The 115343-nt window shown below is 72.8% G+C and carries 48 protein-coding genes and 2 pseudogenes (2 of these 50 running past the window's edge); 37 read left to right on the forward strand and 13 right to left on the reverse strand.

Annotated features, from left to right (window positions below):
• Nucleotides 1-1885, reverse strand: partial view of a GAF domain-containing protein gene (locus ACFZAM_RS15835; protein WP_391046375.1) — the 5' portion only. The gene continues 68 nt to the left of window position 1, outside the view; the window shows 1885 of its 1953 coding nt (coding positions 1-1885); its start codon is at nt 1883-1885; the stop codon falls past the left edge of the window.
• Nucleotides 1886-2095: 210 nt separating this feature from the next.
• Between ACFZAM_RS15835 and ACFZAM_RS15840 the strand changes: the two genes are divergently transcribed.
• Together ACFZAM_RS15840 and ACFZAM_RS15845 are read left to right on the forward strand one after the other, a co-directional pair.
• Nucleotides 2096-3364, forward strand: a complete 1269-nt coding sequence (locus ACFZAM_RS15840; RefSeq protein WP_391046378.1) for a hydroxymethylglutaryl-CoA reductase, degradative — start codon at nt 2096-2098, stop codon at nt 3362-3364.
• Nucleotides 3361-4377 (forward strand): hydroxymethylglutaryl-CoA lyase, encoded by a 1017-nt coding sequence (locus tag ACFZAM_RS15845; protein ID WP_391046381.1) that lies wholly within the window; start codon nt 3361-3363, stop codon nt 4375-4377. Before ACFZAM_RS15840 ends, ACFZAM_RS15845 begins: the two co-directional genes overlap by 4 nt.
• A gap of 62 nt (nt 4378-4439) precedes the next feature.
• Here the strand turns inward: ACFZAM_RS15845 and ACFZAM_RS15850 are convergent, their stop codons facing one another.
• Both ACFZAM_RS15850 and ACFZAM_RS15855 read right to left on the reverse strand, forming a co-directional pair.
• Nucleotides 4440-5297 carry a 3-hydroxybutyryl-CoA dehydrogenase gene (locus tag ACFZAM_RS15850; protein WP_355332800.1) on the reverse strand — a complete coding sequence of 286 codons (858 nt, stop codon included), beginning with the start codon at nt 5295-5297 and terminating at the stop codon, nt 4440-4442.
• A gap of 117 nt (nt 5298-5414) precedes the next feature.
• Nucleotides 5415-8150, reverse strand: a complete 2736-nt coding sequence (locus ACFZAM_RS15855) for a cellulose binding domain-containing protein (RefSeq protein ID WP_391046385.1) — start codon at nt 8148-8150, stop codon at nt 5415-5417.
• A 259-nt stretch (nt 8151-8409) separates the two neighbouring features.
• On the opposite strand from ACFZAM_RS15855, the gene ACFZAM_RS15860 reads away from it, so the two are divergent.
• Nucleotides 8410-9678, forward strand: a complete 1269-nt coding sequence (locus ACFZAM_RS15860) for a family 10 glycosylhydrolase (RefSeq protein WP_391046706.1) — start codon at nt 8410-8412, stop codon at nt 9676-9678.
• A gap of 150 nt (nt 9679-9828) precedes the next feature.
• Here the strand turns inward: ACFZAM_RS15860 and ACFZAM_RS15865 are convergent, their stop codons facing one another.
• Nucleotides 9829-11676 (reverse strand): helix-turn-helix domain-containing protein, encoded by a 1848-nt coding sequence (locus ACFZAM_RS15865; protein WP_391046387.1) that lies wholly within the window; start codon nt 11674-11676, stop codon nt 9829-9831.
• A gap of 238 nt (nt 11677-11914) precedes the next feature.
• On the opposite strand from ACFZAM_RS15865, the gene dnaK reads away from it, so the two are divergent.
• From dnaK to ACFZAM_RS15905, 8 genes are all read left to right on the forward strand, one after another.
• Nucleotides 11915-13816, forward strand: a complete 1902-nt coding sequence (gene dnaK / locus ACFZAM_RS15870; RefSeq protein WP_391046389.1) for a molecular chaperone DnaK — start codon at nt 11915-11917, stop codon at nt 13814-13816.
• A 9-nt stretch (nt 13817-13825) separates the two neighbouring features.
• Nucleotides 13826-14425, forward strand: coding sequence for a nucleotide exchange factor GrpE (locus ACFZAM_RS15875; protein WP_391046391.1), 600 nt, complete (start codon nt 13826-13828; stop codon nt 14423-14425).
• Between the two features lie 7 nt (nt 14426-14432).
• Nucleotides 14433-15407: a DnaJ C-terminal domain-containing protein gene (locus ACFZAM_RS15880; RefSeq protein WP_391046394.1), complete on the forward strand. Its 975-nt coding sequence runs from the start codon at nt 14433-14435 to the stop codon at nt 15405-15407.
• Entirely contained in the window at nt 15404-15796 is a 393-nt protein-coding gene (locus tag ACFZAM_RS15885; RefSeq protein ID WP_391046396.1) for a chaperone modulator CbpM, read from the forward strand. The genes ACFZAM_RS15880 and ACFZAM_RS15885 overlap by 4 nt, the downstream gene beginning before the upstream one ends.
• Nucleotides 15787-18411 carry an ATP-dependent chaperone ClpB gene (gene clpB, locus ACFZAM_RS15890; RefSeq protein ID WP_391046398.1) on the forward strand — a complete coding sequence of 875 codons (2625 nt, stop codon included), beginning with the start codon at nt 15787-15789 and terminating at the stop codon, nt 18409-18411. Before ACFZAM_RS15885 ends, clpB begins: the two co-directional genes overlap by 10 nt.
• A complete protein-coding gene (gene trxA / locus ACFZAM_RS15895) occupies nt 18411-18938 on the forward strand; it encodes a thioredoxin (RefSeq protein WP_391046401.1) in 528 nt (175 codons plus the stop codon). The genes clpB and trxA overlap by 1 nt, the downstream gene beginning before the upstream one ends.
• Nucleotides 18938-19201, forward strand: coding sequence for a UBP-type zinc finger domain-containing protein (locus ACFZAM_RS15900; protein WP_355332779.1), 264 nt, complete (start codon nt 18938-18940; stop codon nt 19199-19201). Before trxA ends, ACFZAM_RS15900 begins: the two co-directional genes overlap by 1 nt.
• Before the next feature lie 105 nt (nt 19202-19306).
• The gene (locus tag ACFZAM_RS15905; protein WP_391046405.1) at nt 19307-20983 is read left to right on the forward strand and encodes an FAD-dependent oxidoreductase; all 1677 of its coding nucleotides are present in this window, start codon (nt 19307-19309) and stop codon (nt 20981-20983) included.
• Between the two features lie 143 nt (nt 20984-21126).
• On the opposite strand, the gene ACFZAM_RS15910 is transcribed toward ACFZAM_RS15905, so the two are convergent.
• Nucleotides 21127-23148: a beta-galactosidase gene (locus ACFZAM_RS15910; protein ID WP_391046408.1), complete on the reverse strand. Its 2022-nt coding sequence runs from the start codon at nt 23146-23148 to the stop codon at nt 21127-21129.
• A gap of 696 nt (nt 23149-23844) precedes the next feature.
• Between ACFZAM_RS15910 and ACFZAM_RS15915 the strand changes: the two genes are divergently transcribed.
• From ACFZAM_RS15915 to ACFZAM_RS15960, 10 genes are all read left to right on the forward strand, one after another.
• Entirely contained in the window at nt 23845-25506 is a 1662-nt protein-coding gene (locus ACFZAM_RS15915) for an ABC transporter substrate-binding protein (protein WP_391046411.1), read from the forward strand.
• A 5-nt stretch (nt 25507-25511) separates the two neighbouring features.
• A complete protein-coding gene (locus ACFZAM_RS15920) occupies nt 25512-26555 on the forward strand; it encodes an ABC transporter permease subunit (protein ID WP_391046709.1) in 1044 nt (347 codons plus the stop codon).
• A 6-nt stretch (nt 26556-26561) separates the two neighbouring features.
• Nucleotides 26562-27461 carry an ABC transporter permease gene (locus ACFZAM_RS15925; RefSeq protein ID WP_355332771.1) on the forward strand — a complete coding sequence of 300 codons (900 nt, stop codon included), beginning with the start codon at nt 26562-26564 and terminating at the stop codon, nt 27459-27461.
• Entirely contained in the window at nt 27461-28519 is a 1059-nt protein-coding gene (locus ACFZAM_RS15930; RefSeq protein WP_391046414.1) for an oligopeptide/dipeptide ABC transporter ATP-binding protein, read from the forward strand. The genes ACFZAM_RS15925 and ACFZAM_RS15930 overlap by 1 nt, the downstream gene beginning before the upstream one ends.
• A complete protein-coding gene (locus ACFZAM_RS15935) occupies nt 28516-29649 on the forward strand; it encodes an oligopeptide/dipeptide ABC transporter ATP-binding protein (protein ID WP_391046417.1) in 1134 nt (377 codons plus the stop codon). Before ACFZAM_RS15930 ends, ACFZAM_RS15935 begins: the two co-directional genes overlap by 4 nt.
• Nucleotides 29649-30689: a substrate-binding domain-containing protein gene (locus tag ACFZAM_RS15940; protein ID WP_391046419.1), complete on the forward strand. Its 1041-nt coding sequence runs from the start codon at nt 29649-29651 to the stop codon at nt 30687-30689. Before ACFZAM_RS15935 ends, ACFZAM_RS15940 begins: the two co-directional genes overlap by 1 nt.
• A gap of 143 nt (nt 30690-30832) precedes the next feature.
• Nucleotides 30833-32434 (forward strand): FAD-dependent oxidoreductase, encoded by a 1602-nt coding sequence (locus tag ACFZAM_RS15945; RefSeq protein ID WP_391046421.1) that lies wholly within the window; start codon nt 30833-30835, stop codon nt 32432-32434.
• Nucleotides 32431-34635 carry a glycoside hydrolase family 3 N-terminal domain-containing protein gene (locus tag ACFZAM_RS15950; protein ID WP_391046424.1) on the forward strand — a complete coding sequence of 735 codons (2205 nt, stop codon included), beginning with the start codon at nt 32431-32433 and terminating at the stop codon, nt 34633-34635. Before ACFZAM_RS15945 ends, ACFZAM_RS15950 begins: the two co-directional genes overlap by 4 nt.
• 317 nt (nt 34636-34952) lie before the next feature.
• Complete coding sequence (locus ACFZAM_RS15955; protein WP_391046427.1) at nt 34953-36644, forward strand: right-handed parallel beta-helix repeat-containing protein; 1692 nt, start codon at nt 34953-34955, stop codon at nt 36642-36644.
• Nucleotides 36645-36782: 138 nt separating this feature from the next.
• A complete protein-coding gene (locus ACFZAM_RS15960) occupies nt 36783-39065 on the forward strand; it encodes an FAD-dependent oxidoreductase (RefSeq protein ID WP_391046429.1) in 2283 nt (760 codons plus the stop codon).
• A gap of 23 nt (nt 39066-39088) precedes the next feature.
• Here the strand turns inward: ACFZAM_RS15960 and ACFZAM_RS15965 are convergent, their stop codons facing one another.
• Entirely contained in the window at nt 39089-39310 is a 222-nt protein-coding gene (locus ACFZAM_RS15965; protein ID WP_355332750.1) for a hypothetical protein, read from the reverse strand.
• A gap of 167 nt (nt 39311-39477) precedes the next feature.
• The gene (locus ACFZAM_RS15970) at nt 39478-41109 is read right to left on the reverse strand and encodes an FAD-dependent monooxygenase (RefSeq protein ID WP_355332747.1); all 1632 of its coding nucleotides are present in this window, start codon (nt 41107-41109) and stop codon (nt 39478-39480) included.
• Nucleotides 41110-41412: 303 nt separating this feature from the next.
• Between ACFZAM_RS15970 and ACFZAM_RS15975 the strand changes: the two genes are divergently transcribed.
• From ACFZAM_RS15975 to ccrA, 3 genes are all read left to right on the forward strand, one after another.
• Nucleotides 41413-42174: an alpha/beta fold hydrolase gene (locus ACFZAM_RS15975; RefSeq protein ID WP_391046433.1), complete on the forward strand. Its 762-nt coding sequence runs from the start codon at nt 41413-41415 to the stop codon at nt 42172-42174.
• A 252-nt stretch (nt 42175-42426) separates the two neighbouring features.
• Nucleotides 42427-45240 carry an AAA family ATPase gene (locus ACFZAM_RS15980; RefSeq protein ID WP_391046436.1) on the forward strand — a complete coding sequence of 938 codons (2814 nt, stop codon included), beginning with the start codon at nt 42427-42429 and terminating at the stop codon, nt 45238-45240.
• A 28-nt stretch (nt 45241-45268) separates the two neighbouring features.
• The gene (gene ccrA, locus ACFZAM_RS15985) at nt 45269-46609 is read left to right on the forward strand and encodes a crotonyl-CoA carboxylase/reductase (RefSeq protein WP_355332739.1); all 1341 of its coding nucleotides are present in this window, start codon (nt 45269-45271) and stop codon (nt 46607-46609) included.
• 77 nt (nt 46610-46686) lie between these two features.
• Here the strand turns inward: ccrA and ACFZAM_RS15990 are convergent, their stop codons facing one another.
• Nucleotides 46687-47139, reverse strand: coding sequence for a nuclear transport factor 2 family protein (locus ACFZAM_RS15990; RefSeq protein ID WP_391046441.1), 453 nt, complete (start codon nt 47137-47139; stop codon nt 46687-46689).
• A 122-nt stretch (nt 47140-47261) separates the two neighbouring features.
• Nucleotides 47262-48452 (reverse strand): cytochrome P450, encoded by a 1191-nt coding sequence (locus ACFZAM_RS15995; RefSeq protein ID WP_355332734.1) that lies wholly within the window; start codon nt 48450-48452, stop codon nt 47262-47264.
• Between the two features lie 423 nt (nt 48453-48875).
• On the opposite strand from ACFZAM_RS15995, the gene ACFZAM_RS16000 reads away from it, so the two are divergent.
• The 12 genes and pseudogenes from ACFZAM_RS16000 to ACFZAM_RS16055 all read left to right on the forward strand — a co-directional run bounded on the left by ACFZAM_RS16000 (nt 48876) and on the right by ACFZAM_RS16055 (nt 111803).
• Entirely contained in the window at nt 48876-64346 is a 15471-nt protein-coding gene (locus tag ACFZAM_RS16000; RefSeq protein WP_391046444.1) for an SDR family NAD(P)-dependent oxidoreductase, read from the forward strand.
• Between the two features lie 88 nt (nt 64347-64434).
• A pseudogene (locus tag ACFZAM_RS16005) lies at nt 64435-81495 on the forward strand (SDR family NAD(P)-dependent oxidoreductase); the annotation flags it as partial.
• Nucleotides 81496-81555: 60 nt separating this feature from the next.
• Nucleotides 81556-85008: an acyltransferase domain-containing protein gene (locus ACFZAM_RS16010; RefSeq protein WP_391046447.1), complete on the forward strand. Its 3453-nt coding sequence runs from the start codon at nt 81556-81558 to the stop codon at nt 85006-85008.
• Nucleotides 85009-85113: 105 nt separating this feature from the next.
• Nucleotides 85114-90132: a type I polyketide synthase gene (locus ACFZAM_RS16015; protein WP_391046711.1), complete on the forward strand. Its 5019-nt coding sequence runs from the start codon at nt 85114-85116 to the stop codon at nt 90130-90132.
• A gap of 61 nt (nt 90133-90193) precedes the next feature.
• The gene (locus tag ACFZAM_RS16020; protein ID WP_391046450.1) at nt 90194-95821 is read left to right on the forward strand and encodes an SDR family NAD(P)-dependent oxidoreductase; all 5628 of its coding nucleotides are present in this window, start codon (nt 90194-90196) and stop codon (nt 95819-95821) included.
• Nucleotides 95822-95932: 111 nt separating this feature from the next.
• Nucleotides 95933-102520 (forward strand): annotated as a pseudogene (locus ACFZAM_RS16025) (SDR family NAD(P)-dependent oxidoreductase); the annotation flags it as partial.
• A 294-nt stretch (nt 102521-102814) separates the two neighbouring features.
• Entirely contained in the window at nt 102815-106948 is a 4134-nt protein-coding gene (locus tag ACFZAM_RS16030; RefSeq protein WP_391046454.1) for a beta-ketoacyl synthase N-terminal-like domain-containing protein, read from the forward strand.
• Nucleotides 106949-106989: 41 nt separating this feature from the next.
• On the forward strand, nt 106990-107154 hold the full coding sequence (locus ACFZAM_RS16035) for a hypothetical protein (protein ID WP_391046456.1): 165 nt from the start codon (nt 106990-106992) through the stop codon (nt 107152-107154).
• Between the two features lie 10 nt (nt 107155-107164).
• Entirely contained in the window at nt 107165-107938 is a 774-nt protein-coding gene (locus tag ACFZAM_RS16040) for an alpha/beta fold hydrolase (protein WP_391046457.1), read from the forward strand.
• Nucleotides 107939-108125: 187 nt separating this feature from the next.
• Nucleotides 108126-109589, forward strand: a complete 1464-nt coding sequence (locus tag ACFZAM_RS16045; protein WP_391046459.1) for an FAD-dependent oxidoreductase — start codon at nt 108126-108128, stop codon at nt 109587-109589.
• Between the two features lie 59 nt (nt 109590-109648).
• Complete coding sequence (locus ACFZAM_RS16050; protein ID WP_355332707.1) at nt 109649-110200, forward strand: transcriptional regulator; 552 nt, start codon at nt 109649-109651, stop codon at nt 110198-110200.
• A gap of 10 nt (nt 110201-110210) precedes the next feature.
• Complete coding sequence (locus ACFZAM_RS16055; protein ID WP_391046462.1) at nt 110211-111803, forward strand: DHA2 family efflux MFS transporter permease subunit; 1593 nt, start codon at nt 110211-110213, stop codon at nt 111801-111803.
• An 84-nt stretch (nt 111804-111887) separates the two neighbouring features.
• On the opposite strand, the gene ACFZAM_RS16060 is transcribed toward ACFZAM_RS16055, so the two are convergent.
• A complete protein-coding gene (locus ACFZAM_RS16060; RefSeq protein WP_391046464.1) occupies nt 111888-112694 on the reverse strand; it encodes a M15 family metallopeptidase in 807 nt (268 codons plus the stop codon).
• Nucleotides 112695-112816: 122 nt separating this feature from the next.
• Between ACFZAM_RS16060 and ACFZAM_RS16065 the strand changes: the two genes are divergently transcribed.
• Nucleotides 112817-113386: a dihydrofolate reductase family protein gene (locus ACFZAM_RS16065; RefSeq protein ID WP_391046467.1), complete on the forward strand. Its 570-nt coding sequence runs from the start codon at nt 112817-112819 to the stop codon at nt 113384-113386.
• A 22-nt stretch (nt 113387-113408) separates the two neighbouring features.
• Here the strand turns inward: ACFZAM_RS16065 and ACFZAM_RS16070 are convergent, their stop codons facing one another.
• The 3 genes in view from ACFZAM_RS16070 to ACFZAM_RS16080 are tightly spaced (each overlapping or abutting the next) and all read right to left on the reverse strand, a layout consistent with a single transcriptional unit that may run on beyond the window.
• Entirely contained in the window at nt 113409-113990 is a 582-nt protein-coding gene (locus ACFZAM_RS16070; protein ID WP_391046469.1) for a hypothetical protein, read from the reverse strand.
• The gene (locus ACFZAM_RS16075; RefSeq protein WP_355332693.1) at nt 113987-114853 is read right to left on the reverse strand and encodes a hypothetical protein; all 867 of its coding nucleotides are present in this window, start codon (nt 114851-114853) and stop codon (nt 113987-113989) included. Before ACFZAM_RS16075 ends, ACFZAM_RS16070 begins: the two co-directional genes overlap by 4 nt.
• On the reverse strand, nt 114850-115343 hold the final stretch of the coding sequence (locus tag ACFZAM_RS16080; protein WP_391046471.1) for an AMP-binding protein. Its footprint extends 1114 nt past the window's final position; the window shows 494 of its 1608 coding nt (coding positions 1115-1608); its start codon lies beyond the right edge, outside the window; it ends in the stop codon at nt 114850-114852. The genes ACFZAM_RS16075 and ACFZAM_RS16080 overlap by 4 nt, the downstream gene beginning before the upstream one ends.

Raw genomic sequence — 115343 nt, forward strand, 5'->3', positions numbered from 1 at the left:
CGTCGTCGCGCCAGCCCTCGCCCAGGAGCCGGGTCAGCCGTTCGATCCGCTGGAGGATCGTGTTGGTGTGGAAGCCCAGCTCCCGGCCGGTCCTGGTCGGGCTCGACTGATTGCGCACGAAGGCGCGCAGGGTGGCGAGCAGATCCGTACCGTGCTCGGCGTCGTAGCGCCGTACCGGCCCCACCATCGTATCGAGATACGCGGTCAGGGCGGCGGGGTCGGGCTCGAAGACGGCCGCGTAGGGGTGGTAGTCCTCGGCCCGCGCCGCGAGGTCGCCCGCCCCCAGCGCCTGGAGCAGCCGGACGGTGCGCTGCGCCGTCACCACCGCCGCGGGCAGGTCGCCGGACGCGGCGGCGCTCACCGACAGGACCGGCACCGACAGCGCCGCGCGCAGCTGGTCGTGGAGCCGCTGGACCGTGACGCCGGGCTGCCGGGACGACAGGGCGACGGCGACATGGCCGCCGTACTCGCCCACCAGCGCCCGGCTGTGCAGCGGACCGAGCAGCGTACGGGTCGCCTGCGGCCGGTGCTCGCCCGGCACGGCGAAGAGCACGAGGGTGTCGAGGTCCTGGACGGGGACGCGCAACCGCTTGGCCCGGCGCACCGCGTCGCGACGGCGGTCGGGCGAGCCGTCCAGCAGATCGGCCAGCAACTCGCCCTGCCTGCGGTGCTCCGCGTCGGACACGGCCTGCCGCTGCATGGCCAGGAGCGTGCCGACCTGCGCCCCCCGCTCGATGGTCCGCAGGTCGACGGAGCTGAGCGGGAAACCGCCCGTACCGAGCAGCACGGCGCCGAAGTAGTACGAGCCGGTCGTCAGGGCGGCGACCGCCCCGATGTCCCCGCCGTCCTCGACCAGGACGCAGCGGCCCGAGTCATGGCTGGCCCGGACGGCCTCGGCGACGGGTGCGCGGCGCAGTTCGTCGGCGGACAGGGCGCGCCCGGCCGTCACGATCACCTCGCCGTACTCGTCCACGACGGCCACCGCGCGGTCCAGGGCCTCGGCGAGCTTCTCGGCGATCGGCGAGAAGTCGCTGTCCTCCAGCACGGACCGGATGAGCTGCTGATGCACCGCGTTGGCGCGGTCCCGCTCGACCAGGTGCTCCCTCAACCGCTCCAGGGCGTCGCGCGCCTCCTCCTGCGAGCGCTGGAGGCGCTGGAGCCGCTGCGCGGTCTGGAGCACCACCGAGGCGTGGTTGGCGAGCGCCGAGAGCAGCGCGACCTGCTCGGGGGTGAAGGCGTGCTCGTCGCGGGTCCCGACGAACAGCACCCCCAGGACGTCCTCGTCGGAGAGCAGCGGCACGCCGAGGAGCGAGACCAGGCCCTCGGCGGCGACCGCCTCGGACAGCGAGTCCTCGTGCCACCCGGCGGAGTCGTCCTCGTAGCGCGTCACCCACTGCGCGGCGCGGGTCTCGACCACGAGGCTGGCCAGTCCGCGGCCGGGCGGCACCACCAGGCGCTGGAAGCGCGGGCTGACCGAGCCCGCCGTCTTGCGGACGCGCAGCGTCAGGCTGGCGGCGTCGAACTCCGACAGATACGTGACGTCGGAGTCCATCATGTCGTGCGCGCGCTCCACCAGCCGGGCCAGCAGCGCGTCGGCGTCCCGCTCCTCGGCCAGCTCCCGGGCGCTGGAGAACAGGGCGGTCAGCTCGTGCTCACGGCGGCGCAGCCGCAGTTGGTCGCGCCGCAGCCGGTACAGCCGCTCCGCCGTGCCCGCCGCGGCGCCGCCGGTCACGCCGAGGTCCGCGAGCGCGCCGTCCAGCCGGTAGGGGTCCACCGCCTGTTCGCCGACGGCCGCGTCCAGGACCACCGCCAGCGCCCGCGCGCGGCCGTCCGCCGTACCGCCGTCCGCCGTACTCCGGTCCGCCCGCTCGGCTCCGCTCTCCACCGCGACCGCTCCCTCCGCGCGCCGCGCCGGCCTCTGCCGTCGGCCGCTGTGCGCTGCGCACACTCAGCGTGCCGTACGGCGTGCTGATGGTCCATAGCGGGGGTTCCGCGCCGTCATTAGCGTGACCAGCACCCGAGGGACGCGCCCCCGCGCGTCCCTCGGCACCACCGCTCCCGCCCGTGACCGCTTCCGGAGGAAGGCCATGGCATCGTGACCAGCCGTCTGTCGGGTTTCAGGAATCTCTCCGTCGACCAGCGCCGTGCCCGCGCCGCCGAGGCCATGGAGGTGCCCCTCGCCCTGTTCGACGCGCTCTCGCCGGACCGGGGCCTCTCGCTCGACCAGGCCGACCACATGGTCGAGAACGTCGTCGGCGTCCTCGGCCTCCCGGTCGGCATCGCGACCAACTTCGTGGTGAACGGTCGCGACGTCCTCGTCCCCATGGCGACCGAGGAGCCCTCGGTCGTCGCGGCGGCCTCGAACCTCGCCCGGATGACCCGCGACCACGGGGGCTTCCGAACCTCGTCCAGCGTCCCGCTCATGCAGGCGCAGGTGCAGATCCTCGACGTCGCCGACCCGGCGGGCGCGCGGGTGCGGCTGCTGTCCGCGGCCGGGGAACTGATCGCGCTCGCCAACGAACAGGACCCCGCGCTGGTCCGGTTCGGCGGCGGGGCGCGCGAGATCTCCGTGCGGCTGGTGCCCAGCAGGCGGCAGACCTACGTCGTGCTGCACCTCGTGGTCGACGTGCGCGACGCCATGGGCGCGAACGCGGTCAACACCATGGCCGAGGCCATCGCCCCCCGCGCGGCCGAGATCGCCCGCGGGCGGACCCTCCTGCGCATCCTCACCAACAAGGCCGACCTGCGCCTCACCCGCGTCTCGGCGACCTTCGACGCGGACCTGCTCGGCGGCCCCGCCGTCGTGGAGAACATGCTGGACGCGGCCGAATTCGCCGTCGCCGACCCCTACCGCGCCGCCACCCACAACAAGGGCATCATGAACGGCGTCACCGCCGTCGTCCTGGCGACCGGCAACGACACCCGCGCGGTCGAGGCGGGCGCGCACTCCCACGCGGTCGGTCCTGACGGCCGCTACACCGCGATGTCGCGCTTCGAGAAGAACGCCGACGGCGACCTGGTCGGCACGCTGGAGCTGCCCATGCCGGTCGGACTGGTCGGCGGCGCCACCAAGGTGCACCCCGTGGCGCGGGCCAACGTCACACTGCTCGGGGTGGAGACGGCGAGCGAGCTGGCCGAGATCATCGTGGCCGTCGGCCTGGCCCAGAACGCCGCGGCGGTGCGGGCGCTGGCCACCGAGGGCATCCAGCGCGGCCACATGTCGCTGCACGCGCGCAATGTGGCCGTCACCGCGGGGGCCACCGCCGCCGAGATCGACACGGTCGTCGCGCGGATGGTCGCGGACAGGTCCGTACGCGCGGACGCCGCCGAGCGAATCCTTGCCGAACTGCGGGACCGGCCGTGACCCGGTCACCGGCCGCGCTCGGACTGCCCGTCGCCCACCGGTCGCCAGGACTGCCGGACCGGGTGACGGTCTACGAGGTCGGGGCCCGCGACGGGCTCCAGGCCGAGCAGGCGCGGGTGCCCACCGCGGCCAAGGTCCGGCTGATCCGCGACCTGACCGCCGCCGGGCTGCCCGTGGTCGAGGCGACCAGCTTCGTCTCCCCGCGCTGGATCCCGCAGTTGGCGGACGCCGCCGACGTGCTCACCGCGCTGCGGGAGGCGGGCGCGGACCTGAGCAGACACCCCGTCCTGGTGCCCAACGACCGCGGTCTTGACCGCGCCCTGGACGCCGGGGCGTCGGCCGTCGCGGTCTTCGTCAGCGCGACCGAGACCTTCGCGCGCCGCAATCTGGCGATGGGCCGCTCGGAGGCGGTCGAGGTCGCGGGAAAGGTGACCGAGCGGGCACTGGCCGCGGGCGTCCGGGTCCGCGGGTACGTCTCGATGGTCTTCGGCGATCCCTGGGAGGGGCCGGTCCGCCCGGAGCGGGTCGCGGAGGTCACCCGGGACCTGGCCGACGCCGGGTGCCACGAGGTGAGCCTCGGCGACACCATCGGCGTCGGCACACCCGGCCATGTGGGCGCGGTCCTGGCAGCCGTCGCCGAAGCGGGTGTGGCCCGCGACCGGATCGCCCTGCACTTCCATGACACCTACGGCCAGGCCCTGGCCAACGTGCACGCGGGACTGCTCGCCGGGGTCACGACCTTCGACGCCTCGGTCGGCGGCATCGGCGGCTGCCCGTACGCGGGCTCCGCCACCGGCAACCTCGCGACGGAGGACCTGCTCTGGATGCTCACCGGTCTCGGCATCGAGACCGGGGCCGACCTGGACGCGGCGATGCGCGCGGGGCTCCGCGTCACCGCGCTCCTCGGCCGGCCGTCCCCGTCACGGGTCGTCCAGGCCCTGGACCGCGACTGGCCGGACGGGGACGGGGACCGGCCGGACGGGGACCGGCCGGACGGGGACCGGGACGGCTGAGGCGCGGGCGGTCAGTACGGGCAGGCGGTCAGTGCTGGCGGACGGTCAGCACGGGCGGGCGGTCAGTACTGGTAGAAACCCGCGCCCGTCTTGCGGCCGAGGCGGCCCGCGTCGACCATCCGCTGAAGGATCGGCGGCGCCGCGTACAGCGGCTCCTTGTACTCCGAGTACATCGAGTCGGCGATGGCGGCGACGGTGTCGAGGCCGATCAGGTCCGACAGCTTGAGCGGGCCCATCGGGTGCGCGCAGCCCAGCTCCATGCCGTTGTCGATGTCCTCGCGGGTCGCGATGCCCGACTCGAACATCCGGATCGCGGAGAGCAGATACGGCACCAGGAGCGCGTTGACGACGAAGCCGGAGCGGTCCTGGGCGCGGATGGCGTGCTTGCCGAGCACGTCGGTGACCAGCGCCTCGGTCCGCTTGAGGGTGTCACTGCCGGTGGTGAGCGCCGGGATCAGCTCGACCAGGCGCTGCACCGGGGCGGGGTTGAAGAAGTGGATGCCGATAACCTGGTCGGGCCGCGAGGTCGCCACGGCCAGCTTGACCAGCGGGATCGAGGAGGTGTTGGAGGCCAGGATCGCGTCCTGCCTGCTCACCACCTGGTCGAGCACCCGGAAGATGTCGATCTTGACCTGCTCGTTCTCCACCACGGCCTCGATGACCAGGTCGCGGTCGGCGAACTCGCCCAGGTCGGTGGTGAAGGTCAGCCGGCCCAGCGTCTCGTCGCGCTCAGCCTCGGTGATCTTGCCGCGCTCCGCGGCCTTGCCGAGCGAGTTCGTCAGCCGGGTGCGGCCCAGCTCCAGGGCCTCACCGGTGGTCTCCGCGACCCGGACGTCGAGCCCGGCCTTCGCGCACACCTCCGCGATGCCCGCCCCCATCTGGCCCGCGCCGACCACTCCGACGCGCTGGATGTCACTCACTCGTCAGCCCCTGCCGCTTCCGTGCACCGCTTCCGTGTACCGGACAGACGTTACCTGTGTCCGGTACGCGCGGGACCGGCCGGGTGCCGGTCCCGCGCGTAGCCGAAGGAGCCGGGGTCAGCCCACGGAGCAGGCGGAACCGTTGAGCGAGAAGGCGGCGGGGGAGGTGTTCGTCCCCGGCGCGCTACCGGTGAAGCCGAAGGTCGCGGAGCCGCCCGCGGGCAGCACCGCCGCGTAGCTCGGCGCCGTGACCGTCACGGCCGCGCCGCTTTGCGTGTAGTTCGCGCTCCACAGCGAGGTGATGGTCTGGCCGCCGGCGAAGGACCAGGTCAGCTTCCAGTTGGAGATCGCCGCCGAGCCGTTGTTCTTGACCGTGACCGACGTCTGGAAGCCGCCGGGCCAGGAATTGGTGACGTCGTACGCCACCGAGCAGGCGCCGGAGCCGGGCGGTGTGGTCGGCGGGGTGGTGGGAGGCGTGGTGGGCGGGGTCGTCGGAGGTGTGGTCGGGGTCGTCGGGGGAGTGGTCGGCGCAGTCGTACCGCCGGAGCCGTCCGAGGTGTCGCCGTAGACGATGCCGCGGCCGTTGGTCGCGATGTAGACGCGGCCGTAGACCCGGGGGTCGCCGGTGATCGCGGTGTTGGTCACGCCGTACTGGTGGGCGTTGTCGTTGATCCGCACCCAGTTCGCGCCCGCGTCGGTGGAGCGGAAGATGCCGCGGACGCCGCCGATCTTCGCGCTGGTGTAGAGCGCCTGGTAGGCCGCGCCGGGGGCGGCCTTGCCGAAGCCGATGGTGTCGGCCTCCTGCACGTTGGCCAGCTTGGTGAAGCTCGCGCCGGAGTTGGTGGAGTGCCACAGGCCGTACGCGCCGCCCGTGCTGCCGCCCGCCACCCACACGTCGCCCTCGGCGCCGGGCAGCGCCTTGAGCTTGCCCGCCTCCGCGGGCAGCCCGGTGGCCGCCGTCGCGGCGAAGGTCGCTCCGCCGTCGGTGCTCACGTAGAACTTGCCGCCGTAGACGCCGTAGAACTTCTTCGGGTTGACCCGGTCGGAGCCGATGGCCGCGCCGGTCGGGATGCCGGTGGAGTCGGACCAGGAACCGCCGAAGCCGACCGAGTACTTGACGCCGGTACCGGACGGGGCCCACAGGAAGCGGCTGCCGTCGGCCGCCGCGGCGACCGTACCGCCGCCGCTGACCCCGGACGGGTCGGTGCCCGCGAACCAGTTGGCGCCGTTGTCGGTGGAGAAGGCGACATGCGCGCCGCTGTCCGCGTTGCCGACCCTGACCATGGTGTTGGCGTTGGTGGCCGCGAAGTCCAGGCTCGTGGTGGTGGTGAAGTTGGGCTGGGTGAACATCATCGGGGGCACGGCGGTGAGGTCGGTGTGCCGGAAGCCGCCGATGTCACCGAGCGCGCTGATCAGCGGCGCGCCGGTCGGCGGGCTGATCAGGTCCTGGACCGACGTCTCCTCCAGGCCCTTGGCGTTGGGCTTGACGGTGAACTTCGCCCCGGTGTCCCAGTTGGTGAGGTTGTCGGTGCCGTAGACGGTGGCCCCGGTGCCGTACCACATGCGGTTGGAGTTGAACGGGTCGATCTCCAGCGACTCGGTCATCCAGCCGAGCTTGGGGGTCTCCTCCGGCGGCGACGGGTTGGCGCCCCAGCTCAGCCACGGCGACGAGGAGACGTCCATGGTGTAGCGGTCGGCGCGGTTGGGGTAACTGGTGAAGTCCCAGGCCCGCGTCCAGGTCGCGCCGCTGTCGGTGCTGCGGAAGATCTGGGTGTCGGCCCACCACGAGCTGTAGCCGGTGACCATGATCGTGCCGGGGTGCTGCCGGTCGACGGTCATACCGCTGTAGCCGAAGTACGTGTCCGCGTCCGACATCGGGCTGATGTTGGTCCACGCGCCGGTCGCGGTCGCGTACCGCCACACCTGGCCCTTGGCGCCGTCGTACGGGCCGCCGGTGTCGCTGGTGGCGAGGTAGAGGTAGCCGTTCACCGCGTCCAGCACGCCCTTGTGCGCGATGTACCCGGTGGGCTGGCCCGCCAGCCGGGACCAGGTGGCGCCGCCGTCGGTCGAGCGGTAGACGGTGTTGGCCTTGTCGGCCACACCCACGTAGACGGTCTGCGTGGCGGAGCCCTTGGTGCCGGTGCGCGGGTCGAAGGTCACCCACACATCGCCCTGGTTGTCGCTCTGGTAGCCGCTGCTGTCGGACGGATCGGCCACGTAGTTCCCGACGTTGGGGAAGGCGGTGACCTTCGCCCAGGTGACACCGGAGTCGGTACTGCGCCACAGCCCGTTGCCGCTGGGCGCGGCGAAGTACAGGACGCTGTCCTTGTTGGGGTCGATGGCCAGCCGCTCGCCCATGCCGCGGCCGGGCATGTTGCCGCCGAGCTTGAACGGCAGCGCGGTCGCCGCCCAGGTCGCGCCGCGGTCGGAAGAGCGCAGGATGGCGCCGTTGTCGGGGTCCCAGGAGTTGGTGTACATGCCGACGGCCGCGTAGACCTTGTCGGGCGCGAGCGCGTCGGTGGCGAGGCTGACCACGCCGTTCCTGTTCCAGTCGGTCCAGCCCACCGAATCCAGCAGCGGCGTCCAGGACTTGGTGGCCTCGTTCCAGCGGTAGGCGCCGCCGATGTCGGTCCGCGCGTAGGCGAGGTTCTTCTCCGACTGGTTGAAGACGATGCCGGGCACGAAGCCGCCGCCGTCGATCCTGACGTTCTTCCAGGAGTACGTGTCCGCGACGGCGGCCGGTGCGGCGGTGGCGGGGGCCGCGGTGGCCGTGGCGGTGACCGCGGCGACCGCGGAGGCGCCGCCTATCAGGGACAGGGCCGCGACGAGCGCGGCGAGTGGTCTGCGGAGCATGGAAAGGCGTCCTCTCCGTACGGACGCGGGCCGCGCCGGGCCCGCGCGTGCGGGTAGTGGGGGGATGGACGGTGGCGCTATACATAGGAGGTGTGGGAGCGCTCCCATGATGTTAGCGCCCGCGCCGACGCCCGAGAAGGGGTCGTCAACGCTCCGTCCCGGCGGGGGCCGCGCGAGGGAGTGGACCGAACGGCGGGTTGCCCCGGCGCCGGAAGTCACCCATCATCGGCGGATCATGACGGATGATCAGGAGGCACGGATGGACCGGCTCACCCGCAGGACCTTCACTGTCGCGGCGGCGGGCGCGCTGGCCGCCGTCATCCCCGGCTCGGCGGCGCGAGCGGCCGAACCCTCCCGCGCCCCCCAGGGCGCACCGGGTCCCGCGGGTCACGGCGGACCCGGTGGTCACGGCCGCGACCTGCGCGGCATGTGGATCGCCTCGGTCGCCAACACCGACTGGCCCTCGGCCCCCGGACTCCCCGCCGACCAGCAACGTCAGGAACTGCTCGACCTGTTGGACACCGCGGTCGAACGGGGGCTCAACGCGGTGGTGTTCCAGGTCCGGCCGACCGCCGACGCCTTCTGGCCGTCGGCGTACGAACCCTGGTCGCGGTACCTGACGGGCACTCAGGGGCAGGACCCCGGCTGGGACCCGCTGGGCACCGCGGTGCGCGAGGCGCACCGCCGCGGCCTGGAACTGCACGCCTGGTTCAACCCGTACCGCGTCTCGATGGACACCGACGTCACCAAGCTCGCCCCCACCCACCCGGCCCGCCTCCACCCCGAGTGGATCGTGCCCTTCGGCGGCAAGCTCTACTACAACCCCGGACTGCCCGAGGTCCGACGTTTCGTGCAGGACGCGATGCTGGACGCCGTCCGCCGCTACCCCATCGACGCCGTCCACTGGGACGACTACTTCTACCCGTACCCGGTCGCCGGCCAGGTCTTCGACGACGACGCCGCCTACGCGCGGTACGGCGCCGGATTCCCCGACCGCGACGCCTGGCGGCGGGACAACACCGACCGCCTGGTGCGCGAGACCGCCGCCAGGATCAAGCGGATCCGGCCGAGCACCCAGTTCGGCATCAGCCCCTTCGGCGTCTGGCGCAACGCCGCCACCGACCCGCTCGGCTCGGCCACCACCGCGGGCGTCCAGACCTACGACGACCTGCACGCGGACACCCGCAAGTGGGTCAGGGAGCAGTGGATCGACTACATCGTTCCCCAGGTCTACTGGAACATCGGCTTCGCGGCGGCCGACTACGCCGCCCTCGTCCCCTGGTGGTCCGACGTCGTCCGTGGCACCAACGTGCGCCTCTACATCGGCGAGGCCCTATACAAGGTCGGGGTCGCGGGCCAGCCCGACGCCTGGCAGGACCCGGCCGAATTGACCCGCCACCTCGACTTCTGCGCCCGCTACCCGCAGGTCCGCGGCAACATCTACTTCTCCGCCTCGCAGGTCGTCGCCGACCCCTTGGGCGCGATGAGCATGGTCGCCGCCCGCTACCACCACCGCGGACGCCGCTGACGGCGGGCGGTCGGTCCTTCCTGCCCGGCCACGTCCGTGCCGCCTGGTGTCAGCCGCCCCACGGCAGAAGGCCGGCTCAGGCGATGCGGGGCCGCGCCGCAGCGCCGGTCCGGCTCACCAGGGCCGGACCACGGCGCCGGTTTCCGCGTCTCACGGCGAGGGTGCGAGCACATTGCGTATGCGGGTGGCGATGTGCAGGTTGAGGCGCGTCTCGACGTCACCGAGGTCGTGGCCGGTGATCTCGCAGATGCGCTGGAGGCGGTAGCGGACGGTGCTGCGGTGGATGTGGAGTGCCTCGGAGGTCGCGTGGTAGCTGCCGCCGCTCTCCAGATAGCGCGAGAGTGTCGTCACCAGCCCGGTGCGGTGGCGGGAGTCGTAGTCCAGCAGGCGTCCCAGCCATTCGCGGACGAATCGGTCGGCTTCCCGTTCGCCTTCGCCGGTGCCCAGCATGCGGCACAGACCCAGCTCCTCGAAGCCGGTGCTGCCGTACGGGTCCTGGGAACCGCGGCGGACGGCGAGGGCGCGGACGGCCTCGTCGTAGGAGCGCGGCAGATCGGCGACGACCTCGCAGCGGCCGCCGATGCCGACGGCTCCGGCCCCGGTGCCGAGCTCCTCCGAGACGGCCCTGTACAGCGCGCCTTCCGGGGCACCCCGGTCTCCCCGGGGCTCCAGGACGACCGTGGCCGAGCCACGGGAGCCGACGAGTACGTCCAGGCGCAGCCGCCGGGCCGCCCGCGCCGCCGCGTCGCCGAGCGCGGCCCTGCCGACCGTCCCGGCCCACTCCAGTACGGCGACCCTGTACGGCCGGTGCAGGTCGTGGCCGAGGACCGCCGCCCGGGCGAAGTCGTCGTCGGTCGTCTCGCCCGAAATCAGCCGGTCGACCAGGCCGTGGCGCAGCAGGGGCTCCAGCTCGGCCAGTCTGCGCTCGTGCGAGAGCGCGGGGGCCAGCACCAAGGCGGCCTGTTCGAGCGCTGAGCAGTCCGTTTCCGTCGCCCGCCGGTCAGGATCGACCAGCGCGGCCACGCCGAGCACTTCCCCGGCCATTTCGATGGGGACGAGCAGCCGGTCCCCGTCGCGGACGGCGCCGGGACGGTGGCGCGCGTCACGGATCAGGGCCTCCCGGTCCCGGTGTCCCGGGGCCGGGCGCGGCCCACTCCCGGGCCGCCCGCAGGGTTCGCTCCCGCCGTGACCCGCGCAGGCCCGCGGGTTGCCGAAGCGGTCCTCGGTGAGGACCGCGAATCCCGTATGGTCGCGCAGGGCCTCCAGGACTCCCGACTCACCGCTGCCCGAGGCAGCGGCCCGGGAGAGCGCGTGGTCAGCGGCGAGCCGTGCGGCCAGGGCGGAGACGCTCGCGCCGGGGCCGGCAGCCGGCGAGAGGCTCTCTGCCGTCGGCGGCCCTGCGATCCCCGGCCAATGGTGTGAGCGGGCGCCGACCGGCTCTCCCCGGCGCCCGCTGAGGCGTGCCAGGGCGATCCCGGTCTGCTGCGCGAGCAGATCCGTCAGCGCGGTTTCGTCGGTCGAGGGTGCGGTCGCGCCCCCGACGACGAGATAGCCGAGGCAGTCGTCCCCGTATCGCAGCGCGACGGCCCGCGCCCACCGTCCGTCCGCCCGGTACAGATTCCGGCTGCGGCCGTCGAGAGCGTCGATCCGCCGGTCGAGCCGATCGGCGGCCACCATCTCCGCGGCTGCCTCGGCCGGGGCCCGGCCGTTCGGCTCCGCACCGGGCTCCCGCGCCACGGTGCTCCCCGGTCGGGCGTCGGCGGAGGCAGCCTCCGGGCGTGGAGGGCAGCGCCGCGCCGCACCATGGTGCACGGCGTACGCCGCTTCGGCGACGAAGGGACCGGCGGCGGCGATCGCCGCCATGGCACCCCACAGCACCTCTCGCTCGTCGTCGCCGTCGAGCATGACCGTCACCAGCCGTAGCAGCGCGTGACGCGCGGCCCCCGGCTGCGGCACGGGGTGAGGCGGGTCGGCGGTCGGAAACGGAAGAGCGTCCATCGCAGGTCCATTCGCGGCTCGAATCAGCCCCCTCTCAACGTACGCCGCTCGGCACGGGCCCTCACCTGCGAGCCGTCGCCGCCCCCCGTCCTCGGGGACCGGAAAGGCGGCGCGGATTGGTCACCCCGGGGCGAGGAAGTCCACCGCGTACTGCGGAAGGCTCGCAGACTGTGCGGGTCCGGCGCCGTGCGCCCGGCGGCCCGCCGGCCGGTTCCGCCTCGCGACGGAGGAGATTCTTATGGCGAAGGCAGTAGGCATCGACCTCGGTACCACCAACTCGGTCATCGCCGTCTGGGAGGGCGGTGAGCCCACCGTCGTCCCGAACGCGGAGGGGGCCAGGACGACCCCGTCGGTGGTCGCCTTCTCCGATGACGGCCAGCGGCTGGTCGGACAGCTCGCGCGGCGGCAGTCGATCCTGAACCCCAAAGGCACCATCACCTCCGCGAAGCGGTTCATCGGACGTCGCTACGACGAGATCTCCGACGAGGCCAAAGCGGTCTCCTTCGACGTGGTCGAGGGGCCCGGCGGGGTGGCCCGCTTCGAGGTGAGCGGCAAGCAGTACGCGCCGGAGGAGATCAGCGCGCAGGTGCTGCGCAAGCTCGCCGACGACGCCGGGAAGTCGCTCGGCGAGAAGGTGACGGAGGCGGTCATCACCGTACCGGCGTACTTCAACGACGCCCAGCGCCAGGCCACCAAGGACGCCGGGAAGATCGCCGGCCTCGAAGTCCTGCGGATCATCAACGAACCGACAGCCGCGGCGCTGGCCTACGGGCTGGACAAGCAGGGCCACGAGACGGTCATGGTCTTCGACCTCGGCGGCGGCACGTTCGACGTGAGCCTGCTGGACGTCGGCGACGGCGTCGTGGAGGTCCGCGCCACCGCGGGCGACTCCCATCTGGGCGGCGACGACTTCGACCGCCGACTGGTGGACCACTTGGCGGACGGCTTCCAGGCGTCCGAAGGCATCGACCTGCGTAAGGACCCGCAGGCATTGCAGCGCCTGTTCGAGGCGGCCGAGAAGGCGAAGACGGAGCTGAGTTCGGTCACCCAGACCCAGGTGAGCCTGCCCTTCATCACGGCGGACGCCTCCGGGCCGAAGCACCTCACCGAGACCGTCCGCCGCTCCACCTTCGAGCAGATCACCTCGGACCTGGTGGAGCGCTGCCTGGAACCGGTCAGGACGGCGATGAGCGACGCCAAGGTCACCGACAACGACATCGACGAGGTCATCCTCGTCGGCGGCTCGACCCGCATACCGGCCGTGCAGAACCTGGTCCGCCGGCTGACCGGCGGCAGGGACCCGAACATGAGCGTCAACCCCGACGAGGTGGTGGCGCTGGGCGCCGCCGTCCAGGCAGGCGTGCTCAAGGGCGAGGTCAAGGACGTCCTGCTCCTGGACGTCACCCCCCTGTCGCTGGGCGTCGAGACGGCCGGCGGTGTGATGACCAAGATCATCGACCGGAACACCACCATCCCCGCCCGCCGGTCCGAGACCTTCTCCACCGCCGAGGACAACCAGCCGGCCGTGGACATCGTCGTGCTTCAGGGCGAACGCGAACTGGCAGCCGACAACCGCGTGCTGGGCCGCTTCCGGCTGGAGAACCTGCGGCCGGCCCGGCGTGGGGAGACCCAGATCGAGGTCACCTTCGACATCGACGCCAACGGCATCCTCAAGGTCAGCGCCAAGGACCGGGACACCGGCGCCGAGCAGTCGATCACCATCAGCGAGGGCTCCAACCTCGACCCGTCCGAGGTCGAGCGGATGATCAACGAGGCCGAGAACAACCGCACCAGCGACCAGGCCCTGCGCGAGGCCATCGACGCCCGCAACGAGCTCGACGCCGCCGCCTACCAGGTGGAGCGCCGGCTGGACGACCTCGGCGACGCCGCACCGGAGCACGAGCGCGCCCGCGCCCAACTGCTCACCGACGAGGCGCGTACCGCCGTCAAGGAGGAGGCTCCGGCGGAACGGTCCCGGAGCCTGACCTCCGAACTCCAGCAGATCCACGCGGCGCTGGCCGCCCACGCCGCTGAACCGGGCGGAGCCGGGGGCGGCGGAGCCGAGCCCGGCCAGGGGCCCGGGGGCGACTCCCCGAGGGGCGACGACGACGTCATCGACGCCGAATTCGACAAGAGCTGAGGCGGCGCCATGTCGGACCAGGAACAGACGCGTCCCGCCGAGGACCGCTCCCCGCCCGAGTCCGAGCCGACGCCGCCGGAGTCCGAGCGGACGTCGCCCGAGCGGAGTGCCGCACCGCGGACGCCCCCGCGGGCCCCGGAAGCCAGGGAGCGGGAGGCGGAATCCACACGCCGCGGCCCCGGTGCGGAGGAGCTGGAGGACCGGTGGCGGCGAGCCCTCGCCGACCTCGACAATCTCCGCAAGCGCTACGCCCGTGAGCTTCCCCGGGAACGGGAGGCCGAGCGGGCCAAGGTGGCCGCGGCGTTCCTCCCGGTCGTCGACAACCTGGAACTGGCCCTCGCCCACGCGGGCGCCGACGACCGCGGCGCGATCGTCAGCGGAGTCCGGGCGGTACGCGACCAGGCCGTCGAGGTGCTGCGAAGCCTCGGCTACCCCCGCTACGAGGAGACCGGCGTCCCCTTCCACCCCGAGCAGCACGAGGTGGTGTCCGTGGTGGATGAACCCGACACACCTGCGGGCACCGTCGTCCAGGTGCTGCGGCCCGGTTACGGCGACCCCGGTCACCAGCTGCGGCCGGCCGCGGTAGCGGTCAGCCGCAAGCAGGAGTGAGGCCGCCATGGCAGAGGACTACTACGAGGTGCTCGGCGTCCCGCGCGGCGCCGACGCGGCCGAGATCCAGCAGGCGTTCCGTACCCTGGCTCGCCGCTACCACCCGGACGTCAACCGCGATCCGGCCGCCGAGGAGCGCTTCAAGCAGATCAACGAGGCGTACAGCGTGCTCTCCGACCCCGGCACCCGGTCGCGCTACGACCGTTTCGGCCCGGACTTCCGGCAGATCCCGGAGGACTACGACGAGCGCGTCGCGGCCGGCCAGGGCTTCGGCGGCGGAGCCGCGTACCGCGGCAGTCCCTTCGCCGGCACCCGAGGCGACGGCCGGGCAGGCGCCCGGACCTGGACCGAGTCCGACTTCGACGCCTCTGGCGTGGACTTCGAGGATCTCTTCGGAGGCGTGTTCGGCGGCCGGGCGCGCGGCGCCGGGCGGGGCAGCCCGATTCCCGGCGCGGACCAGGAGGCCGAACTCACCCTCAGCGTGGAGGAGGCGTACCGCGGCGGCCGACGGAAGATCACCCTCGGCGGGCCCGGCGGGGAGCGCAGTTACGACGTCACCATCCCGGCGGGCGTCGTCGACGGGCAGCGCATCCGGCTCGCGGGGGAGGGCGGCCGGGGCCGCGGCCCGGGTTCCGCCGGGGACCTCTATCTGGTGGTCCGTATCGCCCGCCATCCCCGCTACCGGCTCGTCGGGCACGACGTCCACGTCGATCTGCCGGTCACCGCCTGGGAGGCCGCGCTGGGGGCGACGGTGCCGGTCTCCGGTCCGGGCGGGACGGTCAAGGCGCATGTGCCGCCCGGTACCTCCACCGGCCGCCGGTTGCGGCTGCGCGGCGAGGGGATGCCACGCCCCAAAGGTTCCCCGGGCCACCTCTACGCCGAAATCCAGGTGATGGTGCCGCCCTCGCCCAGCCCGCGTGAACGTGAGTTGTTCGAGGAACTGGCCGCGGTCTCCTCCTTCGACCCGAGGAAGCAGACATGAGAGCCGAACACCGTTCTCCCGCCGAAGGCGCCGCCGGACAGCCCGGCTCCAGGGCTGCCTATCCGCTGGTGCGCGTCCACCGGACCAGTACCAGCCCCTATCAGCTCTCCATGGCCGCGGTGGCCGGCCGCAGTGGACTGCCGCCCGAACTCGTCAGGCGTTTCGTGGCTCTCGGTCTTGTCGACGCCGAGCGTGACGCCCGGGGCCGGCTGTGGTTCCTGGCGAGCGCGCCGTCGGCCCTCGCCCGAGTGCAGCGGCTGCGGGACGGACTGTGTCTCAACTACGCGGCCATCGGCGTCGTCCTGGACATGCTCGACCGCATCGAACGCCTGGAAACCGCACTGCGGCGCAGCGAACGAGCCGCCAAGGAGCCCACACCATGGACATGAATCGCCTCACCCAGAAATCCCAGGAAGCGCTCCAGGAAGCACAGAGCGCCGCGGTCCGTATGGGCCACACCGAGGTCGACGGGGAGCACCTGCTGCTGGCCCTGCTCGATCAGCGCGACGGCCTGACCACCCGTCTGCTGGCCGACGCCGGTGCCGACCCGGCCGCCCTGCGGGCCGCGGTCGAGGCCGATCTCGTCAAACGCCCCCGCACGACGGGTCCGGGCGCCGCCCCCGGCCAGGTGATGGTGACCCAGCGGCTGGCCCGGCTGCTCGACAGCGCCGAGCAGGAGGCCAAGCGGCTCAAGGACGAGTACGTCTCCACCGAGCACATGGTGCTGGCGCTGGTGGACGAGGGGGCGACCACCGCGGCCGGCCGCCGGCTCGGCGAACAGGGCGTCACCAAGAACTCCTTCCTCACCGCCCTCACCACGGTGCGCGGGAACCAACGGGTCACCTCCGCCACTCCTGAGGACGCCTACGAGGCCCTGGAGAAGTACGGGCGGGACCTCGTCGTGGAGGCCCGCACCGGCCGCCTCGACCCGGTGATCGGCCGGGACGCCGAGATCCGCCGGGTGATCCAGATCCTCAGCCGCAAGAGCAAGAACAACCCCGTCCTGATCGGCGAACCGGGTGTCGGCAAGACCGCCATCGTCGAGGGTCTGGCCCAGCGGATCGTGCGCGGCGACGTGCCGGAAGGGCTGCGGGACAAGACGGTGTTCTCGCTCGACATGGGGTCGCTGGTGGCCGGGGCGAAGTACCGCGGCGAGTTCGAGGAGCGCCTCAAGGCCGTTCTGTCGGAGGTCAAAGGCGCCGAGGGCCGGATCCTGCTGTTCGTGGACGAGCTGCACACCGTCGTCGGGGCCGGCGCCGCCGAGGGCGCGATGGACGCGGGCAACATGCTCAAGCCGATGCTGGCCCGCGGCGAGCTGCACATGATCGGGGCGACCACGCTGGACGAGTACCGCAAGCACATCGAGTCCGACGCCGCCCTGGAGCGCCGCTTCCAGACCGTCCAGGTGGACGAGCCGACCGTCGAGGACGCCATCTCCATCCTGCGCGGCATCCGCGAGCGCCTGGAGATCTTCCACGGCGTCAAGATCCAGGACAACGCCCTGGTCGCCGCGGCCACCCTCAGCCACCGCTACATCAGCGACCGCTTCCTCCCGGACAAGGCCATCGACCTGGTCGACGAGGCATGCGCCCGGCTGCGGACCGAGATCGACTCCATGCCCGCTGAACTCGACGAACTCACCCGGCGGGCGACCCGACTGGAGATCGAGGAGGCCGCGCTGGACCAGGAGACCGACCCGGCCAGCCGCGCCCGCCTGGAGGACCTGCGGCGCGAACTGGCCGACCTGCGCGGTGAGGTGGACGCCAAGCACGCCCAGTGGGAGGCCGAGCGCCAGGCCATCCGCAAGGTCCAGGAACTGCGCCAGGAATTGGAACGCGCCCGGCAGGAGGCCGAGCAGGCCGAACGCGCCTACGACCTCAACCGGGCCGCCCAGCTGCGCTACGGAACCGTCAGCGAACTGGAGCGCCGGCTGACCGCCGAGGAGGAACAGCTCGCCAACAAGCAGGGCGAGAGCCGACTGCTGCGCGAGGTGGTGACCGCCGAGGAGATCGCCGAGATCGTCTCGGCGTGGACCGGTATCCCCGTCACCCGCCTTCAGGAGGGTGAACGGCAGAAGCTGCTCAAGCTGGACGAGATCCTGCGCGAGCGGGTCGTGGGCCAGGACGAGGCCGTCCAGCTCGTCGCCGACGCGGTGATACGGGCCCGCTCCGGGGTACGCGACCCGCGGCGGCCGATCGGCTCGTTCATCTTCCTCGGCCCGACCGGTGTCGGGAAGACCGAGCTGGCCAAGACGCTGGCCGCGGCGCTGTTCGACAGCGAGAGCAACATGATCCGCCTCGACATGAGCGAGTACCAGGAACGCCACACCGTCAGCCGCCTGGTCGGCGCGCCCCCCGGATACGTGGGCTACGAGGAGGGCGGCCAGCTCACCGAGGCGGTCCGCCGCAAGCCGTACTCCGTCGTCCTGTTCGACGAGATCGAGAAGGCGCACGCCGACGTCTTCAACACCTTGCTCCAGGTGCTGGACGACGGCCGGATCACCGACGCGCAGGGACGTACCGTCGACTTCCGCAACACCGTGATCATCATGACCTCCAACCTCGGGTCGCAGTACCTGCTCCAGGACGCCACCCAGGCCGGCGAGATCAAGCCCGAGGCGCGGGCGCTGGTGATGACCGAACTCAACGGTCATTTCCGCCCCGAGTTCCTCAACCGCGTCGACGACATCGTCCTCTTCCACCCGCTCGGCATCGCGCAGATCGAGCGCATCGTCGACCTGCTCCTCGACGAACTGCGCGACCGCCTCTCCGAACAGCGCGTCACGCTCGTCCTCACCGAGCCGGCCCGCCACCTGATCGCGGCCGAGGGCTACGACCCGGTCTACGGAGCCAGGCCGCTGCGCCGCTTCATCTCGCACGAGGTCGAGACCAGGATCGGCCGCGCGTTGCTCAGCGGCGAGGCACGCGAAGGCGTGACCATCGTGGTCGACGCCGCGGGCGGCGAACTGACCGTCTCCCTCCAGGACCAGCCGCAGGAGCCGTGATGAGCACCTCTCAGGAAGGCCGCGACGACCGCCCGGCCCGTGACGGCACCACTGGCGCGCAGGCCCGGGTACGGACCGTCGTCTGCGCCAACTGCGGCCGGACCAACCGCGTACCCGCCGCGGCGGGCGGCCGTCCGCGCTGCGGAAACTGCCGGGCGCCGCTGCCGTGGATCGCCGAAGCGGGCGACGCCGACTTCGGTGAGGTCGCCGAGCAGGCGAGCCTGCCCGTGCTGGTCGACCTGTGGGCCACCTGGTGCGGCCCCTGCCGGATGGTGAGCCCAGCCCTGGAACAGGTCGCCGAGGACCTCGCCGGCCGGATCAAGCTCGTGAAGGTCGACATCGACACGTCACCGGCCCTGGCCAGACGGTTCGAGGTCCAGGCCGTCCCCACCCTGCTGATCCTCGACCACGGCAGGCCCGTCGCCCGCCAGACCGGCGCCGCGCCCGCGAACGCGCTCCGCCAGTGGGTGAACGAGTCGCTGTCGACGTCCCCCGGACCGGCCGATCCCGCGACCAGGAGGCCGTGATGACCACTCTTCCCGACCCGCACCTGTCCATGGTCCGGCCCGTGACGCCCAGGACACCGCAGGGCTGCGAGGACTGCCTGCGCATGGGGACTGCGTGGGTGCACCTGCGCCTGTGCCTGACCTGCGGCCACGTCGGATGCTGCGACTCCTCGCCGATGCGGCACGCCCGTGCCCACGCGGCAGCCGACGGGCACCCGATCGTGCGGTCGTTCCAGCCCGGCGAGGACTGGCGGTGGTGTTTCGTCCACGAGTCGATGGTCTGAGCCGGGCGGGCTCCCACGGCGCCTCCGACACCGCGTCCGCCGCTGTTCCCCTCCTCTGCCGTACGCGTCCACCGCCATTCCTGACGAAGGAAGCGAACCGTCGTGATGCCGCCCCTGACCCCGACCGCCGACGTTCACGACGCCTACCCGCGGCTGACGGACGACCAGATCGCGCTCCTGGACCCCGCCGGACAGGTGCGGCAGGTCAGGGAGGGGGAACACCTCTTCCGGGCGGGCGAACGCACTGAACAGTTCTTCGTCGTCCTCAGCGGCACGGTGGCCGTGGTCGAAGGCCAAGGCGACCAGGAGCAGGTCGTCCAGGTGCACGGTCCGCACAGCTTCCTCGGTGAACTCGGCGTGCTGGAGGGCCAGACCGCCTTCGTCAGCGCGGTGGTGAGAACACCGGGCGAGGTCCTGGCGGTGGGCTCGGCGGCCCTGCGCGATCTGCTCAGCCGCGAACCCGCGCTCGGCGACGTGATCCTCCGCGCCTACCTGTTGCGCCGTACGATGCTGGCCGGCGCGGGCACGGGCTTCCGCATCATCGGCTCCGCCTTCTCCTCCGACACCCGGCGGCTGCTGGAGTTCGCCGCCCGCAACCGCCTCCCGCACCGCTGGTTCGATCTGGAGAAGGACACCGAGGCCGAGGCGCTGCTCACGCGCCTGGGGATCGCTCCGCAGGAGACCCCGATCGTCGTCTGGAACGACCACCGGGTGCTGCGCAATCCCTCCAACGCCGCGCTCGCCCGGGTCATCGGGCTGCGCGCCGGGACCGCCGCGAAGGCCGTCTGCGACCTGGTGGTGGTCGGCGCGGGACCCGGTGGCCTGGCCGCCGCGGTGTACGGCGCCTCCGAGGGACTCTCCACCGTCGTGCTGGACGCCGTGGCGACCGGCGGCCAGGCCGGCACCTCCTCCCGGATCGAGAACTACCTCGGTTTCCCCGCCGGGATCTCCGGCATGGAGCTCGCCGAACGCGCCGTCGTACAGGCCAACCGGTTCGGCGCCCGGATCGACGTCCCCGCCGAGGCCACCGGCCTCGAACAGCGCGACGGGAACAGCGTGGTGCGGCTCGCCGACGGCGGCACGGTCACCGCCGCCAACATCGTGGTGGCCACCGGCGCGCGCTACCGGCGGCTGACCGCCCCCGGTGTCGAGCGGTTCAGAGGACTCGGGGTGCACTACGCCGCCACCGTCTGGGAGGCACGGACCTGTCGTCTCGATCCGGTGGCCGTCGTCGGCGGCGGCAACTCCGCCGGTCAGGCGGCCTTGTTCATGGCACGCGAGTCGCCCGCCGTCCACCTTCTGGTCCGCGGCGACGACCTGGAACACAGCATGTCCCGCTACCTGATCGACCGGATCGAGCGGCACTCGCGGATCCATGTCCGGCCGCATACCGAAGTCCGGGAGGTGACCGGCGAGGACCGGGTCGAATCCCTCGTCGTCGAGGACAACCGCACCCGCGAGCAGCAGACGCTGGCGGTCCGCGCCCTGTTCGTGTTCATCGGCGCGCGCCCCGCCACGTCCTGGCTCGCCGACGCCGTCACCCTGGACCGGCGCGGCTTCATTCCCACCGGGCAGGACGTGGTCCACCTGACAGCGGACCTCTGGAATCCCCTCGCCCGCGCCCCGCTCGCCCTGGAGACGGGTCTGCCGGGCGTCTTCGCCGTCGGTGACGTCCGCAGCGGCTCGGTCAAACGGGTCGCCTCCGCCGTCGGTGAGGGCGCCATGGCCGTCCGCCTGGCGCACGAGCATCTCGGTGAGGTGGGGCCACCCGCCGTCCGCTGACCTCAGCCCTGTCCGCTGACCTCAGCCCATGCCCGCCGCGAGAGGGTGACACGGCAGGCCCGGGCCTCGACCGCCGCAGACCGCTCGGACCTGACTCGCGGTGACTCGCCGCACCTCGCGGCACCTCGTGGCAAGGGGACACGTCAGCGAGGACCCGTACCGCCTTCCTCCACCACCGCCACCTCGCCCGCCGGAACGGCGACGACTCCCGGCACGCGGGCGCCGGACAGGAGGTCGGTCCCCGTGGCGGCCACATGCGCGGTCGCCTCGGTGTGGTTGACGACGAAGAGCCAGGACCGCTCCCCGGAAGGCCCGCTTCTGCGGATGACCTCCACGCCGTCGCCGGACCCCCGGGGCGCGGGCGCGCAACCGGCCTGCGCGGCCCACCGGGGAAGCAGGCGCAGGAGGGACGGGACGTCGGGGCGGGTGGCGAGATAGCGGACGTTTCCGCGGCGCAGGACCGCCGGGCCACCGGCCGCGGGTCCGTCGGCGAAGCGGCACTCCACCTCGGTCCCGGCGTCCGGGACGACCCGCTCGGCCCATACGTTCCCGGTCGAGCCGTCGTCCAGGGCGACGGTGGCTCCGGCCGTGAGCGGCAGGTACTCGTCCACGGTCAGGCCGAGCAGATCGCGGAGCGCTCCGGGGTACGGCCCGGGATGGACACGGTCGTCGGGGTCCACCACGCCGCTGAAGGGACCGACGACCAGGTGGCCGCCGCCTTCGACGTACGCCTCCAGGGCGCGCGCCGTAGAAGCGGACAGCGCGTACAGCGAGGGCACGAGCAGAAGCCGGTGCGCACCGGGGGCGGGGACGATGTCGCAGCCCAGACCGGCAGTCCACAGCGCGCGGTGCCAGGTGCGGAGCGCGTCTCCGCAGGTCAGGTCCGAGCTCGGCCGGTCGGGCAGCTCCAGGGCCCACATCGCCTCGTAGTCCAGGAGCAGCGCGACCGGGGCCTGCGGGCAGGTGCTCTCGGCGACATCGGCCAGACGCGACACGGCGTTGCCGAGGGCGCTGGCCTCCCGCCGGACCCGCGTGTCCTCGCCGCCGTGCGGGAGCATCGCCGAGTGCCACTTCTCCGGGCCGTACGCGGACTGCCGCCACTGGAAGAACAGCGTTCCGTCGGCGCCGCGGGCGAGGTGCGTCAGGGTGTTGCGGGCCATCTCGCCCGGGACTTTGGCGATGTTGCGGGGCTGCCACTGCACCCCGGAGGTGGAGTGCTCCATGAGCAGCCAGGGCCGCCCGCCGGCCAGACCGCGGGTGAGGTCGGCGGCGAACGCGAGCTCGGCGGCGCGGTGCGGATCCTCGGACCCGAGGTAGTGGTCGTTGGAGACGATGTCGACCTCCCGCGCCCAGCGCCAGTAGTCGCTCCAACGCAGCGCGCTCGCCATGAAGTTGGTGGTGACCGGACGGCCGGGGGAGTGGGCGCGCACGATGTCGCGCTCGGCCCGGAAGCAGGCCAGGTGTTCGGCGTCGCTGAACCGGTAGAAGTCCAGCCACAGGGCGGGCGGGAGGCGGCTGGTGCTGGTACGCGGCGGGGTCACCTGGCCCCAGTCGCTGTAGGTCATGCCCCAGACGCCGGTGCCCCAGCGGTCGTTGAGGGCGTCCAGGTCGTCGCCGTACGTGGTGCGCAGCCAGGTGCGGAACGCCGTCGCGGAGGTCTCGCACCAGCAGTGCGCGTTGCCGTTGGCGTACTCGTTGTTGACGTGCCACATCACCACCGCGGGATGGTCGCCGTAGCGCTCGGCGAGGCGGCGGGTGACGATCGCGGCGCGCTCCCGGTAGAGCGGTGACGACGGGCAGTACGCCTGCCGCGAGCCGGGCGCCAGCCGCCGTCCGTCGGCGGTCACGGGCAGCGACTCCGGGTGAGCGTGCGAGAACCACAGGGGCGGAGCGGCCGTCGGCGTGGCCAGGTCGACGGCGATGCCCGACGCGTGCAGCAGCTCGACGGCCTCGTCGAGGCCGGAGAAGTCGAAGGCGTCCCGCCGGGGCTCGATCCAGGACCAGGCGAAGACGCCGAGCGAGACCAGATTGACCCCCGCCTCGCGCATCAGGCGGACGTCGTCCTTCCACGTCGCCGCGTCCCACTGCTCGGGGTTGTAGTCGGCGCCGTATGCGGGGCGCGGAACACGGCCCCAGACGGAATGCTGCCGGTCGGGTCGCGACATGCGCGGGCTCCTGAATCCTGGAATACGAAAAGGGGTGGGGAATGCGAGGACGAGTGAGGACGAGAGAAACGACGAGAACGGGGACGAGAGCGAGGACGCGTGACGGCGCGCGCGGGCTCGGTGGGCGAACGGGGCCGGTGGAGGCACCGGTCCGGCCCCGCTCGGGTCAGGGGCGTACCGGGTGCCCCGTCCCTCACCATTGAGCGGCGAATGCATTCGGCGGCGAGCGGACGAGGCACCTGGAAGGGAATGCGAAAGGCGCCGGGGAAAGCGTCGTGAAAACGCGCGGCGCACGTCGTGCCCGGGCGCCGAACGCGAGTGAAAGCGCGGCCGGCGCTGCCTGGCCATGACGTCAGGCACCGGTGAAGTGCGTCGGCCGGTGCGCCAACTTAGAGCGATCACCCAGGGGTGTCAACGCCCGTCGGCGGTCATCCCCGGCGCGCCCGCCGGCCGTACGGGACGGTGGCCGGGAGAGCCCCGGGTGACGTCCCGGGGAGCCGTTCCGCCGTGTCCCAGGCGCCGTTGAGGTGGCTGGAAAATCTTCCCGTCACCGTCTTGACCCCTCCCGGCAACGTGCGTACGTTTCCGGATCATACGTAGAAGCAGAGGCCATGACAGCTCAGCCACTCGTGCTCATACGTATGTGCACCCCCTTTTGTGCGCTGTATCGCCACTCACGAGGAGCAGGAGTCAGCCATGCCCACCAGAAGAGCCTTTATCGCTCGCGCCGCCGGGGCGGCCCTCGCCATACCGCTGGGGGCGAGCGCTTGCAAGAGCGGTACGGCCGCCACGGGCGGTGCGGGCAAGGGCTCGGGCGCGCTGGTCTTCGGGAAGACCGACGGCGGGACGACCTTCATCCGCAACTACAACGTCTTCGGCCCCGCCATCCAGAAGTCGCCCAACGCCGAGATGATCTATGAGCCGTTGGCGCGGGTCGACTACAGCGACGGCGCGAAGGTCAAGCCCTGGCTGGCCAAGAGCCTGGAGTTCGACCCGACGGGCACCACGCTCACCGTGAAGCTGCGCGAGGACGTGACCTTCTCCGACGGCAAGCCCATGACCGCCGACGACGTGCTCTTCTCGCTGAACCTCCCGCTGAAGGACCCCAGTTTCAACCTCGGCGGCACCACGTACGACCGCGTCGCCAAGGTGGACTCCTCGACCGTCACGGTGCACTGGCCGCACGCCGCCTTCAGCGAGCTGAGCCAACTCGCCTCCATCCAGGTCCCGGTGGTGCCCGCGCACATCTGGCAGGGCAAGAACATCAAGAGCTGGTCCAACCCGGACCCGGTCGGCACCGGCCCCTTCACCCTGGACCGGTTCGCGCCCCAGCAGATCACCCTGCGCGCGCGGACCGACTACTGGGGCGGCCGGTTCGCCGTGAAGCAGATCAAGATCATTCCGACCAACGGAGACGCCCTGCGCGCGCAGTTGGTGCGCGGCGACGTGGACTGGGCGCTGGCGGCCTGGGGCAACGGCGAGCAGGAATACACCGCCAAGGATCCCCGGCACAACCTCTACCAGAAGTACGCGACCGGCGGCGCCTACTCCCTCTTCTACAACACCGCGAAGGCGCCCTTCGACAACGTCCACGTACGGCGGGCGCTGGCGATGACGATTCCCCGCAAGGACATCGTCACCACCCTTGAGCGCCCCGGCACCGAGGCGGGCCCGACGGGGCTGGTGGACCAGATCTACGGGGACGTCATCCTGCCCGAGTACCGGGGCAAGGTGCAGCAGGTCGACGCCGAGGCGGCCAAGAGGGAACTCGCCCTCAGCGGTTACGAGGTCAAGGGCGGCAAGCTCGTCAAGGACGGCAAGTCCTACGCTCCGAAGCTCTCGTTCAACCAGGACTTCGGGTGGGACCCCTACGCGAACATGATGGTCCGCGGTTGGCAGGAGCACCTGGGGATCAAGGTCAAGTCGGTCGGCGCGCCCGGAGCCAACCTCTACGAGCAGCAGCAGACCGGCGAGTTCGACCTCACCATCAGCACCTCGGGCGGAGCGGGCGTCGCCGGTGTCTACAGCGCCCTGAGCAGCCGGGCGTCGCGGCCGCTCGGGCAGACGGCCGCCACCAACTTCGGCCGGTGGAAGGACGCGCCGACCGACGCCGCGATCACCGACCTGCTGTCGTCGGCCGACCCGGCCGTCACCAAGAGCGCGGGCGAGAAGCTGCAACGGATCGTCGCCGAGCAGGTGCCGTACAGCCCGATCTACAACAGCTACTGGTTCGTCCTGATCAACGCCAAGCGCTGGAGCGGCTGGCCCACCCCCGAGCACTTCTCCTACGTGCCCTTCCCCGGCAACGGTCCCGACGCCACCCTCACCCTGCTCAACTTGAAGCAGGCCACCGCGTGACCGCGATCGCCGCCTCCGCCGTACCGGCGGCCGGCCGGTTCCGGATTCCGCGCCGCTGGGGATTCCTGCTGCGCCGACTGGGCTTCTACCTGGCAGCCACCTGGTCGGCGATCACCCTGAACTTCTACCTGCCCCGGATGATGCCCGGCGATCCGTCGGCCGCGATCGTCGAGAAGCTCCAGACCGTCAGCGGTCAGCAGATGTCGCCGAGCGCCATGGAGTCCATCCAGAAGGTGTTCGGCAATCCGAACGCCGGTATCGGCCGCCAATACCTGGACTACCTCAGCCAGTTGGCGCACCTCGATCTGGGCGTCTCGATCAGCAACTACCCCACCCCGGCCACCAGCCTGCTCCGGCAGGGCCTGCCCTGGACGATGCTGCTGGTCGGCGTCACCACCGTGATCGCGTTCGTCCTGGGCACCGGCATCGGCGCGATGGCGGGCTGGAAGGCGGGCAGCCGGTTCGACACGATCGTCAGCCCGCTGACCACCTTCGTCTCGGCGGTCCCCTACTTCTGGATGGCGCTGATCGGCCTGTGGCTCTTCGCCTTCCAACTGGACTGGTTCCCGCTGGCCGGCGGATACGACGCCGACCTGACGATCGGCTTCTCGCCGTCGTTCGTCCTGAGCGTGCTGCACTACGGAGTGCTCCCGGCGGCGACCATCGTCTTCTCGGCCTTCGGCGGCTGGCTGCTGGGCATGCGCAACATGACCGTCACCACGGTCCGTGAGGACTACGTCCTGCTCGCCCAGGCCAAGGGCCTGTCCGGCCGCCGGGTCATGCTCCGCTACGCCGCCCGCAACGCGGTCCTGCCGAACTTCACCGGCTTCACCCTCGCACTCGGCCACGTCGTCGGCGGCGCCCTGCTCACCGAGGTCGTCTTCAACTACCCGGGCATCGGCTATCTGCTCTACACCTCTCTCCAACAGCGCGACTACCCGGTGATGCAGGGCGTGTTCTTCCTCATCACCCTCACCGTGCTGCTGGCCAACCTCCTGGCGGACTCCGTGTACGTGCTGCTCGACCCGCGCATCAGAGAAGGGGGGTGACCGGCCGTGCGTACCCTCTTCCTCCGCGGCTGGAAAGTCCGCATCGGCCTGGGCATCCTCGTCCTCTTCCTCCTGCTCGCCGTGTTCGGCCCCTGGCTGACGCACAGCCTGCTCGGCCTGGACCCGCGCGCCAACGACACCACCGCCATCTCCCGGTCGCCCGGCGGCGGACATCCGCTGGGCACCAACCAGTACGGGCAGGACATGCTCGCCCAGGTCGTGGCCGGTGCCCGCGGCTCGATGTACGTCGGCGTGCTCGGCGCGGTGGTCGGCACGGCGATCGCGATCCTGGTCGGCGTACCGGCCGGGTTCTACGGCGGCAAGATCGACGGCGCCCTGAACTTCCTGACGAATCTCTTCCTCGTCATGCCGACGCTGCCGCTCATCATGATCGTGGCCGGTTACCTCCAGGGCACAGGGCTCACCACGATCGCCCTGATCATCGGCTTCTTCGGCTGGTCGGGCGGCGCGCGCACGCTGCGCGCCCAGGCCATGAGCATCGCCAACCGCGACTTCGTACGCGCCATGCGGATGCTCGGCGAGCGCGGTCGCCGACTGGTCTTCGCCGAAGTGCTGCCGCACCTGACCGGCCTCATCGCGTCGATGTTCCTGCACGCGATGATCGGCGCCGTCATGGCCGAGGCGGGACTGGCCTTCCTCGGCATCTCCGACTCCTCGTCGATCAGTTGGGGGACGATGATCCAGGGAGCGCAGCAGCAGAGCGCGGTCCTGCGCGGCCTGTGGTGGTGGTTCGTGCCGCCCGGCCTGTGCATCGCCCTGATCGGCACCGCGGCGGCGCTGGTCAACTTCGGCATCGACGAACTGGCCAACCCCAAACTGCGCGTCGCCCGACCGGTGTCCGCCCGGCGCACCAGGCAACTGGCGCGGACGGGAGGCGCGGCCTGATGACCGTCCACACAGAGCCGAAGCACCGGCCGCTGATCCCCGCGGGACAGACCGTCCTCGAAGTCCGCGGCCTGACCGTCGAATACGCCACCGGAGCCGATCCGGTGCGCGCCTGCTCCGACATCTCCTTCACCCTGCGCCGAGGGGAGATCCTCGGCGTCGCCGGAGAGTCCGGCTCGGGGAAATCCACGCTGATCACCGCCCTGACCCGGCTCCAGCGCCCGCCGGCCGTCACCACCGCGGGCGAGATCCTCTTCCACGGCAGGGACGGCGCGCCGCCGGTCGACCTCGCCGCGCTCGACGGCAAGCGGATGCGCCGCTACCGGTGGACGGCCCTGTCCATCGTGCTCCAGTCCGCGATGGACGCGCTGAACCCGGTGATGCGCATCGGCGCCCAGTTCGCCGACGTCCTGCGCGCCCACGACCGCGCGCTGAACAAGCGGGCCGCCTGGGCGCGGGCGGCCGAACTGCTCGGCCTGGTCGGCATCTCCGGGGACCGGATCCGCGATTACCCGCACCAGTTGTCCGGCGGAATGCGTCAGCGGGCCGCCATCGCCCTGGCCCTGGCCTGCGGGCCGGAGTTGGTGGTGATGGACGAGCCCACGACCGCCGTCGACGTGGTCATGCAGCGGCAGATCCTCGCCCAAGTGCTGCGCCTGCGCGCGGAATTGGGCTTCGCCGTCGTCTTCGTCACCCACGACCTGTCGCTGCTGCTGGAGCTGGCCGACCGTATCGCCGTGATGTACGCGGGCCGCATCGTCGAGGTGGGCGAGGCCGCGGCCATCTACGGGGCGCCCAAGCACCCCTACACCCAGGGGCTGCGCGACTCCTTCCCGCCGCTGCACGCCCCGCTGCGCGATCTGCACGGCATCCCCGGCACACCCTCCGACCTGCGCCGACTGCCGTCGGGCTGCCCGTTCCACCCGCGCTGCGCGCGGCGGACGGACGGGTGCGACGAGCGGCTGCCGCTGCTGCTGCCGGTGGGCCCCGGGCCGGGACACGAAGCGGCGTGCCTGCTCAACGAGACCGACGGCGACAACGGAGGCGAGACCCGATGAGCAAGCACATGACCGAGGCCGTGTCCGCTCCGGACGAAGAGGCCCGCACGCCCGACGCGGCGCACGAAGCGCCGTCGTATGTACTGGAGGCCCTCGACGTCTCCAAGCACTTCACCGCCCGCGGCGCGCTCGGCCGTACCTCCGTCGTCCGCGCGGTCGAGGACGCCACGGTCCGGCTGAAGCCCGGTCAGATCCTGGCGCTGGTGGGGGAGAGCGGCAGCGGGAAGACCACGCTCGCACGGATGCTGGCCCGCTTCCACGAACCGACGCGGGGCGAGATCCTGCTGCGCGGCGAGCCGGTGAGCCGCAGCAGGCGGGGGCGGCGCGCCTACCACTCCGAGGTCCAGATGATCTTCCAGGACCCCTTCGGCTCCCTGAACCCGATGCACCGGGTCCGCTACAACCTCGACCGGGCGCTGCGGCTGCACCACCCGCACCTGTCCGCGGCCGAACGCGAGCAGCGGATGACGCTGCTGCTGGAGAAGGTCAGCCTCACCCCGGCCGCCGAATTCGCCGCGAAGTTCCCGCACGAGCTGTCCGGGGGCCAGCGCCAGCGCGTCGTCATCGCCCGCGCGCTCGCCGTGGAACCCAAAGTGCTGCTCGGGGACGAGCCGATCTCCATGCTCGACGTGTCCATCCGGCTGGAGATGCTCAATCTGCTCCAGCGGCTGCGCGCCGAGGACGGCCTGGCGCTGCTGTACATCACGCACGACATCGCCAGCGCCCGCTACCTGTGCGACGAGATCGCCGTGATGTACGCAGGGCAGATGGTGGAGTCGGGGCCGAAGGAGGACGTCATCGCGTCCCCCCAGCACCCGTACACCAAGCTGCTCATCGAGTCCTCGCCCGACCCCGAGCGCGGTGTCGGCGACCGCGAGGCGTTCTTCGCGGGCGCCGACGAACTGGGTGAGCCGCCCAGCCTGATCGACCCGCCCGCGGGCTGCCGCTTCCATCCCCGCTGCCCGTTCGCGATGAAGGAGTGCGCCGAGCAGGCCCCACCGGTCACCGACCTGGGCGACGGCCACTGGGCGAAGTGCTGGCTGCACGCCAAGGGCCGGGCCGGGGTGATGGCCGACACGACACACGCCGCGGCGACCACCGCCCGGCGGGAAGCACTCCAGGGGGCGTGATGACAGGACAACGACGCGGCAGGGCGCCCAACCAGGCGGACGTGGCACGGCTCGCCGGAGTGTCCCAGTCGGCGGTGTCCCGGGTGATCAGCGGTGACGCGGCGACCGCGCGGATCTCGGAGGAGACCCGGCGGCGGGTCTTCGACGCCGTGAAGGAGTTGGGCTACGTCGCCAACCCCGCCGCCCGGGCGATGCGCAATCAGCGCAACAACCTGCTGGGCGTGCACACCTTCGAGCGGGTCTTCCCGCACGCGCGCGAGGACTTCTACTTCGAGTTCCTGCTCGGCATCGAGGAACGCGCGGAGGAGACCGGCTTCGACCTGGTGCTGTTCACCTCCACCGGGGCCGGCGGCGACGGCGAGCGCAAGATCTACCGGGGCGGCACGAACCGGCTGAATCTGGCCGACGGCAGCATCCTGCTCGGTGTGGCGACCGACCGCGGCGAGCTGGCCCGGCTCTGGTACGAGGGGTACACCTTCGTGCACATCGGCCGCCGCGAGGTGCCCGGCGCGGAGATCCCGCAGATCATCCCCGACTACCGGTCGGCCAGCGGACAGATCGTCGAGCGCCTCGCGGACCACGGCCACCGGCGGTTCGGCTACGTGCGCGACTGGCTGGAGCTGGAACCGTACGCCGACCGCCGCACCGGCTACGCCGAGGCCATCGCGCGGCTCGGGCTGACGGACACCTCCCCTGGCCACCTCGGCGCGGCCGACCTCGACCAGGCGTGGCTGGACGAGGTGGCGGACGGCGGCGCGACCGCCGTCGTGGTGGAGAGCGTACGGCTCGCGGAATCGCTGCGTGACGGCCTCGCGAGCCGGGGCCGCAAGATCCCCGAGGACGTCTCGGTCGCCGTACTGGAAGGGGCTTCCGCGGACCTCGCCGGTCAGTGGGCCTCGCTGGAGATCCCCCGCAAGGAGATCGGCCGGATCGCCGTGGACCAGCTGCACGCGATGCTCGACGACCCCGGCAAGCGGGCCGAGAGCGTCCTCGTGCCGTGCCCGCTGGTCCCCGGCGCCACCATCGCGGCGGTGAGCTGACAGGAGCGGCCGCACAGCACGCATCTCACGACAGCGGGCGGCGTCCGTCGATCACGGCTGCCCTGAAGACACCCGGCACGACCACCGAGCCGGAACCGACCGTTCCGACCGGCAGAGACCGGTGACAAGGAGTTCTTGGGCACATGGCAGAGATACGAACAGAGATCCTCGTGGTCGGCGGTGGGCTGGGCGGCGTCGCGGCCGCGCTCACGGCGGCGCGGCTCGGCCGTACGGTGGTGCTCACCGAGCCCACCGACTGGCTCGGCGGGCAGCTCACCGCCCAGGCCGTGCCACCCGACGAGCACCCCTGGATCGAAGGCCCCGCCTGCCCACCCGGCTACGCCGACCTGCGCAGACGCGTGCGCGACTACTACCGCCGCAACTACCCGCTCACGCCCGGGGCGGCGCGGGACCCCCGACTCGATCCGGGTCTCGGCATCGTCAGCCGCATGTGTCACGAACCGCGGGTGGCCGCGGCCGTCATCGAGGAGATGCTGGCCCCCTGGCGGGCCTCCGGCGCGATCACCGTGCTGACCGGGTACGAGCCCGTCGCCGCGCACACCGAGGGCGACCGCGTCGAGGCGGTCACACTGGCCGGACGGTACGACGACCGCCGGATCACCGTCCACGCCTCCTACGTCGCGGACGCCACCGAACTCGGCGACCTGCTGGAACTGGCCGGTGTGGAACACGTCATCGGCGCCGAGGGCCGCGACGAGACCGGTGAGCCCCACGCGCCCGACACCGCCGACCCCCTCGACCAGCAGGCCGTGTCCTGGTGCTTCGCCCTGGAACACCGGCCGGGCGAGGACCACGTCATCGACCGGCCCGACACCTACGACCACTGGCTCACCACCACCGCGCCCTTCTGGCCGGGACCGCAGCTCTCCCTCACCGACGTCGTTCCGATCACCCTCGAAGAGCGCACCTGGACGCTGATGGGCGCCGACCAGAGCGCGGGGGAGCACTTCGACCTGTGGCAGTTCCGGCGCGTCCTGGCCCGCGAGCAGTTCGCGCCCGGAGCCTTCGCCTCGGACCTCACCGTCGTCAACTGGCCCCAGATCGACTACTGGGAGGCGCCGCTGCTCGGTGTGAGCGCCGAGGCCCGGCAGGCGGCCCTCGCCGCCAGCCGCGACCTGTCGCTGTCCTTCCTGCACTGGCTCCAGACCGAGGCCCCGCGCCCCGACGGCGGCACCGGCTACCCCGGCCTGCGCCCGCGCCCCGATGTCACCGGCACCGCGGACGGCCTGGCCAAGACGCCGTACATCCGCGAATCCCGCCGTATCAAGGCGGAGTTCACCGTCCTCGAACAGCACGTCGGAGTCCAGGCGCGGCCCGAGGGCGCGGGCAGCGAGGTCTTCCACGACAGCGTCGGCCTCGGCAGCTACCGCATCGACCTGCACCCCTCCACCACCGGCCGGACCTACATCGACATCGACTCCTACCCGTTCCAGATCCCGCTGGGCGCGCTGATCCCGGTCCGGGTCGACAATCTGCTGCCCGCCAACAAGAACATCGGCACCACCCACATCACCAACGGCTGCTACCGCCTGCACCCCGTGGAGTGGGCCATCGGCGAGGCCGTCGGCGCTCTGGCCGGATTCTGCCTGGACCGGGCGCTGCCGCCGCGCAAGGTCCGGTCCGACCAGGCGCAACTGGCCGACTACCAAAGGCTGCTGAGCCGTACCCTCGGCATTTCGCTGGCCTGGCCCGAGGCGGTCAGGACCCGGACGGAGGACCGATGAACCAGGGAGAGCCCACGATGCCGAACCCGGCGCGCGCCGACGACCACGAGACCCGTATCGCCGACCTGCTCGGCCGGATGACCGTCGAGGAGAAGTTCGGACAGTTGCAGCAGCTCGCCTGGGCCTGGAACACCGGTCCCGGCGGGGGCAGTACCGGCGCGGTCGAGGCCGCGGCGCGCAAGGGCCTGCTCGGCTCGGTGCTCAACGTGGTCGGCGCCGCGAACAGCAACGCCGTTCAGCGCATCGCGGTGGAGGAGTCCCGGCTCGGCATTCCGCTGGTCTTCGGCCTGGACGTGATCCACGGATTCCACACCACGTTCCCCATTCCGCTGGCCCAGGCGGCGGCCTTCGACCCGGCCGTGACGCGGACCGACGGCGAGGTCTCGGCGGCCGAGGCCCGGTCCAACGGCGTCCACTGGACGTTCTCGCCGATGGTGGACGTCACCCACGAGCCCCGGTGGGGCAGGATCGCCGAGAGCCCCGGCGAGGACCCGTATCTGGCCGCGCGCTACGCGGTGGCCAAGGTGCACGGGTACCAGGGGGACGACCTGTCCGCGCCGGACCGGGTGGCCGCCTGCGCCAAGCACTTCGTGGCGTACGGCGGCGCCGAGGGCGGGCGCGACTACAACACCGTGGACGTCTCCGAGCAGCGGCTGCGCAACCTCTACCTGCCGCCGTTCGAGGCCGCCGTCGCCGCGGGAGCGGCCACCGTCATGGCCGCCTTCAACACCGTCAGCGGCGTTCCCGCGCACGCCAACCCCCGTACGCTGACCGGCGTTCTGAAGGACGGCTGGGGGTTCGACGGGGTCGTGGTCAGCGACTGGACGGGGGTCCAGGAGCTGATCGCGCACGGCAGCGCGGCCGACGAGGCCGACGCCGGGCGGCTGGCGCTGTCGGCGGGTGTGGACCTGGAGATGGTGTCCACCACCTTCGTCGACCACGGCCCGGCCCTGCTGGAGCGCGGCGAGTTGAGCCAGGAGCGGCTGGACGACGCCGTGGCCCGCGTCCTGCGGCTGAAGCTGCGGCTCGGTCTGTTCGAGCGGCCGTACGTCGAGGAGTCCGCCGAGATCACCGCCCCGAGCGCCGCCGCACGGGCCGCCGCCCGCGAGGTGGCGGGCCGCTGCGTGGTGCTGCTGAAGAACGACGGCGGAGCGCTGCCGCTGGACGGGACCGCCATCGGGACGCTCGCCGTCCTCGGCCCGTTCGCGGACAGCGGCGATCTGCTGGGGACGTGGGCGCTGCCCGGAGCGCCCGAGGCCGTCCCGGTCCTGCGGAGCCTGCGCGAAGCCCTGCCGGACGCGGTTGTCACCCACGCCCCGGACGTTCCCGCGGACGGCTCCGACGTCTCCGGCCTTCCGGAGGCCGTCGCGACGGCCGCGGCCGCCGACGCCGTCGTCCTGGTGGTGGGTGAGCCCTCCGAGATCAGCGGAGAGGCGGCGGTCCGCAGCGACCTGGGACTTCCCGGCCGCCAGGAGGAGTTGATCAGGGCGGTCGCCGCGACGGGCACGCCGTGCGTGGTGGTGCTCGTGGGCGGGCGGCCATTGACGATCGGGGACTGGGCGGACCAGGTGCAGGCGGTCGTCATGGCCTGGCACCCCGGCATCGAGGCGGGCCCGGCCATCGCCGACGTGCTCACCGGAGCCGTCGTCCCGGGCGGCAAGCTCCCCGTGACCTTTCCGCGGACGGTGGGCCAGGTCCCGCTGTACTACAACCACGAGCGCACCGGCCGCCCGTACGACCCGGCCGTGCCGGAGGAGAAGTACGTCTCGAAGTACCTCGACGTCCAGGACGGCCCGCGATTCCCCTTCGGCCACGGCCTGAGCTACACCGACTTCGCCCTCGACGAGCCGACGCTCAGCCACGAGCGGATCACGGTGCGCGAACTCCTGGCGGGCGAGACGGTCGAGGTCACCGTCCGCGTCCGCAACACCGGCGAGCGCGAAGGGGAGGAGGTCGTCCAGCTCTACGTCCAGGACCCCGTGGCCGCCATCGCCCAGCCGGTCCGCCGCCTGCGGGGCTTCGACCGGGTCCGGCTGGCCGCAGGGGAGGAGCGGACGGTCCGCTTCACCCTCGGCGCCGACGACGTCGGCTTCTGGACGAACGACCCGGCCGGGGTCTTCACCGTGGAGCCGGGCGAGATCCACGTCCACACCGGCAACAGCTCGCGCACCCAAGCGCGCCGGACCTTCCGGATCACCTGACCAAAGCGATACCCGACCATCCCGATACCTGGCCTTCCGGCCCGCCTGACCATCGGGATACCTGACCAGAGCCTCCGCGCAGAGGCGTACCGCCCGCGCGGGCACATCATCTCGACCCACGGAAAGGAGCGCGCACGAGGTCCCGTGGAGCCGGATCCGGGGTCCGCGACGCCGTGAACGTCGCGGCCCGGAAGCGCACACGGACTGCCCGGCACCGCGCCGGTACACGCCGGACGCGGTTGGCCGAGGCATGCCCCCACCACGATTCATCGGCTGCGTGCCTGTGCGTCGACATACGCACGCAGTGAGGGAGAACCATGAGAGCAAAGGCGCTCACACTCGCGATCGTACCTGTCGTCCTCGGCTGCCTGCCCGCCACAACGGTCGCGGCACACGCCGCGACGGCGACGTACTACGTCTCGCCGAGCGGCAGCGACAGCAACACCGGACTGTCACCCGCCCAGGCGTGGAAGACCGTCGCGAAGGTCAACGGCTCCACCTTCCCCCAGGGAAGCTCCGTCTCCTTCGAAGGCGGGCAGACCTTCACCGGCTGCCTGGTCTTCAACTCCGTCAACGTGCCCTCGTCGTCCGCGTCCACGCCGTTCGTGGTGAACTCCTACGGCACCGGGCAGGCCACCCTCTCCTCGAACTGCACCGGCGACTACTCGGCGGCCGTGACGGCCGACAACGTCAGCGGCTTCCAGTTGACCGGACTGAAAGTGGTCAACGGCTCCACGACCGCGGCCGGCGTCCTGCTGGAGAACCAGAACGGCACGGCCGCCACCCAGGGGCTGGCGGTGTCCGGCTCCGACATCTCCGGATTCTCCACACCCGCCGGAAGCAGCAGCTCGTTCGGCGGGGAGATCATGATCCTCGGCTACGCGGTCAACGGGCACAGCGGGCCCCTGAACAACGTCCAGATCCGTCACAACAAGCTGCACGGCGCGAGCGTGACCTCACCGGACGGGCCCGGCATCTACGGCTGGGGCTCCGGGGAGAACATCACCGACGTCACGGTCGAGGGCAACACGGTCTACAACCTGGGCATGCCCGCGAAGGATACGGGTGCGGGCATCACCGGCAACGGCTGGGACGGCGCGGTGATCCAGCACAACGTGATCCACGACGTGGGCGCGAACGTGACCTCCTGCGGCGGCGCGAGCGGCATCGAGACGTACACCTCGAACAACGTCACCATCAGGTACAACGAGGTCTACAACGTGCAGCCGTACCCGGCGTTCACGGCCGGGTGCGACTGGGACGGCATCGACCTCGACGGCGGCACGACGAACTCGGTGGTCGAGTACAACTACACCCACCACAACGCCGGCAGCGGCCTGCTCGCCTACACCTCGACCGTCGACTCCAAGGTGTGGGGTCCCAACACCTACCGCTACAACATCTCCGAGAACGACGACTGGGCCAAGATCCAGGGCGGCCTGATGACCGTCGTGCCCAACGCGCCGAAGAACGCGCTGTCGGTCTACGGGAACACCTTCTTCACCAACGTCGCCCAGAGCACCAAGTCCACGGCCAGCGCCTGCTTCAACTTCGGCTACAGCGCGGGCACCTGGGCCGGCGGCTCACTGATCGCGGACAACATCTGCGACATGGGCAACAGGGACCAGTACGGTCACCCCGGCCAGTTCTACTACAACGCCTACGGCCAGACCGGCATGACCCTGTCGCACAACCTGTACTACGCGGCCAGCTCCCCGGCCTGGCGCTGGGGCGGCACCACCTACAGCACCTTCGCCGCGTGGCAGGCCGCGGGAGTGGAGACCGGACCGGTCTTCGGCGACCCGCTGTTCACCTCGCCCGGCACCGGCGGCACCTGCGCCTGGACGCCGTCCTCCGGCGCGGGACCGCAGCCGTGCCCGCAGGCGTACACGCTCGCCTCCGGTTCCCCGGCCGCGGGTTCGGGAGTCGCCGTCTCCGGCAACGGGGGCGTGGACTACTACCAGAACGCCATCCCCGGCACCCCCAACATCGGCGCCGACGCCGGTTAGCGCTCTGCCCCCGCACCTGCCGGGGCGGCCCGTCGCACGCGATGAGCGGCGGGCCGCCCCGGCGCGGCGAAGTGACCATCGCACGGCCCGAACTGACGCCACCTCAACCAGCAGATTCCTAAGGAGCGCTGAAACGGCATGACCGCACCGCGCACTCTCCTCACCACCGAACCCGCCCGCGACAGCCGGGACTTCCGCACCGAGCGGCTCAGCGCCGACCTGGTGATCGTCGGCGGCGGAATGGCCGGTACGTGTGCGGCCGTGACCGCCGCGCGGGCCGGGGCGCGGGTCGTCCTGGTCCAGGACCGGCCCGTGCTGGGCGGCAACGCCTCCAGCGAGATACGGCTCTGGGTGCTGGGCGCCACCGCGCACATGTTCAACAACAACCGCTGGTCGCGCGAGGGCGGCGTGCTCGACGAGATCCTCGTGGAGAACATGTTCCGCAACCCCGAGGGCAACGCCGTGCTGTTCGACACCGTGCTCCTGGAGAAGGCGGTCGCCGAGCCGGGCATCACCCTCCTGCTGAACACGGCGGCGACGGCGGTGTCCAAGGACGGCGACCGGATCGCCTCGGTGAGCGCCTTCTGCGCCCAGAACTCCACGCGCTACGAGCTGACGGCCCCGGTGTTCTGCGACGCGTCGGGTGACGGCGTCCTCGGTTACCTGGCCGGCGCCGCCTACCGGATGGGCGCGGAGTCCACCGAGGAGTTCGGCGAACTCTTCGCGCCCGAGGAGTCGTACGGCGGCCTGCTCGGCCAGTCGATCTACTTCTACAGCAAGGACGTCGGACGGCCGGTGACCTTCGTGCCGCCCGGCTACGCGCTCGACGACATCACCGAGATCCCCCGCTGGCGCAGCTTCGACACCACGGTCCAGGGCTGCCGGCTGTGGTGGATCGAGTACGGCGGCCGTCTCGACACCGTGCACGACACGGAAGAGATCAAGTGGGAGCTCTGGAAGGTGGTCTACGGCGTCTGGAACCACCTGAAGAACTCCGGTGACTTCCCCGAGGCGAAGACCCTGACGCTGGAGTGGGCCGGGCTGATTCCCGGCAAGCGGGAGAGCCGCCGGTTCGAGGGCCTGTACATGCTCCGCCAGCAGGACATCGTCGACCAGCGCCCCCACGCCGACGCCGTCGCCTCCGGCGGATGGTCCCTCGACCTGCACCCGGCCGACGGCGTGTTCAGCGAGCACGCCGGGAGCAACCACCTGCACGCGCGCGGGGTCTACCAGGTGCCCTACCGCTGCCTGGTCAGCCGTGACGTGAGCAATCTGCTGCTGGCGGGCCGGATCATCAGCGTCTCGCACGTCGCGTTCGCCTCGACCAGAGTGATGGCCACCTGCGCCCAGATCGGACAGGCCGCCGGGATGGCCGCCGCCGTGTGCGCGCGTGACGGCGTACTCCCGGCGGAGCTGACGAAACCCGACCGGATGGCCGCCCTTCAGCGTGAACTCCTGCGTGCCGGGCAGCACATCCCCGACCTGCGGCTCGACGATCCGGACGACCTCGCCGGGCAGGCCGCGCTCACCGCGTCGAGCGAGCTGACCGTGGGGTCGCTCCCCGGCGACGGTCCCGCGGTGCCGCTCGACCACTCACGCGCCCAACTGCTGCCGCTGGACGCGGGAAAGCTGCCGAGGATGACGCTGACCGTCGACGTGGCCGCGCCCACCACCTTGCGGGTGGAGCTCCGTACCGGCAGCCGGCCGGAGGACTACACCCCCGATGTGGTGCTGGCCGCGCGGGAGTTCAGTCTCGACGCCGGCGCCGGGCAGCGGCTCGAGGTCGACGTCGAGGCGGCGGTCGACCGGCCGCGGTACGTCTTCCTGACGCTGATCCGCAACGACGACGTGTCGGTGCGGACCACCACCCGGCGCGTCACCGGCCTGATCTCGGTCCGGCACACGGGCACCCAGGAGGCGGACGACGCCGTCGGCAAGCCGCGCGTGGAGTTCTGGACCCCCGAACGGCGCCCCGGCGGACACAACTTCGCCCTGACGATCGACCCTCCGCTCAGGGCGTGGAGCGTGGAGGGCGTCCGCAACGGCCACGACCGGCCCACGGCGCGGCCCAACGCGTGGGCCGCCGCGTACGAGGACCGCCGTCCCACCGTCCGCCTGCGCTGGCCGGAACCCCGACGCATCGGCCGGATCCACCTGACCTTCGACACCGACGCCGACCACGCCATGGAGTCCGTCCTGTGGGACCACCAGGAGCGCGCGGTGCCGTTCTGCGTACGCGATTACGTCGTCCGCGCCGGGGACCGCGTGGTCGCAGAACGCGCCGACAACCACCAGACCCACAACGTCCTCACCTTCGACACCCCCCTCGAAACGGACGAGCTGTCCGTCGAGGTGGTGTCCACGCACGGCGCCGCCCCCGCCGCGCTCTTCGCCGTCCGCTGCTACGCGGCACCGTCGTGACGCCACCGCGGGGAGGAGACGTCCTACCGCGCGCGGTGCCGCAGGACGCGGAGCTGGGACATCAGCAGGCGGATCAGCGGCGTGCGGTTGCGGTGGCTGTTCTCGTAGCGCAGCACCGTTTCCAGTTCTTCGCGCTGGAGTGAGGGGACGATCCCCTCGATCGTGAGCTTGGGCAGATGTTTGTAGTCCGCGATCGGCAGTGCGCCGGTGGGCGGCGAGCCGGTCTCGTCATCGAATATGTCCAACGAAGTCACCTCTTGGGTCACGTATGCGCGTGCCCGGAGGAGGACCGGGGAAACGGGTGTTCGAGTGGGGATCGTCACAAGGGCGTCTCCTCGGCGTGCGCGGGACCTCGCCCGCCCGCCGTCCGGGGCCGCGCGGCCCCGGACGGCGGATGCGCCGTCGCTCCCGGTCAGCGCGCGAGCGCGGCCAGCCGGTCCCGTACTCCGGACATGTCCCAGCCCTGGGAGCGGTGGGAGATGAAGCGGTCGGGCCGGAGCAGGCACAGGCCGGGGCCGGTGGCCGCGAACGCCTGGTGGCAGGCGCCGTGCCGGTCGCCGAGCAGCGACCGGTCGGGGTCGCCCTTCCCGCGGGTCCGGCTCACCGCGACGACGGTGCCGAAGTCCCCGAGCGCCTCGCGGCCCGCCCGCGTCACCTCCGCGATCCGCCGCTCGTCGTCCTCGTACCCGAGGAACACCAGCAGGGCGTGTTCGCTGCCGCGCAGCCGGTGCCGCAGCGTGGTGAAGCCCGTGCCGTCGTGGACGAACGCGTCGGGGGAGAGGTCGCCGGGGCCGGGGCCGCCCGCGCCGGACCTGCGGGCGCGGTCGACCTGCGGGCTGTGCTCGTAGTCGACGAAGAGCTCGGTGACGCCGAGGGCCAGCCGATGCCGTACGGGAGGGGTCCTGCTGATCAGCCGCAGTGCCTGCGCTCGCAGCGTACGGGCGACCGGGGCGTGCGTCGTGGCCACCTTCGTGGCGCGGGTCGTGGCGTGCAGCACCCGGTCCGCCACCGGACGGCGCTCCTGCTCATAGGAGTCCAGCAGCCCCGCGCCCGCCCGCCCCTGCACGACCAGCGCGAGCTTCCAGGCCAGATTGTGCGCGTCCTGGAGGCCGACGTTCATGCCCTGTCCGCCGACCGGGCTGTGGGTGTGCGCCGCGTCCCCCGCCAGCAGGATGCGCCCCTGCCGGTAGTGCTCGGCCAGCGACTCGCGCACCTCGAAACCGCTCAGCCAGTCCACACGGGAGATCGCGCTGCCCCCGTCGGCGCCGCAGAGCGGGGTGCGCTCGGCGAGCAGCCGGTTGAGCATGTCCTCGTCCGGTTCCGGCGCGTCGGAGCCGGACGGGACATCGGCGATGACACGCCAGTGGCCGGGCTTGGGGAGCGGAAGCAGGACGAGGATGCCGTGGCCGCCCAGCCAGGGATGCAGCCGGTCCTGGGGAAGATCCCAGTCGGCCGCGACATCGGCGAGCAGGAAGGCGCGGTGCAGATCCCGGTGGTCGCCGGCGATCCCGGCCGTCCGCCGTACGGTGCTGTGCGCCCCGTCGCAGGCGATCAGCCAGTCGGCGCGAACCGTGCGCTCCGCGCCGTCGGGCATCCGCAGGGTCGCGGTGACGCCGTCCGCGTCCTGACGGCACGTGGTCAGTTCGGTGCCGCGCTCGGCGACCGCGCCCTGCCGCCGCGCGGCCGTCTCCAGTAAATCCGCCACCTCCGGCTGCGGGAGGGAGAGCGCGAAGGGGAACGGCGAGCGGATGCCGTCCAGTTCGAGCGGGATGACGTCGTCCGGGCCGGGATGGACGTCGATACGGCGCAGGATCCGGCCGCGGTCGACCGCCTCCTCGGCGATCCCGAGGTCGTCGAGCACCTCCAGGGTGCGGGCTCCCACCACCAACGCCCTGCTCTGCGTGTTCTCCTCGGTGGACCGCTCGATCAGCCGGACCCGCACACCGCGCCGGACCAGCTCCTCGGCGACCAACAGCCCGGTGGGCCCCGCACCGACCACCAGAACCTGGCAACTCGCGCCGCCGTCAACGGTGTTCGCTTCCATCGATCCTCCGCGAGACCTCATGCGTGTCCTGCCGACACGGCCTGGCCCTCGCCTACCCCGTCCCGCCCTCCGCCCCCGCGGCAAATTCGGCCGGGGCCCGGCGCGCCACCGCCGCCGGTCGGGCAGCCGGTCGAGCGGTCCTCGCGGATTGCCGGTTTCGGCCACCCCTGCCTCGCCATTTTCCGTTCATAGGGGTGGCGCTCGCCGGATTAGGGGTTACTGGCGAGTGCGGAGCCGAACTAGTTTCGAAACCGCATGCATGGCACTCCTTGGGCACGTTGGGCGGATTTGTACGAATTGGAGATGTGTGTGAACCGCGAGGCATGGTTCAGCCGCTATCACCCAGCTCCGCCCGGAAGTGAACCCCGCAGACTCGTCTGTTTTCCGCACGCCGGAGGCTCGGCAAGTTTTTACCTCCCCGTTTCCAGCGCGCTGCAACCGGATGTCGAAGTCATCGGGGTGCAGTATCCGGGACGGCAGGAACGCAGGACCGAGCAACCGGTCCAGGACCTGCACGACCTGGCCGACCTGGCCGCCGAGGCGCTGGCCCCCATGGTCGACCGGAGGACCGCGTTCTTCGGCCACAGTATGGGCGCGGTCGTCGCCTACGAAGTGGCCCTGCGGCTGAAACGGAACCATGGGGTGGAGCCGACCCGGCTCTTCGTCTCCGGGCGCCGCGCGCCCTCCGCCCACCGTCCGCTGCCCGATCCGGTCCACCGGCGGGACGACGCCGGCATCGTCGCCGAACTGCGCCGACTCGCCGGTACCCACGCCGATCTGCTCGCCGACGACGAGATCGTGCGCATGATCATGCCCGCGGTCCGCGGTGACTACCGGGCCATCGAGACCTACGCGCCGCGCCCGGCGCCGCCGCTGGAATGCCCGGTCACCGCGTTCGTCGGCGACCGCGACCCGCAGGTGGAGATCGCGGAAGCGGAGGCGTGGGCGGGGCACACCGCGGGCCCGTTCGACATCGAGGTCTTCCCCGGCGGCCACTTCTACCTGGTGGCCGAGGGGCCGGCGGTGATCGCCGGGTTACGCGACCGGCTCGGCGTGCCGGTGTGACCGATCCGGCGGTGACCGGGTTGGCGGTGACCGGGCCGGCCGTGGCCGACCCGGATGCGGCCGAGTCGGAGATGGCCGACTTCTTCCGCTTCCTTAACGCGCCGGGGTTGCCCGATCTTCGGAAAGCCGCGATAGAGTCGAATCGGCTTTCGGATACGGTGGGAGTTGGCTGTTTGGGATAGATGAGGATCATCTGTGCCACGGGGTTCACACCCGCAGGCGCTTTGTTGCGTTCCCGGTGTCTTTTGGGTAATGCGAATTGAACGGTTTGAACGGGGGCTGTTCACTGTCGTGGAATTTATTCAGCGTGAAGCGCAGTTAGAGTTTTTGAGCAATTCCTTGCGGGATGTCATGTCCGGCAGCGGGAGAACGGTTCTGGTCGAGGGCGCGATCGCCTGCGGCAAGAGCCAGACCCTGGAATGGGTCATCGACGAGGCGACCAGGTCCGGGGTCACCCTGCTGTGCGCGGCGGGGTCGCCCGCCGAGGCCGGCACACCCCTGGGCGCCGTCTCCCAACTGATGGACGGCGTGCCGCCGTCGACCGCGCCACCGGTACCGCCCGACGGGGCCACCGAGCAGGGAACCGGCCGGTTCGCCCGCCAACTCGCCGCGGCCGTGAAGGACATGGCCGAGCAGGCACCGGTGGTCATCGCCGTCGACGACCTCCAGCACGTCGACGCCGAGTCGCTGCGGTGTCTGCTCCAGCTCGCCCGGCTGACCCGGCGCGGACGTGTCCTGATGGTGCTCACCCAGCCGCTGCACGGCGGACCGCGGGACCCGCAGTTCGCCGTCGAGCTGCTGCGTCAGCCCGAGGTGCACCGGCTGCGACTGCTGCCCCTGGACCAGGACGGCGTGGCCCAGATCCTGGCCGCGTATACCGACCTGCCCGCCGGAGCGGTCAACGCCGCGGAGCTGTACCGGCTGACCGGCGGCAATCCGCTGCTGCTGCGCGCGTGTCTCGAGGACTGCCACCGCGCGGTGGCCCACTGGCCGCCGGGCATCGCCCCGCCGCTCGCCGGGGAGCTGTTCGGACAGGCGCTGCTGACCTGCCTGCGCCGCGGAGGCGAGGACACCTGGGAGGTGGCCGCCGCCGTCGCGGTGCTGGGCGAGGCGGCCGACACCGAGTCCGTCGGGCGCGTCTCCGAGGCCACCTCCTGGAGCGTCGACGAGGCGTTGCAGGCACTGGAGTCCGCGGGCATCGTGGACGGCCCGCGCTTCCGCGACCCGGTGGCGCGGTCCGTGGTCCGCGACAGCCTGGACGCGGCCGAGAGCGGCCGGTTGCACCGCGAGGTCGCCGGTCTGCTCAGGGACCAGGGCGCCCGCCCCTCGGCGGTGGCCGCGCACCTGCTCGCGGGGGGCGAGGTGCCCGGCTCCTGGGGAGCGGCCGTACTGCGGGAGGCCGCGGAGGCCGCGCTGCACGAGGACGACGCCCCGCTCGCCATCGACTACCTGGAGCTGGCCTGCGCCGGGTGCGACGACGAGCGGGTGCGTACGGACATCAGGCTGCGGCTGGCCGCCGTGCTGTGGCGGATCAACCCCGCCGCGGCCGAGGCCAGGCACCTGCCGGAACTGGTCGCCTCCGCGGCCACCACCCGGCTGCCCGCCCACACCGCCGCCGGTCTCGCCGACCTGCTGATCAGCCACGGCCGCTTCGAGGAGGCCCGCGCCATCCTCGGCGGCCTCAAGGCGAGGGCGTCGTCCGGCCAGTGGGGCGCGGCGCAGGCGGCGCTCGGTCAACTGACGCCCCTGGCCGGGCAGTGGTGCGGCGAGGGCGGCGACCCCGGGTTGCAGGACCACCCGATATCCGCGGACGCGGTGGCGCATCCGTCCCCCGACGGGTCGCTGCGCTGCCCGGTCCTGTCGCCCGACACCGGCGTGGAGACCTCGGCCGAACGCTTCCTGCGGGTGTCTCCGCTGATGGACGTGACGCTGACGCCGATCGTCAACGCCGTGGTGTCGCTGTACTTCGGCGACCGGCTGGAAGCCGCCGACGACGCCTGCCGCAGATTCCAGGAGGAGGCCGACCGGCGGCGGGCGCCGGGCTGGCGGGCGGTGTTCGCCGGCCTGCGGGCCGACATCGCGCTGCGCGGTGGGCGGCTGGAGGCCGCCGCGCAGTACGCGCAGGAGTCGCTGAACAGCGTCTCCGCCCACAACGGGAGCTTCTTCGTCGGCGGTCCGCTGGCCGTGCTGATCCTCACGCACACGGCCGCGGGCGACTACACGGCCGCGGCCCGACGGCTCAACCAGCCGATTCCCGACGCGTTGCTCAAGAGCGTCTACGGTCTCGGATACCTGCGGGCACGCGGCCACTTCTACCTGGCCACCGGCCAACCCGAGGCTGCGCTCACCGACTTCAAGACCGCGGGCCGCTTCGCCGTCCGCTGGGGTGTCGACCGACCGGTGCTGCTGCCCTGGCGCACCGACGCGGCGCAGGCGCTGTGCCGTCTCGAACAGCCCGACCGCGCCGAGCGGTTGATCGTGGACCAGCTGCGGATGCCGGACGCGGTGCACCCGCGGGTGCGCGGCGTCACGCTGCGGCTGCGCGCGCAGAGCGTCGACCTCAAGCTCCGGCCGTCGCTGCTGGCCCGGGCGGTCGAGGACCTGCACCGGTCGGGCGACCGGCTCGAACTGGCCCGCACCGTGGGCGTGCTGGGCGAGACGTACCGCGAACTGGGAGAGACCACACGGTCGATCGCCGTCACCCGCCGGGCCCTGCACCTGGCCCGCGAGTGCGGCGCGGAACCGCTGTGCGCGGAGTCCGGGCAGCGGCTGCGTGAGGGCGAGCGGGAGCGGGCCCAGGATCTCGCCCCGGCCGCCGCCGCGCTCGCCGAACCGGTCGCCGCCGACGCGCTGGGCGCGGAGGCCGAGGCGAAGCTCAGCGATTCCGAGAAGCGGGTCGCGGCCCTGGCGGCCTGCGGATACACCAACCGGGAGATCTCGGCGAAGCTGTTCGTGACGATCAGCACCGTCGAGCAGCACCTGACCCGGGTCTACCGCAAGCTCAACATCACCAGGCGCCACCAACTCCCGCTGGAAGTGCACATGCCGACCAACGAGATCGCCTGACCGCCGGGTCACAACGGGAGGACCGCTCATGCAGCAGATCATCGACGCCGTGCGCGCGGGTGCCGGAGCCGAGGACTTCCTCGCGCTCCCGGTGCCGGAGAGCTACCGCGGCGCGGCCGTGCTCCGCGAGGAGACCGACATGTTCGAGGGGCTGGAAACCCGCGAGAAGGACCCCGCCAAGTCCCTGCACACCATCGACGTCGCCACCCCGGAACCCGGCCCCGGTGAGGTACTGATCGCCGTGATGGCCAGCGCGATCAACTACAACACGGTCTGGAGCGCGATCTTCGAACCGCTGCCCACGTTCACCTTCCTCGACCGGTACGCGCGCAGCAGCCCCGAGGCGGCGCGCCACGCGCAGCCGTACCACGTCCTCGGCTCCGACGTCGCCGGGGTGGTCCTGCGCACGGGGCCCGGCGTGCGCAACTGGAAGCCGGGTGACCGGGTGGTCGCGCACTGCCTGAGCGTGGAGCTGGAGTCCGCCGACGGGCACGACGACACGATGCTCGACCCCGAGCAGCGGATCTGGGGCTTCGAGACGAACTTCGGCGGCCTCGCGGAGCTGACGCTCGTCAAGTCCAACCAGTTGATGCCCAAACCCGCGCACCTGACGTGGGAGGAGGCCGCGTCGTCCGGGCTGGTCAACTCCACGGCCTACCGCCAGCTCGTCTCGCGCAACGGCGCCTCGCTCAAGCAGGGCGACGTGGTCCTGATCTGGGGCGCGGGCGGCGGCCTCGGCTCGTACGCCACCCAACTGGCCCTGAACGGCGGGGCGGTGCCGGTGTGCGTGGTCTCCGACCCGCGCAAGGCCGAGCTGGTGCGGGCCATGGGCGCGGAGCTGGTCATCGACCGGGCCGCGGAGGGCTACCGGTTCTGGAAGGACCCGCAGACGCCCGACCCGCGCGAGTGGAAGCGGTTCGGCGGCCGGATACGGGAGTTGACCGGCGGCGAGGACCCGGACATCGTGCTGGAGCACCCCGGCCGGGAGACCTTCGGCGCCAGTGTCTTCGTCACCCGCCGCGGCGGCACCGTCGTCACGTGCGCGTCCACCTCCGGATTCCGGCACGAGTACGACAACCGGTACCTGTGGATGTCGCTGAAGCGGATCGTCGGCTCGCACTTCGCCAACTACCGCGAGGCGTGGGAGGCCAACCGCCTCATCACCAAGGCGATGGTGCACCCGACGCTGTCCACGGTCTACCCGCTGGAGGCCACCGGGGAGGCGACCCGCGCCGTCCACCGCAACGAGCACAGCGGGAAGGTGGGCGTGCTGTGCCTGGCGCCCCAGGAGGGGCTCGGCGTGACCGACCCCGAGACGCGTGAGCGGCACCTGCCGGAGATCAACCGGTTCCGTACCCCGGTGGGCTGACAACGGCGGCGGCGCGCACCCGTCGCGGGCGCGCGCCACCGTGTCGCTCCGCCCGGCCGGGGGCGGTCAGCGGTCCGTCACTTCCGGTCGATGAGGGTGACGTCGGAGCTGCCGTACAGCGCCATCATCCGGTCGACCAGGCCGACTTCGTTGACGTGGATCGTCATCACGATGTTCACCCGGATCATCTTCTCCTCCGGGTCCTTGGGCGGGATCGGCGGCAGCAGGCCCGACTCGGTCATCGCGGGACCCGCCAGCGGCAGGTAGTTGAAGGTCGAGACCATCGGCACCGACGCCCACTGGCCGTCCTTGGACGCCACCGGCATGGCCGCGTCCTCGAAGGCGCCGGAGAAGACGGCGGCGGCGGCGCGCTGGCTGAGCGCGTGCAGGCCGTGCTGCTCGCCGTTGCCCACCGGGTCCTCGAAGGTGCAGTCCTCGGCGTAGAGCTGGAGCAGGCCCTCCACATTGCCGTCGTTGATCATCCGACAGTGTTCGAGAATGAGCCACTTGGCCCGTTTCTCGTCGGTCATCGTGGCTGCTCCGATGGTCGGGAGGGCGGTGGGACGGGAAGTCGGGAGAGCGGTCGGGAAGGCGTTCGGTCGGCCGGGCGCAGGGCGAGGGCCGTCGGGACCTGAAGGGGAGGCCACGGCGGTCACGTGTGGACGACCGACACCGGCAGCGACTTCACACCGAAGAAGTTCCGGTCGTAGAACTCCAGCGGCTCGCTGCGGTCGAGCCGCACGTCCTGGTAATGGTCAAGGAGGAGATTGAGGGCCACGCGCCCCTCCAGCCGGGCCAGCGGCGCACCGATGCAGAAGTGGATGCCCTTGCCGAACGCGACGTGCGCGTTGGGCGTACGGGTGATGTCGAACCGGTCCGGGTCCTCGAACTGCCGCTCGTCGCGGTTGGCCGACGCCAGCCACGGGATGACGATCGACCGCTCGGGGATGACCACACCGCCGATCGGCACGTCCCGGGTGGTGTACCGGCCGGTGATGGTGAACGGCGGCCGGTAGCGCATCACTTCCTCCAGCGCGGCCGGGATCAGCGAGCGGTCGGCGCGCAGCGCGGCGGCTGCCTCCGGGTGCTCCTCGAAGCACAGGATCGCGCTGCTCAGCATCATCGTCGTGGTGATGTGCCCGGCGATCAGCAGCAACCGGGCGAAGTTGACGGCCTCCTCCGACGACAGCGGCTCGCCGTCCACCTCGCTGGTGGCCATCTTGCTGAGCAGGTCGTCACCGGGACGGGACCGCCGCTCCTCCAGCATGCCGTCGAGGTAGTAGTCCATCTCCTCGATCGCGGTCCGCAGGCGCTCGTAGTTCTCCGGCAGGTCGATGCCGACGATCTTGGCGGCGATGATGCGGTCCGCCCAGTGCCGGAAGATCGGCCGGTCCTCGGCCGGTACGCCCAGCAGCTCAGCGATCACGATCACCGGCAGCGGATGGGTCAGATGCCGCACCAGGTCGAAACGGTCCATGCCGTCGGTGGCGCCGAGCAGTTCCCGGCCGATCTCGGCGATCCGCGGCTCCAGTTCGGCCACGGTGCGGGGCGTGAACACCCGGCTGATCCCGCGCCGCAGATGGTGGTGCTCGGGCGGGTCGATCTGGGCCAGGTCACCGCGGGCGATCTCCGCCGCTTTCGGTGACACCGGGGTCGGGTCGGAAGAGAAGTCCTTCTGGTCCGACAGCACCCGCTGCACGTCCGCGTACCGCAGGACGTGCCAACTGCCGTTCTCGTCGCGGAACACCGGATGGTCGTCGCGCATGCGGCGCAGCCACGCGAACAGTTCAGCGCCGCCGTCGGCGGCAGACGGCGGGCTCAGCGACACAGCGGAATCGGTCACGCGAGACTCCCAGCGTATGACGCGCGGCGTGCGGATGCGGCCGTGGCCGGACACTTGTTTCACGCCGCGAATGAGGAATTATTCCGAATTTCATCGCCCGTGGACGGTAACAGCGTGCGGCAGTGGCTCAAACCCCGGAATAGGTATAGGGGGTGGGGGCCGTGTTTTAGGGGGTACCCCCGCGGGGGCAGGGGTCGTGCGGTCAATGACCCCGGTTGACTGGCCAGTTGAACGCTGATGGGATCGATTACCGGTCCACGTCCGTCCTGTCCGCAACCACGGATGACGGCGCGGAGGGCGACAATTCCGAGGCGATCGGGACGCGCACTCCGCATTCCACCGAGGCGGTGGAAAGTCTGGCGTTTTCGTGCGACCTGTATCACCCCCCGGGTCGTGGGATTCCGAAGGAGCTCTGACGTACTGGTGGCGGACACAAATGCCGACCGGAATTCGCTGAACGGACACGGCGGCGACCCCGCCGGGCCGGGCGAACCCATCGCCGTCATCGGGGTCTCCTGCCGACTGCCGGGAGCGGACGACCCGACGGCGTTCTGGGACCTGCTGCGCGGCGGCGCGGACGCCGTGACCGAACTCGCCGCCCCCCGTTGGCCCGTGGAGGGCGAAGTGGACGCCGAGCCGGACGTCGAATCGGACGTCGATTCGGACATCGGGAAGGGCGGTCCGGGCGGTCCGGGCGGTCCGGGAGATCCGGGAGATCCGGGCGGTCCGGGCGCGGCCGGTCCGCAGCGCGGCGGCTTCCTGGACGCCGAGCGGATCGAGGGCTTCGACGCGGAGTTCTTCGGCGTCACGCCCCGTGAGGCCGCCCAGATGGACCCCCAGCAGCGGCTCGCGCTCGAACTGGGCTGGGAGGCGCTGGAGGACGCGGGCCTCGCCGCCCTGCACCCCGCCTCCAGGACCGGGCCCCCCGAGGCCGCCTCGGCGGAACACCGGCGGAAGGCCGCTCGACGGCCCGTCGCCTACGGGGTGTTCCTCGGCGTCATCGCCGACGACTACGCGACCCTCAGCGCCCGGTCAGGACCGGCCACCGCCCACACCCTCACCGGCCTGCACCGCAGCCTCGTCGCCAACCGCATCTCCTACGCGCTGGGCCTCAACGGCCCGAGCCTGACCGTCGACGCCGGGCAGTCCTCCTCGCTGGTCTCGGTCCACCTCGCCTGCGAGAGCCTGCGCTCCGGCGAGTCGGCGGTCGCCCTGGCCGGCGGCGTGAACCTCAACCTCGTCCCGGAGACCACCGAGCAGATCACCGCCTTCGGCGCTCTTTCTCCCGACGGCCGCTGCTACACCTTCGACGAGCGCGCCAACGGCTACGTCCGCGGCGAGGGCGGCGCGGTCCTGGTCCTCAAGCGGCTGAGCGACGCCGTCGCCGACGGCGACCCGATCCGCTGCGTGCTGCTCGGCAGCGCCGTCAACAACGACGGCGGCGGCCCCGGCCTCACCAGCCCGCACCAGGCGGCGCAGGAAGACCTGCTGCGCAGCGCCTACCGGCAGGCCGGGGTCGCGCCGGACGAGGTGCAGTACGTCGAACTGCACGGCACCGGCACCCGCGTCGGCGACCCGGTCGAGGCCCGCGCGCTCGGTACGGTGCTCGGCGCCGGCCGCGACCCGCGAGCGCCGCTGGCCGTCGGCTCGGTCAAGACGAACGTCGGCCACCTGGAAGGCGCGGCGGGCGTGACCGGCCTGCTCAAGCTGATCCTCAGCGTCCAGCACCGGGCACTGCCGCCGAGCCTCAACTACCGCCGCCCGAACCCGGAGATCGCGCTGGCGGACCTCCGCCTGCGGGTGCAGACCGGGGACGGGGCGACCGCCTGGCCCGACGCCGACCGGCCGCTGCTGGGCGGTGTCTCCTCCTTCGGCATGGGAGGCACCAACTGCCATGTGGTGGTGGGCGAATGGGCCGCGGCCCCGGCCTCCGTCGTCCCCGACGCGGCTGCCCCGGTCGCCGCCCCCGCGCCCCGGTCACCGCTCGGTGAACTCGACCTCGTGCCCTGGCCGGTGTCCGCGCGGTCCGCCGCCGCGCTGCGAGGCCAGGCCGAACGCCTGCTCGCCGTCGCCGAATCCGCCGTCGGCGAATCCGCCGATGCCGATGCCGATGCTCATGCCGACTCCGGCTCCGGCTCCGGCTCCGACTCCGCCGACGGCGGCGGCCCGTCGAGTCTGCGCCCGGTAGGCCGGGCCCTCGCCCTCTCCCGGGCGGCGTTCGAGCACCGCGCTGTCGTCCTCGCAGCCGGACCCGCGGACGCCCGTAACGCCGTCGGCATGCTCGCCACCGGCATGCCCGCGGCCGGTCTCGTGAGCGGCGCGGTGCGCGCCGGAGGCAGCCGGGTGGCCCTGGTGTTCCCGGGCCAGGGCTCGCAGTGGGCGGGCATGGCGATGCAACTGCTCGCCACCTCACCGGTGTTCGCGGCCCGGATGGGGGAGTGCGACACGGCGCTGGCCCCGTATCTCGGCAGCTCGGTGGTCGAGGCGATCCGGGAGGGCGCCCTGGACGACGTGGTCGTCGTCCAGTCGGCGCTGTGGGCGGTGATGGTGTCGCTGGCCGAGGTGTGGCGCGCCGCCGGTGTCGAGCCCGGCGCCGTCATCGGGCACAGCCAGGGCGAGATCGCCGCCGCCTGCGTCGCGGGCGCGCTGTCCGTCGAGGACGGGGCGAAAACGGTCGCGCTGCGGGCGAAGGTGATCGGCGCGTCGCTGTCGGGCCGCGGCGGGATGCTCTCGGTCGGGCTGCCCGTCGGCGCGGTGCTCGAACGCCTCGCCCGCTGGGGCGACCGGCTGTGCGTCGGATCGGTCAACGGGCCTTCTTCCACCGTGGTGTCGGGCGAGCTGGACGCGCTCGCCGAACTGCGCGCCGCCTGCGACGCCGAGGGCATCCGCGCCCGGCGCGTCGACATCGACTACGCGTCGCACTCGGTCCAGGTCGACGCGATCCGGGAGGAGGTGCTGGACGCCCTGGCCGGCATCACCCCGGTGGCGTCCGACGTGCTCTTCTACTCCACGGTCACCGGCGGCCGGCTCGACACCCGGGAGCTGGACGCCGCGTACTGGCTCGCCAACCTCCGCGGGCAGGTGCGGTTCGACGAGACCGTACGCGCGCTGCTGGCGGACGGGTTCGGCTACTTCGTCGAGGCCAGCGCGCACCCCGTGCTGGCGGTGGGCCTGGCCGAGACGTTCGAGGACGCCGGGTTCGACGCGGTGGCGCTCGGCACGCTGCGCAGGAACCAGGGCGGCCAGGAACGCTTCCTGACCTCGCTGGCCGAGGGCTGGGTACGCGGCCTGCCGGTCGACTGGCAGGCCGTGTTCGCGGACACGCCCCCGGCCCAAGTGGCCCTGCCCACCTACGCGTTCCAGCGCCGCCGCCACTGGCTGGACACCGCGACCGGCCGCCGTCGCCGACGCGCGGGAACCGCCGCCGTACCGGCCCGGCGCACCGTCCGGGACGCCGAGCACGACGGGGACCGGGACTCCGGCGCCGAACCGGCCGCCGCCGCCTCGTCGTTCGCCGCCCGACTGGCCGCGCTGCGCCCGGCCGAGCGGGATTCGACGCTGCTGCGCTTCGTTCTGGCGCACGCGGCGGCGGTCGCGGGACAGCCGTCGCCGGACGCGCTCGACCCCGAACAGACCTTCAAGAACCTCGGGTTCGACTCGCACCTGTCGGTCCAGCTCCGCAACCGCATCGCCGAGCAGGCCGAGGTGGCGATGCCCGCCACCGTTCTCTTCGACCAGCCCACGCCGTCCGCGCTCGCCCGCCACCTGCGCGCCGCCCTGCTCGACGCGGGACCCGCGGCGAACGACACCGCGGCGCCCCCCGCTGACCACCCGGACGCCGACGACTCCCCGATCGCCATCGTCGCCATGGCCTGCCGACTGCCCGGCGGCGTCGACTCGCCCGAGGCGCTGTGGGACGTCGTCGCGGACGGCCGGGACGTCATCGGCGACTTCCCCGACAACCGCGGCTGGGACATCGAGCGCCTCTACGACCCGCAGGCGCGGCGCGCGGCCACCAGCTATGTCCGGCACGGCGGATTCCTCGACGGCGCACCGGACTTCGACGCCGGGCTGTTCGGGATCTCACCGCGCGAGGCCCTGGCCATGGACCCGCAGCAGCGCCTGCTGCTGGAGACCTCGTGGGAGGCGGTGGAGCGCGCCGGGATGGACCCGCTGTCCTTGCGCGGCACCCGCACCGGCGTCTTCTTCGGCGCGATGTTCCAGGAGTACGGGCCGCAGCTCCAGTACGGCGCGGACGGCGTCGAGGGCCACCGGCTCACCGGCACCCTCACCAGCGTCGCCTCGGGACGGCTGGCCTACACGCTGGGCCTCGAGGGCCCGGCCGTCACCCTGGACACGGCCTGCTCGTCGTCCCTGGTCGCACTGCACTGGGCGGTACGGTCGCTGCGGTCGGGCGAGTGCACGATGGCGATCGCGGGCGGCGTCACAATCATGTCCACGCCCGGCATGTTCGTGGAGCTGAGCCGACAGGGGGCGCTGTCCCCCGACGGCCGCTGCAAGGCGTTCTCCGCCGCCGCCGACGGCACCGGCTGGTCCGAGGGCGTCGGCGTCCTCGTGGTCGAGCGGCTCTCCGACGCGCGCCGCAACGGCCACCAGGTGCTGGCCCTGATCCGCGGCTCCGCCACCAACCAGGACGGCGCGAGCAACGGCCTGACCGCGCCGCACGGCCCCTCGCAGGAGCGGGTGATCCGTGACGCGCTCGCCGACGCGCGGGTCGCCGCCGCCGACGTGGACGTGGTCGAGGCGCACGGCACCGGCACGACGCTCGGCGACCCGATCGAGGCGCAGGCGCTGCTGGCCACCTACGGGCGGAGCCGCCCCGAGGACCGGCCGCTCCGGCTCGGCTCGGTCAAGTCCAACATCGGGCACACCCAGGCCGCGGCGGGCATCGCGGGCGTGATCAAGATCGTGCAGGCCCTGCACCACGAGGAGCTGCCCCGCACTCTGCACGCGGACGTTCCCTCGCCGCACGTCGACTGGTCCGGCGCCGTCACGCTCCTCACCGAACCGGTGGCGTGGAAGCGCGGGGACCGGCCGCGGCGCGCGGGCGTCTCGTCGTTCGGCATCAGCGGCACGAACGCGCACGTGATCCTGGAGGAGGCGAAGGCTCCCGTAAGCGCTCCGGCCGCGCCCGGCGCGTCCGAGGCCGAGTCCGTATCCGTATCCGCTTCGGCATCCGTATCCGCTTCCGCTTCCGAGGGCGGGGCCGGGGACCCGCGGGCGCTCCCGATCCTCACCGGCGCCCCCGCACCGTGGCCGGTGTCAGGACAGTCGGCCGCCGCGCTGCGTGCCCAGGCCGCCCGTCTCCGCGACTGGACGGGCGAGGCCGGGGGAGACGGCCCCGCGAGCACGGGCGACGGCCGGGCCGCCACCGGCCATGCCCTGGCCACCGCCCGCGCCGTACTCGAACACCGGTCCGTCGTGCTCGCCGCCGACCCCGACGGGACCCGTGACGCGCTGACCGCCGTCGCCGTCGGCGCGCCCACCCCCCACGCCGTCGTCGGCGCGGCCGACCTGCGCGGCCGGACCGTGTTCGTCTTCCCCGGCCAGGGCTCCCAGTGGCGCGGCATGGCTGCCGAACTCCTCGACACCTCACCGGTGTTCGCCCGCCGCTTCGCCGAGTGCGAGCGGGAGGCGGCCGCCTACGTCGACTGGTCCGCCACCGCTGTGCTGCGCGCCGCCCCGGACGCGCCGCCGCTCGACCGGATCGACGTACTCCAACCGGTGCTGTTCGCCGTCAATGTGTCCCTGGCCGCGATGTGGCGCGCCGCGGGCGTCGAGCCGGCCGCCGTCGTCGGCAGCAGCCAGGGCGAGATCGCCGCGGCCTGCGTCGCGGGCGCCCTCACCCTCGCCGACGCCGTCCGTATCGTCGTCCTGCGCAGCGCGCTCTTCGGCGAGGAACTCGTCGGCAACGGCGCCGTCGCCTCGGTCGCGCTGAGCGCGCGGGCGCTGGAAGAGCGGCTGGCCGCGTGGGACGGCCGCCTCACCGCGGCCGGACGCAACGGACCCACCGCGCAGACCGTCGCCGGGGACGAGACCTCGCTCGCCGAATTCGTCGCCGCCTGCAAGGACGAGGGGATCAGGGCCCGCGTCATCGGCTCCACCGTCGCCTCGCACTGCGCCCAGGTCGACCCGCTGCGCGACCGCATCACGCAGATGTTCGCCGACGTCACGCCCGCCGCGGGCGACGTCCCGTTCTACTCGACCGTCACCGGCGGCGCGCTCGACGGAGACGGGCTCGACGCCGACTACTGGTTCGAGAACGCCCGCAGGCCGGTCGACTTCGAGACCGCCGTCCACACACTCCTCGACGACGGCTTCCGGTACTTCGTCGAGATCAGCGCCCACCCCGTACTCACCCCCGCCATGCAGGAGACGTTCGAGTACGCCGGGACCGACGCCCTCGCCCTCGGCACGCTCCGCCGCGACGAAGGCGGCGCCGACCGCTTCCTCACCTCCGTCGCCGAAGGCTGGGTCCGCGGCCTGCCCGGCGTCGACTGGACCCGCCTGCTGCCCGCGACCGACGGGCGCCGCGTCCACCTGCCCACCTACGCCTTCCAACGGGCGCGGTACTGGCTGGAGTCGGCGGCGGGCGCGGGCGCGGGAACGGACGGCCTCGGCCTGTCCGCCACCGGGCACCCGATGCTGGGCGCGGCCGTACAACTCGCCGACACCGACGCCCTGTTGCTCACGGGCCGGATCTCGCTGCGCACCCATCCGTGGCTGGCGGACCACGCCGCTCTCGACACGGTGCTGCTGCCCGGCGCGGCCTTCGCCGAACTGGCCCTGCACGCGGCTGAGTTGACCGGATGCGCCCAGGTCGAGGAACTCACCCTGGAAGCACCGCTGGTCCTCACGGGCCAGGACGGCGTGCACCTCCAGCTCACCGTCGGCGCACCGGACACGACCGGCCGCCGCGAACTGCGAATCCACTCACGACCCGACCGCGCCGACGCGCACGACGACTCCGGAAGCGTCGACACCGGCCCCTGGGTCCGGCACGCCGCGGGCGTCCTCGCCTCCGAGGCGCCCACCGCTCCCGAACCCCTGACCGCCTGGCCCCCGGCCGACGCCCGGCCGGTGCCCGTCGAGGAGTTCTACGCGGACCTGGACGCGACCGGTTACGGCTACGGTCCGGCCTTCCGCCGCGTCCGCGCCGCCTGGCGGTCGGGTCAGCACCTCTACGCCGACGTCGCCCTCGCCGACGAGCAGGCCACCGAAGCCGGATCGTACGGCGTCCATCCCGCCCTGCTGGACGCCGCGTTGCACATCTGCCTGGCCCATGTCGAGGGCCTGCGGCTGCCGTTCGCCTGGCGCGGGCTCGCCCTGCACGCCGTCCACGCCTCGGCGGTCCGCGTCCGCGTCACTCCCGACGGCCCGGACACCGTCGCCCTGACCCTCGCGGACGCCACCGGCGCGCCCGTCGCGTCCATCGAGGCGCTCACCCTGCTGCCCGTCGGCGAGGCGCTGTTGAGCCCGGCGGGAGGCCCCGCGAACACCCCTGCGGACCAGGCGCTCTTCCGGCTCGACTGGCAGCCCGCCGCGACCGCGGAGCCCGCCGCCGAATGGCTGGCCGTCGGTCCCGGCACGGGCGACGACGGCGTGCCCGACATCGCGGAACTGCTCGCCCGCATCGACGCGGGCGCCATCGAGGCGCCGCCGACGGCACTGGTACGGCTCGGCGGGTGGGGGCACGAGGAGCCGGGCGGCGCGAAGGGTGCGCCGGGCGACGGCGACGGCTACGGGAGCGGGGCGTCGGGTTACGACGGCGGCCAGCCTGTCGGCGCGAACGGTGTCCTCGGCGACGGGAGTGGGACGGCGGCCCACGAGGGCGGGACGCCGGCTCGTACGCCGGTCGACGCGGCACTGCCCGCCCGCGCCCACGCAGCGACCGCCGAGGCGCTGGCCCTGCTCAAGACCTGGCTCGGCGACGAGCGGCTGAGCACGTCGCGCCTGGTCGTGCTGACGCGCGGGGCGGTGGCGGCGGGACCCGACGAGGCCGTCGCCGATCTGGCGACGGCACCCGTCTGGGGCCTGATCCGCAGCGCCCAGTCCGAGCACCCCGGCCGCCTCGTCCTGGTCGACACGGACGACACACCGGCGTCCCGGGACGCACTGGCCACGGCCGTCGCCACCGCCGTCGCGCGGGACGAGGCGCAGATCGCCTTGCGCGCGGGCGAGACACGGCTGCCCCGGCTGGTCCGCGCCACCCCCGGCGCCGCGTCCGAGACGCCCGGCACCCAGAGCGACCCGCACACCGCCGAGGCCGACCCGCACGGCACGGTCCTGATCACCGGCGGGACCGGCGCCCTCGGCTCGCTGCTGGCCGGTCACCTGGTCACCGAACACGGCGTCCGGCACCTCGTCCTGACCAGCCGCCGCGGACCCGACACGGACGGCGCCGCCGACCTCAGGGCCCGGCTCCGCGCCGACGGCGCGGAGACCGTCGACATCGTCGCCTGCGACGCGGCCGACCGAACGGCGCTGGCCGCCCTGCTGGACTCCGTTCCCTCCGACCGGCCGCTGACCGGCGTGGTGCACGCGGCCGGTGTGCTCGACGACGGACTCGTGCTGTCCCTCACCGACGATCAACTGTCCCGCGTGCTCACACCGAAGGTGGACGCGGCCGTCCATCTGCACGAACTGACCCGGCACTTGGACCTGTCGCTGTTCGTGCTGTTCTCCTCCATCGCCGCGACCTTCGGCAACCCCGGCCAGGCCGACTACGCCGCCGCCAACGCCTTCCTCGACGCCCTCGCCGCGCGCCGCCGCGCCGAGGGCCTGCCCGCGCACTCCCTCGCCTGGGGCCTGTGGGAAGAAGTCGGCAGCATGCGCGCCCACTTGGACGACGGCGACCTCGCCTGGCTGCGCGCCTCCGGCGTCCGGCCGCTGGCCGCCGACCTCGGTCTGGCCCTGTTCGACGCGGCCACCGCCACCGACACGTCCTGCCTCGTCCCCGTCTCGCTCGACCTGACCGCCCTGCGCACCGAGGCCGCCCGCGGCTCCCTGCGGCCCGCCTTCCGCAGCCTGGTCCGCGCACGGCGCACCGCCGCCGCTGCCGCACCGGCCGACAGCGCCAGCGACCTGCGGCACCGCCTCACCGGCCTCGATCCGCAGGAACAGGACCGGCTCCTGCTCGATCTGATCCGTGAACAGGCCGCAGCCGTCCTCGCGTTGCCGACACCGGACACGATCTCCGCGCGCCGCAGCTTCAAGGAGTTCGGCTTCGACTCGCTGACCGCCCTGCAACTCCGCAACGCCCTCGCCACGTCCACCGGCCTCCGGCTCCCCGCCACCCTCGTCTTCGACTACCCGACGCCCCAGGTGCTCACCGGCTTCCTCCGCACCCTCGTGCTGGGCACCGACCGGCCGGACCAGCCGGCGGCAACGGCCCCGGCCGACGCGGCAGTCCGGGCGTCCGCTCCGGACAGTGACACCGATCCGGTGGTGATTGTGGGGATGGCGTGTCGGTATCCGGGTGGGGTGGGTTCGCCTGAGGAGTTGTGGTCGCTGGTTGCTTCGGGTGGGGATGCGGTGTCGGGGTTCCCGGTGGACCGGGGGTGGGATGTGGAGGGGCTGTTTGATCCGAATCCTGGTGTGGCGGGGCGGAGTTATGCGCGTGAGGGCGGTTTCCTCTATGGGGCGGGTGAGTTTGACGCGGGGTTCTTCGGGGTGTCTCCGCGTGAGGCGTTGTCGATGGATCCGCAGCAGCGGTTGCTGCTGGAGGCGTCGTGGGAGGTGCTGGAGCGGGCGGGTATTGATCCCGGTTCGCTGAAGGGCAGTTCGACGGGTGTCTTCACCGGAGTCATGCACCACGACTACGGCTCCACCGGCGACCGCCCCGAAGAACTGGAGGGCTACGCCGTCACCAGCACGCAGGGCAGCGTCGCCTCCGGCCGGGTCTCGTACACCTTCGGGTTCGAGGGTCCGGCGATGACGGTGGACACGGCGTGCTCGTCGTCGCTGGTCGCGATGCATCTGGCGGCGCAGGCCCTGCGGTCGGGGGAGTGCTCGCTCGCCCTGGCCGGAGGCGTCACCGTCATGGCGACCCCGTGGGTCTTCGTGGAGTTCAGCCGTCAGCGGGGCATGGCGCCCGACGGCCGGAGCAAGGCGTTCTCGGCGGCGGCGGACGGTGCCGGGTGGGGCGAGGGCGTCGGTGTCCTGCTGCTGGAGCGGCTGTCGGACGCGCGGCGCAACGGTCACCGGGTGCTGGCGGTGATGCGGGGCTCCGCGGTGAACCAGGATGGTGCGTCGAACGGGCTGACCGCCCCGAACGGGCCTTCGCAGGAGCGGGTGATCCGGGCCGCGTTGGACAGTGCCGGTCTGACGGCCGCCGATATCGACGCCGTCGAGGCGCACGGGACCGGCACGGCACTGGGCGACCCCATCGAGGCGCAGGCGCTGCTCGCGACGTACGGGCAGGAGCGAGCCGGTGAACTGCCCCTGTGGCTGGGCTCGGTGAAGTCGAACATCGGCCACACGCAAGCCGCCGCCGGGGTCGCGGGCGTCATCAAGATGGTCCAGGCGATGCGGCACGGTGTGCTGCCGCGCACGCTCCACGTGGATGAGCCGACGCCGCACGTCGACTGGTCGAGCGGCGCCGTCGAGTTGCTGACCGACTCCCAGGACTGGTCCCCGGGCGACCGCCCGCGCCGGGCCGCCGTCTCGTCGTTCGGCATCAGCGGGACGAACGCGCACGTGATCCTGGAAGAGGCCGAGCCGTCGCGGACCCCCGAGCCCGAAGTCGATTCGGAGACAGGCCCGTTGGGGTCGCTGACGGTGGTGCCGTGGGTGGTGTCCGCGCGGTCGGCGGACGCGCTGCGCGGCCAGGCCGGACGCCTGGCGTCCTTTGTCGAGGCGGGCGGCGCGGAGAACTCCCCGGCGGACGTCGGCCTCTCCCTCGCGACGTCCCGCACCGCGCTGGAGCATCGGAGCGTGGTGCTGGCCCCGGACATCGCCGAGGCCGTCTCGGGGCTCGGCGCCCTGGCCGATGACACCCCGGCCGCCCGCGTGGTGTCGGGCGCGACGGTGCGGGACCCCGGCCGGGTGGCGTTCGTGTTCCCTGGTCAGGGGTCGCAGTGGGCGGGGATGGCGTTGGGGTTGTTGGACTCCTCGCCGGTGTTCGGGGCGCGGTTGGCGGAGTGTGACGCGGCGCTGTTGCCTCATGTGGGTTCGTCGGTGGTGGAGGCGATCCGCGAGGGCGTTCTGGATGACGTGGTGGTGGTTCAGGGGGCGTTGTGGGCGGTGATGGTGTCGCTGGCCGAGGTGTGGCGTGCTGCGGGTGTCGAGCCGGGTGCGGTGATCGGTCACAGCCAGGGCGAGATCGCGGCGGCGTGCGTGGCGGGCGCGTTGTCGGTGGAGGATGCGGCGCGCGTGGTGGCGCTGCGGGCGAAGGCGATTCGCGGGTCGTTGTCGGGGCGTGGCGGGATGGTGTCGGTCGCGCTGCCCGCGCAGGACGTACGTGAGCGGATCGCGCGCTGGGACGGTCGTATCTCCGTCGCGTCGGTGAACGGGCCCTCGTCCACGGTCGTTTCGGGTGAACCTCAAGCCTTGGTTGAGCTGCTGACGGTGTGTGAGGCCGAGGGCGTACGGGCCCGTCGTATCGATGTGGACTACGCGTCGCACTCGGTGCAGGTGGACGCGATCCGGGACGAGGTTGTTGAGGCTCTGTCGGGCATCGAGCCGCAGTCGTCGCAGGTGCCGTTCTACTCGACGGTGACCGGCGGCCGTATCGACACGAGCACGCTGGACGCCGACTACTGGGTGACCAACCTCCGCCAGGAAGTCCGTTTCGACGAGACCGTCCGGGCCCTACTGGCGGACGGGTTCGGCTACTTCGTGGAGTCCAGCCCGCACCCGGTCCTGGCTGTCGGCTTGGCGGAGACGTTCGAGGACGCCGGGTCCGACGCCGTGGCCCTGGGCACCCTCCGCCGCGACGAGGGCGGTCAGGAGCGGTTCCTGACGTCTCTCGCCGAAGGCTGGGTACGCGGCCTGCCCGTCGACTGGCGGTCCGTCTTCGCGGGAACCCCCGCCCACCTCGTGGATCTGCCCACGTACGCCTTCCAGCACGAGCGCTACTGGCTGACCGGTGAGGGCAGCCGCAACGGCGATCCCAGCGAGCTCGGGCAGGAGGCCGTCGATCACCCGCTGTTGGGCGCGGTGGTGCGGCTGGCGGATTCGGATCAGGTCGTGTTCACGGGCCGGTTGTCGCTGGCGTCGCACGCGTGGCTGGGCGATCACCGGGTGGAGGGGACCGTGCTGGTGCCGGGCGCGGCCCTGGCCGAATGGGCGTTGCGCGCGGCGGACGAGGTCGGGGCCGGGCGGGTCGAGGAGTTGACGCTCCAGGTGCCGTTGGTGGTCCCGGAGGGCAGCGGCGTACAGGTGCAGGTCTCCGTCGGCGCGCCCGACGCGGACGGGCGGCGCGAACTCGGCATCCACTCCCGCGCGGAGAGCGCCGCGCCGGGCGACCGGCCCTGGACGCGCAACGCCGCCGGCACGCTGCTCGACGGCAGCCCTGACACCCCGGACACGCTCACGGCGTGGCCGCCGCCGGGCACCGAGCCGGTGCCGGTCGACGGCTTCTACGAGCGGGCAGCGGCGGCCGGTTACGGCTACGGCCCTGCCTTCCAGGGCCTGCGGGCCGCATGGCGCGACGGCGACGAGCTGTACGCGGAAGTGGCGTTGCCGGAGGCCGCGGCCGAGGACGCGGCCCGGTTCGGCATCCATCCCGCCCTGCTCGACGCCGCGATCCAGGCCGTACTGCTGGAGCACCCTCACGGCTCGCCGGTCCGGCTGCCGTTCGTCTGGTCCGATGTCGTGCTGGGCGCGGTCGGCGCGACCTCCGTACGCGTACGGCTGCGGGCCTCGGGACCTGACACGGTGTCAGTGACGGTGACCGACACCGCAGGCGCCCTGGTCCTGTCGGTGACGTCCCTCGTGCTGCGCGCGGTGTCGGGCGACCAGCTCCGTGGTTCCGGCGCGGACCCGGTCGACGGCCTGTTCCGGGTGGACTGGGTCCGCGCGACGCCTACGGAGGCCGACGCGGCGACGGCCGACTGCGTCCTCGTGCCGGGGGCAGCGGGCCTCGCGGCCCTGGCCGCCGCCTCAGAGTCGGTTCCGCCGCTGGTCGGCGTGGTCCTGCCCCCGGCGTCAGTCTCCGGCGATGTGCCGGGTGCGGTGGCGGAGGCGGTGGCCAGTGCGCTGGGTCTGGTCCAGGAGTGGCTGGTGGAGGAGCGGTTCGCTGATTCGCGGTTGGTCCTTCTCACCCGTGGCGCGGTGTCCACTCACAGCGGTGAGCCTGTCGCTGATCTGGTCCACGCCCCGGTGTGGGGCCTGGTGCGCAGCGCGCTCGCCGAGAACCCCGGGCGCCTGCTGCTGGTCGACACCGACCACGACGTGGAGACGGCCGCGGATCTCGGTGCGGTGCTCGGTGTCGCGGTGGCGGCGGGTGAGCCGCAGGTGGCGGTGCGTGGTGGTGAGGTGCTGGTGCCGAGGCTGGTGCGGGCGTCTGTTGGTGGCGGGGGTTTGGTGCCGCCCGCCGAGGGCGCGTGGCGACTGGTCGCCTCCGAAGGGACGCTCGACGGGCTCGCCCTGGCCCCCCACCCCGCTGCCGACGCGCCGCTCGCCCCCGGCCAGATCCGGGTCGGTATCCGCGCGGCCAGTGTCAACTTCCGTGACGTCGTGGTCAGTCTGGGCATGGTCGGCACTGAGGAGTCGCTCGGCTGCGAGGGTGCGGGTGTCGTGGTCGAGGTCGGGCCCGGTGTCGCGGGTGTTGTGGTGGGTGACCGGGTGATGGGTCTGCTGCCGGAGTCGTTCGGGCCGTTGGCGGTGGTGGACGAGCGGCTGGTCGTCCGGGTGCCGGAGGGCTGGAGCTTCGAGCAGGCCGCCGCCGTCCCCGCGGTGTTCCTCACGGCGTGGATCGGTCTCGCCGACCTCGGCGAACTGCGTTCCGGGCAGCGGGTGTTGATTCACGCGGCGACCGGCGGTGTGGGGATGGCGGCCACGCAGTTGGCCCGGCACTGGGGTGCCGAGGTCTTCGGGACCGCCAGTGAGGGCAAGTGGAACACCCTCCGGCACATGGGCTTTGACGCCGAGCACATCGCGTCCTCCCGGACCCTGGCCTTCGAGGACGCCTTCATGACCGCCACCGGGGGCGACGGAGTCGACGTCGTACTGGACTGCCTGGCACGGGAGTTCGTGGACGCGTCGTTGCGGTTGCTGCCGCGCGGCGGCCGGTTCCTGGAGATGGGCAAGACCGACATCCGCGACCCGGAGGCCGTCGCCGCCGAGCACCCCGGTGTGACCTACCGGGCCTACGACCTGGCGAAGGCGGACCCGCAGCGAGTCGGCGAGATCCTGCGGGAGTTGGCGGGGTTGTTCGCGGAGGGTGTGCTGGAGCCGTTGCCGGTGCGGGTGTGGGACGTACGGCGGGCGGACGAGGCGTTGCGGTTCATGTCGCAGGCGCGGCATGTCGGCAAGGTCGTGCTGCGTCTTCCCCGCCGGGTGGATGCCGCGAGTGCGGTGGTGATCACGGGTGGTACGGGTCTGCTGGGCGGGCTGGTGGCCCGGCATCTGGTGGCCTCGTACGGGGTGCGCGATGTCGTACTGGCGGGTCGGCGTGGTGCGAACGCGCCCGGAGCGGCCGAGTTGGTGGCGGAGTTGGGGGCGGCCGGTGCGCGGGTCGAGGTCGTGGCGTGTGATGTCGCGGTCCGGGACGAGGTGGCCGGGCTGCTCGCGCGCTTCGGCGGGGAACGGCCGTTGGGCGGTGTGGTGCACTGCGCGGGCGCGCTGGACGACGGTCTGGTGCCGGACCTGGACGCGGAACGTATCCGGAGTGTGCTGGGCGCGAAGGTGGATGCGGCGTGGCATCTGCATGAGCTGACCCGGGACCTGGACCTGTCGTTGTTCGTGCTGTTCTCGTCGCTCGCGGGCGTGGTGGGCACGGCGGGGCAGGGCAATTACGCGGCGGCGAACACGTTCCTGGACGCTCTGGCGGGTGTGCGCCGTACGAGCGGCGCTGCGGCTGTGTCGATGGCATGGGGACACTGGGCCACTGACTCCGAGCTGACCGGTTCGCTCGATGAGGTCGACCGGGCACGCCTGACCCGTTCCGGCGTGGTGCCGATGAGCGTCGAGCAGGGAATTGGCCTGTTCGACGCGGCCGTGAACTGGGACACGCCGCTCGCCGTCACCGCCCGCCTCGCGCCCGAGACGGCGGACGAGCAGACCGCGGGAGAAGCCTTCCGCGCGCTCGCGCGCGGCCTGACGAGCCGTGCCCCGCAGCGCCGTACCGCCAAAGCCGCTGTCCCTGCAGAGCGTTCGGGCGGCGCGGACCTGGCCGCGCGCCTCGCCGCGCTCGGAGCCGCCGAGCGCAGCGCCGTACTCGTCGACATGGTGCGCACCAACGTCGCGGCGGTGCTCGGCCACGGATCGTCGGCCGCCGTCGACCCGGCGCGCGCGTTCAAGGAACTGGGCTTCGACTCGCTCACCGGAGTCGAACTGCGCAACCGCCTCGGCACCGCCACCGGACAGCGGCTCGCGGCCACCGTGGTCTTCGACCACCCCACCCCCGACGCCCTCGCCGCGCACCTGCTCGGCACGCTGCTGCCCGACGAACGACCGCCAGGTGCCGATGAACTCCTGGCCGAACTGGCGGCGTTGGAGACCCAGCTCGCCACCGTCGCGGCCGAGGAGGTGGACGCTGACCAGCGCGCCGCGGTCGGCCGCCGACTGGAGACACTGCTCGCTTTCTGGCGCGACTCCGGCACCGAGACCGGCTCAGGCACACGCGAGACCGGTGCCGCCGACCGGCTGAAGTCGGCATCCGCCGACGAGGTGCTGGATTTCATCAACAACGAGCTCGGGATCTCCTGAGCGGCCTCGCCCGGCGCGGCGGCACGAGCGCCGGGCGGGCCACACGACGCAGGACATCCCATAACCGCTCGGAGGAGGAACGCCTCGGATGACGAACGACGACAAGCTGGTCGACTACCTGAAGCGCGTCGCGGCCGACCTGCACCAGACCCGGCAGGAATTGCAGGAGGTCAAGGACCGGGAGAGCGAGCCGATCGCGATCGTCGGCATGGCCTGCCGGTTCCCCGGTCACGTCGGCACACCCGAGGACTTCTGGCGGCTGCTCGACACCGGCGGCGACGCCATCGCCGACTTCCCGTCCGACCGAGGCTGGGACACCGAGGCCCTTTACGACGCGGACCCCGACGCGCCCGGCAAGACGTACCTCCTCAAGGGCGGATTCCTCGACGGGGCAGGGGACTTCGACGCCGAGCTGTTCGGCGTCTCGCCGCGTGAGGCCCTGGGCATGGACCCGCAGCAGCGGCTCGTCCTGGAGTCGTCGTGGGAGGTGCTGGAGCGCGCCGGTATCGACCCCAGCTCGCTCAAGGGCACCAAGACCGGCGTGTTCGTCGGCGCCGCGGGGACCGGCTACCTCACCAACATGCAGCAGGTGCCCGAAGGCGTCGAGGGCTACACCGGCACCGGCTCCTTCATCAGCGTCATCTCCGGCCGCGTCTCGTACTCCCTGGGCCTCGAAGGCCCCGCGCTGACCGTCGACACCGCGTGCTCGTCGTCGCTCGTCGCCCTGCACCTGGCCGTGCAGTCCCTGCGCAACGGCGAGTCCACGCTCGCGCTCGTCGGCGGTGTGGCCGTGATGCCGACACCGTGGGTCTTCGTCGACTTCAGCCGACAGCGCGGCCTCGCGCCCGACGGCCGCTGCAAGGCGTTCGCCGCCGGGGCCGACGGCACCGCCTGGTCCGAGGGCGTCGGCATGCTCCTTGTCGAACGGCTCTCCGACGCACGCCGCAACGGCCACAACGTCCTTGCGGTGGTGCGCGGTTCAGCCCTCAACCAGGACGGCGCGAGCAACGGCCTCACCGCGCCGAACGGCCCCTCCCAGCAGCGCGTCATCCGCGCGGCCCTCGCCAACGCCGGTCTGACCGGCGACGAGGTCGACGCGGTCGAGGCGCACGGTACGGGCACGACGCTCGGCGACCCGATCGAGGCGCAGGCACTGCTCGCCACGTACGGCAAGGGCCGCACGGGAGGCCGCCCGCTGTGGCTCGGGTCGGTCAAGTCGAACCTGGGCCACACCGCGCACACGGCAGGCATGGCCGGTGTCATCAAGATGGTGCTGGCCCTCCAGGAGGAGAAGCTGCCGCGCACCCTGCACATCGACGCGCCCACCTCGAACGTCGACTGGTCCGCGGGCGGGGTCCGTCTGCTGGAACAGCCGGTCGACTGGAAGCGCGGGGACCGCCCGCGCCGGGCCGCCGTGTCCTCGTTCGGCATCAGCGGGACGAACACTCACGTGATCCTGGAAGACGCACCCCAGGCCGACGAACCCGTGTCCGTGGACGAAACACCCTCGGCTCAGGGCCCGTTGGGCGAGCTGGCAGCGGTGCCGTGGGTGGTGTCCGGGCGGTCCGCCGCCGCGCTGCGCGGCCAAGCCGCGAGGCTCGCCGCCTTTGCGGCCGACTCGAACGAGCTGCCCGCCCCGGCGCACATCGGGCGCGCACTTGCCGTCTCCCGCGCGGCACTTGAGCACCGCGCGGTGACCCTCGCCGACGACGTCAAGGCAATGGTGCCGGGGCTGGCGGCCCTGTCGGAGGGCGTTGCGGCCTCGGGTGTGGTGTCCGGTGTGGTGCGTCCGGGCGCGGGTCGGGTGGCGTTCGTCTTTCCTGGTCAGGGGTCGCAGTGGTCGGGGATGGCGTTGGGGTTGTTGGACTCCTCGCCGGTGTTCGGGGCGCGGTTGGCGGAGTGTGATGCGGCGCTGTTGCCTTATGTGGGGTCGTCTGTGGTGGAGGCGATTCGCGAGGGCGCTCTGGATGACGTGGTGGTGGTTCAGGGGGCGTTGTGGGCGGTGATGGTGTCGCTGGCTGCGGTGTGGCGTGCTGCGGGTGTCGAGCCGGGTGCGGTGATCGGTCACAGTCAGGGTGAGATCGCGGCGGCGTGTGTCGCTGGCGCTCTTTCCGTGGAGGATGCGGCGCGGGTCGTGGCGTTGCGGGCGAAGGCCATTCGGGGGACCTTGTCCGGCAACGGTGGGATGGTGTCCGTCGCGCTGCCCGCGCAGGACGTACGGGAGCGGATCGCGCGCTGGGACGGTCGTATTTCCGTCGCGTCGGTGAACGGGCCTTCGTCCACGGTGGTTTCAGGTGAACCCCTGGCGCTCGCTGAGCTGCTGACGGTGTGTGAGGCCGAGGGCGTGCGGGCGCGTCGTATCGATGTGGACTACGCGTCGCACTCGGCACAGGTCGACGCGATCCGGGACGAGGTCATTGAGGCCCTGTCCGGCATCGAGCCGCAGTCCTCGCAGGTGCCGTTCTACTCGACGGTGACCGGCGGCCGTATCGACACGAGCACGCTGGACGCTGCGTACTGGGTGACCAACCTCCGTCAGGAAGTCCGCTTCGACGAGACCGTCCGGGCCCTCCTCGCCGACGGCTTCGGGTACTTCGTGGAGTCCAGCCCCCACCCGGTTCTCGCAGTCGGTCTCGCCGAGACCTTCGAGGACGCGGGCTCCGACGCCGTCGCCCTCGGCACCCTCCGCCGTGACGAAGGCGGCCAGGAGCGCTTCCTGACCTCTCTCGCGGAGGGCTGGGTACGCGGCCTCCCCGTCGACTGGCGGTCCGTCTTCGCCGGAACCCCCGCCCACCCCGTGGACCTGCCCACCTACGCCTTCCAGCACCAGCGCTACTGGCTGGAGTCGGGCTCGCTCGGCAGCGCGGACGCCACGTCGCTGGGGCTCGGGGCAGCCGACCATCCGCTGCTGGGCGCGGCCGTACAACTCGCCGACGAGAACGCCCTGTTGCTGACCGGCCGGATCTCCCTGCGTACGCACGCGTGGCTGGCCGACCACGCCGTGAACGACACCGTACTGCTGCCCGGCGCGGCCTTCGTGGAACTCGCCTTGCGTGCCGGTGAGGAGATCCGCGCCGAGCAGATCGACGAGTTGATCCTTGAGGCGCCGCTGGCGATCCCCGAGGGCGGTGCCGTCCAGCTCCAGGTGGCGGTCGGCGGCCCGGACGCCGACGGACGCCGCGAGATCACGATTCACTCGCGCGGCGAGGACGGCATCGCGGACGACGAACCGTGGACACGGCACGCCGTCGGCGTCCTCAGTACGGAACGGTCCGCTGAAAGCGCCGGGTTGACCGACTGGCCGCCCGCCGGTTCCCGGCCGGTCCCGGTCGAGGACTTCTACGCCCGGGTGGCGACGGCGGGTTACGGCTACGGTCCGGCGTTCCGGGGCCTGCGCGCCGCGTGGCGGCAGGGCGACGACGTGTACGCCGAGGTCATGCTGCCCGACGCGGCGGCCAAGGACGCCGAACGCTTCGCCCTCCACCCCGCCCTGCTCGACGCGGTCCTGCACGCCGTGTCCCTGCTCGACGGCGGTACGCCGGAGTCGGCGCCGCTGCGGCTGCCCTACGCGTGGGAAGGCGTGGCGCTGTCCGCCGTCGGCGCGAGTCGGCTGCGGCTGCGGGTCCGCCCGCTGGACGGCGGTGCCGTCGCGCTGACGCTCGCCGACGCGGCAGGGGCCCCGGTCGCGGAGGTGCAGTCCGTCGTCCTGCGTGAGACCACCCCCGAGCAGCTCCGGCAGGCCGACGGCACCGCCGGCCGGGACGGCCTCTTCGCCCTGGACTGGACACCGCTGCCCGTTTCCGCCGGGGCCGCCGTCCCCGCGCCGGGACCGGTCCTCGCTCTGGGCAGCGGCCAGGACGTCACGGATGTCGCCGCGCTGCTGGCGGGCCTGGACGCGGGCACCTTGGAACCCCCCGCCCATGTGATCACCCGGCTGGGTCCCGGGGACACCCGGTCGGAGGTCGACAGCGAGCTGCCGTCGCGGGTGCGCACCGCCGTCACCGACGCGCTCGCCCTCGTCCAGGCATGGCTCGCCGACGAGCGGCTGAACGCCTCGCGGCTGGTCGTCGTCACCACCCGGGCGGTCTCCACCGGGCCGGACGACGAGGTGGCGGATCTCGTGCACGCACCCGTGTGGGGGCTGCTGCGGACCGCCCAGTCCGAGGCGCCGGACCGCTTCCTCCTGGTCGACACCGACGGCACCACCGGCACTGACGGCACCACTGGCACTGACGGCACCGTTGGCGCTGACGGCACCGCTGGCACGGACGGCACCCGTGGCACCAATGCCGCTTCCGGCACCCTGGCCGCCGCTGTCGCCTCCGCCGTCGACCTCGGCGAACCGCAGATCGCGATACGCGACGGCGTGCTCCTCGCGCCCCGTTTCGCCCGCGTCGCCCCGGCCGGGCCCGCGCCGGTGCCGCTGCGCGACGACGGGACCGTGCTCATCACCGGCGGAACCGGCACCCTCGGACGGCTCCTCGCCGAGCATCTGGTCTCGGCACACGGGGTGCGGCATCTGCTGCTGGCCGGCCGCCGGGGCCGGGCGGCCACGGGCGCACCGGAGTTGGAGCGGCGCCTGCTGGACGCGGGCGCGTCGAGCGTCGAGATCGCGGCTTGTGACGTGGCCGACCGGGCGTCGTTGGCCGCGCTGTTGGAGGCGATTCCCTCCGACCGGCCGCTGACGGGTGTGGTGCACGCGGCCGGTGTGCTCGACGACGGAGTGGTGTCGGCACTGACGCCCAATCAGGTGGCCCGAGTCCTCGCGCCGAAGGTGGACGCGGCGGTGCATCTGCACGAGCTGACACGGCACTTGGACCTGTCGCTGTTCGCGCTGTTCTCCTCGATCGCCGGTGTGCTCGGCAACCCGGGCCAGGCCGGTTACGCGGCGGCCAACGTCTTCCTGGACGCCCTCGCCACGCGCCGCCGCGCCGAGGGACTGCCGGTCACCGACCTGATCTGGGGCTACTGGTCAGAGGCCAGCGAGCTGACGGCCCACCTCGGCGACGCCGACGTGGCCCGCTACCTGCGAATGGGCGTCACGCGGATGTCGCCCGAGCAGGGCCTGGCACTCTTCGACGCCGCCGCGTCCGCCGACGGCGGCTCCGGGGTCCACGTCGTCAGCCGCCTCGACCTGCGCGCCCTGCGCGGCGCGGCCCGCGCGGGCGAACCCGTCCTCCCGCTCTACCGGGGCCTGGTCCGCGGCCGACCGCGCCGCGCCACCGACGTCGGCGGCGACTCCGGCAGCCTCCTGCGCGCCCTCACCGGCCTGACCGAGGAGGACCAACTCCGCTATCTGCTCGACCTGGTCCGAGGCCGCGCCGCGACAGTCCTCGGATACGCCGACCCGTCCGCCGTCGAACCCGCCCGCAGCTTCAAGGAGTTCGGCTTCGACTCGCTGACCGGCCTGCAACTGCGCAACGCGCTCGCGGGAGCGACGGGCCTGCGGCTTCCGGCGACGCTTGTCTTCGACTATCCGACGCCACGGGCGTTGGCCGGTTTCCTCCGCACGCTGGTGCTCGGTGACGAGCGCACCGGTCAGGTCGCCGCCCGTAGGGGTATGGCGGGTCCCCTGTCGGCGCGTGAGGCGGCCGATCCGGTGGTGATTGTGGGGATGGCGTGCCGGTATCCGGGTGGGGTGGGTTCGCCTGAGGAGTTGTGGTCGCTGGTTGCTTCGGGTGGGGATGCGGTGTCGGGGTTCCCGGTGGACCGGGGGTGGGACATCGGGGAGTTGTTTGATCCGAATCCTGGTGTGGCGGGGCGGAGTTATGCGCGTGAGGGCGGGTTCCTCTATGGGGCGGGTGAGTTTGACGCGGGGTTCTTCGGGGTGTCTCCGCGTGAGGCGTTGTCGATGGATCCGCAGCAGCGGCTGTTGCTGGAGGCGTCGTGGGAGGTGTTGGAGCGGGCGGGTATTGATCCCGGTTCGCTGAAGGGCAGTTCGACGGGTGTCTTCACCGGAGTCATGCACCACGACTACGCCGTGGGCGCCGATGCCACGGCCAACGACACCGAGGGCTACGCCCTGATGGGCTCGTCCCCGGCCGCCGTGTCCGGCCGCGTGTCGTACACCTTCGGTTTCGAGGGTCCGGCGATGACGGTGGACACGGCGTGCTCGTCGTCGCTGGTCGCGATGCACCTGGCGGCGCAGGCCCTGCGGTCGGGGGAGTGCACCCTCGCCCTGGCCGGTGGCGTCACGGTGATGTCCACGCCCACCCTTTTTGTGGAGTTCAGCCGTCAGCGGGGCATGGCGCCCGACGGCCGGAGCAAGGCGTTCTCGGCAGCGGCGGACGGTGCCGGGTGGGGCGAAGGTGTCGGCGTCTTGCTGCTGGAGCGGCTGTCGGACGCGCGGCGCAACGGTCACCGGGTGCTGGCGGTGATGCGGGGCTCCGCGGTGAACCAGGACGGTGCGTCGAACGGGCTGACCGCGCCCAACGGGCCTTCCCAGGAGCGGGTGATCCGGGCAGCCCTGGACAGCGCGGGGCTGACGGCCGCAGATGTCGACGTGGTCGAGGCGCACGGTACGGGGACCACGCTCGGGGACCCGATCGAGGCGCAGGCGCTGCTGGCCACCTACGGCCAAGAGCGTGGCGGCGAGGACCCGTTGTGGCTGGGCTCGGTGAAGTCGAACATCGGCCACACGCAGGCCGCCGCCGGGGTCGCGGGCGTCATCAAGATGGTCGAGGCGATGCGCCACGAGGTGCTGCCCAAGAGCCTTTACGCGGACGAGCCGACGCCGCACGTCGACTGGACGAGCGGCGCGGTCGAATTGCTCGCCGAGGCGATGCCGTGGACCGCCGACACCCACCCGCGCCGCGCGGGGATCTCGGCCTTCGGGGCGAGCGGGACGAACGCGCACGTGATCCTGGAGGAGTCAGGGGGCGACGCTGGGGCCGACACCTCCGCGGAGCCAGAGCGCGAGCCCGAAGTCGGCCCGGACGCACGCCCGTTGGGGGCGCTGACGGTGGTGCCGTGGGTGGTGTCCGCGCGGTCGGCGGACGCGCTGCGCGGCCAGGCCGGACGCCTGGCGTCCTTCGCAGGGACGGACGACGCACCTGCCCTCACCTCGGTCGGCCGCGAACTGGCCCTCTCCCGAGCGGCGTTGCCGCACCGGAGCGTAGTCCTGGCCGCCGACGCCGAACACGCCCAGGACATCCTCGGCGCGCTCGCCGAAGGAGCCCCGGCCGCCCGACTCGTCACCGGCGCGACGCGCTCGGGCGACGGCCGGGTGGCGTTCGTGTTCCCTGGTCAGGGGTCGCAGTGGGCGGGGATGGCGATGGAGTTGCTTGCTTCGTCTCCGGTGTTCGCGGCGCGGTTGGCGGAGTGTGACGCGGCCCTGTTGCCTTACGTCGGCTCGTCGGTGGTGGAGGCGATCCGCGACGCCGCTCTGGATGACGTGGTGGTTGTTCAGGGGGCGTTGTGGGCGGTGATGGTGTCCCTGGCCGAGGTGTGGCGGTCGGTGGGCGTGCGGCCCGGTGCGGTGATCGGTCACAGTCAGGGTGAGATCGCGGCGGCGTGTGTCGCTGGCGCGCTTTCCGTGGAGGATGCGGCGCGGGTCGTGGCGTTGCGAGCGAAGGCCATTCGCGGGACCTTGTCCGGCAACGGTGGGATGGTGTCCGTCGCGCTGCCCGCGCAGGACGTACGGGAGCGGATCGCGCGCTGGGACGGCCGTATCTCCGTCGCGTCCGTGAACGGGCCTTCCTCCACGGTCGTTTCGGGTGAACCTCAAGCGCTCGCTGCACTGCTGACGGTGTGTGAGGCCGAGGGCGTACGGGCGCGCCGTATCGATGTGGACTACGCCTCGCACTCGGCACAGGTGGACGCGATCCGGGACGAGGTCGTCCAGGCCCTGTCCGGGATCACACCGACCTCGTCCGAGGTGCCGTTCTACTCGACGGTGACCGGCGCCCGTATCGACACAAGCACGCTGGACGCCGACTACTGGGTGACCAACCTCCGCCAGGAAGTCCGTTTCGACGAGACCGTCCGGGCCCTACTGGCGGACGGGTTCGGCTACTTCGTGGAGTCCAGCCCGCACCCGGTCCTGGCTGTCGGTCTGGCCGAGACGTTCGAGGACGCGGGCTCCGACGCCGTCGCCCTGGGCACCCTCCGCCGCGAAGAGGGCGGCCAGGAACGCTTCCTGACCTCTCTCGCGGAGGGCTGGGTACGGGGCCTCCCCGTCGACTGGCGGTCCGTCTTCGCCGGTACGCCGGATTCGACGGGTGCCGGGCAACTCGCCCTGCCGACGTACGCTTTCCAGCACGAGCACTACTGGCTGACTGCCGACGCCGCGCGCGCCGGGGACCCGAGCGGGCTCGGGCAGGCCGCTGCGGACCACCCCCTGCTCGGCGCGGTGGTGCGGCTGGCCGGTTCGGATCAGGTGGTGCTCACGGGCCGGTTGTCGCTGGCGTCGAACGCGTGGCTGGCCGATCACCGGGTGGAGGGGACCGTCCTGGTCCCCGGTGCCGCGCTGGCGGAGTGGGCGCTGCGGGCCGCTGACGAGGTCGCGTCCGGGTGCGTAGAGGAGTTGACGCTTCAGGCACCGCTTGTCGTTCCGGAGGGCGGCGGCGTGCAGGTGCAGGTCTCCGTCGGCGCGCCCGACGCGGACGGACGGCGCGAACTCGGCATCCACTCACGGCCCGAAGGGGCGGGGGAGTCGGCGCCCTGGGCACTGCACGCGGTCGGCACTCTCGCGGTCGCGTCCGACACCGCAGAGGCGACCGAGGACTTGACCGCGTGGCCGCCGCCCGGCGCCGTGCCGGTACCGGTCGAGGGCTTCTACGCCGAGGTCGGCGCGTCCGGTTACGGCTACGGTCCGGCGTTCCAGGGGCTGCGCGCCGCGTGGCGGCGCGGCGACGACGTCTACGCCGAGGCCGCGCTGCCGGACGAACTCCACCAGGACGCGGCCAAGTTCGGCATCCACCCGGCCCTGCTCGACGCGGCCCTGCACGGGATCGTCCTGCTGCGCGGCGGCTCGCCCGCCGAACTCACCGCCCTGCGGCTGCCGTTCGCCTGGACCGACATGGTGCTGGGCGCGGTCGGCGCGACCTCCGTACGCGTACGGCTGCGGCCTGCGGGCGAGGACGCCGCCTCGGTGCTCCTGGCCGATGCCGAGGGGGCTCCCGTGGTATCGGTGGCATCGCTCGCGCTGCGCACGGCGACCGCCGACCAGATCCGCGTCGCCGCCGCGAGTGCGGCAGGCACGGCCGACGGCCTGTACCGCGTGGACTGGGTGCCGGCCGCGCTGTCCGCCGATGGCGGCGCGCCCGACGGATGCGTGTTCCTGGAACGGCTTTCCGACATCGACGCGGCGCAGCCGGTTCCGCCGCTGGTCGGCCTGGTGCTGCCCCCGGCGTCAGTCTCCGGCGATGTGCCGGGTGCGGTGGCGGACGCGGTGACCGGCGTGCTGGGTCTGGTCCAGGAGTGGCTGGCCGAGGAGCGGTTCGCTGATGCGCGGTTGGTTCTCGTCACCCGTGGGGCCGTGGCCACTCACAGCGGTGAGCCTGTCGCCGATCTCGTCCACGCCCCGGTGTGGGGCCTGGTGCGCAGCGCGCTCGCCGAGAACCCCGGGCGCTTCCTGCTGATCGACTCAGACGCCGACGTCGATGTCGATGTCCACCTCGCGTCGGGGGGACAGGCCGCGGTGCGTGACGCGCTCGCCTACGCGGTCGGTGTCGCGGTGGCGGCGGGTGAGCCGCAGGTGGCGGTGCGCGGTGGTGAGGTGCTGGTGCCGAGGCTGGTGCGGGCGCCTGCCGGTGGCGGGGGGTTGGTGCCGCCCGCCGAGGGCGCGTGGCGGCTGGTCGCCTCCGGCGACGGCACGCTCGACGGACTGTCCGTCGAGCCGGACCCGGCCGCCGAGGCGCCGCTCGTCGCCGGTCAGGTGAGAGTCGACGTCCGTGCCGCGGGAGTCAACTTCCGCGATGTGCTGATCAATCTGGGGATGTACCCCGACCCGGACGCGTACCTCGGAACCGAGGGTGCGGGTGTCGTGGTCGAGGTCGGTCCTGGCGTCGCGGGTGTCGTGGTGGGCGACCGGGTGATGGGTCTGCTGCCGGAGTCGTTCGGGCCGTTGGCGGTGGTGGACGAGCGGCTGGTCGTCCGGGTGCCGGAGGGCTGGAGCTTCGAGCAGGCCGCCGCCGTCCCCGTCGTCTTCATGACCGCATGGTTCGGCCTGGCCGATCTCGGTGAACTCCAGTCCGGACAGAGGGTGTTGATTCACGCCGCTGCCGGTGGTGTGGGGATGGCGGCCACGCAGTTGGCCCGGCACTGGGGTGCCGAGGTCTTCGGGACGGCCAGCGAGGGCAAGTGGGACACGCTCCGGCTGGCGGGTCTCGCCGAGGACCACATCGCCTCGTCCCGCACCCTCGACTTCGAGGACGCGTTCCGGCAGGCCACCGATGGCCACGGCATGGACGTCGTTCTCAACTCGCTGGCGCGGGAGTTCGTGGACGCGTCGCTGCGGTTGCTGCCGCGTGGCGGCCGGTTCCTGGAGATGGGCAAGACCGACATCCGCGACCCGCAGGCCGTCGCCGCCGAGCACCCCGGCGTCACGTACCACCCGTACGCCCTCACCGACATCTCTCCGGACCGACTCGGCGCAATCCTGCGGGAGTTGGCGGGGTTGTTCGCGGAGGGTGTGCTGGAGCCGTTGCCGGTGCGGGTGTGGGACGTACGGCGGGCGGGTGAGGCGTTGCGGTTCATGTCGCAGGCGCGGCATGTCGGCAAGGTCGTGCTGAGCCTTCCCCGCCGGGTGGATGCCGCGAGTGCGGTGGTGATCACGGGTGGGACGGGTCTGCTGGGCGGGCTGGTGGCCCGGCATCTGGTGGCCTCGTACGGGGTGCGCGATGTCGTGCTGGCGGGTCGGCGTGGTGCGAACGCGCCTGGTGCGGATGCGCTGGTGGCGGAGTTGGAGGCGGCCGGTGCGCGGGTCGAGGTCGTGGCGTGTGATGTCGCGGTCCGGGACGAGGTGGCCGGGCTGCTCGCGCGCTTCGGCGGGGACCGGCCGTTGGGCGGCGTGGTGCACTGCGCGGGCGCGCTGGACGACGGTCTGGTGCCGGACCTGGACGCGGAACGTATCCGGAGTGTGCTGGGCGCGAAGGTGGATGCCGCGTGGCATCTGCATGAGCTGAGCCGGGACCTGGACCTGTCGTTGTTCGTGCTGTTCTCGTCGCTGGCGGGCGTGGTGGGCACGGCGGGGCAGGCGAACTACGCGGCGGCGAACACGTTCCTGGACGCTCTGGCGGCCGTGCGCCGTACAAGTGGCGCTGCGGCTGTGTCGATGGCATGGGGACACTGGGCCACCGACTCCGAGCTGACGGGCTCCCTCGGCGAAGTGGACCGGGCGCGCCTGGCCCGTAGCGGCGTGGTGCCGATGAGCGTCGAGCAGGGGATCGGCCTGTTCGACGCGGCCGTCGGCTGGGACACACCGCTCGCCGTCACCGCGCGTCTGACGCCCGGCGACGCCCAGAGCACCGGGGAAGCCTTCCACGCCCTCACCCGGGAACTGACCACCGCGTCCGTCCGCAAGTCCCGTGCTGTGGCGACCAGTTCGGCCCGTGCCGACTCCTCGGCCCTGGTCCGGCGGCTCTCCGCGCTGTCGGCCGCCGAACGGACCGAGGCCCTGCGCGATGTCGTACGCACGCACGTCGCGGCGGTGCTCGGCCACGGGTCGCCGGCCGCCGTCGACCCCGAGCGCGCGTTCAAGGAGCTGGGCTTCGACTCGCTGACCGGTGTCGAGCTGCGCAACCGCCTCGGTGCCGCGATCGGGCAGCGGCTCGCGGCCACGGTGGTCTTCGACCACCCGACCCCCGACGCCCTCGCCGCGCATCTGGCGGACGAACTGGGCCTCGGCGCCGCGACCGCCGACGACCGTGCCCCGGCCGGAGCCCTTCCGACGGCGGCCGGGCTCGACGACGATCCCGTCGCCGTCGTCGCCATGACCTGCCGCTTCCCGGGCGGCGCCGATTCGCCCGAGCAGTTGTGGGACCTGGTGGCGTCGGGCACCGACGCGATCTCCGGGTTCCCCACCGACCGGGGTTGGGACCTCGCGGACCTGTACGACGCGGATCCGGCCAGGTCGGGCAAGAGCTACGCCCAGCAGGGCGGTTTCGTGCGCGGCGCGACGGACTTCGACGCCGAGCTGTTCGGCATCTCGCCGCGCGAGGCGCTGGCCATGGACCCGCAGCAGCGGCTCGTACTCGAGGCGGCCTGGGAGGCCGTGGAACGCGCCGGGATCGACGTGGCCACGCTGCGCGGCAGCCGTACCGGTGTGTTCATCGGCGCGGTCGGCACCGGCTACGGCCAGGACCCCGACCTTCAGCAGCGCGTCGAGGGGTACTCGGTCACCGGGAACGTGCTGAGCGTCATCTCCGGCCGCGTCTCGTACGTCCTCGGCCTCGAAGGACCGGCGATGACGGTGGACACGGCCTGCTCGTCGTCGCTGGTCGCCCTGCACCTGGCGGCTCAGGCGCTACGGGCGGGGGAGTGCTCGCTGGCCCTGGTCGGCGGGGTGACGGTGATGCCGAGCCCGTTCGGCTTCGTGGAGTTCAGCCGCCAGCGCGTGCTGTCGCCCGATGGCCGGTGCAGGGCGTTCGCCGCGGACGCCGACGGCACCGGCTTCTCGGAGGGCGTCGGCATGCTGGTGGTCGAGCGGCTGTCGGAGGCCCGCCGCAACGGCCACCGCGTCCTCGCCGTCATGCGCGGCTCCGCCGTCAACCAGGACGGCGCGAGCAACGGCCTCACCGCGCCGAACGGCCCCTCCCAGCAGCGCGTCATCCGCGCGGCCCTCGCCAACGCCGGTCTGACCGGCGACGAGGTCGACGCGGTCGAGGCGCACGGCACCGGCACCAACCTCGGGGACCCGATCGAGGCCCAGGCGCTGCTCGCCACCTACGGCAGGGACCACGCGCGGGACCAGCCGCTGTGGCTGGGCTCCATCAAGTCCAACATCGGCCACACGCAGGCCGCGGCCGGTGTCGCGGGTCTGATCAAGATGGTCATGGCGATGGGCCACGGCACGCTGCCCAGCACTCTGCACGCCGAGGAACCCTCGCCCGAGGTGGACTGGTCCTCCGGCAGGCTCCGGCTGCTCAACGCGGCGACGCCGTGGCCCGACCGGGGCCGCCCGCGCCGCGCCGCGGTCTCCTCGTTCGGCATCAGCGGAACGAACGCGCACGTGATCCTGGAAGAGCCGCCCGCGGCGCCGGTCGAGGCGGTCGAACTGGCCCATCCTGGCTCCGAGTTCGGCGAGAGGGCCGAACCCGGAACGTCCGACGCGCCCGCCGAACCCGCCGCCCCGGCCCCGGCCGCCGTCGTGGGCGACCCGCCCGGCACCGTCGTCCCCTGGGTGCTCTCCGCCAAGTCCGCGGCGGCGCTGCGCGCGCAGGCCGGACGCCTCGCGGCCTTCGTGGCCGACCGGCCCGACACCACGGACGCCGAGATCGGACACGCGCTGGCGACCACCAGGACCGTCCTGGAACAGCGGGCCGTCGTCCTGGCGGGTGACCGCGCGCAGGCCGCCGCCGCGCTCGGCGGGCTCGCCGACGGTACGCCGACCGCAGGGGCGGTCACCGGCGCCGCCGACGTACGCGGCAGGGTGGCCTTCGTCTTCCCCGGACAGGGCTCGCAGTGGAAGGGCATGGGGGCCGAACTCCTGGACACCTCAGCGGTGTTCGCCGAGCGGTTCGCCCAGTGCGACGCGGCGCTCCGCGTGCACCTGGACTGGTCGGTCACCGACGTCGTGCGCGGGGTGGACGGCGCGCCCTCGCCGGACCTGATCGAGGTTCTGCAACCCGTGCTGTTCGCCGTCAACGTCTCCCTGGTCGAACTGTGGCGGTCGGTCGGTGTCGAACCCGCCGCCGTCGTCGGCAGCAGCCAAGGCGAGATAGCCGCCGCGCTGGTGGCGGGCGCGCTCACGATGGAGGACGCCGCCGAGATCATCGCGCTGCGCAGCGCCCTGTTCGCCGCCGAACTCGTCGGCAACGGCGCGGTCGCCTCGGTGGCGCTGCCCGTCGCCGAGGTCGAGGCGCGAACAGCCGCGTGGGGCGGACGACTTGACATCGCAGGACGCAACGGCCCGACCGCCGTCACCGTGGCCGGTGACACCGAGGCGCTGACGGAATTCGTCGCGGCCTGCGAGGCCGACAACGTCCGAGCCCGCGTCGTCGGGTCGACCGTGGCCTCCCACTGCGCCCAGGTCGAGCCGCTGCGCGAGCGGATCATGGAACTGTTCGCGCACATCACACCGCGCCCCGCCACCGTCCCGTTCTACTCGACCGTCACCGGCGGCCTCGTCGACACGACGACCCTCGACAACGCGTACTGGTACCTCAACGCCCGCCGCCCGGTGGACTTCCAGGCCGCGGTGCTGGCCATGGAGAGCGACGGCTTCCGGTTCTTCGTCGAGGCCAGCGCGCACCCGGTGCTCACCACCGCCATGGCCGCGACCTTCGAGGACGCCGAACGCGACGGCGTCGCGGTCGGCACGCTGCGCCGTGACGAAGGCGGCATGGCGCGCTTCACCACCTCCGTGGCCGAGGGCTTCGTCCGCGGCCTGCCCGGCGTCGACTGGCGGCCCCTGGCCCCCGGTTCGGGCGGTACGCCGCTGGCCCTGCCGACGTACGCCTTCCAGCGCCGCCGCTTCTGGCTGGACGACCTGCGGGACCGAACCGCGCCCACCACCAGCGGCACGGGCGACCTCGCCGACGCCGGATTCTGGGCCGCCGTCGAACGCGGCGACCTGGAGCACCTGGCCGGGGAACTCGAACTCGACTCCGGAGAGGACGAGTTGGCGACGGTCCTGCCAGCGCTGTCGTCCTGGCGCCGCCGCAGCCTGGACCGTACAGCCCTGGACCGCTGGCGTTACGGCATCGCCTGGCGCGCCCTGGACACCGCGAACGCCCGTGCGCCGCGCGGGCGGTGGACGATCCTCAGCTTCCCGGACGAGCCGTGGGCCGCCGCGGCGGGCGACGCGCTCGCCGCCGCGGGCACCACGGTCACCCACATCGAGATCCCCGCCGACCGGACCGACCGGGCGGCCCTCGCCGAACTCCTCCGGGCGGTCGAGGCCGACGGCGTGCTGTCCCTGCTCGCCCTCGGGGACTCCGAGACCGGCGGTCAGGGGGCGGACGGGTCCGAGACGGGTGTGCCGAAGGCGGGCGGTTCCGAGACGGTTGGCGCCGCCAATGGCGGTGTCGAGGAGGCTGCCGCGCACGAGGTGCCCGGAGCGTCCGCAGTCGACGGCACCGGCCCTGCGGTATCCGACACCAGCGCGCCCGGCCGCGCCCCCGCCGGCTCCGGCACGCCCGGCCGCGCCCCCGCCGGGCGCGAGGCCCCGGCACCGGCTGCCGCCGGTCTCTCCCCGGCCGCCCGCGTCACCCTCGCCCTCGCCCAGGCCGCCGCCGACGCCGAACTGACCGGGCCGCTGTGGGCGGCCACCGCGGAGGGCGTCAGGACGGCACCGGGCGACGCGGGGCCCCGCTCCGGCCAGGCCGAGGTCTGGGGCCTGGGCCGGGCCATCGCGCTGGAGCAGCCCCGCCAGTGGGGCGGCCTGGTCGACCTGCCGCCCGTGCCCGACGCGTCCGCCGCCGTCCGGCTCGCCGCCGTCCTCGGCGGACTGCCCGGCCCTGACGGGACCGCCGACCCGGCAGCCGCCGACGCCCTAACCGTGGACCCAGCGTCCGGCGGCTCCGCGTCCGCCGTCGAGGACCAGGTCGCGGTACGGGCCTCCGGAGTCCACGGGCGGCGGCTCATCCGTACGCCTCTCGGGGCCGCGCACTCCGCACGAGCCGCCGCGTGGCGGCCCGACGGCACCGTTCTGATCACCGGGGGAACGGGCGGGATCGGCGCGCGCGTCGCCCGCAGACTCGCCGCCGAAGGCGCCCCGCACCTGCTGCTCGCGGGCCGCCGCGGCCCCGACGCGCCCGGCGCGGCGGAACTGCGCGCGGAGTTGGAGGCGGCGGGCGCCGCCGTCACGTTCGCCGCGTGCGACGTCGCCGACCGGTCCGAGGTGGCCGCGCTCCTCGCGGGCGTCCCCGCCGACCGGCCGCTGAGCGCGGTCTTCCACGCGGCCGGCGCCCCGCAGACCTACCTGGCCGCCACCGACACCACCGACGAGGACATCACCCGCATCGCCTCGGCCAAGATCGCCGGAGCCCGCCACCTGGACGACCTCCTCGGCGGCACACCGCTCGACGCCTTCGTGCTCTTCTCCTCCAACGCCGGGGTCTGGGGCAGCGGAGGGCAGGCCGTCTACGCCGCCGCCAACGCGCACCTCGACGCGCTCGCCGAGCGGCGCCGCGCGCTCGGCCGTACCGCGACCTCACTGGCCTGGGGCGCCTGGGACGGCGGCGGCATGATGGAGGCCGAGGGCGCCGCCGCCTACATGGAGAGCCGCGGCGTACTGGCCATGGATCCCGAACGAGCCGCCACCGCACTGCTCCAGGCCGTCGCGCACGACGAGACGTTCGTCGCCGTCGCCGATGTCGACTGGGAGAGGTTCGTCCTCGGCTTCACCGCGCTGCGCCCCAGCCCGCTGCTCGCCGAACTCCCCGAGGTACAAGCGGCGTTGCGCACCGAGACCGATCAGGCCGACTCCGCCGCCCCGACCACCGCGGGCGCCGAATTCGCCGCCCGGTTGGCGACGCTCTCCGAGCCCGACCAGCTCAAGAACGTCCTCGACCTGGTACGTGACCAAGCTGCCAGCGTTCTTCAGCACGCCGACAACTCCTCGGTACGGGCGGGCCGCACGTTCAAGGATCTCGGCTTCGACTCGCTGACCGCCGTCGAACTGCGCAACCGCCTGTCCACCGCCACCGGCCTGAAGCTGCCCGCGAGCCTGGTGTTCGACCACCCCACGCCCACCGCGCTCGCCCAGCACCTGCGGACCCGCTTCACCACCGGCGCCGCGTCCGCGGCGACCGGTCCCGTGAGCACCGGCGGGACCGGCACCGGATCCGTCCTGGACGAGCTGGACGCCCTCGCGGGCGCGGTCGCCGCCCTGCCCGCGGACGGTGAGGAGACCGCCGAAGTCGTCGGCCGCCTGGAGGAACTGCTGTGGCAGGTACGGCAACGACGCGACGGCCGGGGCGAGATCGAGTCGGCCACCGCGGAGGAGATGTTCGACCTGCTGGACCGCGAACTCGGCAACCCCTGATCCGCCGCACGCGGACGGGACATTCCTGAACCGGAGAGCCTGGAGTCGAAAAGGATGGCAATGGCGGAGAACGAGGCGAAACTGCTCGCGTACCTGAAGCGGGTGACCGGCGACCTGCGCGAGACCCAGCAGCGGCTCCGCGACGCCACCGCCGCCAGGAACGAGCCGATCGCGGTCGTCGGCATGGCCTGCCGCTACCCCGGCGGCGTCGAAACCCCCGACGACCTCTGGCAGTTGGTCGCCGAGGGCGGCGACGCCATCACCCCGTTCCCCAAGGACCGGGGCTGGGACATCGACGACCGCTACGACGAGGACGCCGCGCGGCCCGGCAGCAACTACGTGCGGGGCGGCGGATTCCTCACCGGAGCAACCGAATTCGACGCGTCGTTCTTCGGCATCTCCCCCCGCGAAGCCCTCGGCATGGACCCGCAGCAACGGCTCCTCCTGCCCTGCACATGGGAACTCTTCGAACGGGCAGGCATCGACCCACTGTCCGTCAAGGGCAGCCCCACCGGCACGTTCATCGGCTTCAGCTCCGCCGACTACGGCTGGGAACTCCCCGCCATCCCCGAGGAGGTCGAGGGCTACTACGCGACGGGCAACTTCGCCAGCGTGATGTCCGGCCGCGTCGCCTACACCTTCGGGCTCGAAGGCCCGGCGATCAGCGTCGACACGGCCTGCTCGTCGTCGCTGGTCGCCATGCACCTGGCCGCCGGGGCACTGCGCAGCCGCGAATGCTCCCTGGCCGTCGCCGGCGGAGTGACCGTCATGTCCACCGCCATCGGCTACCCCGAGTTCAGCCGCCAGCGCGCCCTGTCCCCTGACGGCCGCTGCCGCGCCTTCGCGGCCTCCGCCGACGGCTTCGGCCCCGCCGAGGGCCTGGGCCTGCTCCTGCTGGAACGGCTGTCGGACGCCCGGCGCAACGGCCACCGCGTCCTGGCCCTGATCCGCGGCTCCGCGGTCAACCAGGACGGTGCGAGCAACGGCCTCACCGCCCCCAACGGCCCCTCCCAGGAACGCGTCATCCGCGCCGCGCTGCGCAGCGCCAGGATCGCCGCCACCGACGTGGACGTGGTCGAGGCGCACGGCACCGGCACCTCCCTGGGCGACCCGATCGAGGCGACCGCCCTGCTCAACACCTACGGCGCGGGACGCGACGGCCAACGGCCGCTGTGGCTCGGCTCGGTGAAGTCCAACATCGGCCACACCTCGGCCGCGGCAGGCGTGGCGGGTGTGATCAAGATGGTGCAGGCCATGCGGCACGGAGTCCTGCCGAGAACCCTGCATGTCGACGAGCCGACACCGCACGTGGACTGGTCCGGCGGCGGGGTGCAACTGCTGACCGAGGAGCGGGAGTGGGTCAGGGGCGACGGACGTGCGCGGCGGGCGGGCGTGTCGGCCTTCGGGATCAGCGGGACGAACGCGCACCTGATCCTGGAGGAGGCCGGTGAGCCGACGGACGACGCGGGCGGCGTCGGCGGTGCGGCCGGCTCGGCGGACGCGCGCGATCCGCGAGACTCGGGCGACCGGGCCGATACGCCGGAGGCCCGGTCGGAACGCGCGAACGGGCCGCTCGGGCCGCTGGGCCCCGTCGTACCGTGGCCGGTGTCCGCGCGGTCCGCCGCCGCACTGCGCGACCAGGCCGAGCGGCTGCTGGAGTACACGTTGGCCGGCCACGGCCCGGCCGCGCCGGAGATCGGCCTCGCCCTGGCGACGACCCGCGCCGCGTGGGAGCACCGCGCGGTCGTGCTGGACCCGGACCACCCCTCGGCCCTCGGCGCCCTCGCCTCAGGCACCCCCACAGGTTCCACCGTCACGGGCCTGGCCACGGTGGACGACACCGACGGCCGACCGGCCGACCACGTGGTCTTCGTCTTTCCTGGTCAGGGGTCGCAGTGGGCGGGGATGGCGATGGAGTTGCTTGCTTCGTCTCCGGTGTTCGGGGCGCGGTTGGCGGAGTGTGACGCGGCGCTGCGTCCTCACGTCGGTTCGTCGGTGGTGGAGGCGATCCGCGAGGGCGTCCTGGATGACGTGGTGGTGGTTCAGGGTGCGTTGTGGGCGGTGATGGTGTCGCTGGCGGCGGTGTGGCGGTCGGTGGGCGTTGAGCCGGGTGCGGTGATCGGTCACAGTCAGGGTGAGATCGCGGCGGCGTGTGTGGCGGGTGCGTTGTCGGTGGAGGATGCGGCGCGCGTAGTGGCTCTGCGGGCGAAGGCGATTCGCGGGACCTTGTCGGGCCGAGGCGGGATGGTGTCGGTCGCGCTGCCCGCGCAGGACGTACGGGAGCGGATCGCGCGCTGGGACGGCCGTATTTCCGTTGCCTCGGTGAACGGGCCTTCGTCCACCGTGGTTTCGGGTGAACCTCAAGCGCTCGCTGAGCTGCTGACGGCGTGTGAGGCCGAGGGCGTACGGGCCCGTCGTATCGATGTGGACTACGCGTCGCACTCGGTGCAGGTGGACGCGATCCGGGACGAGGTAGTTGAGGCCCTGTCCGGCATCGAGCCGCAGTCCTCGCAGGTTCCGTTCTACTCGACGGTGACCGGCGGCCGTATCGACACAAGCACGCTGGACGCCGACTACTGGGTGACCAACCTCCGCCAGGAAGTCCGTTTCGACGAGACCGTCCGGGCCCTCCTCGCCGACGACTTCACGTACTTCGTGGAGTCCAGCCCGCACCCGGTCCTGGCTGTCGGTCTGGCCGAGACGTTCGAGGACGCGGGCTCCGACGCCGTAGCCCTGGGCACCCTCCGCCGTGACGAGGGCGGCCAGGAACGCTTCCTGACTTCCCTCGCCGAGGGCTGGGTAAGCGGCCTGCCCGTCGACTGGCGGTCCGTCTTCGCCGGAACCCCCGCCCACCTCGTGGACCTGCCTACGTACGCCTTCCAACCGCGCCGCTACTGGCTGGACATCGACCGCTCCGGCCCCGCCGTCCGCACGACGGCGCGGACCGAGGTGCTGGACGACGGTCCCGATGTCGACCCGGACGCGCTGACCGTGCGGCTGGCGGGACTCGACCGCGAGGAGCGGGAGCGCGTACTGCTCGACCTGTTGCGCGTGGAGGTGGCGACGGTGCTGCGGCACGCCACTCCGGACGACGTCGCGGCCGAACGGGCCTTCAAGGAACTGGGCTTCGACTCGCTGACCGCCGTCGAACTGCGCAAGCGGCTGAGCGCGGCGACCGGATTGAAGCTCCCGGCGACTGTCGTCTTCTCCTACCCGACGCCGATCAGCCTGGTCCGCTTCCTGTTGGACGAGATGGAAAGTGCGCCGGTCGACGGTGAACACGCCGAGGTCTTGAACGAGTTGGACGGGATCGCCACGCGGCTCGGCGGAATCTCGCCGGACGGCGAGACGCGTGAGCGGATCACCCGGCGTCTGGAGTCGCTGCTCTGGGCGTGGCGCGGAGACGCGGCGACCGGTGCGGAGGCGGGCGCCGACACCGGCGGAATCGCGCTGGACACCGCGTCGGACGACGAGATGTTCGCGCTGATCGACAAACAGTTGGGCACAGGCTGAGCCGCTCCGGTCACCGCTGTCGGACAAACGTCGCAGATCGTCGAAGGAGCGAGGGGAATGGCCACCGGTAACACGGAGGAGAGGCTTCGGGAGTACCTGAAGCGGGTGATGGCCGACTTGGGCGTCACGAAGCAGCGGCTGCGGGAGGCCGAGGCCGCCGCCCAGGAGCCGATCGCGATCGTCGGCATGGCCTGCCGCTACCCGGGCGGTGTGCGATCGCCCGAGGATCTGTGGCGGTTGGTGGACGGCGAGCGTGACGCCATCGGCCCGTTCCCCGACGACCGCGGCTGGGACCTGGCCGGACTCTTCGACCCCGACCCGGAGAGCCGTGGCACCAGTTACGTCACCGAGGGCGGATTCCTCGACGGAGCGGCCGACTTCGACCCCGCGTTCTTCGGCATCACCCCGCGCGAGGCGCTCGGCATGGACCCGCAGCAGCGGCTCATGCTGGAGATCTCCTGGGAGGCGTTCGAGCGTGCGGGCATCGACCCGCGCGCCGTGCGCGAGGAACGGGTCGGCGTCTACACCGGAATCGTCGCCAACGGATACGTGTCGCGGCTGCGGCGCACGCCCGAGCCGGTCGAGGGCTACGTCATCACCGGCACCATGTCGAGCGTCGCCGCCGGGCGGATCGCGTACACGTTCGGTCTCCAAGGGCCCGCGCTCAGCGTCGAGACGGCGTGCTCGTCGTCGCTGGTGGCCCTGCACCTGGCCGTGCAGGCGCTGCGTTCCGGCGACTGCACGATGGCGCTCGCGGGCGGCATCGCGGTCATGCCGACTCCGGACGCCTTCGTGGAGTTCAGCCGCCAGCGCGGCCTGGCGCCCGACGGCCGGATCAAGGCGTTCGCCGCCGCCGCTGACGGCACCAACTGGGCCGAAGGCGCGGGCGCGTTGCTCGTCGAGCGGCTGTCGGACGCGCGCCGCAAAGGCCACCGTGTACTGGCCGTCGTCCGTGGCACCGCGCTCAACCAGGACGGCGCCAGCAACGGACTTTCCGCCCCCAACAACCTCGCTCAGGAACGGGTGATACGCGACGCGCTCGCCGATGCCCGCCTCAGCGCCGCGGACGTGGACGTGGTCGAGGCGCACGGCACCGGCACGACGCTCGGCGACCCCATCGAGGCGCAGGCGCTGCTCGCGACGTACGGGCGGGAGCGGACCGGCGAACGGCCTTTGTGGCTGGGCTCGGTGAAGTCCAACATCGGGCACTCAGGACCCGCGGCGGGCGTGGCGGGTGTGATCAAGATGGTGCAGGCCATGCGGCACGGAGTCCTGCCGAGGACCCTGCATGTCGATGAGCCGACGCCGCATGTGGAGTGGTCCGGCGGCGGGGTGGAGCTGCTGGCGGAGGCGCGCGAGTGGGTCCGGGGCGAGGGGCGTACGCGGCGGGCGGGCGTGTCGGCCTTCGGGATCAGCGGGACGAACGCGCACGTGATCCTGGAGGAGCCGCAGGCCGCAAGCGAGGACATCGCCGAACCCGGCCCCGCCGAGGGCCCGTTGGGATCGCTCAACGTCGTTCCGTGGCCGGTGTCCGCACGGTCGGCCGCAGGGCTGCGCGGGCAGGCGGACCGGTTGGCCGCCGACCTGGCCGCTACCGCCGCAGCCGCGGACATCGGCCTCTCGCTGGCCACCACCCGCTCCGCGATGGAGCACCGCGCGGTGGTCCTGGCCGCGAACAGCACACAGGCCCTGGACGTACTCGGCGCGCTCGCGGCGGACACGCCCGCCCCCGGCCTGGTGAGCGGAGCGGTTCGCTCCGACGCGGGTCGGGTGGTGTTCGTGTTCCCTGGTCAGGGGTCGCAGTGGGCGGGGATGGCGACTGAGCTTCTGGGGTCGTCTCCGGTGTTCGGGGCGCGGTTGGCGGAGTGTGATGCTGCCCTGATGCCTTACGTGGGGTCGTCGGTGGTGGAGGCGATTCGTAGCGGGGCTCTGGACGATGTGGTCGTTGTTCAGGGGGCGTTGTGGGCGGTGATGGTGTCGCTGGCGGCGGTGTGGCGGTCGGTGGGCGTTGAGCCGGGTGCGGTGATCGGTCACAGTCAGGGTGAGATCGCCGCCGCGTGCGTGGCGGGCGCGCTTTCCGTGGAGGACGCGGCGAAGGTCGTGGCGTTGCGGGCGAAGGCCATTCGGGGGACCTTGTCCGGCAACGGCGGGATGGTGTCGGTCGCGCTGCCCGCGCAGGACGTACGGGAGCTGATCGCGCGGTGGGACGGTCGTATTTCCGTCGCGTCGGTGAACGGGCCTTCCTCCACGGTCGTTTCGGGTGAACCGCAGGCGTTGGACGACCTTCTCGCCGCATGCGAGGTCGAGGGCGTACGGGCCCGTCGTATCGATGTGGATTACGCCTCGCACTCGGCACAGGTGGACGCGATCCGTGACGAGGTCGTCCAGGCCCTGTCCGGCATCGAGCCGCAGTCGTCGCAGGTGCCGTTCTACTCGACGGTGACCGGCGGCAGGCTCGACACCACCGCGCTGGACGCCGACTACTGGGTGACCAACCTCCGCCAGGAAGTCCGTTTCGACGAGACCGTCCGGGCTCTGCTCTCCGACGGCTTCGGGTACTTCATCGAGTCCAGCCCGCACCCGGTCCTGGCTGTCGGTCTGGCCGAGACGTTCGAGGACGCGGGCTCCGACGCCGTCGCCCTGGGCACCCTCCGCCGCGACGAAGGCGGCCAGGAACGCTTCCTGACCTCCCTCGCGGAGGGTTGGGTACGCGGCCTGCCCGTCGACTGGCGGTCCGTCTTCGCCGGAACCCCCGCCCACCGCGTGGACCTCCCCACGTACGCCTTCCAGCGGCAGCGCTACTGGCTGGAGGACGACGATCCTGAGCGGGCAGCGGCGGGCGGCGCGGCGAACGCCGGGGTGCCCGATGCCGTGGAGGAGGCGTTCTGGGCGGCCGTGGACGGCGGAGACGCCGACACGGTGGCCGCTGAGCTGGGCGTCGTCACCGATCTGCCGCTGCGCGAGGCGCTGCCCGCGCTGTCCACGTGGCGCAGGCGCCGCCGTGAGGCGTCGGCGGTCGACGGCTGGCGGTACCGGATCGGCTGGCGGCCGGTCGTGTCCCCGGCGCAGGTACGGCTCACCGGCCGCTGGCTGCTGGTGCTGCCCCCGGCCGACCGGTGTCCCGCCGAATGGGCCGACCTCGCGGACGCGGCCCTGACCGGCCACGGCGCCCAGGTCGAACGGCTGCACCTCGACGCGACCGCTACAGCGGGAAGCGCCGACGCCCTCGCCGCGGAGCTGCGGTCCCGCACCGGCGGCGACACGACCGAGCGGACCACCCCCCTCACCGGCGTCCTGTCCCTGCTCGCGCTGGACGAGACGCCCGATCCCGAGCGGCCGGCGGTCACGGAGGGCCTGGCCGCCACCGTTTCCCTGGTCCAGGCCCTGGTGGCGGTGGCCGAGGAGTCCGGGACGCAGCCGACGCTGTGGTGCGCCACCCGTGGGGCGGTGTCGGTGGCGGCGGGGGACAGGACGGTCTCGGCGGCGCAGGCGCAGATCTGGGGCCTCGGCCGGGTGGTGGCGCTGGAGCACCCACTGTTGTGGGGCGGGCTGCTGGATCTTCCGGCCACGCCGCTCGCGGAGCTGTCCGATGAGGCGACGGTCCGGGTCGGCCGTGCCCTCGCCGCCGCCCTCGCCGGGATCGCCGACGAGGACCATGTGGCGCTGCGCCCGGACCTCGGCGGGCTGCTGGGCCGTCGCCTGCTGCGGGCCCCGGCCGCCGACTCGGCCGCCGTCCGCACATGGCTGCCCGAGGGTACCGTGCTGGTCACGGGCGGTACCGGCGGGATCGGCGCGCACATCGCCCGCTGGCTGGCCGGTGGCGGGGCGCCGCACCTGGTGCTGGTCAGCCGTCGCGGGGCGGACGCGCCGGGCGCCGCCGCTCTGGAGAAGGAGCTGGTGCAGGCCGGCGCACGGGTCACCTTCGCCGCCTGCGATGTCGCGGACCGCGACGCGCTCGCCGCCGTACTCGCCGCGATCCCGGCGGAGGAACCGCTGTCGGCCGTGTTCCACGCCGCGGCCGTTCTGGACGACAGCGTGGTGGCACATCTGACCCGTAATCAGATGGAACAGGTGCTGCGCGTCAAGGCCGGTGCGGCGGTGCATCTGCACGAGCTGACGCGGGACATGAACGTGTCGGCGTTCGTGCTCTGTTCGTCGTTCGGAGCGACCTTCGGCATGCCGGGACTCGGCAACTACGCGCCAGGCAACGCGTTCCTGGACGCGCTGGCCGAGCGCCGCCGCGCCGAGGGACTTCCCGCCACCTCCGTGGCATGGGGTACGTGGGCCGGTACCGGTATGGCCGCGGGGGACGTCGGTGCCCGGGGCCGCCTGGAGGGCATCCACGAGATGGCGCCTGCGCTGGCCGTGACCGCCCTCCAACAGGCGCTCGACCGCGACGAGACCGCCCCGGTGGTCATCGACCTGCGCTGGGAGCGGTTCGCGCCCGTCTTCTACGCCAAGCGCCCGACCGCGCTGTTCGCGGAGATCCCCGAGGCGGTCGCCGCACTGCGGTCCGGTGCCGCGGGCGACACGGAAGCCGCGGGGACCGGTGCGGCCACGGCGGGGGAACTGCGGTCCCGGCTGGCGGGCCGCCCGGCGGCGGAACAGGAGCGCGAGCTGGTCGAGTTGGTGCGCGGACACGCCGCGGCGGTCACCAGCCACGTCACCCTCGACGGCGCCACGGGGGAATCCGTCGACCAGGACCGGCCGTTCCGCGAGCTGGGCTTCGACTCCCTCATGGCGGTCGAACTGCGCAACCGGATCGGTACGGCGACCGGCCTGGCCCTGCCGTCGACGCTCGTCTTCGACCATCCGACGGTCGCGGTCCTCGCCCGCCACCTGCGCGAGGAACTGGGCCTCGGCGGCGAAGACACCGCCGGGACGCCGGGCCTGGCCGAACTCGACCGACTGGAAAGCGCGTTGGCGGCCGGACTGCCCGAGGGACCTGCCCGCGCGAAATTCGTCAAGCGCCTTGAGCGCCTGCTGTGGAAGGTCGGCGACGACGAGGCCGCGGACGACGAGGCACCCGAAGGCCACGGCGGGAGCGCGACGGACGAGGACGCGCTGGGCGCCGCGAGCAACGAGGAGATCTTCGCCCTGATCGACCGTGAGCTGGGCACGTGATGACCCGCTCGTTCTCTGGAAACCCCGCCCGCAGGTCCCCACGAGCCCCGGAGTGCACGCGATGACGAACCAGGCCCCGTCCACCGACGAGAAGAAGCTCCGCGACTACCTCAACAAGGTCATGACCGACCTGAGGCGCACGCAGCGGCGGCTCCGGACGGTCGAGGCGCAGAGCCACGAACCCGTCGCGGTCATCGGCATGGCCTGCCGCTATCCCGGCGGTGTCACCTCCCCCGAGGACCTGTGGGACCTCGTCGCGGGGGAGGGGGACGCGATGACCGGCTTCCCCGGTGACCGCGGCTGGGAGACCGACGACCTGAGGCTGTTCGACCCCGAGGGCGTCGAACTCGCCTGCGAGGGCGGCTTCGTGGACGGCGCGGCCGACTTCGACGCCGAGCTGTTCGGCATCTCGCCCCGCGAGGCGCTGGCCATGGACCCGCAGCAGCGGCTGGTCCTGGAGTCCGCGTACGAGGCGTTCGAGCGGGCCGGTATCGCGCCCGCCGACCTGCGCGGCAGCCGTACCGGCGTGTTCGTCGGCGCGTCCTACACCGGGTACGGCGCCGATGTCGCGCGGATACCCGAGGGCCTTGAGGGCTACACGATGACCGGGTCGGCCAACAGCGTGGTCTCCGGCCGTGTGTCCTACGCCTTCGGCCTGGAGGGCCCGGCGCTGACGGTGGACACCGCGTGCTCGTCGTCGCTGGTCGCCCTGCACCTGGCCGTGCGGTCGCTGCGCGACGGCGAGTCCGAACTCGCCCTGGCCGGAGGCGCGATGGTGATGCCGAGCCCGATGGAGTTCATCGAGTTCAGCCGCCAGCAGATGCTCGCGCCCAACGCCCGGTGCAAGGCGTTCGCCGCCGCCGCGGACGGCACCAGCTTCTCCGAGGGCGCGGGCCTGGTGCTGCTGGAGCGGCTGTCGGACGCCCGGCGCAACGGCCACCGCGTGCTGGCCGTGGTCCGCGGCACCGCGGTCAACCAGGACGGCGCGAGCAACGGCCTGACCGCCCCCAACGGCCCCTCGCAGCGCCGGGTGATCGAGGCCGCGCTCGCCGACGCCCGGCTGACCGGCGACGAGGTGGACGCGGTCGAGGCGCACGGCACCGGTACGACGCTCGGCGACCCGATCGAGGCGCAGGCACTGCTCGCCACCTACGGCAAGGACCGCCCCGCCGACCGGCCGCTGTGGCTCGGTTCGGTCAAGTCGAACATCGGGCACGCGCAGGCCGCCGCGGGTGTCGCGGGCGTGATCAAGATGGTGCAGGCCATGCGGTACGGACTGCTCCCGCGCACCCTGCACGTGGACGCGCCGACCCCCCAGGTCGACTGGTCCAGCGGTACCGTCGAGCTGCTGACCGAGGCCAGGCAGTGGCCGACCGCCGATGACCGGCCGCGCCGCGCGGGCGTCTCCGCCTTCGGCATCAGCGGCACCAACGCGCATGTCGTCCTGGAAGCCGCCACCGACTTCGCCGAGCCCGACGAGGCCGAATCCGCGGTGGACGAAGGCCCGTTGGGCCCGCTGAACGCCGTCCCGTGGCCCGTGTCGGGCCGGTCCGCCGCCGCCCTGCGCGCACAGGCCCGCCGACTGAGCGGATACGCGGGCGACTCCGACGCCCCGGACTTCGCCTCCATCGGCCGGGCGCTCGCCCTCACCCGCGCCGAGCACGAGCACCGCGCCGTCACCGTCGCCACCGACACCAAGTCGGCGCTCAGCGCGCTCGGTTCGCTGTCGGAGGGCGTCCCGGCGCCGGGTCTGGTGTCCGGTGTGGTGCGTCCGGGCTCCGGCCGGGTGGTCTTCGTCTTTCCCGGTCAGGGGTCGCAGTGGGCGGGGATGGCGATGGAGTTGCTTGCTTCGTCTCCGGTGTTCGCGGCGCGGTTGGCGGAGTGTGACGCGGCGCTGCGTCCTCACGTCGGGTCGTCGGTGGTGGAGGCGATCCGCGAGGGCGCCCTGGATGACGTGGTGGTGGTTCAGGGGGCGTTGTGGGCGGTGATGGTGTCGCTCGCCGCGGTGTGGCGTGCTGCCGGTGTCGAGCCGGGCGCGGTCATCGGTCACAGCCAGGGTGAGATCGCTGCCGCGTGCGTGGCGGGCGCGTTGTCCGTGGAGGACGCGGCGAAGGTCGTGGCGCTGCGGGCGAAGGCGATTCGCGGGACTTTGTCGGGCAACGGTGGGATGGTGTCGGTCGCGTTGCCCGCGCAGGACGTACGTGAGCTGATCGCGCGCTGGGACGGCCGGATCGGTGTGGCTTCGGTCAACGGGCCTTCGTCCACGGTGGTTTCGGGCGAGCCGGAGACGCTGGACGACGTTCTCGCCGCATGCGAGGCCGGGGGCGTACGGGCGCGTCGTATCGATGTCGACTACGCCTCGCACTCGGCACAGGTCGACGCCATCCGTGACGAGGTCGTCCAGGCCCTGTCCGGCATCGAGCCCCGGTCGTCGCAGGTGCCGTTCTACTCCACGGTCACCGGTGCCAAGCTCGACACCACCGCGCTCGATGCGGCCTATTGGGTGACCAACCTCCGCCAGGAGGTCCGTTTCGACGAGACCGTCCGGGCTCTGCTCTCCGACGGCTTCGGGTACTTCATCGAGTCCAGCCCCCACCCGGTTCTCGCAGTCGGTCTCGCCGAGACCTTCGAGGACACGGCATCGGACGCCGTCGCCCTGGGGACGCTCCGTCGCGAAGAGGGCGGCCAGGAACGCTTCCTGACGTCTCTCGCGGAGGGCTGGGTACGGGGTCTCCCCGTCGACTGGCGGTCCGTCTTCGCCGCAACCCAGGCCCACCCCGTGGACCTGCCCACCTACGCCTTCCAGCACCAGCGCTACTGGCTGGAGGGTGACGCCGCGCGCGCCGGGGACCCGAGCGGGCTCGGGCAGGAGTCCGTCGATCACCCGCTGCTGTCGGCCGCGGTCCGCGTCGCCGACGAGGACCGGATCGTGCTGACGGGCCGCCTCTCGCTGCGCACCCACCCGTGGCTGGCCGACCACAGTCTGCACGACCGTCCCGTGCTGCCCGGCGCTGTCTTCGCCGAACTCGCCCTCTACGCGGGCGAGATGGCGGGCTGCGGCCGGATCGAGACGCTGGAGCTGGCCGTGCCGCTCGCGCTGCGGGGAAAGGCCGCGGTGCACGTCCAGGTGTCCGTCGGCGCGCCCGACGAGGACGGTGGCCGCCCGCTGGCCGTGCACGCCCGCGCCGAGGACGCCGAGCCGGACGCGCCGTGGGTCAGGCACGCCACCGGCGTCCTCGTACCCGAGGAACCGGACGCGTCCGGCCCGGCCGACGAACCGGAAGGCTCCGTCTGGCCGCCCAGCGGCGCGCAGCCCGTCAGCCTCGCCTATTTCCACCGCCGGATGGCCGACCTGGGCCAGGTGTACGGCCCGGCGTTCGAGGGCCTGCGCAAGCTGTGGCGGGTCGGCCGCGAGTACTACGCCGAGATCCGGCTGCCCGAGGAACACGCCCGCGACGCGGCCCGGTTCTGCCTTCACCCGGCTCTGCTGGACGCGGCACTGCAACCCGCCCTGGTCAACCGGAACCAGAACGCCCAGTGGACGCGGTGGTCCGGCTTCTCGCTGCGCGCCGCCGGGGCGACCGCGCTCCGCGCCCACCTGCGTCCGACCGGCCAGCCCGACGAGTTCACCGCGACGTTCACCGATCCCGACGGCGGCCCGGTCGCCGTCCTGGACGCCGGGCTGCCGCAGCCGGTGACCGCCGACGAGGTGAACCACTCGGCCGCCGGCCGGCCGGACAGCCTCCACCGCGTGGAGTGGGCGCCGGTTCCCGTCTCCGGCCAGAGCGCCGACTGGCTGCTGCTCGGCCCGGTCGACGACCGGCTCACCGAAGCCCTGGAGGAGTCCGGGGCGTACCCGCAGGCGTACGACGATCTCGGCGCGCTCACCGAAGCTCTCGACGCGGGGCTTCCCGCGCCCGAACTCGTCGCCGTCAGCCATGGGGTCGGTCCGCACGAGCGGGATGACGCCTCGGCGGCCCGTGCCGCCACCGTCGACCTCCTCGCCACGGTCCAGAGCTGGCTCGCCGAGGACCGGCTGGCACCGTCCCGGCTGGTCGTCTTCACCCGGCACGCGGTCGCCGCCCGCGCCGAGGACCGGATCGGCGACCTCGTCGGCGCCGCGCTGTGGGGTCTGATCCGTTCGGCGCAGGCCGCGCACCCCGGCCGGTTCGTCCTGGTCGACGTGGACGACGACCCGGGCTCGCTGGCGCTCTTCCCCACCTCCGTACCCGCCGCTGTCGGCTCCGGTGAACCCCAACTCGCCCTGCGCGCGGGCACGGTCATGGTGCCCCGGCTCGCCCGTGCCACGTCGTCGGCGGCAGGCGGCACCCCGTGGCGGCCCGACGGCACCGTCCTGATCACCGGCGGCACCGGCGCCCTCGGCGGCCTGATCGCCCGTCACTTGGTCCAGCGGCACGGCGTACGTCATCTGCTGCTGGTCGGCCGCCGCGGCGAAGAGGCCCCCGGCGCGGCCGAGTTGCGGGATGAGTTGACCGGGTCGGGTGCCGCGACCGTCACCGTCGCCGCGTGCGACGCCGCGGACCGCGACGCGCTCGCCGCCCTTCTCGCGACCGTCCCCGAGGAACACCCGCTGACCGCCGTCCTGCACTGCGCGGGCGTGCTGTCCGACGCCTCGCTGGAACGGCTCACCGCGCAGGACATCGACCGGGTCTTCGCGCCCAAGGCCACCGCCGCCCTCCATCTGCACGATCTGACGCGCGACGCCGACCTGTCCGCGTTCGTGCTGTTCTCCTCCGCCTCCGGCGTCCTCGGCAGCATCGCCCAGGCCAACTACGCCGCCGCGAACGCCTTCGTCGACGCCCTCGCCCGGCAGCGCCGCGACCTCGGGCTGCCGGGTCAGTCCCTCGCCTGGGGCCTGTGGGCGCAGAGCAGCGCGATGGGCGCCGACGCCGACGCGGCCAAGGTCGCGCGGGCCGGGGTCCTGCCGCTGTCCGCGCGCCAGGGCACCGACCTGTTCGACGCGGCCGTCACCGATGGCGAGAGCCTGCTCGTCCCCATCCGGCTCGACACCGACGCGCTGCGCGTACGGGCCGCGTCCGGCACGCTCCCCGACCTCCTGCGCGGCCTCGTCCAGGCCGCCGCACCGGCCAGGCGCAAGGTGGAGGCACCGCGCGCGGAGACCGCGGCGGCCGACTGGTCGGCCCGGCTCGCCGGGCTGTCGCAGGCCGAACAACTGCACAGGCTGGAGGAGTTGATCCGCGGCCACGTCGCCTCGGTGCTCGGCCACGGCTCGCCCGAGGCCATCGAAACCGACCGGGCCTTCAAGGAGCTGGGATTCGACTCCCTGACCGCGCTGGAGCTGCGCAACCGTCTCCAGGCGTCCATCGGTGTCCAGTTGCCCGCCAGCATCGCCTTCGACCACCCGACCATGACCGCCGCGGCCCGCTTCATCCGCGGCCAACTCGCCCCGGGCGAAGCCGCCGAGACCGTCCCGGCCCTCGCCGAACTGGACCGACTGGAATCGGTGCTGCTGGACCTGCCGGCCGCCGACGACGAGCTGCGGCGGAAGGTCACCGCGCGGCTGCACGCCCTGGCCTCCAAATTGCAGGACGCGCGGGACCCCGGCGCCGCCCGGTCCGCCGGCAAGGCCGCCGACGACCTCGATCTCGAAGCGGCCACCGATTCCGAGCTGCTCGCCATGCTCGACGACGAACTCGACACCCCGTGACGGCGCCCACCGTACGGCTGTGACCTCACCGAACCCGAACACGAATAGGTGTGACTCCTGATGGACACCACGGTCAGCAGCGCCGGCGCCGGCCAGGTCGGCGAGGACAAGCTCCGCGAGTACCTCAAGCGCGCCACCGCCGACCTGCGCAAGGCGCGGCGCCGGGTCCGCGAGCTGGAGGACCCGCAGCCCATCGCGATCGTGGCGATGGCCTGCCGCTACCCGGGCGGCGTCGAAACCCCCGACGACCTGTGGCAGTTGGTCGCCGAGGACGGCGACGCCATCACCCCGTTCCCCGTCAACCGCGGCTGGGACCTGGACAGCCTCTACGACGCCGACCCCGACGCCGAGGGCAAGAACTACGTGCGCGAGGGCGGATTCCTGCACGACGCGGACCAGTTCGACGCCGACTTCTTCAGCGTCAACGCCCGCGAGGCCCTGATCATGGACCCGCAGCAGCGGCTCATGCTGGAGATCTCCTGGGAGGTGCTGGAGCGCGCGGGCATCGACCCGCTGTCCGTCAAGGGCAGCCGCGGCGGGGTGTTCGTCGGCGCCGCCACCGTGGACTACGTCACCGGCAACCACAAGGTGCCCGAGGGCCTCGAGGGCTACATCGGGGTCGGCTCCTTCGCCAGCGTCGTCTCCGGCCGCGTCTCCTACAGCCTCGGCCTGGAGGGTCCCGCGCTCACCGTCGACACCGCGTGCTCGTCGTCGCTGGTCGCGATGCACCTGGCGGTGCAGGCGCTGCGGTCGGGAGAGTGCTCCTTCGCCCTCGCCGGCGGTGTCGCGGTGATGCCGACACCGCAGGGCTTCATCGCGTTCAGCAGGCAGCGCGCCCTCGCGCCCGACGGCCGCTGCAAGTCCTTCGCGGGGGCGGCCGACGGCTTCGGCCCGTCCGAGGGCGCGGGCGTGCTGCTGCTGGAGCGGCTGTCGGACGCGCGGCGCCAGGGCCACCACGTGCTCGCCGTGCTCCGCGGCTCCGCCCTCAACCAGGACGGCGCCAGCAACGGGCTCACCGCCCCCAACGGCCCGTCCCAGGAGCGCGTCATCCGCGACGCCCTCGCCGACGCACGCCTGTCCGCCGACCAGGTGGACGCGGTCGAGGCCCACGGCACGGGCACCCGGCTCGGCGACCCCATCGAGGCCCAGGCCCTGCTCGCGACCTACGGGCGGAACCGCGCCGACAGCGACGCCCTCAAGCTCGGCTCCATCAAGTCCAACATCGGCCACACCGCCCACGCGGCGGGCGTGGCGGGCGTCATCAAGATGGTCCAGGCGATGCGCAACGGACTGCTGCCGCGCACCCTCCACGTCGATGAGCCGTCCCCCTTCATCGACTGGTCCGGCGGCGGAGTCGAACTTCTCACCGAGCCGCTCGAATGGAAGCGCGCCGACCGGCCGCGCCGGGCCGCCGTGTCCTCCTTCGGGATCAGCGGGACGAACGCGCACGTGATCCTGGAGGAGCCGGAGCACGACGGTGCGCAGGCCCTCGCGGAACCCGAAGTCGGCCCGGACAGGAGCCCGTTGGGGCCGCTGAGGGTCGTCCCGTGGCTCGTGTCCGGGCGGTCGGCGGACGCGCTGCGCGACCAGGCCGAACGGCTCGCGCACCACGTCGGCGACAGCTCCCGCCCGGCCGACGTCGGGCTGTCGCTCGCCACGTCACGGGCCGCCCTGGAGCACCGCGGCGTGGCGCTCGCCACGGAGGCGCACCAGGCGCGGGGCCTGCTGGGGTCTGTCGCGGAGGGTGTCGCGGCCTCGGGTGTGGTGTCCGGTGTGGTGCGTCCGGGTGCGGGTCGGGTGGTTTTCGTCTTCCCTGGTCAGGGGTCGCAGTGGGCGGGGATGGCTACGGAGTTGCTTGCCTCGTCTCCGGTGTTCGCGGCGCGGCTATCGGAGTGTGACGCGGCGCTGCGTCCTTACGTGGGTTCGTCTGTGGTGGAGGCGATTCGCGAGGGCGCTCTGGACGATGTGGTGGTGGTTCAGGGTGCGTTGTGGGCGGTGATGGTGTCGCTCGCCGAGGTGTGGCGTGCTGCCGGTGTCGAGCCGGGTGCGGTGATCGGTCACAGCCAGGGGGAGATCGCCGCCGCGTGCGTCGCTGGCGCGTTGTCGGTGGAGGACGCCGCGAAGGTCGTGGCGCTGCGGGCGAAGGCCATTCGCGGAACCTTGTCCGGCAACGGCGGAATGGTCTCCGTCGCCCTCCCTGCGGAAGCGGTGCGGGAGCAGATCGCGCGCTTCGAGGGGCGGATATCCGTCGCCTCAGTGAACGGCCCGTCGTCCACGGTCGTCTCCGGTGAGCCGGAGACGCTGGACGACCTCCTCGCCGGATGCGAGGCCGGGGGCGTACGGGCGCGTCGTATCGATGTCGACTACGCCTCGCACTCGGCACAGGTCGATGCCATACGCGACGAGGTAGTTGAAGCCCTGTCGGGCATCGAGCCCCGGTCGTCGCAGGTGCCGTTCTACTCCACGGTCACCGGCGGCAAGCTCGACACCACCGCGCTGGACGCCGACTACTGGGTGACCAACCTCCGCCAAGAGGTCCGTTTCGACGAGACCGTCCGGGCCCTGCTCTCGGACGGCTTCGGGTACTTCATCGAGTCCAGCCCCCACCCGGTTCTCGCAGTCGGTCTCGCGGAGACCTTCGAGGACGCCGGGTCCGACGCCGTCGCCCTGGGCACCCTGCGTCGCGAAGAGGGCGGCCAGGAACGCTTCCTGACCTCCCTCGCCGAAGGCTGGGTACGCGGCTTGCCTGTCGACTGGCGGTCCGTCTTCGCCGCAACCCCCGCCCACCGTGTGGACCTGCCCACGTACGCCTTCCAGCACCAGCACTACTGGCTCGCCGAGGGCTACAAGAACTCCGGCGACGCCTCCGACCTCGGGCTCGAAGCCGCCGGACACCCGTTGCTGGGCGCCGCGTTGCCGGTCGCGGGCGCGGACCGGCTGCTGCTGACCGGGCGGCTGTCGACCGCCACCCACCCCTGGCTGGCCGACCACCGGGTGGGCGGCCGGCTGCTGCTGCCCGGTACCGCTTTCGTGGAGCTGGCGCTGCACGCCGCCGACCTCGCGGGCTGCGGCACGGTGGCGGAACTGACCCTCGGCAGCCCGCTGGTGCTGCCCGAACGGGGCAACGTCCAGGTGCAGTTGTCCGTCGCCGCGCCCGACCCGCGGGGCCGCCGCGAGTTGGAGGTGCACGCCCGGCCCGAGGGCGGTGAGACCCCCGCGGAGTGGACGCGGCACGCCACCGCCACGCTCGCGCCCGCCGCCGACGCGGCGGAGGGCGGTGCCGACGCCGCGCTGGGCGGGACCGCGTGGCCGCCGCCGGGCGCCGTGGCCGCCGACACCGAGGGGATGTACGAGCGGGCGCGGGAGTCCGTCTACGCCTTCGGCCCGGCCTTCCAGGGGCTGCGGTCCGCTTGGCGGCTCGGCGACGCCGTCTACGCCGAGGCCGCGCTGCCGGTCGAACTCCACCAGGACGCGGGCAGGTTCGGCGTCCACCCGGCACTGCTGGACGCGGCGCTGCACGCCACCGGCTTCGGCGACTTCCTCGATTCCTCGGCCACCTATCTGCCGTTCGCCTGGCGTGACGTGACGCTGCACGCGGTCGGTGCCGGGGCCGTGCGGGTGCGGGTCACGGCGGCCGAGGGGCAGGACAGCCTGCGGCTGACGCTCGCCGACGCGGACGGCGCCCCGGTGCTGTCCGTCGGCTCGCTGGTGATGCGGCCGGTCAGCGCGGCTCAGTTGGACGCGGCGGGTCCGGACGCCGACGCGGACATCAAGGACGCGCTGTTCCAACTCGACTGGCAGCGGCTCCCGTTGGACGCGGGCGCGCCGACCGGCGCGGGCTGGGCCGTACTCGGCGACGACGTCCACGGTCTGCTGCCCGCTCTGCGCGCGGTGGACGCCGTGGCCGAAGTCCGCACCGGCCCAGTCGAATTGGCCGCCGCGATCGCCGAGGGCGCGCCCGCGCCCGGCCTGGCCCTGCTGTCGTTCGGTACGCCGAAGCCCGGCGGCGACCTCGCGGCCACCACCCGTGACGTCGTCACCGACGCGCTCGCCCTGCTCCAGGAGTGGCTGGCCGACGACCGGCTGCGGGGCACCCGCCTGGCGCTGGTGACCCGGCGGGCGGTCGCCGCGGCCGAGGACGAGGACGTCGAGGACCTGGCGCACGCCGCGCTCTGGGGGCTGCTGCGGTCGGCGCAGGCCGAGAACCCGGGCCGGTTCCTGCTGCTCGACCTCGACGGCCGCGACGAGTCCCGGCTGCGCGTCGGCGCCGCCCTCAACAGCGCGATCGCCGCCGACGAGCAGCAGATCGCGCTGCGCGTCGGGGTGGCCACCGTGCCGCGCCTCGCCCCGGCCGACACCACCCGCCTGCTGCGCCCGCCGGCCGGCGCCGCGGCCTGGCGGCTCGACACCACCGCGCCCGGCACCCTGGACGCACTCGCGCTGATTCCGCACCCCGAGGCGCTGGCACCGCTGGAGGAGGGGCAGGTACGCGTATCGGTCCGCGCGGCCGGTGTGAACTTCCGTGACGTGCTGGTGAGCCTCGGCATGGTGCCGGGCCAGGCCCGGCTCGGCAGCGAGGGCGCGGGCCTGATCACCGAGGTCGGGCCCGGCGTTGCCGAGTTGGCCGTCGGAGACCGGGTGATGGGCCTGCTGCACGACCCGTTCGGACCGTACTCGGTCACCGACCAGCGGCTGGTGGTGCGGATACCGCGCGGCCTGTCCTTCGAGCAGGCGGCGGGCGTGCCCGCGGTGTTCCTGACCGCCTGGTTCGGGCTCGCGGACCTCGCGGGCCTCGCCGAGGGACAGCGGCTGCTGGTGCACGCCGCGACCGGCGGCGTCGGCATGGCCGCGGCCCAACTCGCCCGCTACTGGGGCGCGGAGGTCTTCGCCACGGCCAGCGAGGGCAAGTGGGACACGCTCCACCGGATGGGCTTCGAGGAGTCCCGGATCGCCTCCAGCCGCACCCTGGAGTTCGAGGAGAAGTTCCTCGCGGCCACCCACGGGCACGGCATGGACGTCGTACTCAACTCGCTGGCGCAGGAGTTCATCGACGCCTCACTGCGGCTGCTGCCCGAGGGCGGCACATTCCTGGAACTGGGCAAGACCGATCCGCGCGACGCGGACACGGTCGCCGCCGACCACCCCGGGGTGGCGTACCGCCGCTACGACCTGATCGACGCGGGCGCCGACCGGATCGCGGAGATCCTCGGCAAGCTCGTCGCGCTCTTCGAACGCCGTATCCTGCGCCCGCTGCCGGTCCGCACCTGGGACGTGCGCCGCGCGCCCGAGGCGTTCCGGCTGATGAGCCAGGCCAAGCACACCGGCAAGCTGGTGCTGACCGTGCCCAAGCCGCTCGACCCGGACGGCACGGTGCTGGTCACCGGAGGCACCGGCACCCTCGGCTCGATCGCCGCCCGGCACCTGGTCACCGCATGGGGCGTACGGCACCTGCTGCTGACCAGCCGACGCGGTCCCGACGCCCCCGGCGCCGTACAACTGCGCGCGGAACTCCTGGAGTCGGGCGCCGAGAGCGTCACCGTCACCGCGTGCGACGCGGCGGACCGCGACGCGCTCGCCGCCGTACTGAACGCCGTCCCGGCCGACCGCCCGCTGACCGCCGTCGTGCACACCGCCGGTGTCCTGGACGACGGGATGGTCGGCTCGCTGACCTCCGAACAGGTCGACGGGGTGCTGCGGCCCAAGGTGGACGCGGTGGTCAACCTCGCCGACCTGACGAGGGAGTCGGACCTGGCCGAGGTCGTGCTGTACTCGGCGGGCGCCGGTGTGCTCGGCAACCCCGGACAGGCCAACTACGCCGCCGCGAACGCGTTCCTGGACGCGTACGCGCACCATCGCCGCGCCCACGGTCAGCCCGCGCTCTCCCTGGCCTGGGGTTACTGGTCGGAGGTCAGCGAGCTGACCGGACGGCTGGACGAGCAGCAGGTCGCCCGGATGACCGGCTCCGGTGTGCTGCCGATCGACGCCCGGCGCGGCATGGCCCTGCTCGACGCGGCGCGCGGTACGGGCACGGCCCTGGCCGTCCCGACCCGGCTGCACCTGCCGACGCTGCGCGACCAGGCCGGGCAGGCGCCGGTGCCCGGCATGCTGCGCGCACTGGTCGCGGGCGGCAGGCCCGCGGGACGCCGGGCCGCCGCCCGCTCCACCGCCCCGGTGGAGGCGCGCTCGCTCGCCGCGAAACTGGCCGGGCGGCCCGCGGCCGAGCAGCGCGAGCACCTGCTCGATCTGGTCCGCTCGCACGCCTCCGCGGTGCTCGGGCTCAGCGGCACCGACCCGGTCGGGCCGTCGCGTGCCTTCAAGGACCTGGGCGTCGACTCGCTCACCGCGGTGGAGCTGCGCAACCGGCTCAACGCCGCGACCGGCCTGACACTCCCCAGCACCCTGGTCTTCGACTGCCCGTCCCCGTCCGCGCTCGCCGCCCGGCTCCACGAAGAGCTGGTGGAGGGCTCCGCCGATGTCGCGGGACCCCCTTCGGCCGACTCCGAGGAGGCCAGGATCCGCGGACTGCTGGCCACCGTCCCCTTCGCCCGGCTCCGCGCCGCCGGCGTCCTGGACACGCTGCTGCGGCTGGCCGACACACCCGACGCGCCCGAGGAACCCGAGGCGCGGGAGGAGCGGCGCGAGGCCATCGCCGACATGGACGTCGACGACCTGGTGCGCGCCGCGCTGGGCGAGCGGTGACGGCGTGCGCCCGGTACGTACGGCAGCGGTCGGCACGGCAGCGGTTCGTACAGCAGCGGTCGGTACGGCACCGGACCGCACGGACCGGGTTCGCCCCTCGACCCGCGGTACGGAGCCGGACCGCGGGGCACCGGGGGCCGTGGCAGGAGCGGTACCGGTTCTGAACGCCCGAGCAGCCGCCCGGAGCCGGCCGACGCGAGAGCCGAGCCCGGGGCCCCGGCCCACCGGAGATCACGACACGCGGCGCGAGCGGCGCCGGGCCCCACGGAAGTCCCAGCAGAAACGGAGTCACTGATGGCCATGGAGACCGGACGCATCGTCGAGGCGCTGCGCGCGGCCCTCACCGAGACGGAACGGCTGCGCGAGGAGAACCAGCGGCTGCTGTCGGCGGCCACCGAGCCCCTGGCCGTCGTCGGGATGGCCTGTCGCTTCCCCGGCGGCGCGGACACCCCGGAGAAGCTGTGGGAGGCGCTGGAGTCCGGCCGGGACATGATGACCGACATCCCGGACGACCGCGGGTGGGACCTGGGCATGCTGCTCGGCGACGGCGACACCCCCGGCGCCTCGATCGCCCGCCAGGGCGGCTTCCTCACCGACCTGCCGCGCTTCGACGCCGAGTTCTTCGGCATCTCGCCGCGCGAGGCGCTGGCCATGGACCCGCAGCAGCGGCTCGCCCTGGAGGTGTCCTGGGCGGCGGTCGAGAACGCCAGGATCGACCCGCACTCCCTGAAGGGCAGTGCGACCGGCGTCTTCCTCGGCGTCTCCTACGCGGGCTACGGCACCGACGCCGAGGAGCTGCCGCCGCAGATCATGGGCTACCAGCTCACCGGTAACGCCAGCAGCGTGGCGTCCGGCCGGATCGCGTACGTCATGGGCCTGGAGGGGCCCGCGGTCTCCATCGACACCGCCTGCTCCTCGTCGCTGGTCGCGCTGCACCAGGCGTCGCAGGCGCTGCGCTCGGGCGACTGCGCCATGGCCCTGGTCGGCGGCGCGAGCGTGATGCCCACCCCCACCCTCTTCATCGAGTTCACCCACCAGCGCGGACTCGCCGCCGACGGCCGCATCAAGGCGTTCGCCGCCGCCGCCGACGGATTCGCCTGGGCCGAGGGCGCCGGCGCGATCGTCGTGGAACGCCTGTCGGACGCGCGCCGCAACGGCCACCGGGTGCACGCGGTGATCCGCGGCTCCGCGATCAACCAGGACGGTGCCAGCAACGGCCTGGCCGCGCCCAGCAGCCGCGCGCAGGCCAAGGTGATCCGCGCCGCGCTGCGCAACGCCGGGCTGTCCGCGCACGAGGTCGACATCGTGGAGGCGCACGGCTCCGGCACGACGCTCGGCGACCCCATCGAGGCCAGCGCGCTGCTGGCCACGTACGGTCAGGAGCGGCCCGCCGACCAGCCGCTGCGGCTCGGTTCCATCAAGTCCAACTTCGGGCACACCGGGGCCGCCGCGGGCATCGCCGGGGTGCTCAAGATGGTGCTGGCGATCAGCAACGGCGCGATGCCGAAGTCCCTGCACATCGACGCCCCGACGCCCGCCGTCGACTGGGACTCCGGTGCGGTGCGGCTGCTCACCGAGACCATCGCGTGGCCCGAGGCCAAGCCCGCCGACGAGTCGGGGCACCAGCCGCGACCGCGCCGCGGCGCCGTGTCCGGCTTCGGCATCAGCGGCACCAATGTGCACGCGATCTTCGAACAGGCCCCCGCGGAACTCGCGCATCCGGCCCCGCCGACCGGCGTACGCGCTCCTGCGGCGGCCGGTGAAGGGACCGTCGGAGAAGGGACCGCCGATGCCAATGCCGACGCCGCGGCCTCCCCCGCCGTGCCCGTCCTGCTGCCCGTCTCGGGCGACGGCAGCCGCGCGCTGCGCGCCCAGGCCGCCCGGCTCGCGGACCACCTCACCGACCGGCCCGAGCTCGCGGTGGCCGACGTCGGCTACTCCCTCGCCACCACCCGCGCGGAACTCACCGCCCGCGGCACGGTCCTGGCCGCCGACCGCGAGGAGGCGCTGCGCGGACTGCGGGCGCTCGCCGACGGCGTGCCCGACCCGGACGCGGCCGTCGGGCCGCCGTCCGCGAGCGGTCGCCCGGCCTTCCTCTTCACCGGCCAGGGCGCACAGCGCGCGGGCGCGGGACAGGAGCTGTACGCCACCTTCCCGGCGTACGCGGCGGCCTTCGACGCCGCCTGCGCGGCGCTGGACCCACACCTCGAACGGCCCTTGCGCGAGCTGGCGTTCGCGGCGCCCGGATCGACGGACGCGGCCCTGCTGGACGAGACCCGGTACACCCAGCCGGTGACCTTCGCCGTCCAGGTCGCGCTGTACCGGCTGCTGGAATCGTGGGGCGTGCGGCCCGGCCACCTCATCGGCCACTCGGTCGGCGAGCTGTCCGCCGCGCACCTGGCCGGGGTGCTGTCGCTGACCGAGGCGGCCGAACTGGTCGCCGCGCGCGGGCGGTTGATGGGCGACCTGCCGCCCGGCGGCGCGATGGCCGCGATCCAGGCGTCCGAGGCCGAACTGGCGCCGATGCTCGCCGGACGCGACCACGAGGTGTCGCTCGGCGCGGTCAACGGCCCCCGGGCCGTGGTCGTCTCCGGGGACGAGGCCGCGGTGGACGAACTCGTCGCGCACTGGGCCGAGCGGGGCCGCAAGACCCGGCGGCTGGCGATCAGCATCGCCTCCCACTCCACGCGGATGGACCCGATCCTGGACGCCTTCAGGGACCTGGCCGCGACGATGACCTTCGCCGAACCGGAGATCCCCGTGCTCTCCAACGTCACCGGCACGATCGCCGGGCCCGGCGAGCTGACCTCACCGGACTACTGGGCCCGCCACATCCGTTCGGCCGTCCGGTTCCTCGACGGCATGCGGACGATGGCCGCCGCGGGTGTGACCACCTACGTCGAGCTGGGCCCCGACTCCGCGCTCAGCTCCATGGCGCGCGACAGCCTGGGGGAGGCCGCCGCGGGCGCCGTCGTCGTCCCGGCGCTGCGCCGCGACCGGCCGGAGGCCCGCACGCTGCTCGCCGCGGTCGCCGCGGTGCAGACCCGCGGCGTCCGGCCCGACTGGGAGGCGGTGTTCGCGGGCATCGGCGCCCGCGTCGTCGACCTGCCCACCTACGCGTTCCAAGGCGCCGGTTACTGGCTCGGCGCTACGGGCGCCACGGGCGCCACGGGCGCGACGCGCCGGACCGCCACCTTCCCGGCCCCTTCCGTCAGCGCCGCGCCCGCCGCGGAACCGGCGGCGCCGCAGGAGTCCGGCACCTTCCGGGAACGGCTCGCCGGGCTCGGCCCCGACGAGCGGCCGGCCGAACTGCTGCGCGTGGTACGCCTCCAGGTCGCCCGGGTGCTCGGTCACCCGTCGGGCGAGCACGTCGACCCGGACCGCGAACTGTCCACCCTCGGCTTCGACTCGCTGTCCGCCGTCGAACTGTCCACCACGCTCAGCGCCGTCACCGGCATCGCGCTGCCCAGCACCCTGGTCTTCGACCACGCCAGCGTCGACGCGCTCGCCGCCCACCTCGACCGCGAACTCGGCGACGCCGCCGCGGGATCCGCCGACCCGGCGGCGCCCGCCGTGCGCTCGGCCGAGGGCCTGAGCGGCCTGTTCGAACGCGCCGTGGAACTCGGCCGGGGCGAGGAGGCGCACGACCTGCTCGCCCGGTTCGCCGACTACCGGGCCCAGTTCACCACCACCGCCGAACTGACCCGCCCCCTGCGGACGGTGAAGCTCGCCGACGGCCCGGACGAGCCGCTGCTGATCTGCTTCCCGACCTTCATCTGGCGGCAGAACTTCCACCAGTACGCGCGGTTCGCCGCCGGCCTCGGCGGACGGCGCGCCACCACCGTCGTGGGCCTGCCCGGCTTCGTGTCCGGCGAGGAACTGCCCTTCTCCGTCGACTCGTTGACCGAGGCGCTGGCACAGGCGGCCCAACAGGCCGCCGGGGGACGGCGGTTCGCGGTCCTCGGCTACTCGGGCGGCGGCAACATCGCCGCCGTCACCGCTGCCCGACTGGCGGCGGACGGACACGCCCCGGCCGGACTCGTACTCATCGACACGCCGACCTGGGGCGGCGGGCACGGGCTCGGCGCCGACTGGACGGACACCTTGCAGAATTCGCTGCGCGAGCGCCGGGAGGTCGTGGAGACCTCCGCCGACGACGCGGGCGAGGCATGGCTCACCGCCCGCGCCCGCTACGCCGGGTTCGACTACGGCCTCGACGCCCTCACCGCGCCCACGCTGCTGGTACGGGCGAGCGAACCGATCGGCGGCCACCAGGGCGGTGCGGCCGAGGGCTGGCGGGTCGACTGGGCGCTGCCGCACGACACCGTCGACGTGCCGGGCGACCACTTCTCGATGATCGAGGCCGAGCACGCCGCGGCCACCGCGGCGGCCGTGGACGGCTGGCTGTCCGCCCTCGACCCCGACTGACGCGCCCGCGGCGCCGGCCGGAAGGACCTCCGGCCGACGCCGTGCCCGGACCCCGATCCGGCGCGGCGGCCCCGCGCGGGCGCGACGGCAGACCCGGCATCCCGTGGCCCCGCGCGGGTGCCACAGGAGACCTGGCCGCCACCGGCATCCACCCCCGTACGCCCACCGCTCCATCCGTCGTCGCCGAACCGGCCCGGCGGCGCTGAGGAGGAAACCATGACCGCCTGGGACCTGAAGACCGGTCCGTGGATCACCCGTTACACGCCCGCGGCGCCCGGTCCCGGCGCGGTGCAGCTCGTCTGCCTGCCGCACGCCGGGGGATCGGCGACCTTCTTCAAGCCGCTGAGCGCGCACATGCCGCCCGGCGTGGAGGTGCTGGCCGCCCAGTACCCCGGTCGGCAGGAGCGGCGCAACGAGCCCTGCACCGAGGACATCGGACGCCTCGCCGACGCCGTCGCCGACGCGCTCGGGCACCTGCCCGACACCGCTCCGCTGGCGCTCTTCGGACACAGCATGGGCGCCCTGGTCGGCTGGGAGGTGGCCCGCCGCCTGGAGGCGGGCGGCAGGACCCGCCCCGTGGCGCTGATCGCCTCCGGGCGGGGAGCGCCCGCCGCGCACCGCAACGCGCACCTGGGCCGCCGCAGCGACGCCGAACTCGTCGCCGACCTCACCGCGTTGAGCGGCACCGCGGGCGCGCTGCTCGCGGACCCGGGCATCCTCGCCATGGTCCTGCCGGTGCTGCGCGGCGACTACCGCGCGCTGGACGCCTTCGCCTACCGCCCCGGCGTGCCGCTGCGCTGCCCGATCAGCGTGTTCCTCGGCGAGGACGACCCCTGGGCGCGCGGTGCGGACGCCGAGGGGTGGCGCCGGGAGACCACGGGCGGGACGTCCTTCCGGCGCTTCCCCGGCGGCCACTTCTACCTGGCCGAGCAGTGGCCCGCCGTGGCCACGGCCGTCGCCGCCTGCCTCGGCCGGGTCCCCGCGTCATGAGCCGGCCGTCTGCCGGGAGACGGCCGGCCGCCCAGGACCCGCCGCCGGGCCCGGCTACGGACCCCGACCGCCGCCCGTACGCGCGACGACCGGCCGAGGCCGAAGCCCCGGCATGAGTCCCGGCCGAGGCCCCCGCCCCGAGGCGCACCCCAGGGCATCCATCAGGAAAGGAACGTGAGAGGACACCATGGTCGGAACATCCACGGGGCCCACGGGACCCACCGGGCCCGTCGCCGGAGGCCGCGCCGTCGTGCTCGGCGCGGGCATGGCCGGAATGCTGGCGGCCGTCGCGCTGCTGCGCCACGTCGACACCGTCACGGTCCTCGACCGGGACCGGCTGCCCGAGGGGCCCGACCCGCGCCGCGGAGTCCCGCAGGCCAAGCACACGCACGTCCTGTGGTCCGGCGGCGCGCGGCTCATGGAATCGCTGCTGCCCGGCACCGTCGACCGGCTGCTCGCCGACGGCGCCCACCGGATCCGGCTGCCCGAGGACCTGGTCTCGCTCACCGCCTACGGCTGGCAACAGCGCATGCCCGAGACGCAGTTCATGATCGCGGCCAGCCGGCCGCTGCTCGACTGGACCGTGCGGGACCAGGCGCTGCGCGACAAGCGGATCACCGTGCTCGCCGACACCGACATCATCGGCCTGCGCGGCGACGCCGACCGGATCACCGGCGTCACCTACAAGCCGCGTACGGGCGGCGGGATGTCGGTCGTCGAGGCGGACATCGTCGTGGACGCCACCGGCCGCGGCTCCCCGATGAAGCGCTGGCTCGGCGTGCTGGGCCTGCCGCCCGTCCAGGAGGACGTCATCGACTCGGGCATGGCCTACGCCACCCGGATCTTCGCCGCGCCCGAGGGCGCCCGCGGTCCTTTCCCGCTGGTCAGCGTCTACGCCGACCACCGTGCCGGGGTGCCGGGCCGCAACGGCATCCTGCTGCCGATCGAGCGGGGACGCTGGATGGTCACCCTCTCCGGGACCCGCGGCGCAGAACCGCCCGGCGACGAGGACGGCTTCCGCGACTACCTGGGCTCCCTGCGCCACCCGCTGATCTCGCAACTGCTGCGCCACGCCGAGCCGTTGACCCCCGTGCAGGCATCCCGCTCGACGGCCAACCGCCGGCTCTTCTACGAGCGCCTGGTGCGCTGGCCCGACGGGCTCGCGGTCGTCGGCGACGCCGTCGCCGCCTTCAACCCGGTCTACGGACACGGCATGAGCAGCGCCGCGCTGGCCGCCGCCGCCCTCGACCGGACGCTGTCCGAGTGCGGCGGCCTGGTCCCCGGCGCGGCGCAGGCCGTGCAGCGCGCGGTCGGCGCGGTCGTCGACACGCCCTGGATCCTCGCCACGTCGCAGGACGTCTGCTACCCCGACGTGCAGACCAGGTCCGAGGACCCGCGGCTGACCCGCTACGCCGCCGAACGCCGCCGCCAGGCCGACACGATCGGCGAGGCGGCGCTGCTCGACCCCGTCGTCTGCTCCGCCGCGCTGCTGGTCAACACGCTGTCGGGCGAGGCCGACGCGCTCGGCGCACCGGACGTCCAGGCCGCGCTCGCCGCCGTCGTCGGCACGGTCGCGCCCGCGGAACCCACCCTGACCGCCGCCGAGTGGCGCGCCGTGACCGCCGACGACCGTGCGGAAGCCGTATCTTGACGTTACATTGATGACTGAAACGAGTAGCGGGTACAGCAACAACGAGAAGGTTCCGTACGATGGCAGACATGACCGGTCCGGGTCCTGACCCCACACCCCAACCCCTCGGCCAGGGCGGGGAGTCGAGGCCGGGTCCGGACGTCGAGGCGTGGATGGAACGCGTCACGTCCTGGTTCATGAGCCAGGCCGGGTGGCCGCCGATCATGGGGCGGACGGTGGCCTGGCTCATGGTCAGCGAGCCGCCGGCCCAGACCCCCGCGCAGATCGCGCAGGCGGTCCAGGCCAGCCGGGCGTCCCTGACCACCACGCTGAAACTGCTGACCGAGGCGCGGATGGTGCAGGCCGTCACCCGGGCCGGTCAGCGCTCGACCTACTACCAGATCACCGAGGACGCGTGGTCGGGCGTGCTCAAACGACGGCTGGAGAGTCTGACGTCCTTCGTGGACATCACCGGCGAGGGGCTGGCGCTGTTCCCGGAGGACTCGGAACGGGCCGGGCGCGTGCGGGCGGCCCACCGGCTGTTCGCCTGGCTCGACTCCGAGGCCGACCCCATGTGGAAGCGCTGGGACGCGGTGAACACCGACGGCCCGGCCGATCTCCCCGAGACCTAGGAGCGGCGGAATGAGCAGCACGGAGACCAGGAAATGGTGGGCACTCGGGGCGATCGGGTTAAGCCTGCTGGCCGTCGGCGTCGACTCGACCATCCTCAACGTCGCCGTCCCCACGATCAGCAGTGACCTCGGCGCCTCGACCAGCCAACTCCAGTGGATCGTCGACAGTTTCACGCTGGTCCTGGCCGCGGTCCTGCTGCCCGCGGGCCTGATGGGCGACAAATACGGCCGCAAGAAATTCCTGCTCGCCTCGCTGATCCTGTTCGGCGTGGCCTCGCTCGCCTGCGCCTACTCCAACACGGCGACCGAACTGATCGCCTCCCGCGCGCTGTTGGGCCTGGCGGGCGCCTTCCTCGTGCCGCTGAGCACATCGGTGCTGCTCAACATCTTCGAGAGCGAGGAGGAGCGCACCAAGGCCATCACGGTCGTGGCGATCTCCACCATGCTCGGCCTGCCGCTCGGCCCGATCGTCGGCGGCGCGCTGCTCAACCACTTCTGGTGGGGCTCGGTCTTCCTGGTCAACGTGCCGCTCGTGGCGCTCGGCAGCTTCGCGGTCGCGAAGCTGGTCCCCGAGTCCCGCGGCAGCGCGGGCATCGGCATCGACTATGTCGGCGTCCTCATCTCCAGCCTCGGCCTGACCGCGATCACGTACGGCACGATCGAGGCCGGTGTGCGCGGCTGGGGCGACACCGTGGTGGTGCTGGCGATCGTCGGCGGCGCGCTGGCCCTGGTGCTGTTCACCTTCTGGGAGCGCCGGGTCACCGCCGCGGGCGGCAGCCCGCTGGTGGACCTCGAACTGTTCCGCAGCCGCGGCTTCGTGTGGGGCTCGGTCCTCGCCACCGTCGTCAGCTTCGCGATGTTCGGCCTGATCTTCGCCCTCCCGCAGTACTACCAGGCGGTGCTCGGGACCGACGCGCTCGGCACCGGCCTGCGGCTGCTGCCGCTGATCGGCGGCCTGCTGGTCGGCGCCAGCGTCGTCAACAAGCTCCCCGCGCAGCTCGGTCCGCGCGCCGTACCGGCGCTCGGGTTCGTGCTGATGGGTGTCGGCCTGTTCATCGGCATGGCCACCTCGACCAGCTCGGGCTACGGGTTCATCGCCATCTGGCTCACGATCATCGGCGCCGGACTCGGCATGTCCCTGACCCGGACGATGGCGGCGGCCCTCAACTCGCTGTCCAAGGAACGCAGCGGCGTCGGGTCGGCGTTCACCCAGGCGGTACGGCAGGTCGGCGGTGCGATCGGCGTGGCCGTGCTCGGCTCCGCGGCCAACTCCACGTACCGCGGCCACCTGGACCTCGGGAAGTCGCCCCAGCAGATCCAGGACGCCGCCGGTCGCAGCCCCGCGGCGGGCGTCGCCGTGGCGGCCAAGCTCAAGAGCCAGGCCGTTCTCGACGCCGTCCGCGACGCGTTCGTCGTCGCGATGCACACCGTGCTGCTGGCCTGCGGCGTCATCGTCGTCGTCGCGGCCGTCCTGGCCCTGGTGTTCCTGCCCAAGCGCGCCGCCCTGCCGCAGGACAGCGACGACACGGCGGCGTCCGCCGCCTCCGAGGGCGGAGACCCGGGCGGGCCGCCGCCCGGCCGCGCCTCCGGCTCCCTCGCCTGACGCCTGACGCCCGACGTCCGTCGCCCGCCGGAACGGCCCGCCGCCGAGCCCTCAAGGGGCGGCGGCCGGGCCCCGGCTCCGGGGTCAGTTCAGCGACGACCGCGCGACGGGGAAGTCGAAGTAGGTGTCCGGGTAGGGCTCGTGGTCGAGGGTGTAGTGCCACCACTCGACCGGCAGGTTGGTGAAACCGGCGGCTTCCATCGCGTTCTTGAGGGTCAGCCGGTTGGCCCGTTGGACGCCGGTGATCCGCGGGTCCAGCGTGTTCGCGAGGGTGTCGAAGCAGTCGAAGCCGGTCCCCATGTCGATCGAGTTGTCGGGAAAGCGGTCGGCGCGGGCGCCGTAGCACGGGGTCAGCGGCTCGCCGGGGACGTAGGCGCGGGTCTTGGCGGCCGGAAGTCTGACGATGGTGAGGTCCATCGTGCTGCCCCGGCTGTGGCCGGACTTCGCCGCGATGTAGCCGTCGGTGAACAGATCGGCCTTGTTCTCGTCCGGGTAGAACTCGCCTTTCATCTTCTGGTCGTTCAGATCCTCCGCCCAGCGGACGAAGTGGTCGACGGCGCGCTGGGGGCGGTAGCAGTCGTAGACCTTCAGCGAATACCCGGTCTTCAGCAGTGCGCGCTGCACCTTGTGGAGTGCCAGTGCCGCCGGGCGGGTGAGGAGGCACATCGGCTGGATGTAACCGTCCACCGGCGCTCCGACGAAGTCGTGCGCAGTGGCGTAACGCATTTCCTGGATGATCGAGCGGTCGACCGAACCGAGGGCGACGAATCCGGGCGGTGCCTTCACGTCGTCCGCGACCGCCGCGGGGGCGGAGAGGGCCAGGGTCGACGCTAAGCTGACCAGCGCGAGGAAAAGCGCGCGCGGCGTCATGGAATGCGCTGTGCGTGACATGCGTGCAGGTATACCAGCCTGGATACGAGCCGATCAACGATGCGAGATTCTCCGGCAATTGCGTGGGGTATGTCGAAATATCGGGTCGTGAATTTCGCATTCGTCACGGAGGAGGACTTCTCATGCGCAAGGTGACCTATTCGATGAACGTCTCACTCGACGGTTACATCGTCGGGCCGGACGGCGACTTCAACTGGACGGAGCCGGACCCGGACGTCTTTCGCTCCTGGATCGACGAGATCCGGCAGATCGACGTCCATCTGCTGGGGCGGCGGCTGTACGAGACGATGCTGTACTGGGAGACCGCCGATCACGATCCGCCGATGGACGCCGCCCAACTCGAATGGGCCGCGCTCTGGAAGCCGCTGCCCAAGGTGGTGTTCTCCACCACGCTGTCGGAGGTGGAGGGTCGCGCCCGGCTGGCCTCCGGCGACCTGGCGGGGGAGATCGAGCGGCTGCGGGCCGAGCCGGGGGACGGGGACATCGCGATCGGCGGCGCGACGCTCGCCGCCCAGGCCGCCGCCGCGGGCCTGATCGACGAGTACCGGGCACGCGTCTACCCGGTACTCGTCGGCGGCGGCGTCCCGTTCTTCCCCCGGGACGAGCACCGGGTGGACCTCGACCTCGTCGAGACCCGCGCGTTCAGCTCCAGCGTGCTCTACCTGCGCTACCGCGTGGCGCGCCGGGCGTGAGCCGCCTCCCGCGTGCGGGAGCTCAGCGAGCGGCGTCCCCGGCGAGGGCGCGGTCCGCACCGTGACCCCGCTCCGGTAGCGGGACGCTCATCTCCCGCAGCCCGTCCAGGAGTCCCGCGAGCGCGTCCAGGTCACGCGCGACCCACGACGACACCGACATCACCGCGAGGTTGTCGACCAGCGAGGTCACCGCCACGACCGGCACACCGGCCGAGAACGCGGCCTGCATCTCCATGGCGGTGCCCATGCTGAGCGTGCGGCCCGGCAGGAAGGCGATGCACAGGTCGCAGTCGGCCGCCTCCCGGGTCATCTCGTTGAACGTGGCCCGCAGCGCGGCCAGTTCCGCGGGCAGCGACCCGAGGTCGAGCACCGGGGGAACGTCGCCGATCAGCTTGCCGATCACCGACATCGTCGTCGGGTCGGCGAGCTGACGGGTGACCCCGGTGCTCGGGTCGAAGCACTCCGCCTCGGGGAAACGCGCCCGCACCAGAGCCGCGATCTGCTCGCGATAGCCCTGGTCGTCGATCCGCAGATCGGCGTTGGCCCCCTGGATCGTGCCGGCGATGAAAACGCGCCGAAGTTCCATGCGCTCCCGATTCGTCATGCGTCCTGCAAGGAGTAGCCCGGCAGGTCCGTCCGGTGATCGGCGATCTTCTGATACACCTGCGCGGCCGACACCAGATGCTCCTCGATGTCCGCGCGCCCCAGGCCCGTACTGCGCTCCAGGTCCGCCCAGACCGCCGAGGCGTGCGCGCCGTCGCCGTTGCGGGACGCCACGCCCTGGCCGGACCGCAGCCAGATGTCGGCGGCCGAGAACTCGCGGTCGGCGAAGCCCTTGAGCGGGATGATCGCCTCGGCGGTCACCTCCGCCCCGGCCACCAGCGCCCGGATCGACACGCTGTTCTGCTCGGGGTGGGTGAGCAGCCCCAGCATGTCGGACGAGAAGTCGGCGTACACGAACTCGTTCTCCGAGCGCAGCGTGAAGTGCCTGCTCAGGATGTACGTGTCCTTCTCCACGCTGTACTTGGAGTAGCTCAGCCGGATCCGGTAGCCGTGGTCGGAGGACCGGTACACCGCCGCGAGCCGGCCGGGGTGCCGCCCGCCCCGGGCGTCCAGCCTGACCGGCGCGGCGTCGACCTCGACCGACGAGTGCCCGGCCGCGACCTCCCGCGCGGGGAACCGGATCGGCGTCAGGTGCAGGAGGTACGGGTCGAGCACCACGACGTCGCCGCCGGTCTCGAAGACCGCCGCTATGTGCCGGAGATCCTGGAGGATCTTCGCCTCGGGCGCGCCGAGCGCCGTCGCGCGCTCCGCCACGTAGAGCGTCTGGTAGATGCACGCCAGCCCGTGCCGCGGATCGGGCGCGCTCTTGTGGTACCAGTGCAGGTATTCCGTCCCGCTGTTGTACGGGACGGTCCGCAGCACCGACTCCAGGGCGGTGCCGTACGGATCGCGCGTCGCTGTCACGTGAATCGCTCCTCCAATACGGTGTCGTCGGCGCTTTCCTCGAACACCATCGAGCGCAGTTCCTTACGGCGCACCTTCCACGTGGACGTCCGCGGAAGGCGGTCCCAGGGGATGAACACCGGGGCCGCGAGCGGTGCCAGACCGCGCGTCACCTCGGCCCACTCCTCGGCGGTGAGGTCCGGTCCGTCGAGGCTGACGACGGGGACGGGACTCTGGTCGCCGCGGGTCAGGACGATCACCTCGACGGCGTTGTCGATCCGGTCCAGCAGCTCGCTCTCCAGCTCCGTGGCGCTCCCGCCCGGAATGGCGTCCACCGCGCGGTCCACGAAGTGGATCCGGCCGAGGGCGTCCCGGTGGCCGACGTCACCGGTGTTCCACCAGGCGCCCTTCCACTTCTCCGCGTAACGGTCGGACTCGCCGACGTAGTCGACGCAGATCGACTTGGCCTTGGCGAACAGCACGCCGACCTCGCCGCGCTTGACCGGCTCGC

The organism is Streptomyces sp. NPDC008079 (assembly GCF_042957385.1).
Lineage (GTDB): Bacteria > Actinomycetota > Actinomycetes > Streptomycetales > Streptomycetaceae > Actinacidiphila.

Coding starts and splice junctions, on each gene's coding strand:
- ACFZAM_RS15855 (WP_391046385.1), bottom strand. CDS start 8,150: ATGCTCCGCAGACCACTCGCCGCGCTCGTCGCGGCCCTGTCCCTGATA.
- ACFZAM_RS15860 (WP_391046706.1), top strand. CDS start 8,410: ATGGACCGGCTCACCCGCAGGACCTTCACTGTCGCGGCGGCGGGCGCG.
- ACFZAM_RS15865 (WP_391046387.1), bottom strand. CDS start 11,676: ATGGACGCTCTTCCGTTTCCGACCGCCGACCCGCCTCACCCCGTGCCG.
- dnaK (WP_391046389.1), top strand. CDS start 11,915: ATGGCGAAGGCAGTAGGCATCGACCTCGGTACCACCAACTCGGTCATC.
- ACFZAM_RS15875 (WP_391046391.1), top strand. CDS start 13,826: ATGTCGGACCAGGAACAGACGCGTCCCGCCGAGGACCGCTCCCCGCCC.
- ACFZAM_RS15880 (WP_391046394.1), top strand. CDS start 14,433: ATGGCAGAGGACTACTACGAGGTGCTCGGCGTCCCGCGCGGCGCCGAC.
- ACFZAM_RS15885 (WP_391046396.1), top strand. CDS start 15,404: ATGAGAGCCGAACACCGTTCTCCCGCCGAAGGCGCCGCCGGACAGCCC.
- clpB (WP_391046398.1), top strand. CDS start 15,787: ATGGACATGAATCGCCTCACCCAGAAATCCCAGGAAGCGCTCCAGGAA.
- trxA (WP_391046401.1), top strand. CDS start 18,411: ATGAGCACCTCTCAGGAAGGCCGCGACGACCGCCCGGCCCGTGACGGC.
- ACFZAM_RS15900 (WP_355332779.1), top strand. CDS start 18,938: ATGACCACTCTTCCCGACCCGCACCTGTCCATGGTCCGGCCCGTGACG.
- ACFZAM_RS15905 (WP_391046405.1), top strand. CDS start 19,307: ATGCCGCCCCTGACCCCGACCGCCGACGTTCACGACGCCTACCCGCGG.
- ACFZAM_RS15910 (WP_391046408.1), bottom strand. CDS start 23,148: ATGTCGCGACCCGACCGGCAGCATTCCGTCTGGGGCCGTGTTCCGCGC.
- ACFZAM_RS15915 (WP_391046411.1), top strand. CDS start 23,845: ATGCCCACCAGAAGAGCCTTTATCGCTCGCGCCGCCGGGGCGGCCCTC.
- ACFZAM_RS15930 (WP_391046414.1), top strand. CDS start 27,461: ATGACCGTCCACACAGAGCCGAAGCACCGGCCGCTGATCCCCGCGGGA.
- ACFZAM_RS15935 (WP_391046417.1), top strand. CDS start 28,516: ATGAGCAAGCACATGACCGAGGCCGTGTCCGCTCCGGACGAAGAGGCC.
- ACFZAM_RS15940 (WP_391046419.1), top strand. CDS start 29,649: ATGACAGGACAACGACGCGGCAGGGCGCCCAACCAGGCGGACGTGGCA.
- ACFZAM_RS15945 (WP_391046421.1), top strand. CDS start 30,833: ATGGCAGAGATACGAACAGAGATCCTCGTGGTCGGCGGTGGGCTGGGC.
- ACFZAM_RS15950 (WP_391046424.1), top strand. CDS start 32,431: ATGAACCAGGGAGAGCCCACGATGCCGAACCCGGCGCGCGCCGACGAC.
- ACFZAM_RS15955 (WP_391046427.1), top strand. CDS start 34,953: ATGAGAGCAAAGGCGCTCACACTCGCGATCGTACCTGTCGTCCTCGGC.
- ACFZAM_RS15960 (WP_391046429.1), top strand. CDS start 36,783: ATGACCGCACCGCGCACTCTCCTCACCACCGAACCCGCCCGCGACAGC.
- ACFZAM_RS15970 (WP_355332747.1), bottom strand. CDS start 41,109: ATGGAAGCGAACACCGTTGACGGCGGCGCGAGTTGCCAGGTTCTGGTG.
- ACFZAM_RS15975 (WP_391046433.1), top strand. CDS start 41,413: ATGTGTGTGAACCGCGAGGCATGGTTCAGCCGCTATCACCCAGCTCCG.
- ACFZAM_RS15980 (WP_391046436.1), top strand. CDS start 42,427: ATGCGAATTGAACGGTTTGAACGGGGGCTGTTCACTGTCGTGGAATTT.
- ccrA (WP_355332739.1), top strand. CDS start 45,269: ATGCAGCAGATCATCGACGCCGTGCGCGCGGGTGCCGGAGCCGAGGAC.
- ACFZAM_RS15990 (WP_391046441.1), bottom strand. CDS start 47,139: ATGACCGACGAGAAACGGGCCAAGTGGCTCATTCTCGAACACTGTCGG.
- ACFZAM_RS16010 (WP_391046447.1), top strand. CDS start 81,556: ATGGCGGAGAACGAGGCGAAACTGCTCGCGTACCTGAAGCGGGTGACC.
- ACFZAM_RS16020 (WP_391046450.1), top strand. CDS start 90,194: ATGACGAACCAGGCCCCGTCCACCGACGAGAAGAAGCTCCGCGACTAC.
- ACFZAM_RS16030 (WP_391046454.1), top strand. CDS start 102,815: ATGGCCATGGAGACCGGACGCATCGTCGAGGCGCTGCGCGCGGCCCTC.
- ACFZAM_RS16040 (WP_391046457.1), top strand. CDS start 107,165: ATGACCGCCTGGGACCTGAAGACCGGTCCGTGGATCACCCGTTACACG.
- ACFZAM_RS16045 (WP_391046459.1), top strand. CDS start 108,126: ATGGTCGGAACATCCACGGGGCCCACGGGACCCACCGGGCCCGTCGCC.
- ACFZAM_RS16050 (WP_355332707.1), top strand. CDS start 109,649: ATGGCAGACATGACCGGTCCGGGTCCTGACCCCACACCCCAACCCCTC.
- ACFZAM_RS16055 (WP_391046462.1), top strand. CDS start 110,211: ATGAGCAGCACGGAGACCAGGAAATGGTGGGCACTCGGGGCGATCGGG.
- ACFZAM_RS16060 (WP_391046464.1), bottom strand. CDS start 112,694: ATGTCACGCACAGCGCATTCCATGACGCCGCGCGCGCTTTTCCTCGCG.
- ACFZAM_RS16065 (WP_391046467.1), top strand. CDS start 112,817: ATGCGCAAGGTGACCTATTCGATGAACGTCTCACTCGACGGTTACATC.
- ACFZAM_RS16070 (WP_391046469.1), bottom strand. CDS start 113,990: ATGACGAATCGGGAGCGCATGGAACTTCGGCGCGTTTTCATCGCCGGC.